The 113,964-nt window shown below is 40.0% G+C and carries 80 protein-coding genes, 1 tRNA gene and 1 pseudogene; 50 read left to right on the plus strand and 32 right to left on the minus strand.

Going from position 1 to position 113,964, the window contains the following annotated elements; all coding sequences use genetic code 11:
* The first annotated feature begins 102 nt into the window (after positions 1–102).
* The gene (locus tag QQK09_RS10695; protein WP_284204128.1) at positions 103–738 is read left to right on the plus strand and encodes a LysE family translocator; all 636 of its coding nucleotides are present in this window, start codon (positions 103–105) and stop codon (positions 736–738) included.
* Between the two features lie 32 nt (positions 739–770).
* Here the strand turns inward: QQK09_RS10695 and QQK09_RS10700 are convergent.
* A pseudogene (locus tag QQK09_RS10700) lies at positions 771–1,067 on the minus strand (IS110 family transposase); the annotation flags it as partial.
* Between the two features lie 313 nt (positions 1,068–1,380).
* On the opposite strand from QQK09_RS10700, the gene QQK09_RS10705 reads away from it, so the two are divergent.
* From QQK09_RS10705 to QQK09_RS10735, 7 genes are all read left to right on the plus strand, one after another.
* Positions 1,381–2,247, plus strand: a complete 867-nt coding sequence (locus tag QQK09_RS10705; protein ID WP_284204129.1) for a helix-turn-helix domain-containing protein — start codon at positions 1,381–1,383, stop codon at positions 2,245–2,247.
* Between the two features lie 13 nt (positions 2,248–2,260).
* On the plus strand, positions 2,261–10,384 hold the full coding sequence (locus QQK09_RS10710) for a type I polyketide synthase (protein WP_284204130.1): 8,124 nt from the start codon (positions 2,261–2,263) through the stop codon (positions 10,382–10,384).
* 11 nt (positions 10,385–10,395) lie between these two features.
* Positions 10,396–12,843: a PfaB family protein gene (locus QQK09_RS10715; RefSeq protein ID WP_284204131.1), complete on the plus strand. Its 2,448-nt coding sequence runs from the start codon at positions 10,396–10,398 to the stop codon at positions 12,841–12,843.
* A gap of 45 nt (positions 12,844–12,888) precedes the next feature.
* Complete coding sequence (locus tag QQK09_RS10720; RefSeq protein ID WP_284204132.1) at positions 12,889–18,690, plus strand: hotdog fold thioesterase; 5,802 nt, start codon at positions 12,889–12,891, stop codon at positions 18,688–18,690.
* A 185-nt stretch (positions 18,691–18,875) separates the two neighbouring features.
* Positions 18,876–20,471 (plus strand): PfaD family polyunsaturated fatty acid/polyketide biosynthesis protein, encoded by a 1,596-nt coding sequence (locus tag QQK09_RS10725; RefSeq protein ID WP_284204133.1) that lies wholly within the window; start codon positions 18,876–18,878, stop codon positions 20,469–20,471.
* A gap of 213 nt (positions 20,472–20,684) precedes the next feature.
* Positions 20,685–21,269, plus strand: coding sequence for a VF530 family protein (locus QQK09_RS10730; protein WP_284204134.1), 585 nt, complete (start codon positions 20,685–20,687; stop codon positions 21,267–21,269).
* Between the two features lie 194 nt (positions 21,270–21,463).
* Positions 21,464–23,719 carry a peptidase U32 family protein gene (locus QQK09_RS10735; RefSeq protein ID WP_284204135.1) on the plus strand — a complete coding sequence of 752 codons (2,256 nt, stop codon included), beginning with the start codon at positions 21,464–21,466 and terminating at the stop codon, positions 23,717–23,719.
* A gap of 73 nt (positions 23,720–23,792) precedes the next feature.
* Here the strand turns inward: QQK09_RS10735 and dsbB are convergent, their stop codons facing one another.
* Positions 23,793–24,317, minus strand: a complete 525-nt coding sequence (dsbB, locus tag QQK09_RS10740; RefSeq protein WP_284204136.1) for a disulfide bond formation protein DsbB — start codon at positions 24,315–24,317, stop codon at positions 23,793–23,795.
* A gap of 380 nt (positions 24,318–24,697) precedes the next feature.
* Between dsbB and fadR the strand changes: the two genes are divergently transcribed.
* From fadR to QQK09_RS10810, 14 genes are all read left to right on the plus strand, one after another.
* Positions 24,698–25,408 carry a fatty acid metabolism transcriptional regulator FadR gene (gene fadR, locus QQK09_RS10745; RefSeq protein WP_284204137.1) on the plus strand — a complete coding sequence of 237 codons (711 nt, stop codon included), beginning with the start codon at positions 24,698–24,700 and terminating at the stop codon, positions 25,406–25,408.
* A 41-nt stretch (positions 25,409–25,449) separates the two neighbouring features.
* Positions 25,450–27,963 (plus strand): DNA translocase FtsK, encoded by a 2,514-nt coding sequence (locus tag QQK09_RS10750; RefSeq protein ID WP_284204207.1) that lies wholly within the window; start codon positions 25,450–25,452, stop codon positions 27,961–27,963.
* Positions 27,964–27,969: 6 nt separating this feature from the next.
* Complete coding sequence (gene lolA / locus QQK09_RS10755) at positions 27,970–28,590, plus strand: outer membrane lipoprotein periplasmic chaperone LolA (protein ID WP_284204138.1); 621 nt, start codon at positions 27,970–27,972, stop codon at positions 28,588–28,590.
* Positions 28,590–29,909 carry a replication-associated recombination protein A gene (locus QQK09_RS10760; RefSeq protein ID WP_284204139.1) on the plus strand — a complete coding sequence of 440 codons (1,320 nt, stop codon included), beginning with the start codon at positions 28,590–28,592 and terminating at the stop codon, positions 29,907–29,909. Before lolA ends, QQK09_RS10760 begins: the two co-directional genes overlap by 1 nt.
* Entirely contained in the window at positions 29,902–30,288 is a 387-nt protein-coding gene (crcB, locus tag QQK09_RS10765) for a fluoride efflux transporter CrcB (protein ID WP_284204140.1), read from the plus strand. Before QQK09_RS10760 ends, crcB begins: the two co-directional genes overlap by 8 nt.
* A gap of 9 nt (positions 30,289–30,297) precedes the next feature.
* Complete coding sequence (serS, locus tag QQK09_RS10770) at positions 30,298–31,584, plus strand: serine--tRNA ligase (RefSeq protein ID WP_284204141.1); 1,287 nt, start codon at positions 30,298–30,300, stop codon at positions 31,582–31,584.
* 378 nt (positions 31,585–31,962) lie between these two features.
* Complete coding sequence (locus QQK09_RS10775) at positions 31,963–34,068, plus strand: alpha-amylase family glycosyl hydrolase (RefSeq protein ID WP_284204142.1); 2,106 nt, start codon at positions 31,963–31,965, stop codon at positions 34,066–34,068.
* Between the two features lie 222 nt (positions 34,069–34,290).
* A complete protein-coding gene (locus QQK09_RS10780; RefSeq protein WP_284204143.1) occupies positions 34,291–34,926 on the plus strand; it encodes a YoaK family protein in 636 nt (211 codons plus the stop codon).
* Positions 34,927–35,044: 118 nt separating this feature from the next.
* On the plus strand, positions 35,045–35,383 hold the full coding sequence (locus QQK09_RS10785) for a hypothetical protein (protein WP_284204144.1): 339 nt from the start codon (positions 35,045–35,047) through the stop codon (positions 35,381–35,383).
* 409 nt (positions 35,384–35,792) lie between these two features.
* A complete protein-coding gene (locus QQK09_RS10790) occupies positions 35,793–36,974 on the plus strand; it encodes an acetyltransferase domain-containing protein (protein WP_284204145.1) in 1,182 nt (393 codons plus the stop codon).
* A 230-nt stretch (positions 36,975–37,204) separates the two neighbouring features.
* Positions 37,205–37,804 carry a class I SAM-dependent methyltransferase gene (locus tag QQK09_RS10795; RefSeq protein WP_284204146.1) on the plus strand — a complete coding sequence of 200 codons (600 nt, stop codon included), beginning with the start codon at positions 37,205–37,207 and terminating at the stop codon, positions 37,802–37,804.
* Between the two features lie 13 nt (positions 37,805–37,817).
* On the plus strand, positions 37,818–38,270 hold the full coding sequence (locus tag QQK09_RS10800; protein ID WP_284204147.1) for a GNAT family N-acetyltransferase: 453 nt from the start codon (positions 37,818–37,820) through the stop codon (positions 38,268–38,270).
* A gap of 501 nt (positions 38,271–38,771) precedes the next feature.
* Positions 38,772–39,725 carry a sensor domain-containing diguanylate cyclase gene (locus QQK09_RS10805; RefSeq protein ID WP_284204148.1) on the plus strand — a complete coding sequence of 318 codons (954 nt, stop codon included), beginning with the start codon at positions 38,772–38,774 and terminating at the stop codon, positions 39,723–39,725.
* 188 nt (positions 39,726–39,913) lie between these two features.
* Positions 39,914–40,210, plus strand: a complete 297-nt coding sequence (locus tag QQK09_RS10810; protein WP_284204149.1) for a YkgJ family cysteine cluster protein — start codon at positions 39,914–39,916, stop codon at positions 40,208–40,210.
* Positions 40,211–40,253: 43 nt separating this feature from the next.
* Here the strand turns inward: QQK09_RS10810 and QQK09_RS10815 are convergent, their stop codons facing one another.
* The 4 genes from QQK09_RS10815 to QQK09_RS10830 all read right to left on the minus strand — a co-directional run bounded on the left by QQK09_RS10815 (position 40,254) and on the right by QQK09_RS10830 (position 44,274).
* A complete protein-coding gene (locus QQK09_RS10815) occupies positions 40,254–40,808 on the minus strand; it encodes a cysteine hydrolase family protein (protein ID WP_284204150.1) in 555 nt (184 codons plus the stop codon).
* 11 nt (positions 40,809–40,819) lie between these two features.
* A complete protein-coding gene (locus QQK09_RS10820; RefSeq protein WP_284204151.1) occupies positions 40,820–42,187 on the minus strand; it encodes a sensor histidine kinase in 1,368 nt (455 codons plus the stop codon).
* Entirely contained in the window at positions 42,184–42,906 is a 723-nt protein-coding gene (locus QQK09_RS10825) for a response regulator transcription factor (protein ID WP_284204152.1), read from the minus strand. The genes QQK09_RS10820 and QQK09_RS10825 overlap by 4 nt, the downstream gene beginning before the upstream one ends.
* Before the next feature lie 267 nt (positions 42,907–43,173).
* Positions 43,174–44,274 (minus strand): sensor domain-containing diguanylate cyclase, encoded by a 1,101-nt coding sequence (locus tag QQK09_RS10830; RefSeq protein WP_284204153.1) that lies wholly within the window; start codon positions 44,272–44,274, stop codon positions 43,174–43,176.
* 219 nt (positions 44,275–44,493) lie between these two features.
* On the opposite strand from QQK09_RS10830, the gene QQK09_RS10835 reads away from it, so the two are divergent.
* The 6 genes from QQK09_RS10835 to QQK09_RS10860 all read left to right on the plus strand — a co-directional run bounded on the left by QQK09_RS10835 (position 44,494) and on the right by QQK09_RS10860 (position 49,057).
* A complete protein-coding gene (locus QQK09_RS10835; protein ID WP_284204154.1) occupies positions 44,494–45,342 on the plus strand; it encodes a DMT family transporter in 849 nt (282 codons plus the stop codon).
* A gap of 142 nt (positions 45,343–45,484) precedes the next feature.
* Positions 45,485–45,994, plus strand: coding sequence for a lipocalin family protein (locus QQK09_RS10840; RefSeq protein ID WP_284204208.1), 510 nt, complete (start codon positions 45,485–45,487; stop codon positions 45,992–45,994).
* Between the two features lie 149 nt (positions 45,995–46,143).
* Positions 46,144–46,599 (plus strand): VF530 family DNA-binding protein, encoded by a 456-nt coding sequence (locus QQK09_RS10845; protein WP_284204155.1) that lies wholly within the window; start codon positions 46,144–46,146, stop codon positions 46,597–46,599.
* A 2-nt stretch (positions 46,600–46,601) separates the two neighbouring features.
* On the plus strand, positions 46,602–47,156 hold the full coding sequence (locus QQK09_RS10850) for a YaeQ family protein (RefSeq protein WP_284204156.1): 555 nt from the start codon (positions 46,602–46,604) through the stop codon (positions 47,154–47,156).
* A 40-nt stretch (positions 47,157–47,196) separates the two neighbouring features.
* Positions 47,197–48,651: a tRNA uracil 4-sulfurtransferase ThiI gene (thiI, locus tag QQK09_RS10855; protein WP_284204157.1), complete on the plus strand. Its 1,455-nt coding sequence runs from the start codon at positions 47,197–47,199 to the stop codon at positions 48,649–48,651.
* 223 nt (positions 48,652–48,874) lie between these two features.
* Positions 48,875–49,057 carry a DUF1737 domain-containing protein gene (locus QQK09_RS10860; RefSeq protein WP_284204158.1) on the plus strand — a complete coding sequence of 61 codons (183 nt, stop codon included), beginning with the start codon at positions 48,875–48,877 and terminating at the stop codon, positions 49,055–49,057.
* Positions 49,058–49,122: 65 nt separating this feature from the next.
* Here QQK09_RS10860 and QQK09_RS10865 read toward each other — a convergent pair whose 3' ends face one another.
* Entirely contained in the window at positions 49,123–49,893 is a 771-nt protein-coding gene (locus tag QQK09_RS10865; protein WP_284204159.1) for an ElyC/SanA/YdcF family protein, read from the minus strand.
* Between the two features lie 225 nt (positions 49,894–50,118).
* On the opposite strand from QQK09_RS10865, the gene QQK09_RS10870 reads away from it, so the two are divergent.
* A complete protein-coding gene (locus QQK09_RS10870) occupies positions 50,119–50,343 on the plus strand; it encodes a DUF2835 domain-containing protein (RefSeq protein WP_284204160.1) in 225 nt (74 codons plus the stop codon).
* A 207-nt stretch (positions 50,344–50,550) separates the two neighbouring features.
* Here the strand turns inward: QQK09_RS10870 and pyk are convergent, their stop codons facing one another.
* Positions 50,551–51,984 (minus strand): pyruvate kinase, encoded by a 1,434-nt coding sequence (gene pyk, locus QQK09_RS10875; RefSeq protein ID WP_284204161.1) that lies wholly within the window; start codon positions 51,982–51,984, stop codon positions 50,551–50,553.
* Positions 51,985–52,213: 229 nt separating this feature from the next.
* Positions 52,214–53,074, minus strand: coding sequence for a MurR/RpiR family transcriptional regulator (locus QQK09_RS10880; RefSeq protein ID WP_284204162.1), 861 nt, complete (start codon positions 53,072–53,074; stop codon positions 52,214–52,216).
* A gap of 288 nt (positions 53,075–53,362) precedes the next feature.
* Here QQK09_RS10880 and QQK09_RS10885 point away from each other — a divergent pair, with 288 nt between their 5' ends.
* A complete protein-coding gene (locus tag QQK09_RS10885) occupies positions 53,363–54,325 on the plus strand; it encodes a glucokinase (RefSeq protein WP_284204163.1) in 963 nt (320 codons plus the stop codon).
* Between the two features lie 85 nt (positions 54,326–54,410).
* A tRNA-Ser gene (locus tag QQK09_RS10890) sits at positions 54,411–54,498 on the plus strand.
* A 909-nt stretch (positions 54,499–55,407) separates the two neighbouring features.
* On the opposite strand, the gene QQK09_RS10895 is transcribed toward QQK09_RS10890, so the two are convergent.
* Positions 55,408–57,102: an AMP-binding protein gene (locus QQK09_RS10895; protein WP_284204164.1), complete on the minus strand. Its 1,695-nt coding sequence runs from the start codon at positions 57,100–57,102 to the stop codon at positions 55,408–55,410.
* A gap of 596 nt (positions 57,103–57,698) precedes the next feature.
* Between QQK09_RS10895 and QQK09_RS10900 the strand changes: the two genes are divergently transcribed.
* On the plus strand, positions 57,699–57,938 hold the full coding sequence (locus QQK09_RS10900; RefSeq protein ID WP_284204165.1) for a hypothetical protein: 240 nt from the start codon (positions 57,699–57,701) through the stop codon (positions 57,936–57,938).
* A 132-nt stretch (positions 57,939–58,070) separates the two neighbouring features.
* On the opposite strand, the gene QQK09_RS10905 is transcribed toward QQK09_RS10900, so the two are convergent.
* Positions 58,071–58,883 carry a Cof-type HAD-IIB family hydrolase gene (locus QQK09_RS10905; protein WP_284204166.1) on the minus strand — a complete coding sequence of 271 codons (813 nt, stop codon included), beginning with the start codon at positions 58,881–58,883 and terminating at the stop codon, positions 58,071–58,073.
* Between the two features lie 48 nt (positions 58,884–58,931).
* Positions 58,932–59,456: a phosphoribosyltransferase gene (locus QQK09_RS10910; protein ID WP_284204167.1), complete on the minus strand. Its 525-nt coding sequence runs from the start codon at positions 59,454–59,456 to the stop codon at positions 58,932–58,934.
* A 250-nt stretch (positions 59,457–59,706) separates the two neighbouring features.
* Here QQK09_RS10910 and QQK09_RS10915 point away from each other — a divergent pair, with 250 nt between their 5' ends.
* The 4 genes from QQK09_RS10915 (at position 59,707) to QQK09_RS10930 (ending at position 64,112) form a co-directional block, all read left to right on the plus strand.
* A complete protein-coding gene (locus QQK09_RS10915; protein ID WP_284204168.1) occupies positions 59,707–60,591 on the plus strand; it encodes a LysR family transcriptional regulator in 885 nt (294 codons plus the stop codon).
* Positions 60,592–60,671: 80 nt separating this feature from the next.
* Positions 60,672–61,211, plus strand: a complete 540-nt coding sequence (gene sigZ, locus QQK09_RS10920) for an RNA polymerase sigma factor SigZ (protein ID WP_284204169.1) — start codon at positions 60,672–60,674, stop codon at positions 61,209–61,211.
* A 135-nt stretch (positions 61,212–61,346) separates the two neighbouring features.
* The gene (locus QQK09_RS10925; RefSeq protein WP_284204170.1) at positions 61,347–62,825 is read left to right on the plus strand and encodes a glutathione synthase; all 1,479 of its coding nucleotides are present in this window, start codon (positions 61,347–61,349) and stop codon (positions 62,823–62,825) included.
* Between the two features lie 111 nt (positions 62,826–62,936).
* Positions 62,937–64,112 (plus strand): MalY/PatB family protein, encoded by a 1,176-nt coding sequence (locus QQK09_RS10930; RefSeq protein WP_284204171.1) that lies wholly within the window; start codon positions 62,937–62,939, stop codon positions 64,110–64,112.
* A 309-nt stretch (positions 64,113–64,421) separates the two neighbouring features.
* Here QQK09_RS10930 and QQK09_RS10935 read toward each other — a convergent pair whose 3' ends face one another.
* From QQK09_RS10935 to QQK09_RS10945, 3 genes are all read right to left on the minus strand, one after another.
* Positions 64,422–65,576: a hypothetical protein gene (locus tag QQK09_RS10935; RefSeq protein ID WP_284204172.1), complete on the minus strand. Its 1,155-nt coding sequence runs from the start codon at positions 65,574–65,576 to the stop codon at positions 64,422–64,424.
* Entirely contained in the window at positions 65,539–65,883 is a 345-nt protein-coding gene (locus QQK09_RS10940) for a hypothetical protein (protein WP_284204173.1), read from the minus strand. The genes QQK09_RS10935 and QQK09_RS10940 overlap by 38 nt, the downstream gene beginning before the upstream one ends.
* A 68-nt stretch (positions 65,884–65,951) precedes the next feature.
* The gene (locus QQK09_RS10945; protein WP_284204174.1) at positions 65,952–67,025 is read right to left on the minus strand and encodes a DUF6765 family protein; all 1,074 of its coding nucleotides are present in this window, start codon (positions 67,023–67,025) and stop codon (positions 65,952–65,954) included.
* A gap of 344 nt (positions 67,026–67,369) precedes the next feature.
* On the opposite strand from QQK09_RS10945, the gene QQK09_RS10950 reads away from it, so the two are divergent.
* Entirely contained in the window at positions 67,370–67,543 is a 174-nt protein-coding gene (locus QQK09_RS10950; RefSeq protein ID WP_284204175.1) for a hypothetical protein, read from the plus strand.
* A gap of 135 nt (positions 67,544–67,678) precedes the next feature.
* Here the strand turns inward: QQK09_RS10950 and QQK09_RS10955 are convergent, their stop codons facing one another.
* A complete protein-coding gene (locus QQK09_RS10955; protein WP_284204176.1) occupies positions 67,679–69,208 on the minus strand; it encodes a phospholipase D family protein in 1,530 nt (509 codons plus the stop codon).
* A 792-nt stretch (positions 69,209–70,000) separates the two neighbouring features.
* Here QQK09_RS10955 and QQK09_RS10960 point away from each other — a divergent pair.
* The 4 genes from QQK09_RS10960 to QQK09_RS10975 all read left to right on the plus strand — a co-directional run bounded on the left by QQK09_RS10960 (position 70,001) and on the right by QQK09_RS10975 (position 79,094).
* A complete protein-coding gene (locus QQK09_RS10960) occupies positions 70,001–73,000 on the plus strand; it encodes an ImpA family metalloprotease (protein ID WP_284204177.1) in 3,000 nt (999 codons plus the stop codon).
* A 538-nt stretch (positions 73,001–73,538) separates the two neighbouring features.
* On the plus strand, positions 73,539–75,014 hold the full coding sequence (locus tag QQK09_RS10965) for an FAD-dependent oxidoreductase (RefSeq protein ID WP_284204178.1): 1,476 nt from the start codon (positions 73,539–73,541) through the stop codon (positions 75,012–75,014).
* Between the two features lie 689 nt (positions 75,015–75,703).
* The gene (locus QQK09_RS10970; protein ID WP_284204179.1) at positions 75,704–76,777 is read left to right on the plus strand and encodes an NAD/NADP-dependent octopine/nopaline dehydrogenase family protein; all 1,074 of its coding nucleotides are present in this window, start codon (positions 75,704–75,706) and stop codon (positions 76,775–76,777) included.
* Between the two features lie 565 nt (positions 76,778–77,342).
* Entirely contained in the window at positions 77,343–79,094 is a 1,752-nt protein-coding gene (locus QQK09_RS10975) for a protein adenylyltransferase SelO (protein ID WP_284204180.1), read from the plus strand.
* A gap of 555 nt (positions 79,095–79,649) precedes the next feature.
* Here QQK09_RS10975 and QQK09_RS10980 read toward each other — a convergent pair.
* Positions 79,650–79,847 carry a DUF4250 domain-containing protein gene (locus QQK09_RS10980; RefSeq protein WP_284204181.1) on the minus strand — a complete coding sequence of 66 codons (198 nt, stop codon included), beginning with the start codon at positions 79,845–79,847 and terminating at the stop codon, positions 79,650–79,652.
* Between the two features lie 354 nt (positions 79,848–80,201).
* Here QQK09_RS10980 and QQK09_RS10985 point away from each other — a divergent pair, with 354 nt between their 5' ends.
* The 3 genes from QQK09_RS10985 (at position 80,202) to QQK09_RS10995 (ending at position 82,850) form a co-directional block, all read left to right on the plus strand.
* Entirely contained in the window at positions 80,202–80,510 is a 309-nt protein-coding gene (locus tag QQK09_RS10985; protein ID WP_284204182.1) for an ArsR/SmtB family transcription factor, read from the plus strand.
* A 103-nt stretch (positions 80,511–80,613) separates the two neighbouring features.
* Positions 80,614–81,957, plus strand: coding sequence for an aldehyde dehydrogenase family protein (locus tag QQK09_RS10990; protein ID WP_284204183.1), 1,344 nt, complete (start codon positions 80,614–80,616; stop codon positions 81,955–81,957).
* A 125-nt stretch (positions 81,958–82,082) separates the two neighbouring features.
* On the plus strand, positions 82,083–82,850 hold the full coding sequence (locus QQK09_RS10995) for a 2OG-Fe(II) oxygenase family protein (protein ID WP_284204184.1): 768 nt from the start codon (positions 82,083–82,085) through the stop codon (positions 82,848–82,850).
* Positions 82,851–83,040: 190 nt separating this feature from the next.
* Here the strand turns inward: QQK09_RS10995 and QQK09_RS11000 are convergent, their stop codons facing one another.
* The 7 genes from QQK09_RS11000 to QQK09_RS11030 are packed head-to-tail and all read right to left on the minus strand — an operon-like array spanning position 83,041 to position 88,424.
* A complete protein-coding gene (locus tag QQK09_RS11000) occupies positions 83,041–83,673 on the minus strand; it encodes an SDR family NAD(P)-dependent oxidoreductase (protein WP_284204185.1) in 633 nt (210 codons plus the stop codon).
* A gap of 45 nt (positions 83,674–83,718) precedes the next feature.
* Positions 83,719–84,549 carry a heme ABC transporter ATP-binding protein gene (locus QQK09_RS11005; protein ID WP_284204186.1) on the minus strand — a complete coding sequence of 277 codons (831 nt, stop codon included), beginning with the start codon at positions 84,547–84,549 and terminating at the stop codon, positions 83,719–83,721.
* On the minus strand, positions 84,549–85,610 hold the full coding sequence (locus QQK09_RS11010) for a FecCD family ABC transporter permease (RefSeq protein ID WP_284204188.1): 1,062 nt from the start codon (positions 85,608–85,610) through the stop codon (positions 84,549–84,551). The genes QQK09_RS11005 and QQK09_RS11010 overlap by 1 nt, the downstream gene beginning before the upstream one ends.
* A 6-nt stretch (positions 85,611–85,616) precedes the next feature.
* Positions 85,617–86,480, minus strand: coding sequence for a heme/hemin ABC transporter substrate-binding protein (locus tag QQK09_RS11015; RefSeq protein WP_284204189.1), 864 nt, complete (start codon positions 86,478–86,480; stop codon positions 85,617–85,619).
* A complete protein-coding gene (locus QQK09_RS11020; protein ID WP_284204190.1) occupies positions 86,477–86,914 on the minus strand; it encodes an ExbD/TolR family protein in 438 nt (145 codons plus the stop codon). The genes QQK09_RS11015 and QQK09_RS11020 overlap by 4 nt, the downstream gene beginning before the upstream one ends.
* Positions 86,911–87,600, minus strand: coding sequence for a MotA/TolQ/ExbB proton channel family protein (locus QQK09_RS11025; RefSeq protein WP_284204191.1), 690 nt, complete (start codon positions 87,598–87,600; stop codon positions 86,911–86,913). The genes QQK09_RS11020 and QQK09_RS11025 overlap by 4 nt, the downstream gene beginning before the upstream one ends.
* 2 nt (positions 87,601–87,602) lie before the next feature.
* On the minus strand, positions 87,603–88,424 hold the full coding sequence (locus tag QQK09_RS11030) for an energy transducer TonB (protein ID WP_284204192.1): 822 nt from the start codon (positions 88,422–88,424) through the stop codon (positions 87,603–87,605).
* Between the two features lie 146 nt (positions 88,425–88,570).
* On the opposite strand from QQK09_RS11030, the gene hutW reads away from it, so the two are divergent.
* The 5 genes from hutW to QQK09_RS11055 all read left to right on the plus strand — a co-directional run bounded on the left by hutW (position 88,571) and on the right by QQK09_RS11055 (position 95,148).
* Positions 88,571–89,908: a heme anaerobic degradation radical SAM methyltransferase ChuW/HutW gene (gene hutW, locus QQK09_RS11035; RefSeq protein ID WP_284204193.1), complete on the plus strand. Its 1,338-nt coding sequence runs from the start codon at positions 88,571–88,573 to the stop codon at positions 89,906–89,908.
* 53 nt (positions 89,909–89,961) lie between these two features.
* Complete coding sequence (gene hutX, locus QQK09_RS11040; RefSeq protein WP_284204194.1) at positions 89,962–90,480, plus strand: heme utilization cystosolic carrier protein HutX; 519 nt, start codon at positions 89,962–89,964, stop codon at positions 90,478–90,480.
* Complete coding sequence (hutZ, locus tag QQK09_RS11045; protein WP_284204195.1) at positions 90,477–90,998, plus strand: heme utilization protein HutZ; 522 nt, start codon at positions 90,477–90,479, stop codon at positions 90,996–90,998. Before hutX ends, hutZ begins: the two co-directional genes overlap by 4 nt.
* Before the next feature lie 68 nt (positions 90,999–91,066).
* The gene (locus tag QQK09_RS11050; protein WP_284204196.1) at positions 91,067–93,193 is read left to right on the plus strand and encodes a TonB-dependent hemoglobin/transferrin/lactoferrin family receptor; all 2,127 of its coding nucleotides are present in this window, start codon (positions 91,067–91,069) and stop codon (positions 93,191–93,193) included.
* Positions 93,194–93,360: 167 nt separating this feature from the next.
* Positions 93,361–95,148: an ABC transporter ATP-binding protein gene (locus QQK09_RS11055; RefSeq protein ID WP_284204197.1), complete on the plus strand. Its 1,788-nt coding sequence runs from the start codon at positions 93,361–93,363 to the stop codon at positions 95,146–95,148.
* Between the two features lie 226 nt (positions 95,149–95,374).
* On the opposite strand, the gene QQK09_RS11060 is transcribed toward QQK09_RS11055, so the two are convergent.
* The 8 genes from QQK09_RS11060 to QQK09_RS11095 all read right to left on the minus strand — a co-directional run bounded on the left by QQK09_RS11060 (position 95,375) and on the right by QQK09_RS11095 (position 104,908).
* Positions 95,375–95,743, minus strand: a complete 369-nt coding sequence (locus tag QQK09_RS11060) for a ribosome recycling factor family protein (RefSeq protein ID WP_284204198.1) — start codon at positions 95,741–95,743, stop codon at positions 95,375–95,377.
* A gap of 112 nt (positions 95,744–95,855) precedes the next feature.
* Positions 95,856–96,413: a peptide-methionine (S)-S-oxide reductase MsrA gene (gene msrA / locus QQK09_RS11065; protein WP_431312590.1), complete on the minus strand. Its 558-nt coding sequence runs from the start codon at positions 96,411–96,413 to the stop codon at positions 95,856–95,858.
* A 422-nt stretch (positions 96,414–96,835) separates the two neighbouring features.
* The gene (locus QQK09_RS11070) at positions 96,836–98,950 is read right to left on the minus strand and encodes a type I secretion system permease/ATPase (protein WP_284204200.1); all 2,115 of its coding nucleotides are present in this window, start codon (positions 98,948–98,950) and stop codon (positions 96,836–96,838) included.
* Entirely contained in the window at positions 98,947–100,890 is a 1,944-nt protein-coding gene (locus QQK09_RS11075; RefSeq protein ID WP_284204201.1) for a bifunctional diguanylate cyclase/phosphodiesterase, read from the minus strand. The genes QQK09_RS11070 and QQK09_RS11075 overlap by 4 nt, the downstream gene beginning before the upstream one ends.
* A gap of 5 nt (positions 100,891–100,895) precedes the next feature.
* On the minus strand, positions 100,896–101,561 hold the full coding sequence (locus QQK09_RS11080; RefSeq protein WP_284204202.1) for a transglutaminase-like cysteine peptidase: 666 nt from the start codon (positions 101,559–101,561) through the stop codon (positions 100,896–100,898).
* A 25-nt stretch (positions 101,562–101,586) separates the two neighbouring features.
* The gene (locus QQK09_RS11085) at positions 101,587–102,177 is read right to left on the minus strand and encodes an OmpA family protein (RefSeq protein ID WP_284204203.1); all 591 of its coding nucleotides are present in this window, start codon (positions 102,175–102,177) and stop codon (positions 101,587–101,589) included.
* A 17-nt stretch (positions 102,178–102,194) separates the two neighbouring features.
* A complete protein-coding gene (locus tag QQK09_RS11090) occupies positions 102,195–103,508 on the minus strand; it encodes a TolC family outer membrane protein (RefSeq protein ID WP_284204204.1) in 1,314 nt (437 codons plus the stop codon).
* Between the two features lie 5 nt (positions 103,509–103,513).
* Positions 103,514–104,908, minus strand: a complete 1,395-nt coding sequence (locus QQK09_RS11095) for an HlyD family type I secretion periplasmic adaptor subunit (protein WP_284204205.1) — start codon at positions 104,906–104,908, stop codon at positions 103,514–103,516.
* A 586-nt stretch (positions 104,909–105,494) separates the two neighbouring features.
* Between QQK09_RS11095 and QQK09_RS11100 the strand changes: the two genes are divergently transcribed.
* On the plus strand, positions 105,495–113,964 hold an 8,470-nt coding region (locus tag QQK09_RS11100), incomplete at its 3' end, for a retention module-containing protein (protein WP_284204206.1).

Raw genomic sequence — 113,964 nt, forward strand, 5'->3', positions numbered from 1 at the left:
TATGGCTCTGGTTGAAAAACTAACCCACGGTAGAGGCTAGCACCTTAGTGGGAGTCATTATGTCTATGTGCCTTTTTATATTTATCGAAACAAGGAGTTTTCGTGTCTGATTTGAATTTTTGGATTTTATTCCTCTCTACTGCTTTGGCGCTGAATATTGCACCTGGCCCTGATCTTTTATATATATTGACTAAGACGATTGCTAACGGAAAAAGAGTTGGTATAGCGTCTGCACTTGGAGTTTGTACTGGTGCTCTTTTTCATGTGGCATCTGCATCGCTAGGTTTGTCAGCAATTTTAGTATCATCTGCTATTGCTTTTACAATCGTTAAATACATCGGTGTTGGCTACTTATTATATCTCGCGTATCAATCGTTTCGTTCGGCAGGTACTAGTTTAAATATCACATCAAATGGTGAACCGAAAGAGTCCGCTTGGAAAGCGTATAAGCAAGGTGTTCTGGTCGACATACTGAATCCCAAAGTAGCTATATTTTTTATGGCATTCTTACCTCAATTTATTCGAGATGGGCATGGAGCTGTTCCTATGCAGTTACTTTATTTAGGTTTGTTGGTTGTTGCAGTCGCAGTTGTTGTTGAAGTTACATATGTATTACTTGCATCCAAACTAACTAATAAAATTAGAAGTAGTAAACGGGTAAGTGTATTACTAGATAAAGTCGTTGGTACTGTATTTGTTGCTTTAGGTCTTAAGCTAGCAGTTAGCTCCAGCACATAACAACACGCCCTGAGGGGGACCGCCAGTAAAAATCAGCTATTTATTGCAAATTTTAATAACGGCGAATTCCTACGCTTCAGGGCTTCTAAGTATGTAGACTCATCATACGGTGTACTTGTTTTCCAACATCTAAAAATGATCCTGATCCACTTAAATGCCAATGATCTAATGATGCTGTTATGTGGTTTTCCCTTGATTTTTTACTGTTCATAATAGGCTTTTGCCCAGAATGAATAACGCACCGAAAAGCCTGCCCACTCGACAAAGGTTTGCCTTAAAAAGGTCGGACAACTGTAACGCCAATGTGTCCATTTCTTTTTCCCACTTTGCAAATCTTTAAATGAGGTATTAAGTAAACCCCACTATGTCAATGATAACAGTATGCTATGCATTTCATGTTAAATATGATTATGTTGAATAGTATGTAAGCCAACGTGATACCGAGCCTCATCCTTAATTAGTTTTAGCATTTGTAATTCAGATGTTACTGATTTTATAGTCATACGTCAGTTTTTGAATCAATAAATAGTGATTAGCCAAAATATAAGTATCGGGTGATTGTATAGGGTGTGATACCTGTGTATATTGCATGGTCTATAAAATGTCTTAATTAATCTGATCACTTAATAAAGCTGAAATTAAATGCCTAATCGACATAAAAGCAACCATAAAAACCAGCATAAAAATGCTACCACGACGCCCGAGATGCGTGCATTTATCCATGAATCAGACCTTGCCACCGCGGTATTAGCACGACTATTAAAAGTCTCTGAATCCACCGTGCGAAAATGGCGAAAACGCAGTTCTACCGACGATGTATCACACACTCCTAAACAACTTAATACCACGCTTACAGCGGAACAGCAGTATGTTGTGGTGCAATTACGCCTGCGTCTTAAGCTTTCTCTCGATGAGTTATTAAATGTATGTAAAACATTCGTTAATCCCAATACGTCCCGTGCAGGATTGCAACGTTGTTTAAAGCGTCATGGTGTTTCGCGTCTTGCTGATATGCAAGATTTTGACGAATCAGAAACAGAATCAAGTTATGGTCAAGTCGCTATTACAGAGAGCCTCTCCAATGAGGTCATTAACTCTGTGGTGTCGCCACAAGCGATGAGTGATTTTTTGAATCAGATGCGTCAACAGATGGGCGAGGGGGACGAACCTGCACAATTATTGTCTGCTTTAGATGTAATACAAGTGTATATCATCACACTGCCTAACCTAAGCCAGCCAACATCAACTGATGTTGGTGCTGATAAATGCCAGCCCAAAACATCATTATTAATGGCGCATGATCTCACCAGTAATTGGATCTATTTAGACCTTTATAGCGATGATGATTACCAAGCTGCACAACGTTATATCTGCTATGTATTAAGTAAAGCGCCGTACCATATACGTCGTGTATTAGTAAAAAATTACAATGAATTTTTAAGTCGTTTTCGGTTATTAGAAGATAAATCTAATAATGAAAAAATAACTGAAAATGCAACCGAATCTTAATTGGAGTAACAACATGTCTAACCAAGAAAATCTTGAAGTAATTGAAACAGTAGAAGATAAAAAGCTTAATTCACGACTTCAAGAGTGTCCTATCGCGATTGTAGGTATGGCTTCTGTGTTTGCAGAAACTCAAAACCTAGAGCAGTTTTGGGACAACATCGTTGAATCGGTTAATGGTATTCAGGATATTCCTGAAGATCGTTGGGCGATAGATGATTATTACTCTAGTGATAAAAAAGATGCGGATAAAACCTATTGTAAACGTGGTGGATTTTTACCAGAAATCGATTTTGATCCAATGGAATTTGGTCTGCCACCAAATATTTTAGAGCTAACAGATATTACTCAGTTAATGTCGCTCGTGGTTGCACGTGACGTATTAGCGGATGCAGGTATCAGTGATGAAGCGGCTTATGATCGTGACAAAATTGGTATTACTCTTGGTGTAGGCGGTGGTCAGAAACAGATCGCACCACTGACTTCTCGTTTACAAGGCCCTGTATTAGATAAAGTATTAAAAGCGTCAGGTGTCAGTGAAGCGGATCGTAATGTAATCATTGAAAAATACAAAAAAGCCTACATCCCATGGGAAGAAAATTCATTCCCAGGTATGTTAGGTAATGTTATTGCTGGCCGTATTGCTAACCGTTTTGATTTCGGTGGCACAAACTGTGTGGTTGATGCTGCCTGTGCTGGTTCATTAGCGGCAATTAAAATGGCGGTTTCTGACCTGTTAGAGCACCGTTCTGAGATGATGATTTCCGGTGGTGTTTGTTGTGATAACTCACCGTTCATGTACATGTCATTTTCTAAAACACCTGCCTTTACCGATGGCGACGATATTCGCCCATTTGATGAAAACTCAAAAGGCATGATGATTGGCGAAGGCGTTGGCATGATTGCACTTAAACGTCTTGAAGATGCAGAGCGTGATGGCGATAAAATCTATGCCTTAATTAAAGGTATTGGTAGTTCATCGGATGGCCGTTTTAAATCGATTTATGCACCACGTCCGTCAGGTCAAGTGAAAGCATTAAAACGTGCTTACCAAGACGCTGGTTTTGATCCGCGTACATGTGGCTTAATCGAAGCGCATGGCACGGGTACAAAAGCGGGTGATGCAGCTGAATTTAGTGGTTTGAAAACCATGTTTAGTGAAAACAATGAGCAAAAGCAGCATATTGCGCTAGGTTCAGTTAAATCACAGGTGGGTCATACGAAAGCGGCAGCTGGTACGGCGGGATTAATCAAAGCAGCATTAGCATTACACCATAAAGTACTGCCTGCAACGATCAACGTTGATCAGCCCAACCCTAATTTAGAGATTGAAAACTCTCCGTTATATGTAAATAACGAAACACGTCCTTGGATGCCACGTGCCGACGGTATTAAACGTCGTGCAGGTATTAGCTCATTTGGTTTTGGTGGTACAAACTTCCATTTTGTTTTAGAAGAATATAAAGCGGCACACGATGCGGCTTACCGTTTAAATGAAGTACCACAAATATTAGTATTAAGTGCAACGGATAAAGCGACCTTAACTAGCAACTTAAATAGCTGGTTAACAAAACTATCTGTTGAAACAGACCTGCAAGCTTATGCATTTAATGCATTAGTGTCTGAAAATCCATTTGTAACGCCTGACGCAGCGCTTGCACGTTGTGGTTTTGTCGCTAAAAATGCAAATCAAGCGATCACTGCCATCACAAACATTATTAAGCAGTTAGCAAGCGATGAAAAAGCATGGAGCAAACCAACGGGTATCTATTACCGCGAATCTGGTTTAGATGTTGCTGGTAAAGTGGTTGCACTGTTCTCTGGTCAAGGCTCGCAATATGTCAATATGGGACGTGATTTAACTTGTAATTTCCCAACCATGCTAGCGACAAGTGCTGCGATGGATAAACAGTTTAGCAATGCGGGACTGACGCAATTATCTTCAACAGTATTTCCTATTCCTGTTTTCTCTGCGGATGAGCGCAAAACACAGGAAGAGGCATTACGTTTAACGCAAAATGCACAACCTGCGATTGGTACCTTTAGTGCGGGTCTGTTTAATACCTTTAAACAAGCGGGTTTAAAAATTGATTTTGCAGCGGGCCATAGCTTTGGTGAGTTAACAGCACTGTGGGCAGCAGGCGTTGTATCCGATGACGACTATATGTTATTAGCACGTAGTCGTGGTGCAGCGATGATGGCACAACAGGCTGCGCCTGGCGAAACACCTGTTGATGCAGGCACAATGGCCGCGGTTGTTGGCGCACCTGAAAAAGTTGCACAAGATATTGAGGGTATTGATGGTGTTTCGATTGCTAATTATAACTCTAATAACCAAGTGGTTATTGCCGGGGTAACGGCACAAATTGAAGTGGCTGTTGAAGCGCTGCAAGCTAAAGGTTACAAGGTCGTTAAACTACCTGTTTCTGCGGCATTCCATACCGATTTAGTTGGGCACGCACAAAAACCATTTGCAGAAGTAATTGATAGTGTTGCGTTTAATACGCCAACAGTACCTGTTTTTGCTAATGGGACTGCACAAGCACATCCAGATAACGCTGACGAAATTAAAGCTGCACTGAAAAACCATATTTTACAATCGGTTCATTTTAATGAAGAGATTGATAACTTATATGCTGCTGGTGGACGTATCTTTGTAGAGTTTGGTCCAAAGAATGTATTAACCCGTTTAGTGGATAATATTCTGCAAGATAAAGAGGATGTTGTGACTATCGCAGTGAACAGCAATCCGAAAAAATCAGCGGATCAGCAATTACGTTTAGCTGCTGTTGAAATGGCAGTATTAGGTTTACAACTTGATAATATCGACCCTTATTCAGCACAACAACGTCCAGTGGTTGCGCCTAAGAAGTCACCATTAGCGATGAAGTTAACGGGTGCTGCTTATGTGAACCCTAAAACGAAGAAAGCCTTTGATGATGCCTTAAATGATGGTTGGGAAATTAGCTCCGCTAAACCTCAAGTTAAAGAGGTGATTAAAGAAGTTATTGTTGAAAAAATCGTTGAGAAGATCGTCGAAGTTGAAAAAATTGTTTATGTAGAGAAAGGTGGTGCGCCAGCTTTATCACAAAACAACAATACAGATATGGCGAGCTCTATTGAGCGTAGTGTTGAAAATTTTGTGAATCATCAATCACAACTTTTAGATGTGCATCAAGCTTATATGCAAGGTCCGCAGGAATACGCTAAGACGTTCCAAGAAGTATTAGCCGCGCAAACAGGCGCAACTGAGTTACCTGCAGGTTTAGACAAAACATTAGGTTTGTACCATGACTTCCAATCGGAAACGTTACGTGTTCATGAAACTTACTTAAATAGCCAAACTGAAAACATGAGCAAGATGCTAGATGGCTTTGCTGCAGAGACTACTGTTGCACCTATTAATACGCCAGTCACTTCTGCACCCGTAAAAGCACAAGCGCCAGTGAGCAATATCGTGCCAATTGTAGCGGCTAAAGCGGCGGCACAACCTGCACCGGTTCAAGTAACTCAAGCAGTTGCGCAAGCTCAGCCTCAAGTAACGCTAACACCTGTAGCACAAACGGTTGCTGCAGCGCCTGCAATTGACATTAATAAAATCCAAACAGTCATGTTAGCCGTAGTGGCCGATAAAACCGGTTACCCTGTTGAGATGCTTGAATTGAGCATGGATATGGAAGCGGATTTAGGTATCGATTCTATCAAGCGTGTTGAGATTTTAGGCTCTGTTCAAGATGATATTTCAGATTTACCTGAACTGAACCCTGAAGATTTAGCTGAGTTACGTACCTTAGGTGAAATCGTTAACTACATGCAATCAAAAGCGGAATCGGCTGCACCTGTTTCGGCTAGTTCAGCTGCAGTAGCGCCAATTGCTAGCACTGGCATCGATTTAGATAAAATTCAAAACGTAATGATGTCGGTGGTCGCGGACAAAACCGGTTACCCAACCGAGATGCTTGAACTGAGTATGGATATGGAAGCCGATTTAGGTATCGACTCGATTAAACGTGTTGAGATCTTAGGCTCTGTACAAGATGAAATTCAAGATCTTCCTGAGTTAAATCCTGAAGATTTAGCTGAGCTACGCACATTAGGTGAGATTGTTAATTATATGCAATCTAAAGCTGAAACAGCAGCGCCAGTAGCAGTTAATGCAGCAGCAACAACGGTTGCCATTGATTTAGCTAAAATCCAAACGGTAATGATGTCTGTGGTGGCCGATAAAACCGGTTACCCAACCGAGATGCTTGAATTAAGCATGGATATGGAAGCGGATTTAGGTATCGATTCGATTAAACGTGTTGAGATTCTAGGGGCTGTTCAAGATGAAATTTCAGATTTACCTGAACTTAACCCTGAAGATCTAGCAGAATTGCGCACACTAGGCGAGATTGTAAGTTACATGCAATCAAAAGCGGAAACTGTGGCACCCGTTGCCGTTCAAGCAACTGCTGTTGTTGCAACCGCTGCTATCGATTTAGCTAAAATCCAAACGGTAATGATGTCAGTTGTGGCTGACAAAACCGGTTATCCAACAGAAATGCTAGAACTGAGCATGGATATGGAAGCGGATTTAGGTATTGATTCGATTAAACGTGTTGAGATCTTAGGTGCTGTGCAAGATGAAATTACAGACTTACCAGAGCTTAACCCTGAAGATTTAGCAGAACTACGCACCTTAGGTGAAATAGTTAGCTACATGCAGTCAAAAGCAGAAACAGTTGCGCCAACTTCTGTTCAAGCAACACCTGTTGTTGCAACGACTGCGATTGATTTAGCAAAAATTCAAAACGTCATGATGTCTGTTGTTGCTGACAAAACCGGTTATCCAACTGAGATGCTTGAATTGAGCATGGATATGGAAGCTGATTTAGGTATCGACTCTATCAAACGTGTTGAAATTCTTGGTGCAGTACAAGATGAGATCACAGACTTACCTGAGCTTAACCCTGAAGACTTAGCTGAACTACGTACCTTAGGTGAGATCGTGAGTTACATGCAGTCTAAGGCGGGTGCTGTTGCGCCTGTTGAGGTTACAACAACACAAGTACAAACTGTCGCGATTGATTTAGATAAAATCCAAAGCGTGATGATGTCAGTGGTGGCGGATAAAACCGGTTACCCAGCTGAGATGTTAGAACTTGCGATGGATATGGAAGCCGACTTAGGTATCGATTCAATTAAACGTGTTGAGATTCTAGGGGCTGTGCAAGACGAAATCACAGATTTACCAGAGCTTAATCCTGAAGACTTAGCTGAGCTACGTACCTTAGGTGAGATTGTTAGCTATATGCAGTCTAAAGCGGGTGCTGTTGCGCCTGTTGAGGTTACAGCAACACCAGCAGTCGGGATTGATTTGGATAAAATCCAAAACGTGATGATGTCAGTGGTTGCAGATAAAACCGGTTACCCTGCTGAGATGTTAGAACTTGCGATGGATATGGAAGCGGACTTAGGTATTGATTCGATTAAACGTGTTGAGATCTTAGGCGCAGTGCAAGACGAGATCACCAATTTACCAGAGCTTAATCCTGAAGATCTTGCTGAGTTGCGTACCTTAGGCGAGATTGTTAACTACATGCAATCAAAAGCGGGCGGTAGCGTTACGACAGGCACTTCTACAGCGTCTTCTATCGAAGCTGCAACAGAGATCACTGCTACTGAAATTAACAATGATTTTGAACCTGCACCAAGCAGTATTGTGGTGGTAAAACATCTTGATGCGGTTGTTAGCAATACACCAACTTTAAACGGTGAAAATCTGTTGTTAGTGGATGATGGTGAAGGCAGTGCAATTCGTTTAGCAGATAAATTAACCCAACAGGGTTGGTCAGTAACGGTGTTAAAACCATCATGGGTTGAAACCGTTAGCACTAAATCATTTACGGATGCGGTGAATGTCGTTGAACTTGAACAACTAGATGAACAAGAGTTACAAGCGATTTTAGCAACACAAGCAACATGGCATGCGGTGGTTTATCTGCAGCCTAAATCGACAACCTCTGGCATTGAGTATCCACAAGCGAGTAAACAAGGGCTACAACTTGCTTTCCTATTAGCTAAGTTATCGGGGCTTGCTAATAATAGCAATAATGATGTCCGTTCATCGTTTTTGGTGTTAACACGCCAAGGTGGCTGTTTTGGTGTTGAAAATAATGAGCAAGACAGTGATTTAGTACAAACCGGTTTAACGGGTTTAGTTAAAACATTAAGCCATGAGTGGCCAACTGTTTTCTGTCGTGCGCTAGATGTTGCAACAAAATTCGCTGCAGACAAAGTCGCTAATATTGTTTTTGATGAACTTAATGATAGCCAAGTAGCGCCAGTAGAAGTTGGTTTTAATAACAACGGTCGTTTAACGCTAGTCGGTGAAAAAACCGATAGTTATGTTTTACAAGCGGGTAACAGCATCAATGAAGATTCTCTGTTTCTTGTGAGTGGCGGTGCAAAGGGCGTAACAGCACATTGTGTGATTCGTTTAGCACAAACCTATCAATCGAAGTTTATCCTGTTAGGTCGCTCTCAATATGATAGCAATGAACCAGCATGGGCAAAGGGCAACAGTGATGAAGTCTCACTGAAAAAAGCGGCAATGCAGCATTTGATTGCAAGCGGTGAAAAACCAACGCCAGTGGCCGTGACTAAGTTTATTAAACCTGTACTCGCTAATCGTGAGATCACACAAACATTAGATGCGATTCAAGCAGCGGGTGGTGTGGCGCAATACATTAGTGCCGATGTCACCGATAGCGAAAGCGTACAAAATGCGGTTTCTCCGATTACTGATTTATGGGGTGATATTACTGGTCTGATTCATGGCGCCGGTGTATTGGCTGATAAGTTCATTGAACAGAAAGCATTATCTGATTTTGAAGCGGTTTACAGCACCAAAATCGATGGTTTATTGTCAATGTTAAGCTGTACGCAGCAGGATAAAATCAAACATCTTGTTCTGTTTTCGTCGGCAGCGGGTTTCTACGGTAACCCTGGTCAATCGGATTACGCGATTGCCAATGATATCTTAAATAAAAGTGCATACCGCTTTAAAGCCTTGAACCCATCAGCACAAGTATTGAGCTTTAACTGGGGTCCTTGGGATGGTGGCATGGTAACACCTGAACTTAAACGTATGTTTAATGATCGTGGCGTGTATATCATTCCACTAGATGCAGGCGCACAACTGTTAGTGAGTGAATTAGCTGCCGATACAAATCGTTGTCCACAAATTTTAGTTGGTAATGATATGGGCGGAGAATCAGATGAAAGCGTTTCTGTTGAGGAAGTAGCTGTAAAAAAGCCTGAAGTTAGTCGCTTATCTAAACAGCTTTTAGCGGCTAACAATGCATTTTTCAGCGATCATCAAATTGGTGACAACGCAGTTTTTCCAACTGTCTGCGCAATCGCGTGGATGGTGGAAGCGGCTGAATCGACTTATGTTGGTTATCAGTACCTTGGCTTAAGTAACTATAAGTTGTTTAAAGGCATTATATTTGACGGCACACAAGCAGATGATTACGCGATCGACCTGAAATTAATTAGTGAGGATGCGCAGCAACTTGTTGTTGAAGTGAAGATATCGAGTGAGCGAGATGGTAAAACTATTTTCCATTATAGTGCGAATTTGTTATTGGCTAAAAACAAAATAGATGCGCCAATTTTTGATGGTGACTTACCTAACATTGCAACTGAACAGCATCCACTTTACCAAGATGGCACACTGTTTCATGGTGAAACCCTGCAGGGCATTACCGCGGTTAATCGTTGTGATGAACAGGGGTTATTACTAAGTTGTGTGATTAAGAGTGATGTTCAACAGCAGCAGGGCGAGTTTGATGTTGCTATCAATAACGTCTTTGCTAACGATTTGGTTTATCAAGCGTTACTGGTTTGGGTGCGTAAACAGCTCGGTTTAGGTAGTTTACCAACGGCAACCGCTAATTGGACTGTGTATCAGGAAGTGCCTGTTGATCAGCCGTTCTATCTGCAACTAAAGTTGACCGCTAACAAACGTAATAAAAAAGTAATTGCTGATGTTGAGTTGATCAATGAGCAAAAACAGATCCTTGCCACCATTATTGGTGCGCAGGTAACAGCAAGTGAAAGCTTGAACGATCTGTTTTTGAAAGTCGCTAAATAATGGTGTCAGGTATGCCATTAGCATCCTCGTTGCAGGTGATGAACTCATCACTTGCAGTGATCGGCTTTAACGCTATTTTCAATGATCTCGATAATATTGATCAGGTTGAAGCCTGCTTATATCGTGGCGAGGTGTTAACTGACTCGCTTGCATTGCAGCTAAGTTACTCTGATCTTTGTAAACGCTGTGCGAATTTGGTTGTTGAAAAAAATAATCTAACTGCGAAACAGATTGCAGTGATCGTCGTTCAACAAAACCTTGGTAGTGATTATATTATTGAGGGGGCAGATCAGGCGCACTTTAGTTATCAAAGGGTGTCTGATCTTACTCAAGCATTACAGCTCTCAGAACAGATTCTTGCTGCGGAGAATGTTGCGGTACTGATTATCAGTGCTGCGCTTCCTGATGAGATTAACAATACAAATAACGCAACAATCAGTTTTGATACTGACTTTGCTGGTTATGCGCAGTTGCAAGGTGCCGCTTGTCTTTTGTTATCCAGTGAGTCCTTTGTTAAGGCTAATAATAGTGTCCGTTATGCCACTATTAACAACGTCACCACGGGTGCACATAGTGACATCAATAATATTATTCAAACCTCGTTAACAGCGACTGCCATCACTGCAAAAGATATCTGTAGTTTAGAAGTTACTGCCAGTGCAGATAACTATTTAAATGAGCTAGAGCAACAGTCATTACTCAACAGTTATTCGCAATCTGCTGATTTTGAAACTTGTACAACGGCAATAAGTTGTCAGAAAAGTGTATTGGGTGAAAATGAAACGGTATCAGAGCTAATGGGTTTAATATATTCCGTTATCTCTCTGCAGCAGCGATATCGTGGTGCTGTATCTGATTGGAATATGCCTAGTTCATCGATGTTATCAGCTTGGTTAAGCTCTCCATTTTACCTGTTTAATCAACCTGCGCCTGTTTTCCCGCTTGCTTCGGGTAAAGCCAGACATAATGCTTATAGTTTGATTAATGCAACAGCTTATAGCCACATTGTGTTAACTGAGGGCAACGATAATTTAGTACATCAAAACGGTTTTAATTTTCATGGTAAACAATCGTTATTTATTATCGGTGCAGACGATCAACAAAGTTTACTGTTAAAACTTTCACAGTTAACCGTAAGTGAAGATCTCAAAGCGTTAGCGCAACAGTTGTATCACACAAAAAACAACAGCAGTTTTAGTTATCAAGTTGTGTTAATTGCAGAATCTGTTGATGAGCTAAACAAAGAGATTCAACTTGCTTTAACGGGCATTAACATCGCCTTTAAAAACCAGTCTGATTGGAAAACCCCTAAGGGTAGTTACTTTACTAGTCAGCCTGATCAAAATGCAAAAACAGCCTTTTTATATCCCGGCATTGGTGCAACCTATGTGGGTTTAGGGCGTGATCTGTTTCATCTGTTTCCTGAGATTTATCCCGCTGTTATCGCATTGGCGGACAATATTGGCGCTTCACTTAAAGATCAATTATTAAATCCGCGTTCAGTAGTGGCACTCGGTTTTAAAGAGCTTAAACAGCTCGACCTTGAACTGCGTAATAGCCTTGCCAACATTGCAGAGTGTGGTGTCGGATATGCCTGTGTGTTTACCAAAATTTTCGAGCAGGTATTTAATATAAAAGCTGATTTTGCTAGTGGATATAGCATGGGTGAAATCAGTATGTTTGCTGCATTGGGTTGTTGGCAACAGCCGGGATTAATGAGCGCGCGTCTTGCAAACTCTGATACCTTTAATCATCAACTATCCAGTGAGTTACGCGCAATTCGTAAACTCTGGAACTTGCCTGATATTAACGATGGTGAGTTTGAGCAGATATGGGAAACCTACAGTATCAAAGGGACTGTTGAGCAAGTTAATGCTGAAATTCACGCCGATGAACGTGTTTATGTCACTATTGTTAATACGCCAGATTCGTTAGTGATTGGCGGATTTCCTGAGCATTGTTTACAGGTGATTAAGCGTCTAGGTGTGCGAGCTATGCCACTTAATATGGCTAATGCGATTCACAGTGAACCTGCTTATCAAGAGTATGACAACATGCTTGCGCTTTATAGCATGCCAGTGACTGAACGAATTCAGACCAAAATGATTTCAAGCTCATGTTACTTGCCTATTCCTCAGCATCAGAAAGCGATTGCCGTCAGTATTGCAAAATGTCTTTGTGAACCTGTTGATTTCCCTCGTTTGATAAATGGTTTAGCCGATAAAGGCACAAAAGTATTTGTTGAGATGGGGGCGGGACGTTCGCTGTGCAGTTGGGCTGATAAAACGTTAAAGCTTTCTGGACAACAAAATCACCACATTAGCGTGCCTGTGAATGCAAAAGGCACTGACGATCAACTCACCTATGCGCGTGCGGTAGCGAAACTGATTAGTTTTGGTGTTGAGATGAATATTGAATCTTTTTTTAGTGGTTCCTTGATTCAACAAGTTAACCACTAACAGAATATTAGTCGGCTTAAGCCGTCACATAAGAGAATTATTTATATGGAAAATATAGCCATTGTTGGTATCGCCAATCTCTTTCCTGGTTCAAGTCAACCAGATGAGTTTTGGACGCAGTTATTAAATAAACAAGATAACAGAACGCAAATAACCGCGGCAGAGATGGGTGTTGATCCCGCTAAATACTTAGGTAAGAAAGGCGATACGGATAAGTTTTACTGTATGTACGGTGGCTACATTCGTGGTTTTGATTTTGATGCAACGCCTTTTGTGCAGCGTGGCTTAAATGCTGATTATCTTAACCAGCTTGATGATCTTAATAAGTGGGGCCTTTATGTTACTGAGCAAGCCTTAAAAGATGCAGGTTATTGGGGAAGTGATGCGCTAGGCGAATGTGGTCTTATTTTAGGTAATTTATCCTTTCCGACTAAAAGTTCGAATCATCTGTTTTTACCGTTTTATCACCATGTCGTTGAAAACGCGTTGAAACAGCTAACATCTGCAAACTTTCAGTTAGCTAATTTTACGCAGGCGCAAACAGTTAATCCAGATAATGCATTGGTTGCGGGTTACCCATCGGCTCTGCTTGCTAAAGCTTCAGGCCTTGGTGCATCGCATTTCTCCCTTGATGCTGCCTGTGCTTCTTCATGTTATAGCTTAAAACTTGCCTGCGATTATTTACATACGGGTAAAGCTGACATGATGTTGGCGGGCGCAATATCGGGTGCCGATCCGATGTTTGTTAATATGGGGTTTTCAATTTTCCAAGCATTCCCTGCTAACAATAAACATGCACCGTTTGATAACGATTCACAGGGTTTGTTTGCCGCTGAGGGTGCTGGCATGATGGTGCTTAAACGTCATTCCGATGCGCTGCGTGATGGCGATACTATCCATGCTATTATCAAAGGTGGTGCACTGTCTAACGATGGTAAGGGCGAGTTTGTATTAAGCCCAAATACTAAAGGTCAGGTATTAGCTTATCAGCGTGCTTATCAAGATGCGCAAATCTCACCAGCTAATGTCGATTACATTGAATGTCATGCAACGGGTACCCCGAAAGGCGATAAGGTTGAGCTTGGCTCAATGGAGACGTTCTTTAGTGAATATAACCACAAACCGTTATTAGGTTCTGCAAAATCAAATTTAGGCCATCTTTTAACGGCTGCCGGTATGCCGGGTGTGACTAAAGCGATATATGCACTTAATGAAGCTGTTATTCCGGCAACCATTAGCCTAAAAAATGCAATTACCACTAAACAAGCTTATCTCACCTCAGAGCAAATGCCGATCGATACGGTGGCTTGGAAACAGCAGGACTGGCAAGTTGCAGCGGGTCAGCAACGTACTGCGGGTGTCAGTGTATTTGGTTTTGGTGGTAGTAATGCACATCTGGTTTTACAAGCGGGTAATTCGCCACTCGAAACTGAGTTTAGCAAAGCAAAAGCTTTAGCGCCGATGTCGATTGTGGGCATGGATTGTATTGTCGGTGATTGTGCTAACTTAGCGCAGTTTAAAGCGCTTATTGAGTCAGACGGGAATACTTTCCGTGAACTACCAGTTCATCGTTGGAAAGGCATTGAGAAGAATAGTGGCATAAAACAGGCGCTGCAATTAGGTAAAGCGCCAAAGGGGGGGTATGTCGAACAATTCGATATAGATTTCCTACGTTTTAAAGTGCCACCTAATCCACAAGATTGTTTGATTCCACAACAATTGATGATGATGAAAGTTGCCGATAATGCCGTGCAGCAAGCAGGTCTGAAAGAGGGCTCCAATGTTGCTGTATTAGTGGCGATGGGACTTGAGCTGGATCTGCATCAGTATCGTGGCCGTGTAAACTTAACCACACAAATAGAGCAAAGCTTACAGCAACAAGGTATTCGTTTGACCTCGAGTGAACAATATGAGCTTACCAATATCTGTAAAGAGAGCATTGCTTCACCTGCACAGTTAAATCAATATACCAGTTTCATCGGCAATATCATGGCGTCACGTATCTCTGCGCTGTGGGATTTCACCGGACCTGCATTTACGGTATCTAGTGAAGAGAACTCGGTTTATCGTTGTACGGAGCTTGCTCAAAACCTATTTGCGACCTCTGATGTTGATGCTGTTGTGATTGCCGCGGTTGATTTAGCGGGTTCTTTTGAGAATATTAGCCTGCGTCAACGTTATGGTGCTGTTTCTGAAGATGCGCAAAGTGCTGCTAACCCACTGGATAATACAGCCTGGTTAGTGGGCGAGGGTGCGGGGGCAATTGTGCTTAAATCCACACATTCTATTACTCAGGAAACAAGCTATGCACAAATTGATGCTATTAGTTTTGCAACGGGTAGTGATAGCCAAGCCATTAAAACAGCTGCTCATAAAGCCTGTCGTGATGCGGGTATAACAGCGTCTCAAGTAGATTATGTAGAGGTGTTTGCAAGTGGCTTTATTGCCGATAACCAAGCTGAGAAAAGTGCTTTTGCAGCATGTTATCCAACGACAAACCTAGACAGTGTTAAACGCCAAGTAGGACATCTGTTTAATGCATCGGGCATGATGAGCCTGATTAAATCTGCTTTAGTCTTAGATGCTCATCAAGCAACTAAGGTAGCAGTGAATGGGCTTGGTAAAGATATGAGCTGTGCACACCTTATTTTAAGCGCGACAGTAACACCTTATAAAGCGATAGCAACTGTTGAAACCGGCAAGAAACCATTCTCATTGATCAAACCGATTGTTTTAGGTGGCATTGATATTGAGCAGGCGATTGTTGCTAACGCGGCACAACCTGTTTTCGCTAAAATGAAAACACAGTTATCGTCCTCAGATCGTGTTAGTCATCCGGTAGATCTCTCTTTGTTAACACTTAAACCATTACAAGCGTTGACGGCAAATGAAAAAATTGCGACTCCTGTCATTTCTCCAGAGAAAGTTAAAATGAATCAAAAAACAATTAGTAAAACCAGTAGTGAGATTTTGCAGCAAACACAAACTCACCAAGCATTCATTCGTGCTCGTCAAGAAGCTGAAAAACAGATCTCATCGTTGATTAAGTTACAAGCGCAAACATTATCTGGTCAAGCGCCGACGATTAATGTTGCTACTAGCCATGTTACCCAACCTATCGCTACTCAAGCCGAAACAGGCTTTGCGATTAAAGGTCCGGCAGGTTATCATTATCCACCGTTACAACTTGAAGAGCGTTTCAATAAACCTGAGCAAGTTATTTACGATACGGCTGACTTAGTTGAATTCGCTGAAGGTGATATTAGCAAGGTATTTGGTGATGAATATAAAATCATCGATAGCTATGCGCGTCGTGTACGTTTGCCAACCACCGATTATCTGTTAGTAACACGTGTGACGGACTTAGACGCTAAGGTGAATGAATATAAAAAATCTTACATGGCGACTGAGTACGACATTCCTGTCGATGCGCCATTCCTAATCGATGGTCATATCCCTTGGTCTGTCTCAGTTGAATCGGGGCAGTGTGACTTAATGCTTATCTCTTACATTGGTATTGATTTCCAAAACAAGAGTGAACGAATCTATCGTCTATTAGACTGTGAATTAACATTCTTAGAAGATATGGCCTTTGGTGGTGAAACACTACGTTATGAGATTCATATCGATTCCTATGCGAAAAATGGCGAGCAACTGTTGTTCTTCTTCCATTACGATTGTTATGTTGGTGATAAGAAAGTACTAATCATGCGTAACGGTTGTGCCGGTTTCTTTACCGATGAAGAGTTAAGTGACGGTAAAGGTGTTATTCATAACGATAAAGATAAAGCCGAGTTTACTAACGCTAAAAAGTCTTATTTTAAGCCTCTTATCCATAACACTAAAACGCAGTATAACTATGCAGATATGATGAAGCTGGTGGATGGTGATATCGCGGGTTGTTTTGGCCGGGAATATGATCAACAGGGTCGTAATCCATCATTGAAGTTTTCATCTGAAAAGTTCTTAATGATTGAGCGTATTACTAAGGTTGATCCGACTGGCGGTCATTGGGGACTAGGTCTGATTGAAGGTCAGAAAGACTTAGATCCGAACCATTGGTATTTCCCATGTCATTTCCAAGGTGACCAAGTGATGGCTGGCTCGTTAATGTCGGAGGGTTGTGGGCAAGTTGCGATGTTCTTTATGCTTTGGTTAGGCATGAATGGTACGGTTAATAACGCGCGTTTCCAACCGATGATGGGTGAACCGCAAACCGTTCGTTGTCGTGGGCAAGTATTACCACAAACCAATACCTTAACTTACCGTTTAGAAGTGGTTGAGATGGGCATGTCACCACGTCCATTTATCAAAGCCAATATCGATATCATTCTTGATGGTAAAACCGTTGTTGACTTTAAAAATCTGTGTATGGAAATTAAAGAGCAAGATGAAAACTCTACTTATCCGGTGACACTGCCGAGTAACGTACAACTTTTACCAACGGCGCCAGCTGAACTTGTAGAAAGTTCAGTCGAATTAGCCTTTAACGATCTTGAAAATAACGTCACGCATATTAGCCGCGAAGCGATACATGATGTTGAAAACCATTTGATTACTGATGAACGTGGCGTACAACCTTTCAAACATGCACAGCGTCCATTAATGCGCGTAGAGTCTGACTTTAATGCGCCAAAAGAGAAAGGCGTTACGCCGATTAAGCATTTTGAAGCACCATTGGTGACAGGACAAAATAGAACGCCTGATACAACGCCATTTACGCCTTATCATCTGTTTGAGTTTGCAACGGGTAATATCTCGAACTGTTTTGGTCCTGCCTTTGATGTTTACAAAGGACGTATTCCTCCAAGAACCCCATGTGGCGATTTACAAGTTGTGACACGTGTTATCGATGTGCAAGGTGAACGTTTAGACCTTAAAAAGCCTGCTAGCTGTATTGCTGAGTACTATGTCCCTGAAGATGCATGGTATTTCACTAAAAACAGTGTTGATAATTGGATGCCTTATTCTCTGATTATGGAGATTGCACTGCAACCAAATGGCTTTATCTCTGGTTATATGGGAACAACATTAGTTTATCCAGAAAAAGACCTGTTCTTCCGTAACCTTGATGGTTCAGGTGAACTGCTTAGAAAAGTAGATTTGCGTGGTAAGACAATCGTTAATAAGTCTGTATTGTTAAGTACGACGATGGCAGGCGGTATGATTGTACAAAGCTTTACTTTTGATCTGCTTGTTGATGATCAAGCCTTCTATACCGGTAAAGCAGTATTTGGTTACTTTGGTGGTGACGCGTTAGCCAATCAACTTGGTATTGATAATGGTAAAACGACCAATGCTTGGTTTGTTGATAACAATACACCAGCGAATCAAATCACTAAGATTGACCTGACTGATAACGCGTTACCTTTGTTCCAAGAGAAAGCTAATAAACCTCACTATCGTTTAGCGGGTGGTCAACTTAACTTTGTTGATACTGTTTCTATTGTAGAGGGTGGCGGTAAAGCGTCACTGGCTTACATATATGGTGAACGTACTATCGATGCAACGGATTGGTTCTTCCGTTATCATTTCCATCAAGATCCGGTGATGCCTGGTTCATTAGGGGTTGAAGCGATCATTGAGCTTTTACAAACCTATGCACTTAAAAACGATTTAGGGCAGCAGTTTATTAACCCGCGTTTTGAAGCGCCGCTAACCAATGTTATCTGGAAATACCGTGGTCAAATTACGCCACTTAATAAACAGATGAGTTTAGATGTGCATATTACCGATATTATCAAAACAGATAATGAGGTGCGTTTAGTGGGTGATGCAAACCTATCTAAAGATGGCTTACGCATATATGAAGTGAAAGATATTGTTTTAAGTATCGTAGAGGCGTAAAACGAATAGTAAGTGGCGAGCAGGTAGCTTCGAGCTTCGAACTGCCTACTCGATATTAAGCTTCGAGTAGTTAGCGTAGAGCTTCGAATTGCCAGTTCGGTTTTCGAAGCTAGTAGCTCGTGACTCGTAGCTTTTAATAAACAACGAAATAGATGAGGGTTATCCCCATCATTTAGGAAATAACAATGAGTGTATTAACATTAAATAATCAACAGCCGATTGATTGGGCATGGAAAGTCGCAAGCGACAATATCAATACAACAAGTGAAGCAGTTAAAAGTGCATTAATGGATCTTAATAAACCGATCTATGTGGCTAAAAGCGGTCAACAGCTAGGTGTTAGTCAATCGACATGTGATTCAAGTAGTGAATCGGTTGTTGCGTTTGCACAAGCGCTTAATCCTGAAGATTTAGGAGATGTTGAATATAAAAAACAGCATGGTGTTAAGTACGCTTATCACGGTGGCGCAATGGCAAACGGTATTGCATCGGTTGAACTTGTGATTGCACTGGGTAAGGCTGGATTACTTTGTTCGTTTGGCGCGGCAGGGTTAGTCCCTGATGTGATTGAAGATTCAATTAAACGTATCCAAGCAGAACTACCTAATGGCCCTTATGCGGTTAACTTGATTCATGCTCCTGCAGAAGAGGCCTTAGAGCGTGGCGCAGTTGAACGTTTTCTTAAACTAGGCGTAGAGACGGTAGAGGCATCTGCCTACCTTGGTTTAACTGAGCATATTGTTTGGTATCGTGTCGCGGGTTTAAGCGAGAATGCTGATGGTTCTGTTTTTATCAAAAATAAAGTGATTGCTAAGGTATCTCGTACCGAAGTAGGTCGTCGCTTTATGGAGCCTGCACCACAAAAACTGTTAGATAAGTTGTTAGCACAGGGGAAAATCACCGCTAAACAAGCTGAACTTTCGCAACGTGTTCCAATGGCTGACGATATTACCGCTGAAGCTGATTCTGGCGGCCATACTGATAACCGTCCATTCTTAACATTATTGCCTACCATCATTGCACTTCGTGATGAGATTCAAGCGCAATATAACTTCTCACCTGCTCTACGTGTTGGTGCGGGAGGCGGAATTGGTACCCCTGAAGCAACATTAGCTGCATTTAATATGGGCGCAGCTTACATTGTGCTTGGCTCTGTTAATCAGGCTTGTATTGAAGCGGGCGCATCTGAACATACGCGTAAGTTGTTAGCGGGTGTTGAAATGGCAGATGTAACGATGGCACCTGCAGCTGATATGTTTGAAATGGGTGTTAAGTTACAAGTAGTTAAACGCGGCACCATGTTTGCGATGCGTGCTAATAAGCTTTATGAGTTATATGTTAACTATGATTCTATCGAATCAATTCCTGCTAGTGAACGTGAAAAGATAGAGAAGCAAATTTTCCGTCAGAATCTTGATGATGTTTGGTCTGGTACCGTTGATTTCTTCCAAGCGCGTGATCCTGAAATGTTAGCGCGTACACAAAGTAGCCCTAAACGTAAAATGGCGTTAATTTTCCGTTGGTATTTGGGGCTTTCATCTCGTTGGTCTAATATTGGCGAGAAAGGACGTGAAATGGATTATCAAATTTGGGCAGGCCCAAGTTTAGGCGCGTTTAATAGTTGGGTAAAAGGCACATATTTAGAAACCTATACCGAACGTAAAGCGGTTGATGTTGCTTTGCATCTATTAAAAGGTGCTGCCTACCTACAACGTGTTAATCAACTGAAACTGCAAGGGGTAAGTTTGCAGCAAAGTTTGTTGAATTATACGCCGAATTAAAAAGCAACTGTAGGTCGGGATTTATCCCGTCGGTTTTTAGATTACCTTGCAGTATATTTGTTGGCCTAAAGGCCAACCTACAAAAGACTGATTTACTGATCGCTGATTACTAACAACTAACAGCTTGTTATCGCTTTTTAATTTATTTCAGCTAAAATAGCGTTATAAGCCTTAATACTATTTATTAAGGCTTTTTTAATTTTGGAAAGAAAAATGAAACCGAGTGTAGAAGAACAAAGAAATAACCCATTACATGGCCTAAGTACAGAAACATTGCTCACCGAGCTTTCTGAATTTTATGGCTGGAAAATATTATATACAGCGATGCGTTTTCATTGCTTCAAAGTGAATCCGTCAGTGGCTGGAAGCTTGAAGTTTTTGAAGAAAACGGAATGGGCACGTATTAAATTAGAAAATTTCTATCTATCTCGTTTCAAACGTATGCCTAAAGCACGTGAGTCTGAATATGATCTAGCACCGCGTGAACGTGGTTTCTCATTGCATATTGTGCCTCGCGATCCGATGGAGCTAACCATTGAGTCAATTGAATTGTCTCAAGCAAAAGCTGCTTCTGCGCATAAAGAACGTAGCCAAGAAAAACGTGATGATCGTTCGTTTTCTCGTCAAGCACGTGGTCATGATTCTCGTTCTAATGACTCAAGTCGTGGAGCAAGTAAACACCCATACCGTGACAATTTCTCTGACAGTGGCGAACGTCCAAAAGACAGACGTGCGATGAAAGATAAACCGAAAGCTGATGAAGCACCTTATGATCCAACTAACCCTTGGAACACTTAGGCGTCTTTGTACGAACTAAATTGATTACAAGCCCTAATAGCCAATGAACTGAAGCTATTAGGGCTTTTTTCTTTTATGCATGTTAATGAGGTTAACGTAACCCTACAAAATTGAGGGTTTAACTGCGCTAGTAAAGGCTTGTTGATACAGGTAGAATCGCCAACAAATTTGAATAGGTATTAATGGATTTAGAAATGAGCAGAAAAATTGAGTTGTTAGCCCCTGGTGGTGATGTTGATGCGATTAAAGCCGCGATTATTGCAGGCGCAAATGCGATCTATTGTGGGTTAGATATGTTCAATGCCCGTAATCGCGCAACGAATCTCTCTTTTGAAGATCTAAAAGGTGTATTACGCCTAGCAAAACGTTTTCAATGTGAAGTGTTTTTAACGGTTAATGTTGTTTTACTCGAACATGAGATTAAAGGGGTAGTTAAACTTTTTAATCAACTGGTTAATACCTCAATTGACGGTATTATTATTCAAGATTTAGGACTGTTTCATATTCTCAATAAACATTTCCCAAGTTTATTGATTCATGCTTCTACACAGTTAACAACACATAATGAAGGTCAGATTAAATTCCTAGCGAAAGCGGGGGCTGGTCGTGTGAACCTGTCACGTGAAATGAATCTGCCTGAAATTAAAATGCTTACTACTGTTGCACATGATCACGACGTATTGACGGAAGTCTTTGTGCATGGCGCATTATGTATCGCGTTCTCTGGTCAATGTTACTCAAGTTCTGTAAGCGTCGGTAATTCAGGTAATCGCGGCCGTTGTAGCCAAGCTTGCCGTGATGAATATGAGATCACCGCCGCAGGTAATAAATTCCCACTGAATCTAAAAGATAACTCTGCCTATTTTGATTTGCCACAGCTGGTGGATGCAGGTGTTGATTCACTAAAAATTGAAGGTCGTATTAAAGGTGCGCAATATGTACATACAGTTGTAGATAGCTGGCGCCAACAGATTAATCAATTTGTGGATACGGGCAAATTACTTGAGGATGATAGTAATCTTTATAAAGTATTTAATCGTGATTTCACTAACTCATTTTTGCAGGGTAACCTGACCAAAGATATGTTTATCGACAACCCGCGTGATAACAGTTTCCAACATGCTAACGATAAAAACAACGCTATCTCTGTCGTACAAATTCAAGAAGTACAAACAGAGCTTTCTGCACAAAAAAATGCTATTACAGCTGATGTCGCTGAAAAGATAAAACACGTGAGCATTGAAAAGCCGGTGTTGTTGATGTCTTTTGCTGGTGGATTAGGCAAAGCACTATCGGTGACACTTGAATTTGACGAGCAAACCCATACGGTGAGTTCAACGAGCTTAATGATCGCTGCCGGTGAATCAGCTATTCAACCTGAAGCGATTGAAAAGCGTTTCAAGAGCTTTAAAAAAGGTGATTATCTTTTAGAGTCGATTAACTTTGATGCCTTAGAAAGTGGTTTAAGCGTCCCCTTTAAAGAGTTAACCGCGATGAAAAATGAAGTCGCGTTTATTCTTAATGGTAATGTACAACCGATTGCACCTATTGAATTACCAAAACTACAAACGTTTTCAAAACTTAATGAACAAGCAACCTTATCAGTATTAATCAGTGATCTTAAAGATTTAGGATTACTAGACAAAACAGATGCGGATATCTATTTCAAACTGCCTGAAAGTTGGAAAAAACGTTGTAATAAACACATTGATATTTTCTTAGAAAATCCACGCTTAATACCTTGGTTCCCTGCGGTATTAATTGGTAAAGATTATGATGAATCAGTACGCTTATTAGAAACCGTTAAACCTAAACGTATTATTTCAAATAATACCGGTATTGCGCTTAAAGCGGTTGAATTAGGTATCGAATGGATTGCTGGTCCGTTATTAAACACAACCAATTCTTACGCTTTGTTAACCTTACAAGAAGAGTTAAATTGTGCGGGTGCATTCATCTCTAATGAGATTAATCGTAACCAGATGCGTAATATCAAACGTCCTGAAAACTTTAAAATGATATATAGCATCTATCATCCCATCTTGATGATGACTAGTCGCCAGTGTTTCTTCCAACAAACCGTTGGTTGTAATAAAGCGGCGATTGAAGATGGTTGTATGCTTAAGTGTCAAAAAGCGACCACCATTACTAACGTGAAAGGAATTTCCTTTGCCGTTGATAAACAACTTGGTGGTTACCCTAGTATTTACAACGATGAGCAATTCTTAAATGTTGATATCGTTGAGCAGCTATCGGGCTTATTTGATGAGTTCTTTATTGACCTGACTAACATTGGTGCGGGTTCAAAAGCAGAATTAGATAAAGCTGAGTTATTGGATTATTTTAGTACGTTAGTGGCTGGCGATGCTGAGCAGAAAGCACAAATGAAGGTAAAACTTGATCAAATGGTCACGCTGTCGACTCAAGATCAATATATTCAAGGGCTTTAATTAGCATTTATACTTTTCTTAAAGCAAAAAAAAGTAGCAATAAATTGCTACTTTTTTTGTGTGCGTTGTAATCTTAAAATTTGTTAACTTGCTTAGGCAGCATTGCAGTTATTGCAATGACAACAAATAAAACCGTGTAAATAGCAAAACTAACAATTAACCATTGCGGCATTGAGTAACCAAAGAATTGCCACACGATGTCTGCACAATCACCCGTTGGGTTAAATAACCACGGTAGCCATTCATGCAAGGGTGCCCAACTTGGGAAGTTAGGAAAAAAATCACAAGTAGCAAAGGGCGATGGGTTCATCTGGTAATCTGTGTGCTCAAGCGCTAACAATAAACCCCAAACGGCACTAATACCCCAAACAGCAAAAGCGATTAATCGAACCAGTAAATATTGAGGACAGCTGGCGCCAATTAATCCCGCTAATAAAACACCCAACATGGTAATGCGTTCATAAACACACATCACACAGGGCTCTAGTTTCATCACATGTTGAAAATACAACGCACATAATTCGAGTGCAAGTGCACTAAATGCAAGTAGCAACCATGGCCAGCGTTGAGTTGAAAGGTTTTTTAAAGTAGATAACACAAATATTTCCTAGCATAAATAAGATGGCTATTTGTACCATTAACTTAATAGGGATTTCAAACCCTAATCATTTTTAGGCATAATTTTAAAGCTTAAACAAATGTGATTGTGAGGATAATCACATTTGTTTATTTGTCATTGAAACATATCATGTTTTGGCTTCGCACGAATGTGTTATCATCTTGGCTATTAGTAATAAAATAACGCTTAAAATGACTCATTTTGGTAGTCAGACAAGTTATGTGATCAGTTTTCGAACGAATATTTTAAATATAAGCAATTAGAGCGTATGACAGTAATGATTGGGTTCTAATTAATTTGCTACACCTTAAATGATAACAGCGATAAACAAGTAAATTTTAACGTGGATAAATAAACAGATGATAATGAAAGCAAAAGGGCCTGCAGATGTTGCTGAGCAATACCTTATCGAATCAATTTGGAATGGGTCTATTGCGATCAACTCAGAGCTACCTGCAGAGCGGTTTTTAGCCGATAAAATTGGCGTAACACGTACTACGCTTCGCGAAGTATTACAGCGACTTTCAAAAGATGGCTGGATTACGATTCGCCATGGTAAACCAACAAAGGTTAATGATTTCTGGGAAACATCAGGGCTCAATATATTAAGTACATTAACACGTTTAGATATCAGCCGACGCAGTGATTTTATCGACCAATTAATGTCTGTGCGCACCAATATTAGTGCCATTATTTTACGTATGGCTGCCAAGCATAACAATGAAACGGTGTTAGAGTTTTTAGAGAATACCCCGTCACTAGATGCAAGTAGTGAAGAGTTTACTGAGTTCGACTATCGTTTTTATCATCAAGTTGCAGTGTCATCGAATAATATGATTTATGTATTAATCTTAAATGGTTTACAGGACTTATATCGTAAAGTGGGTATCTTCTACTTTTCAAATAGTGAAGCGCGATCTATTGCACTTAATTTTTATGCCGAGATCAGAGCGGTCCTCGAAAACGGCGAGTCGCAACAAATAATGCAAATCGTGCGAGACTCGGCATTTGCTAGTGGTAAAATATGGCTGCGTTTACGCCATCAATTACCAACTGATTTTCTTGATTAATATTCTTCTCTCTATTGAGGTTTCCTTTGCTTAAAAAAAATATGATTAACCATCTTTCAGGTGTGCAAAAATTGTTTGAGGTCGGTGTTATCATGACCCTCTTTTGTGCTGTATTTGTGTCTATCGCACTGCTTTCATTTTCTCCCGTTGACCCAAGTTGGTCACAACAACAATGGGTTTCTGAAATTCAAAATGCAGGAGGGCGTGTTGGCGCTTGGACTGCAGATATACTTTTTTATGCCTTTGGCCTGCTCGCCTATACCGTTCCGATTATCGTTTCTGTTTTAGCATGGATCCTGTTCTGGAAACCTAAATTTACACTTGATATCGACTACTTAAATTTAAGTTTACGTATCATTGGGTTTATCTTCACTGTGTTCAGTTTATCGGGTTTAGCATCACTTAACTTTAATGACTTTCATTATTATCCCTCAGGTGGATTGATAGGCGATATCATTGGACAGAGCATGCTTGGTCTATTCAGCCTACTCGCTGTAAATCTCATTTTATTAACACTATTAATATCGGGTATCACTTTATTATTTGGATTTTCGTGGTTGCGTTTAGTTGATGGGCTGGGCGAATTAGCCATTAAATCAGTGTTACAGCTGATGAACCTGCCGAATACATTAAAAGAATGGAATGAACAGCGAGCATTAACCCGCGAATCTGAGCAAGCGCTCGATGCTAAAAGAGCCGCTAAAAAACCAGTTGAAAAGAAAAAACGTAAAAAGTTAGGTTTTCCTGTCTCTAATAAAAAGGAAACCGAACAACTTGATGACAATGTTGATGAAAAAATCTCTTTTACAAAAACTAAATCTATCGTTGAACCTGTTATTGATGATCAATATGAACAGGCTCCTTTTAGCGAGTTAGACCTTGATGAAGTGGATGATTTTGTATTTTCTGATGACGCCTTCGCTGATGATGATCCTGTTCCTGAGGTCAATGAAATCAGCTTTATGGAAACAGAGGTGGAAGAAACAGAGGTAATCCCTGATTTTTCTCACTTACCTGAACATGCAAGGCCAACCATTAAGCGTAAAATAGATAAGAATTTAGCACCATTTCCGAGTATTGATCTATTGGATCGTCCTAATAAACAATCTCATCCTGTGTCAGAAGAAGAGTTGCAAATAGCTGCGCGCTTAGTTGAGTCTAAATTACTCGAATTTAAAATTAAGGCTGATGTTGTAAATGTACTACCAGGGCCTGTTATTACTCGTTTTGAATTAGCACTGTCACCAGGTATGAAAGTAAGCACTGTGACCAGTTTAGAGAAAGATTTAGCACGCGCACTTTCTGCAATGAGTGTACGTGTTGTTGATCAGATTCCTGGCAAAGCGGTAATTGCTTTAGAACTACCAAATAAACATCGTGAGATTGTTTATTCATCTCAGGTGTTAGGTAGCCAAGCATTTATCGATGCAAAATCGCCACTTTCGATGGTATTAGGTGCAGACATTTCTGGTGAACCAGTGGTCGTTGATTTAGCTAAAATGCCGCATCTGTTAGTAGCGGGTACAACCGGCTCGGGTAAGTCGGTGGGGGTTAACTGTATGTTGGTAAGCCTACTGTATAAATCCGCTCCTGAAGATGTTCGTATGATTTTAATCGATCCTAAAATGCTTGAGCTAAGTGTTTATGAAGGCATCCCTCATCTACTGACTGAAGTTGTTACCGATATGAAAGAAGCGGCTAATGCACTACGTTGGTGTGTAGGTGAGATGGAACGTCGTTATAAACTACTTTCAGCTGTTGGTGTAAGAACACTTGCAGGTTATAACACCAAGGTTAAAGAGGGTATTGAATCTGGTGAGCCAATGGTTGATCCGATTTGGAAAGAGGGTGATAGCATGGATGAAACTGCGCCACACCTAGAAAAGCTTCCAACCATCGTTGTAGTTGTGGATGAATTCGCCGACATGATGATGATTGTTGGTAAAAAATGTGAAGAGTTGATTACACGTATTGCACAAAAAGCACGTGCGGCAGGTATCCATCTAATATTAGCAACACAACGTCCATCGGTAGACGTTATTACTGGTTTGATTAAAGCCAATATTCCAACACGAATCGCATTCCAAGTTTCTAGTAAAATCGATTCGCGTACGATATTAGGCATGCAAGGTGCAGAAACACTATTAGGTCACGGTGATATGTTATACCTACCACCGGGTACAGGTGTGCCTACTCGTGTTCATGGCGCTTTTGTCGATGACCATGAAGTACATCGTGTTGTTGCTGACTGGAAAAAGCGTGGAGAGCCTAACTACATTAAAGATATTTTAGACGGTGATGCCAGCCTTGATACTATTTTACCGGGTGAAGAAGCGGAAGGTGACAATGAAATTGATGCACTGTTTGATGAAGTGGTCGCATTTATTACTGAAACACGTAAAGTATCGATCTCTAGCATTCAACGTAAATTTAGAATTGGTTATAACCGCTCAGCACGTTTAGTTGACCAACTACAAGCACAGGGGGTGATCAGTTCACCACAGGGTGCCAATAGTAGTCGTGATGTGTTAGCACCACCACCTGTTAAGGATTAATTAAAAATGAAAAAAGCATTATTACTGTTACCTGTTTCTTTGTGTTTATTACTGTTCTCATTTTCAGCACAAGCGATCTCATCCCAAGCGACGCAGTTAAAAGATAAATTGGCTGTTTTTGAACAGATGCACGCGCAATTTGTACAACGTGTTTTAAGTAGCGAGGGTAAACTGTTAAATGAAAGTAGTGGTGAGATGACCATTTCTCGCCCAGGTAAATTTCATTGGCAAGTTGAAACGCCTGAAGAGGAACTGATCGTTTCTGATGGTAAGACTATTTGGTATTACAGCCCGTTTATCGAACAGGTTACTTTGATCAACTTCGCTGATGCGATTAATGATACGCCCTTTGCATTGATTGCAGGTGCGGATGAAAAGCAGTGGGAAAACTATATTGTTAAGCAACAGGGCAATAAATTTACAGTAACTAACCCAACACAAGTTCAACCAACAACGTTTATTTTTGAGTTTGATAACAAAAATAACATTAATAAATTTATCGTTATTGAAGAGCAAGGGCAGCGCAGTGAATTTACATTAACTCATCAAGCGATGCCTAACGATTTTAGTGATGCACTGTTTGATTTTCAAATTCCGGAAAATGTAGAAGTGGACGACCAACGTTAATGCGTGATCTTTTTGATTTGAATAATGAGTTCCAACCACTTGCTGCGCGTATGCGTCCAAAAGGTTTCGCAGGTTATATCGGGCAATCACATATTGTTGGTGAAGGAAAACCGCTGCGTAAAGCCTTAGAAGCGGGTGCTGCACACTCAATGATTTTGTGGGGTCCACCAGGCACGGGAAAGACTACATTAGCAGAGCTAATTGCAACCTATTGCCAAGCGCATGTTGAACGCCTTTCTGCGGTGACTTCTGGTATTAAAGAGATACGTGCTGCGATTGAGATTGCTAAACAAAATCAGTCTTCAGGTATTCGTACCCTATTATTTGTAGATGAAGTACACCGCTTTAATAAAAGCCAACAGGATGCTTTTCTGCCATTCATTGAAGATGGTACGATTTTATTTGTTGGTGCAACCACTGAAAATCCTTCATTTGAATTAAACAACGCATTGTTATCGCGTGCTCGTGTGTATCTTTTGAAAAAATTAACCGATGCAGAAATTGAAGATGTTATCGATCAAGCATGTGAATCTGTTGATGGTTTAGCTGATAAAAACATTCATTTCGATGAGGGTGTGAAACAAAAATTAGCAACCTTAGTACAAGGTGATGCACGTAAATCGCTTAATTATCTCGAGATACTCAGCGACATGACTGACGATGGCTTGGTAACACTAGAGCTATTAATGGAGATTGCTGGTCGTGAAGGGGTCACTTTTGATAATAAAGGGGATCTATTTTATGACCTGATATCGGCGTTTCACAAATCGGTACGTGGCTCTGATGTGGATGCGTCACTGTATTGGTATGCACGTATGCTCGATGGTGGTTGTGATCCACTTTATGTTGCTAGACGATTATTGGCGATCGCTTCAGAGGATATAGGTAATGCTGATCCTCGTGCGATGCAAATAAGTATCAACGCTTGGGATTGTTTTGCACGTATTGGGCCCTATGAAGGGGAGCGTGCGATAGCGCAAGCGATTGTATATTGTGCTTCTGCGCCCAAAAGTAATGCGGTCTATACTGCATTCTCTAAAGCAAAACAGTTTGTTAAGGATTATCCTACTTTTGATGTACCGCTACATCTTCGCAACGCGCCTACGCAGTTGATGAAAGATCTGGGGCATAATGAAGGTTATCGTTATGCACATGATGAACCGGGTGGTTTTGCGGCAGGTGATGTTTATTTGCCCGTTGAGTTACAAGGTGAGCGCTTTTATGAGCCAACTGATCGTGGTTTTGAAAAACAGATAGGTAATAAATTAGATTACCTTAGACAATTAAATCAACAGAGTACTAACAAACGTTATGAATAATATTGCTGCAAATATCGCCTTAGTGGCTTGTGGAGGTGCATTTGGTGCAACTTTACGTTATTTAATTGGTTTAGGAATGATAAGCCTCTTTGGAAAAGGTTTTCCATTTGCTACACTTGCGGTAAATGTATTGGGCTCGCTGATAATGGGCATTATCTTTCAGCTTGTACAACAACAAACAATTTCCTCATCACCTTGGTGGCCATTAATTGGCGTTGGGTTTTTAGGAGCATTAACCACATTCTCAACATTTTCTATGGATAGCCTGTTGCTATTACAGCAGGGTGAATTGTTCAAAGCGATGTTAAACGTCGCGTTAAATGTTGTTGTTTGTATTTTAGCAGCCTATGTAGGCACACTATTAGTTTTAAAGAGTTAGGGAAATAAGATGTTAGATCCGAAGTTTTTGCGTAATGATATTGAAAAGACGGCTGAATTATTGGCCAATCGTGGTTTTAAACTAGATGTTGATTTAATCAATTCGCTAGAAGAGAAGCGTAAATCATTACAAATCCAAACAGAATCCCTACAAGCTGAGCGTAATAGTCGCTCAAAAGAGATTGGAATGGCTGCAAAACGTGGTGAAGATATCGCACCACTACGTGAACAAACTGCTGAATTAGGTGCACAACTAGATGCAGCTAAAGAAGAGTTCACTGCACTTGCTGCGCAAATCCAAGAGATCGCTTATACGATTCCTAACTTGCCACACGAATCTGCACCCATCGGTAAAGATGAAGATGAAAATGTTGAAATTTCAACGTGGGGCACTAAAAAGAGTTTTGATTTTGAAGTGAAAGATCACGTTGATTTAGGCGAAGCACTTGGCGGCTTAGATTTTAAATCAGCAGTAAAAATCAGTGGTTCACGTTTTATCGTGATGCAAGGTCAAATTGCTAAGCTGCACCGTGCATTAGCGCAATACATGCTAAACCTGCACACTAATCACCATGGTTATACAGAGATGTACGTTCCATTATTGGTTAACGCGGATAGTTTATACGGTACAACACAGTTGCCAAAATTTGGTGATGATCTATTCAACACTAAACCTGCAACAGAAGAGGGTGTTGGTATGTCACTGATCCCATCTGCTGAAGTACCATTAACTAACATGAGCCGTGATGTGATTTACGATGAAGCTGATTTACCAATTAAAATCACTTCTCACACACCTTGTTTCCGTAGTGAAGCTGGCTCTTACGGTCGTGATACACGTGGTCTTATCCGTCAACATCAGTTTGATAAAGTTGAATTGGTACAGTTTGTACACCCAGAGAAAAGCTTTGAAGCATTAGAAGAGATCACAATGCATGCAGAGCAAGTATTGAAGAATCTTGAACTACCTTACCGTAAAGTGGTTTTATGTACGGGTGATATGGGTTTCAGTGCAACGAAAACATACGATTTAGAAGTATGGGTACCAGCACAAGAAACCTACCGTGAAATCTCATCTTGTTCAAACGTGGGTGATTTCCAAGCGCGTCGTTTACAAGCACGTTTTCGCCCAGCGGGTAAAAAGAAACCTGAGCTTATCCATACACTAAACGGTTCTGGTTTAGCAGTAGGTCGTACGCTGGTTGCTGTACTTGAAAACTACCAATTAGAAGATGGTCGTATTGAGATCCCTACCGTATTACAACACTACATGGGTGGTTTAACACACATCGGTTAATGATGGTTAAACAATAGAGATTAAAAAGGAGCCAATTGGCTCCTTTTTTCGTTTAGTCAATAGTCTAAAATTCAAAAAAAATACATGATGTTGTTGTAATAATTACTATCCGCTGAAATTGATAACTTAGTTGCTGGAATAGTTTTAAATATTTAGCACTTAATTGAAGGTGAAACCTGTCGCCACTTGCAACAGCGGTGCAAAATTATTTTAGAAAAATAAAAATGACAACGTAAAACGACGTGAAAATAGCCACTTTCTACTTTGTTGATACAATTTGTTACATGAACATAATTGTCTGATGTGATCTCTCCCCTTTTTAATCAATTAGGTTGTGGTTAAATAATCTTCTTTTTGATTTATAAGGTAATTACTATAATGTTACGGAAAACTCTACTTGCAATATCTATCTCTGCTTTACTTGTTGGCTGTGGCAGTACGGGCTCACAATCTCCGGTTGAAAAGGAAGGTACGATTGCAATTCAAGTGAATCAGGCTAAGCGTACTGTTGAAGAACGCTTGGTTTGTAATCAACCTAGTAATGTCGAAGCTGCTTGTAACTTACGTACCTATCAAGTGATGGTTGAATCGTTTATTGATGCAGACAGTTCTGCTAACTATGGTACGGGTTATGGTACTAGTCATCATAACGGTGACATTGCAGGTATTACTGCTTCGCTTGATTATATTAAATCACTGGGTATGAATACGATTTGGTTAACACCTATCTTTAAATCAACACCTATCACAGGCCAAGATGATTGGGCCGACAGACTTGATGCTACGGGTTATTTTGCCAGTGACTATTTTGCTATCGACCCTAAATTTGGCACATTAGAACAAGCCAAAGAGCTGGTTAATCAAGCTCATGCAAAAGGAATGTATGTTATATTTGATGGTGTTTTTGGTCATCATAAAGGTAATGTTGCGGCGTCGCCGAATGGCTTAAAACCAACCACAGGCAAAGCACAAGGAAGTGGTTTCGAAGCACTGTATCCTGAAGATATTGAATTTTATAAAGAAGTAGCCACTTACTGGGTAAATGAATTACAAATCGATGGTTGGCGTTTAGATCAAGCGTATCAAGTTCCACTAGAAAGCTGGACTGAAATTCGTACAGCGGTAGAAAAAGTGTCAGCAGAGCAGAGCTATCAATTAAATGGTAAAACGGTTAATCCATTAGGTTATATGGTTGCTGAAATTTGGCGTGGTGCAAATGATATCAGTGAACAGGGCTATGGCGATTCAGCGATGCCTGCATTGAACTCAGCATTTGATTTCCCGATGCGTTATTCAGTAGTACAGACCTTTGCGGTAGAAGAAAATGGTTTTGGCCATCGTAATGCGACCAACCTTGATAATGGTTTTGTTGCTCATGTGGCTTACCCTGATCACGCAATGCCAAACTTAATGTTAGGCAATCATGATCTCGTGCGCTTTGGTGACTTATTACAGCGTGGTGTTATTGCAAGTCCTGGCGACCCAGAATATTGGGATCGTCATAAAGCTGCTATTAGTTTCTTAACGGCTTACAGTGGACCTATTACACTTTATTATGGTGAAGAAATTGGCGATCAGGTAGACGGCTTTGTTAGTAAGCTAGACCCTTGTTCTGGTGACTCTGGCATGTGTGATGATCATGTTGCACGATCTAGTGCCAAGATAGAAGGAATAGCAACCACGGTAGGTGGCGAAATCACTGTACTTAATGAACAGCAAGCGGATCTTAAAAATTATGTTGCTGCGTTAATGAAAATGCGCGCAGAACATCCCGCTTTATACCAAGGTAGTCGCACACATATACACTCAGATGTAAATATTTATATCGATCGTAAAGATGCAGTAGATGATAATATTCTTTATCTTGTTAATACTAAAGCCGCTGAAGCGACAATAACGATTGCTGCTAATGCCATCGGTAGTGATGGTGATTTAGTTAATCTGATGGCTAACGAAACAGTGAGTTTTGTAGAAGGTGAATATGTTATCACTTTGCCACCTTATAGCGCTGCATTTTATGATATAACGTCTCCGACAACGGATGGTCCACAAGTAGGGGTGGCTGCCTTAAGTCGCACTGGCACAGGTGTTATGGCTAACTGTACTAAACCAAGTGCAGGCACATTGGGACCACTAGGTAAAGATATCTGGATTCGTGGTACTTATACTGGTGGTGATGGTTTTGCTGCGACACCAGATTCACATAAGTTTAATTACATTGGAGGAGATCTGTATCAAGTTGTTGTGAAACATCCAACACCAACGGCGTATACTTTCAAATTTGCCACAAAATCATGGGGTTCAGAGTTTGCTGTTGAAGATTCAGATGCAGTAAAACTTGGTACGACACAGTCTATGGCAAGAGCGCCTGGGCCTGGTACTGAATCTTCAATTATGATTCCAGAAGCGGGCACTTATGTTTACAGTTTCAAAATTAATGATTTTGGTGATGCAGGTGAAATGATGGTTAGTCAATGTGAATAGGCTAGTTTAAAAAATAGTCGCTATATTATTAATATGGCAGACATTTTCATCCCTAAAAGCCACAGCTAAACGCTGTGGTTTTTTATATTTAAAGTAGTTGGCTTACGGTAACATTAAGCTTAATATTAGTGACTCTGATTGTGATAAATTCTACAACTTTAAACCACCTCAAGGATGCTTGTGATTTCAAAATTACCACGTTGAGTCGAATATGGCTCCTTTGTGTTGGCTTTAGTAGCGGGCTTTGTTAATGCGATTGGATTACTCGGTTTTAATCATCAACCCATCTCTCATCTATCAGGTACAGCCACTCTTATTGGTACGGAAATAGCTGACGGCTCATTGACGCACGTTTTTCACTTAGTGATGGTCGTGATCAGTTTTTTAGTGGGAGCTGCAATATCGGGTTTTGTGTTGCGAAGTGGCGCATTAAAATTAGGTCGGCATTATAGCAAACTACTTTTTATTGAAGCGTTATGTCTTTTTGCTGCAACCTATCTTTTGACCCAAAATTCTGAGTATGGATTGTACTTAGCCTCTGCTGCTTGTGGTTTACAAAATGCCATGGTGACGACCTTTAGCGGTGCGGTTATTCGTACCACTCACGTAACGGGGATCTTTACCGATCTAGGTATCATGATTGGCGCAAAATTCCGTGGTGAAGTATTTGATAAGCGCAAAGCGACTTTATTTCTATTAATCATCAGTGGTTTCATTGCCGGAGGTACGTTGGGAGCTACTGTTTTTGCTATTTACCAATTTAAAGCATTACTTATTCCTGCGATGATATGTCTGTCATTAGCAATCTCCTATTCAATTTATACTGCAAAAGCAGGGCATGCGACTAACCATAAATAGTATGCACGAACATATTAGTTTTTAATTTTGTTATAATATAACAAAATTGTTCACTTTAGTGATGCTGTTATGTATCATGCTTCCCCCGCAAATCACTGCTTACTGACTATCTGTATTAATGAATAAAAAGCGCTTAATTATTATTTCTCTTATGTTTATGACCATGCTCTTAGGGCAAGGGGCAGCGACGTTTTCGTTGGCTGAGGTATTACATCAGCAGGGCATTGATAGTGTCGTGACCACGAACACTGCTGAGCAACATAGTGAGGGTGATTGTTTTACTGCTGATTTTCTATTACTCGCAAGCAGCGCTCTTATTTTTGAATATAATTTAATTAATCCTTTAGCGTTTGCCAGTATTAACAGTGGTTGTTCAGTAAATGAAATCGCTGCATTTCAATCACTAGCGCGCATATCAATTCGTGCCCCCCCAATACAAAATTTAATTTCTCTTTAAATTACGTTGATACAAACGATGTGCTATATCAATTACATTAAGTATGTGATCTAAATTTTGCACAGGAAAAACAGCTTAATTCAAGGCGTAAGTTGACGTAAATGATTGTTCCCTTTGCGAAGCTTACAACGTAGAAGTAAGTTGTTTTAACTAGTAAAATAGATCAGCTATTTATTGTAATTGGTATTAAATGTTTGTAGGGCATTATCATTTTGGCTGAGGTTACTTAGCAAGTTAATACCAAAGGAATTAATAAAGTGATCATTCTTGCTGGTTAAAATTATCCCTAACTACGTTGTGAGTTTTGAAGTGAGAACAACTATCTCCTGCAACTCACGCCTTGTTAGTAATAATTTTTCCTGCGCAAACTTTGATCACCTATTAAATTCCATTGGTATAAGGTATTATTTTGATTACAAAAAAAACACAAACATCATCGCAACAAAACGGTGATGCAACGATTAAATCACGTTTAGCATCTATTGATGTTATGCGCGGTCTTATTATTCTTATTATGTTGATTGACCATGTGCGTGAACGTTTCTATTACCACCTTCCTGTCACGGATCCGATGACCATTGCAGATACTGAAGCTTCACTGTTTTTTACTCGAACACTTGCCCATTTATGCGCGCCGTTGTTTGTTTTCTTGACCGGTTTGTCGGCATGGCTATATGCCAATAACGGGGCTAATGCGCCACGTGATCCGAGTAGCTTCCTTCTAAAACGTGGTTTATTCCTAATTTTAATTGAGATGACTTTGGTTAACTTCTCGTGGTTTGGTAGTTATCAGACCCTATATTTACAAGTGATCTGGGCTATCGGCTTGAGCATGATTTCACTCGCGCTGTTATGCCGATTACCGAGAGCATTTACGTTTGCGCTAGGGTTAGTTATTGTTTTTGGTCATAATTTACTGACGCCGATTAATTTTAGTCCTAATGAGTTTGGTTATACTTTTTGGACAATATTCCACGATGCTAATTTCTTAGTCAGCGAAGGACCTCTAAGAGTTAAATTATCCTATCCTGTTTTACCTTGGATCGGTGTTATTTTACTTGGATATTCTGTCGCGCCACTATTTGCTCGAAATATTAGCAGTGAATATCGTCAATCTTCATTATTAAAAATAGGTGGATTAAGTTTATTGTTACTCGCAGTGCTACGTGGATTCAATATTTATGGTGAAACAACCGATTGGCAAGTTGAAGAAAATGGCTTAGAGACAATCATGTCGATGATTAATTTTAGTAAATACCCACCATCGCTACACTATATTTTACTTACCTTGGGTGTTGGGTTAATTTTACTTGCGTTATTTGAACGATTTAAAAACCGTTTTACAGATATTTTACAGGTGTTTGGATCGGCTCCTATGTTCTTTTATATCTTACATCTCTATGTATTATTGATTGCTTATAAGTTGGTGTTAGCAACTGTTGGTCCAAATCATGGAGATCTTTTCGCTATTCCTGGGGTGGCTTATATTTGGCTGATTACCGCTATTATCGCAACGGCGCTATATTACCCATGTAAATACTTTTCAGTTTACAAGCAGCAAAGTAATAATAAATGGCTTAAGTATTTTTAACATCCTCAAACTTAACTGTTAATTCAGAGCTAATGGTGGTTCCATTAGCTCTGCTCCACGTAATTCCAATAAGCTCCGCACTGCAACTTCTTCCATTCTTAAAAGCCTTTCTTCGTTATTTAAAATTAATAGTATGATTTTTGTGCCTTTTTTCAAATATGATAAAGTATTACTTAATATCAACCCAATTAGTGACAAAAAACTATTAGCACTGAATAAGGAGATTTAGTTTGAGTAAATCAATGTGGGATAAGGAATATGATACTGAGCAGTATATGTACGGCAAACAGCCAAATGATTTTTTAGAAGCAAATTATGAGCAACTGCCAAAAGGTAACATATTGATGTTAGCGGAAGGCGAGGGGCGCAATGCTATTTTTTTAGCAAAACTTGGTTATCAGGTGACTGCTGTTGATATTTCTGAAGTTGGTTTAAGCAAAGCATGTAAATTAGCCTCAGAAAATAATGTACAGATAAAGACAATATGCACCGACCTTGAACACTTTGATTTGGGCGTTCAGCAATGGGATGGCATCGTTTCTATTTTTTGTCATCTACCCGCCGCATTACGTCAATCATTGTATCAACGCGTTGAACTAGCCCTTAAACCTAAAGGGGTGATGCTTATTGAAGGTTATACGCCCGAACAATTAAATTATGAAAGTGGTGGGCCACCTGTCGCTGAGATGATGATATCGAAGTCAATTTTAGTGAAGGAGCTTCCTCATTTACAATTTTCAATATTGCAGGAATTACAGCGTGAAGTGATCGAAGGTGTTAAGCATTCAGGTCTTGCTGCAGTGGTACAGGCAGTTGCTTATGCAAAATAGAGCTAGGGATATAATGGATATACGTGAAATTAAATGGCAACAAGCCTTGCCTTTGAGGCATCAGGTTTTATGGCCACAAAAGTCGCCTGAATTTTGTAAAGTTAATGGTGACGAAAATGCTAAACATTATGGTGCCTATATCGAAGGGGTGTTGGTGAGTGTTGCTTCGGTTTATATCGAAGAGGCAACAACAAAGCAGCAAAATAAAGGTGCTCGTTTGAGAAAGTTTGCGACATTAGCACCGCATCAAGGACGTGGAATTGGTACAGCACTCATCACCTTTATTCTTAATCAATTGAAACAAGACGATGTTGCTTTTTTTTGGTGTGATGCTCGTAAAACGGCAGTGGGTTTTTATCAACGATTTGATATGCAAGTACAGGGGAATGAGTTTGATAAATCTGGGGTATTATATTTTAAAATGCAAGTTCAGTTAAATCAGATACTGTTATGCACAATAGTGTAAGCATCTTGACCAAGACGTATTCTCATTCTCGTTACCTCAATAACATTAATCAAGGATTAATATCAGCACTGATAAGAAGGTGTTATGAATGACAGTTCTATATACTCCAAACCTTATCAAGTGCTAATAAAAATCCGATTAATGTTTCGATACATAACGTCAGTTTATTAAAAAACGTATCAAATCATGATATCTAAGTAGTATTGTATTACAAATAGGATGTTTGTAAAATAGTTTTATTATGATTTTTTATCAAATATACTAGTCGATGATACTGGATGTTAAAAAAATGTTAAAAAAAGATATTGTATGATTCTTTATGTTCTAAACTTTAATAGAAGCGAATCCTGATTATTTAGTAATGTATTGTCGGGGAGTTAACAGTATTACTAATAAATTGTTAAAATTATCTTTAAAATCCTATGTTTATGTTCTACTTTATAGAAAACATTAATCCATCGATATAACACTTGTCGATATTGTAAATCTCAGGGCGCGCCTATGAAAAAACCAGAAATTCCAAATAACGAAAAACAACGACTTAAAACGTTAAAGTCGCTGGAAGTATTGGATACAAAATTTGAAGAACGCTTTGATAGAATCACGCGCATGGCAAAAAGAATGTTTGATGTGCCAATTGCACTGGTAAGTTTAATTGATGAAAACCGCCAGTGGTTCAAGTCCTGCGTTGGATTAACAGTGCGAGAAACTGCACGAGAAATCTCATTCTGTGGGCATGCAATACATGGCGAAGAGGTCTTTGTTATTACGAATGCACTCGAAGACACTCGCTTTGCAGATAATCCGTTAGTATTGGATGATCCTAATATTCGTTTTTATGCTGGTTGCCCATTAATTATCAACGGTCATACATTAGGTACCTTATGTATTATTGATTCAACGCCACGTCCCTTTGACCAGAATGATATTGAAGCGCTAAAAGACCTTGCATTAACGGTCGAGTTGGAATTATCCGCGGTGCAATTAGCAACACTTGATGACTTAACAGGTATAGCAAACCGTCGTGGTTTTATGGCACTTGCACAAAACTCTTTGAATTTAAGTATCAGAAACAATTTTCCAGTGACATTGGTTTATCTGGATTTAGATGGTTTTAAAGAAATTAATGATAATTTTGGGCATGCTGTCGGTGATAGTGTATTGGTTGACTTTGCTAATCTGCTTAAAAATACATTTAGAGGCACTGATATTATAGCGCGACTTGGGGGAGATGAATTTGTTGTTTCGTTGAGTGCAACCTCAAAACAACAAGCCATTAAAGCGCTTGAAATGTTTAATATCACGGTGTTTTTGTACAATCAGGAACATAAACATGATTATAAATTATCATTTTCTAGCGGTATTGTGGAATACGATACTAAAAAACATTCATCGATAGAAGCATTGTTAGCTGCGGCTGATAAGTTAATGTACACCGCGAAGAGTGGTCTCTAATATCACTTTTTTCTTTTCTAATCATTAAATCAATCAAATTAGGTATGTGTGAAGCACTGCTCAAGTGATCACACTATCTACACTATTTTACCCGTTCAAAAAAATTAACCCTTCAGCCTTACAAATTTAATCACGATATAATGTGTAGATTAACGTATTATGAATCAATTTTATAATTGTAGTTACTCATGACCATTGCTATCAAAAACATAACCCCATCGTCGCCTGAGATTACCTGCTCTAATTGTCAAGCCTGTTGCTGCCGTTTAGAAGTGATGATCATTACCGATACTGGCGTACCAGAACGTTATATAGATTACGATCAGTGGGGTGCTGAAACCATGCTGCGTCTAGATGATGGCTGGTGTGCCGCCGTTGATCGGGAAACACTGATGTGTACTATTTATGAAAATCGTCCATTAATATGCCGTGAATTTGAGATGGGCTCTTATGAATGTCAGGATGAGCGAGTTGACTTGACTTGATTAGTTAGCGGTTAGCTTATAAATAACAACTGCGATTAAACGCCTATGTGGTTAATAGTTTTAATAGGTCTGCAGTGGTGCCTGTTTCAGATAGTTTTGGAAAAATAGCACCAACACTATTTTCATGTACTGCAGCGTTAATGTCCGTCATTGCATCTATCGGTAAGCTGATATTATACCCAAGCTCAAAGGCCTGTCTTGCTGTTGATTCAACCCCCATGCTAGTCGCAATGCCACAAATAACTAACTGTGTAATCTCACGCGCTTGTAATAACGTATGTAAATCGGTGTTTGTAAATGCACCCCAGGTTTGTTTAGTGATCAATAGTTCACCCGCTCGCGGGTTTAACTCACTAATTAACTGACTCCAATTAGCTGGTTTTGTTGTTTTGCCCTTAATCTGTTCGGTACGCCCTGATGCAGCACCATCAACATTAACAAAACAAATAGGCAAAGATAATAGACGGAATTTATTAATGAGTTCACCGCAATTATTAATAATATCGGTCGCTGGGTGACAGGTATTCAAAGCAACAATGCCATATTGTAAATCGATAACCAGTAGTGCTGTTTTTGCATCTATTTGTGTAAAGCTCATGGTTTATTCCTCTATTTTGTTAAACAGCAAAAATTGATGACAACATTGTGGCCAGTGTCCGTCGCAATGTTGCTATAGCTCCAACCATATTGTTTAACTAGGCGTTCTGTTAACTTTAGTCCTAACCCAAATCCAAGTTCGCTATGCTCTGCTTGATCGCCGTTAATACCTTCTTGTATGTTTTTATTACTGATAACAATAGTCGTTTTAGACTGCTTAATGGTAACAAACCCTTGCTGAGTATGTTGAATCGCATTACGTAATAAGTTAGTGATAATAATACGGCACAAAGGTTCAGGTAGTGGATAACTATTTTGATCTACCTCTTTCAGTGATAACACTGTTTTATCAGTTTGTAAGTACGCGAGATCTTCAAGTAATTGTTGCGTTAGAGCGCCAAGACTAACAGGTTTGATTGGGATAGATTTATCAAGCTTACGGTTTAACCATAGCAGTGTTTCAGTTAAGTCTGTCATGGTTAAACAAGCGCGCTCAATACGATTGATCACTTGTTCCTGTTTATCAACAGCAATATTTTTTTCGATCATTTTGCGTAATAGTTCACTATTGCTCCGTGCGACAGCAATTGGGGTTCGTAATTCATGGCTAGCATATCCCAAGAAGCGTTGTTCACGGGCTAACGCTTCTTGAACCGATTTTAAACTCACTTTCATCATGGTTGCTAAGCTATTTAATTCGCTATAGTGAAAGTCTGGTATAGGTTGCGCTAAATTTTCTTTATCTAGTTTATTTGCCCACAGCATCAATTTTTCAACGGGTGTCGTTACTTTTCTCAAAATAAGGTAGGGGACTAATGAAAAAAGAATTATTGCAATCAAACCAATTACAATGATGTAGTCAAATTGTGGAGCTTCATGCGTTGGTGGGGTAGTTGGACGATCATTTTCTGTTGACATCCTTTCATCTGAATCTATTCTCGGCTTTTGTGGCGGTGGCGGTCTAAAATCATTTGAGAACATCGGTCTTTCTGGCGTAAACATTGACGAGATATAGCGTACGTTGCCATGCTGGTTAACTCTCATCGCAAAGAATCCTGACTCGGGTTTTGACAATAGCGGTGTACCGTTAATTAATTTCAATAATTCATTATCTTCAAGGTCTGCTTGATTAAGGTTATCCCTAATAGGTGCAGGTAAATCAACCCATTGTGTTGCAATGGTAAAATTGTTTACTCTGATAGGGTGGCCGTCTCTGACTGGATGTTTATTCGCTTGAGATCGCATTGCATCGGCCATTGCAAAATCGATACCTTCAAAAAATGAGTTGATGCTGACCAACGACATAATCGAAATGGTAGTGACGCCTGTAATGAGCATCATAACAATGAAGTAGATTTTCAAGCTGGGCCTCATTTTCATGATGACTGCTCCACTTTGAAGGCAAAACCACGACCTGATAAAGTATGAATAATGCCGAGGGGGCGCCTCTGATCTACTTGTTGTTGCGCGTGATTAACATTTTTATCGAGTTCTTTGCGCAGATTAAACATATGTACTTTTAAACTGTTACTGTCCGGTTGTAATTCCCCCCATACCGCTTGTATCAATTTGTCCCTAGACACGGGATTAGGACTTGCTCGCATTAATGTTTCTAATATTTTATAGCCCGTAGGTGATAACTTAAGTGCTTTATTATCACGTGTGATGATTTGTTGTTGGGTATCAAGTGTTAAATCACAAACACTTAGTTTGGTTACCTGTCCACTACGGCGACTTGATAATACTTGTGTTCTTACAATCAGTTCTTGCATCGCAAAGGGCTTTACGAGGTAATCATCCGCGCCTTTTTTGAAACCCATTAATTTGTCATCTAAGGTATCTTTTGCAGTGAGCATTAAAATTGGTATATCGTAGCCCTCTGTCCGTAATGTTTCACAGACCTCTAATCCACTTATTTTAGGTAAGTTAAGATCTAAGATAACCACATCATAATGATTAGTTTTAATTAGATTCAATCCTGATAAACCATTTGCAGCGTGATCACAGGTCATATCTTCAAGCGCGAGATAGTCAATCACGGCATTGGCCAAATCGATATCATCCTCAACCAACAAAAGCTGTAGCTTATCTAAATCCATGATTTTTCCTTATGTTTTGCTAATTCTGTCTATTTAGTTAAATAAAATACCATAAGGGAGGTAAAAGCAAGGTTAAGAGTCTGAATTTAGAGTGTCGATTATGGGAATTGAGCATTCATTTACTGTACAAGGTTGTATATAAAAAGACGATATGTGATGTTAAAAACGAGTGTTTGTTGGTAAACACTGTGTGGATGGATATAAAATAAATTATGTATAGGTAACGATTGCTAATGGTCAACTTAGCAACCGGTACTTATTATTTCATTAACACATTGCCAGTTCAGCATTTGTTAGCGTCACTCTCTGATAGGATTTAACGCAGTTTCTACCGGCATCTTTTGCGTGGTACAAAGCTTGGTCTGCTTCAGAAATAAGTTCATCTAATATCAGTCGGTTCAACTTGCTTTGTTTGTTTTTTAAATGTTGTAGATCACCATCACTATAACTACTAATGCCGATAGAAATCGTCACCGTGGTTGCGCATAACGATAACTTCTCAATGTTATTTTTAATACGTGTACAAACAGTTTCAGCCGCCTGTGCATTCGTATTAGGTAACCATAATAAAAACTCTTCCCCACCAAAACGAGAGATAAAGTCATAATCTCGTTTACTCTCATTAAGTGCAGATGCAACCTTTTTCAATACGTCATCACCTATCTGATGACCATAGGTATCATTGATGTTTTTAAACAGGTCAATATCAATGATTGCCAGGGAGGCTTTACCTTGCTCACGTATAATTCGGCTCACATCGGGGCTAACATGTTTAAACATTGCACGGCGATTAGGTATGCAGGTTAAACTGTCTTCGTAAGCTTTGCGCTCCAATATTTGATTAAGCTCTTTAAGGCGTTTTTCCTGTCGTCTTCTGATGATCTCTACTTCAACCCAAGCAGTAACTAACTGGATAGCGTCAATGTCAGACTCTTGAAATTGACGTTTGTAGGGCGTTGCACTAGAAAAGTTCAAGGTACCGTAAATTTCGCCATTGAGTTTAATGGGCATGCCGATGTAAGACTCTAGACCAAATGCTTGATAAGCAGGGTGGTTAGCATAACGGTCATCTTCACCAATATGCTCTATGGCAGTCGGTTCATTCGCTTGGCAGGTGATGTGGCAATAAGTGCTATTAAAATCAAACTCTACACCTGAAGTAAGTTCTACATCATCGGGGACAACACAATATTTAACGATATATTGGTTATCTTCAATTTTGGATAAGATACCAATATCTAAGTTAAAACGTTCAAGGCCCATCTTTAAAATTTGTTCAATTTGAGCTTCAAAGCCTTGATCGTGATTGTTTGTAATTTGATACAGTCCTCTAATTACTTTTTCACTACTACTTGCTGTTACCGCCATACTTAATCTCTCTCCCTGTAAATTAGCAAAATCAATGCAATATAAAATTATTGTTATTGAGTATATCAATAAATCATTATTTTTCATGTTGTTATTTATTATTTACACTTCTACTTTGTAAGCTAAAAATCTAAGCGATTTTCTGTGATATCGGTATTAAAATAGTTTAAGGTGTTAAAATTATTTATTGGTTTATTAACATCTCGTGAAAGGAATCCATTGAAAACACTTATATTTACCACTTTTGCCATGACTGCTTTTGCCGCTAATTCAGTGTTAGGTCGGCTTGCCTTGAAGGGAGAGTTGATTGACGCGGGCAGTTTTAGCGCAATTCGTCTGTTTTCTGGGGCAATGATGCTGTTGCTTTTAGTCATTTTAAACAAAACAATGAATAAAAATAGCGGATCAATCCGTTGGCGTGAAGGCAGTTGGATAACATCACTGTATCTGTTTGTATATGCACTGGCATTTTCATATGCCTATCTCTCTTTAGATACAGGGTCAGGGGCACTGGTTTTGTTTGCGGCAGTGCAAGTGACGATGGTTATAATGAGCCTTATAAAAGGAAAAATGCTTTCACGTTACGAATGGTTGGGATTAATTATCGCCTTTTCAGGACTCAGTTATCTATTGTTACCTAGTGCAACAGCGCCACCTTTATTACCGGCGTTATTGATGCTAGTTTCAGGCATTGCTTGGGGTCTTTATACATTGGCAGGCAAAGGTGCTGCTGATCCACTGCTGCAATCATGCAATAACTTTTTACGTACCATCCCTTTTATTGCCGTGCTACTTTTGTTTACCCTTGAACAGTCAACCATAACAACGAATGGTGTACTACTTGCTATTGCTTCTGGTGCAATTACCTCAGGGTTGGGTTATGCAATTTGGTATGTAGCACTTAAAGGGTTAACGGTAACCCAAGCGGCTGTTGTACAGCTAAGTGTGCCAATCATTGCAGCATTTGGTGGGGTATTTTTTGTCAATGAAGCCATTTCGACGGCACTTGTTATCTCTGCATTACTGGTTTTAGGTGGGATCTTGGTTTCATCGATTGTAAAGCGTTGAACTTTTTTAGTAACTGTTTCGTATACCTAGTTAATAACAATAACAATAACAATAACAATAACAATAAAAATAAGGAATATTAATGAACAACTTAATGGACAATGTGAAAACGATGTACAGAGTGATCAGAAACAACATTAAAATGACGACGGCGTTACTACTCACGTCATTATTGTTATCTGGTTGTACCGGTATGCCTAAAACCGTTAAGCCTGTTGACGATTTCGAACTACAACGTTATTTAGGTAAGTGGTACGAGATTGCGCGTTTGGACCACTCCTTTGAAAGAGGCATGAATCAAGTGAGTGCCACATACAGCTTACAAGAGGATGGTGGTGTAAAAGTGGTTAATCGCGGTTTTTCTGAAATCAAAAACGAATGGAAAGAAGCGCAGGGTAAAGCCTATTTTGTCGATAAGGATAACGAAGGTTATCTGAAAGTTTCTTTCTTTGGTCCTTTTTACGGAGCTTATGTAATTTTTGAATTAGAATATGAGAATTATCAATACGCTTTTGTTTCAGGACCAAATGTTGATTACTTATGGTTGCTGGCCAGAACGCCGACTGTGCCACAAGCCGTCATTGATAAGTTTATGACGATGTCTAAAGCACGAGGGTTTGATACAGATAACATTATTTTTGTAGAACAATAAAAATTTAACCGCAATGCGATTTTCGCATTGCGGCATTCCTACCCTACACTGTGATTGTTTCAACGTAGATTGTACTATTTACTAAATATAAAGGTAATTTGTCTAGAATAACGATAGAATCCCCCCCTTATTCTAAAGGACATCTTATTGTGACAGACCCTGTATCGCCTAAAGCTAAAAAAACGCCCAATCCATTGTACGGATTAAAACTCGATCAACTACTTACCGATATCTCCGATTGTTATGGTTGGGAAACCCTTGCAGAAGTATTAAATATCGAGCGTTTTCAATTTCACACTGGTTTAAAGTCAACCATGAAGTTTCTTCGCAATCATGAGTGGGCAAAAGAAAAAGTCGAAAACTGTTATCTTTACATGTTTAAAAACTACCCTTGGCCAGACGATAAACAGTTAATGATTCCTCCCCGTGACCGATCTTCATTAGGTGAGCCATTAGGCATTCTGCCTGCTGAGATTACTGAGCTAACCAGCAAAATGATTGATCATGCATCAACTATGCGCAGTGGCGGTAAAAAGAACAATACAACTGATAGTTGGGCTAAAGAAGAGCCTGAATATGATCCAGCTAATCCATGGAATAAATAATAATGGCGTTAAAACCAACAATTTTCAAAATGAACGTAAACCGCTCAGATCTTAATAACGACGTTTATGATGCGTTTAGTTTAACCGTTGCCCAGCATCCTTCGGAAACAACAGAACGCATGATGGCACGTGTGATTGCCTTATGTTTACACTCTCAACAGGAATTTATCACCTTTACTAAAGGGCTTTCTAACGTTGATGAACCTGATATTTGGGCTAAAAGTTTATCCGATGAATTTTTGTTATGGATTGATATGGGCGAACCTGCGTTTGATCGTATCAAGAAAGCCAGTCGTGTTGCTAAATCAGCGTGTGTTTATAGCTTCAACAGCAAATCAGATGTTTGGTGGAGACAGGGCGAAGCTGAGTTTTCTACGTTGAAGAACTTATCGGTATACCAATTTCAATTTGAGCAAATTCAACAACTTGCTAAACTTGTTAAACGTACCATGGAGCTATCTATTACTATTTCTGGCGAGTCAACTTATGTTGCGACAGAACTAGGAGAGTGTGAAGTAAACCACACTGTTTTACAGCAATCACAATTGGCGCTATAATCCGCCTCCTTATTCTACTCAACCAATACAGTGAACTAACATGAAATTTATTGTCAAACTTTTCCCTGAAATCATGATGAAAAGTAAACCTGTGCGTAAACGTTTTAGCAAAATGCTACAGGGAAATATCCGCAACATACTTCGTAACTACGATGAAGATGTAAAGGTTATTTTAGAGTGGGATAAGATTGTTGTTCGCACTGATAACAACAGTGCTGAAAACAAAGCAACCATCATTCAAATGTTGTCTAGTACACCGGGTATTGCGCACTTTTTAGAAGTGAACGAAACTGAGTTTACCGATTTACATGATGCCTATGAGCAAACTAAACTGCGCGTAGCCGATACCTTAGAGGGTAAAACCTTTTGTGTTCGTGTTAAACGTATTGGTAAGCATGAGTTTTCATCGATTGAAGCTGAGCGTTATATTGGTGGTGGTCTGAACCAAAATACCGGTGCAATTGGCGTTAAGCTGAAAGGCATGGATATTACCGTACAGCTTGAAATTAATAACGACAAACTGTTCTTTATCGATAAGCGTCATCCTGGTTTAGGTGGATTCCCACTAGGTTCTCAAGAATCTGTATTATCACTTATTTCTGGTGGTTTTGATTCAGGTGTATCAAGTTACCAGTTTATTAAACGTGGCTCTCGCGTACATTATTGTTTCTTTAATCTTGGTGGCGCAGCCCATGAGATTGGCGTTAAGCAAGTTGCATATCGTTTATGGGAACGTTTTGGCGCATCACATCGCGTGAAATTTGTGTCTATTCCTTTTGAACCTGTTGTGGCAGAAATCTTAGAGAAAGTAGATAACGGTCAAATGGGCGTGGTATTAAAACGTATGATGATGCGTGCCGGTGCATTAGTGGCTGAACGTTTAGCGGTAGAAGCATTAGTAACCGGTGAAGCATTAGGTCAAGTTTCTAGTCAAACGCTACGTAACTTATCAGTGATCGACAAAGTAACCGACATGCTTATTTTACGTCCGTTAATCGTGACTGATAAGCAAGATATCATTGATTGTGCACGACAAATTGGTACTGCTGAACTTTCTGAAACCATTCCTGAATACTGTGGTGTTATTTCACAACGTCCGACGGTTAAAGCGGTAATGAAGAAAATCGAAAAAGAGGAAGCAAAATTTGATCTTTCTCTGATCGAGCAGGTGGTATTAAGCGCTGACGTATTAGACATTAAAGATATCGCTAAAGCAGCACATGAAGAAGTTGCTGAGGTTGATTCTGTTTCTGAATTTACTGAAAATGACGTTATCTTAGATATTCGCTCTCCAGAAGAGGAAGAGGAATCGCCACTTGTGGTTGAAGGTGTCGAGGTTGAACATATTGCATTTTTCAAATTAGCGACTCAATTTGAAAAACTACCACAAGATAAAACCTATCTTCTTTATTGTGACCGAGGCGTTATGAGTCAGTTACAAGCACTGTACTTAAAAGAAGCTGGATTTACTAACGTTAAGGTATATCGTCCATAAACCTTTAACTATTAAAGAAAAATGAGTGAAATGTAGGCTGACTATATTTTATTCATTTAAGTTTATGTTCACAAAAACGGCGCTAAATGCGCCGTTTTTTTATACTTTGGTGGTGGTGATTCACAGTTTCAAACGCTTTGAATATCTCTTTTCAGCACTGCGTCGTATTCTTGGGCTAACCAAAGTATTGGTAAGTCATTTAAACAACGAGAAGGATATAGATATGCCACAACCTACAGAAACGTATAAATTAATTACTGGTAAAGATGACTCAGAGTTTTGCGTGCGTATTACCAAATTACTTGCAGAAGGTTATGAGTTATATAGTTCACCATCAATTGCATTTAATGGTGAGCATATGGTCGTTGCACAGGCTGTTGTTAAGCAAGAATCTCAATTGGTATAACTATCTACAACGGTTACAGTGAAAGCGTAACCGTTTTATTTCAACCCCTTCCATTTATGTCGTCTTTAAAGAAAACTCTTAATCCAATTTTGTAATGCACCGATATACTCATGCCAAGCCGTTTTACTTTTGTATAAGTAATATGAATTGGGGATATAATAAGAACTTGGTGTTTCACCCAGTCTATTTTTAGCTAAGTAGTTTGTTGGTGCGGCAGTCGGCGCGGTGCCATATTTATAAAACAAGTTTAATGCTCTGTCCATATGCGTTGCAGAAGTGACTAACACCGATTTTTTGCCACGAATTATGTGCGACATCTTTTTCGCTTCATCATCGGTATCTAAGTTATTATCTAGCTTCATTATTTGTCTCGCTGGTATTCCCATCACAATCGCCATCTCTTGCATCATCTGCGCATGTGACTTTATATCACCAAAATTGGCACCAGAAACAACCAGTGTTGCATTGCGGTTCGCTTGGAATAAACGTAACGCTTCCAAAAATCGACTGTTTGCAACAGCGGAAAGTTGACTATTAACCGGAAGACTTGGATCAGCAATCCCCCCAGAGCCAAGCAGTAAAATATAATCAAAATTTTGCGCTGCATTGTGCTGCAAAATTGGCAGGTGTTTACGTTCAACATGATGCGCCAAACGTTCAGAGACTGGCATCAAGCTAAGCAGGAAAATAAAAGCAAAGCTGAACAGCAATAATAGCTTTGCAGTTTTTTGTTTTTGGGTAAAAAAGAGTAGAATTAATGCGATTAAAAAAACACTGAGAAACAGAGGCAGTGGCATTAATAATCCACCAATCCATTTTTTTGCTAAAAATAACATAGTACTATCCATTACTTAGAAATAAGTTTGGATTCTAACACCTTCGCAAAAGAGCACCAGTTGAGCACGAGTAATTTTGTTGCTACAGCACAAAAAAGGTACATTTGATTTATGGTGAAGGAAAATACTGTTACTCTATTGTAAGTGCGAAGTGGAATAATGGCATATACAGGGTTTTACTGATGATATCGGGAATTCACTACATTTAAAGATTAAGGTCAGCACGTGAAACACTATTACTTTCGTTTAAATATAACTTATCAAGCCTTTGAACAGCTCTATCGTACACCTAATACTGTGGTCAAAGTACGCGAAGAAAACGGCGCAATGTTACAAATGCCAGCGATGCGCTTAGTGCCATTTTTCTCTCAGTTGGGGGTAAGAGGGCGTTTTGAATTAACACTTGATGACAATAATAAATTTCAGAAATTGCAGCAGTTAAGTGCATAGTTACGTTTTATAGGCAAAAAAAAGTCTAGGGTAAAGGGGATCCTAGACTTGGGAAAAAGGTGATTTCTAATAAGGAATAAATACCTTGAACACCATTTAGTCTAGACATTAAAATGTAAATTACCAATGCGTTGCATAAATATTAAAATCAACCTTTTATGAATACTAAAAAGGATCAAAGGATCCTCTTTAGTAGCGCTTAACTGCTTAGCTCACTTCCACAATTTTACAGGTATTAGTAAAGCCTGCTCCGTTGCTATCACCATGGGTAATAAGAATACGATCATCAACATTTATTAAGCCTTGTGCTTTTAATGTTTCAATCGCATTTTTAATAAATTCAACACTATCAGTTGTAGTCGAGTTAAATTTAATCGGCGTAACACCACGGTAAAGTGCACAATAGTTAAGTGTTTGTTGATTACTTGAAAGTGCATAGATTGGTAAGCCAGAGCTTAAGCGTGACATCAATAGCGGGGTGGTTCCCGACTCTGTTAATGCAACAATCGCTTTTACACCTACCGTATGGTTTGCTGCAAACATGGTTGTCATTGCTAATGCTTCGCCTGGATCGTCGAAGGTATAGTTGATACGGTGATTTGAAACGTTAATGCTCGGGTGCTTTTCAGCGCCGACACACACTTCACTCATCGCTTTCACCGTTTCAACTGGGTAATCACCTGCCGCAGTTTCACCAGAAAGCATTACTGCATCAGTACCATCTAACACGGCATTGGCAACATCCATTACTTCAGCACGTGTTGGCATGGGTGCACTGATCATCGATTCCATCATCTGTGTTGCTGTGATAACCACACGGTTTAAACGGCGTGCCGTACGAATCATATTTTTTTGTACGCCGACTAAGCGTGCATCGCCAATTTCAACACCTAAATCACCACGTGCAACCATCACAACGTCTGATGCAAGAATGATATCTTCTAACGCTTCTTCCGTTTCAACGGCTTCAGCACGCTCAACTTTAGCAACGATTTTTGCAAAACAGCCTGCTTCACGTGCAAGTTTACGCGCGTAATGAAGATCTTCACCCTTACGTGGGAAAGAGACCGCTAAGTAGTCACACTTAATTTCAGCAGCAGTGATAATATCGCGCTTATCTTTATCTGTTAAGGCAGGCGCAGAAAGGCCGCCACCTTTTAAGTTGATACCTTTATTATTTGAAAGAGGGCCACCGATAGTCACTATCGTATGTACTTTGTTACCTTCAACAAAATCAACTTCCATCTGTACACGACCATCATCAAGCAATAACAGATCGCCTTGTTTAACCTCTTGTGGCAGTGTTTTGTAATCAAGACCAACGGCTTGTTGCGTGCCTTGTCCTTTTTCTAAATCACTATCGAGTACAAAGAGATCACCAACAGCTAATTGAATTTTGTTATCTTTGAACGTTGAAACACGAATTTTAGGTCCTTGCAGATCGCCCATAATAGCGACTTCTTTACCTAAACGTGCTGCAATTTCACGTACATCATTCGCACGTTTAATATGATCGACCGCTTCGCCATGTGAAAAGTTCATGCGCACCATATTGGCGCCTGCAGCAATAATTTGCTCGAGGTTATCACCTTTATCTGTTGCAGGACCTAGTGTTGTAACAATTTTAGTACGTCTAATCATTTAATGTTCCTTCATAAGTTGAGTGTAATAGTATGATTAAATGGAATTATACCAAAAAAATTATAAAAATATCATTATTAAATAGAGGGAAATGACTGATGGCTGCATAAGTTTTAAAAGACAAAGCTATTTTAATGTAATGCTAGCGAGAGCAGATTAACGGCGTTAATCTCTCGACGGGTGTCAACTCTCGCTTTGTTACGTTTAATGTACGTATTGTTATCTGTTATTACTCAACATCACCAGCAAACTTAGTATAACGAGATTCTTGAATCTCTTGCTTAACGCGTTTCAAGTTATCTCTAAACTTAGGACCACGACGTAATGTAAAGCCGGTTGCTAACACATCGATCAAAACCAGTTGTGCAATACGTGATGCCATTGGCATATAAATATCCGTATCTTCAGGTACGCCCATCGATAACACCAAGTTACTTTGCTCAGCAAGTGGTGAGTTAAGCGCAGTTAAGGCGATCACAAAAGCATCGTTCTCACGTGCTAGGCTAGCCACTTCAACCAGTGCCTTAGTTCGACCCGTATGCGAGATAAGGACAATCACATCACCTTCACCGCTATTAATACAACTCATCTTTTGCATCACGATATCGTCGAAACATGAAACAGGAATATTAAAACGGAAGAATTTATTAAGTGCATCATGGGCAACACTTGATGAAGCACCTAAACCAAAAAAAGAGATTTTTTTAGCTTGCGTAAGCACATCAACAGCTCGATTGATTAAATTAACATCAAGCGAATTTTTGGCAACATCTAAACAGGCCATCGTGGATTCAAAAATCTTAGACGTGTAAGCATCTGGCCCATCATCTTCATTGACGTTGCGATTCACATAAGGCGTACCATTAGCCAGACTTTGGGCTAAGTGTAACTTAAAGTCAGGAAAACCCTTTGTCTCTAAACGTCGACAAAAACGATTCACGGTTGGTTCGCTCACTTCTGCCATTCTTGCAAGGGTCGCAATGCTCGAATGAATAGCAACTTGAGGTGCAGCGATGATAACTTCGGCAACTTTTCTTTCAGATTTGCTGAACGTATCAATATTTTTCTGTATTAACTCTAAAGTATTCATATCTACTCTACTATAAATTGTTTTTTTCACTTAAAATAGTGGGATTAATTTGCGCATTTGAACAATGTAAACTAATGATAAAAATACGTTTTTGGGAGCATTTGAAATGCATCTGTAAATATATTACATAATATTACATGATAAAGCATTAATCCTCATTTATCATAAACAAATGCCACATTACTGTTATTTTATTACAGATAAAAAGCGTGCTAGATCAATAAATCTGTATTTTAATTACAGTAATGAAGAAAATCATTATCAATTAACTTAAATAAAGGAAGAAATATGTTATCAGTAGTGGCCGATATTGGCGGAACAAATATCCGTTTAGCGGTTTGTTGTAATAAGACTGGGGAAACGAGTCAGTTACTAACTTATGCGTGTGCTGAATTCGAAACGTTAGATGCAGCAATTCTTGAATACTTTTCAACGCTTTCTGAGCCTGTTACATCAGTTTGTCTTGGTATTGCTTGTCCTGTTGAGGGCGATTTTGTTGCAATGACTAATTTAAGTTGGAAATTTTCTCAACTAGAATTAAAGGCAACACTAAACGTTGAGCACCTATTTGTTATCAATGACTATACTGCTATCTCTTTAGCGGTACCGTTTTTAACGGATAACGACAAAATCCAAGTTGGACAAGGCGAAGCTAAAAAACACGGTGTCACTGCTGTGTTTGGTCCTGGTACTGGTTTAGGTGTTTCTCATATCATCTACAATGGCCAAAAATGGGTAAGTCTTGACGGTGAGGGTGGACACGTTAGTTTCGCACCGAATACTCGTGAGCAGTCTGATATTTTACTGTCATTACAAGAACAGTTTGGTCATGTTTCAGGTGAACGCCTACTTTCTGGTCAAGGTCTAGTTAACATTTATCAAGCTTTGTGTCGTATCAATGATAAACCGATTGAATTTAAAGAGCCTAAAGAAGTAACAGCAGCTGGCATTGATAATACCTGCGCACTAGCAAACAGAAGCTTACACGTTTTCTGTGAAGCGATGGGCGGCTTTGGTGGTAACTTGGCACTTAACTTAGATTGTACTGGTGGTGTTTACATCGCTGGCGGTATTGTGCCACGTTTCGTTGAGTTCTTCGAAAACAGCAAATTCCGTGCATTCTTTGAAGAAAAAGGGCGTTTCCAATCGTACCTTGCAACGGTTCCTACTTACCTAATTACCCATGATAATCCTGGTTTAGTTGGTGCAACAGTGCATCTTCGCCAAGAATTAGGTCTTATTACTGAATAAATAGCTAAAAATTGCGATTAGTGGTTGATTTAATGAGGGGAGTTATCTATCATGCGCTCCGCTTAGCAAGATTAGCTTCGCAATTGGTGACGTGTCCGAGTGGCTGAAGGAGCACGCCTGGAAAGCGTGTAAAGGGCAACCTTTCGAGAGTTCGAATCTCTCCGTCACCGCCACATTCTAAGAGGCTGATTTATCAGCCTCTTTACTCAAAACGTTACATCAGTGTTACTCATAAGCGACAATCGAGCCGACACGATGCAATCAGTTCCCAAGTTTAACTCTCTCGAAAAAATCTCTATATCCCAGTTAAACAACTTTGAATAAGTACTTCTACCTGTCTATCTAGATGGAATATTGGAATAAACTCCCCAAAGCTGCCTCAATACAATCATTAACCTACACAACCTCATTCAGCTTAATAGATCGTAACTATCCCAAGCAATGAAACCTCAATAATGCAAAATGAAAGACCTGAACCTTGCCTTATTTATCGTTTAGCCCACCTTAGCGTCACTCAGTTACCTCTGAGCGTTAAAAACTATTACAGTAAATAAACATACCCATTCAGTTAAGGTTACTCAGCGTTCCCAAGAGAGCCATGTATAAACCATCTGTTTTATCTTTGTGATTCTGTTAGGCATTGGGGGAAGTGTGCGGAATAGAGGGATACCGTTACGATTACGTCGTTTACTGTTGGAGGTTTTTTAACTTTTATTATTAATAAATCTGTAACAGATTGTTATGTTTATTATTTAATTTTACAGTGATACTTTGGTGGTTAATTTGTAGAGGGCAATGTTAACTAATATTTACGAGTTATTAAATTAACCGCAATTAAAAAACTGACTACAAAGCACTTAATACAGTTTTCCATGTATAAATGGTCTGGCTCAGCAAGTGGTTTGACAGGTAAATAGATTAAAGACTTTGTCATTCGCGCTATTCCCTATTTTCTGCCATAGGCAAAGCGATAAAGCTCTTTTTTCATCAAGGTACACATCGATACTTCAACGGTGAAACGTCAACAAACACTCGACACAAAGCCAAACGTTTGCTGAACCTAGCCTAAAAATAAGAATCGCTTAAGTATGTAGGTAACGTTTTATTTTTTTAGTCGGGGTAGTGATAAACGGTTCGCGTTGCTCGGTAACTTTGGTGATTTTCGAATAGCTGGAAAGCTGAGTATTCACTGTTGTTCGAATCTCTTCTAATAGTGATAAAATATCACTGTGCAAAGCGGAATCACTGGTTTTACTGATATTGTGAGAATCATCAAACTGCTCGTAATCAATATGTATTTTTGCAACAACTTTATGTTCGAGTTCATACACAAAAGAGTCTAAAACCAATGCGTGCTGGTTAATAACAGATTCCACCGCTTCAGGATAGATATTTTCCCCACTGGCCCCGATAATCACATTTTTACTACGGCCGTTAATGGTCAATATTCCATTTTCATCTATATATCCCAGATCGCCAGTATTTAACCAACCATCTTCGTCTAATACCTCTGCAGTACGTACCGCATCTTTATAATAACCCATCATTATATTTGGTCCGCGAACATGTAATTCACCGTCACGTTGATCTTCAGATTGCTTATTAAAACGATATTCAACGTCAGGAACAATTAGCCCTGTTGTACCGACCTTAGTACAGCCAGGAGCAGCAGCTGCAATAATCGGCGCCGTCTCAGTCAAGCCGTAACCAATCGCATAAGGAAAATTCGCTTCAGATAAAAACGCCTCAACAAAAGGAGAGAGCTTTGAACCACCAACACCAAAAAGGCGCATTTGCCCGCCGAAACTTTCTTCGAGTTTTTTACCTGCAATCTTATTTAATTGTTTGCGCACAAAGGTAACGTTTTCATAAAGATATTTGATCACTCTATTTTTATTAAATTGAGCCTGTACTTTTGATTTGTAAATTTTTTCAATGACCAGTGGCACACTTAACATACAGGTCGGCTGTACCTTCTGCATCGCTGCCAGAATTATTTTTGGCGAAGGTACTTTACTGATGTAATGTATGGAAGCACCCGTTGAAAAAGGGACGATAAACCCAGCAGAACACTCGTAGGTATGTGCCAAAGGCAATATGGATAGAAACTTATCTTCGCTGTGAATACCCACCATGCTTTGTATCTGCTGGAACTGCGAAATGATATTTTTATGGGATAACATTACCCCTTTAGACTGGCCAGTTGTACCCGAGGTATAGATAATCGAAGCGAGATCATTTTCATCGATTGATAAAACCTGACTGTCAGAGCGCAAATGTGCAAGATGCAGCGCTTTTTCTTTAAACAGTGCAATTTTAGAAACCAGTTCCGAGTGCTTGGATGTTTTATCTTCTAATAGCTCAAGTGATTCCAGTGAAAAAACATACTGTAGCGGTGAGCTATAGCCATCTTCATTAAATTTAGCATTGATTTTCTTAGAAACGAAGAGAGCAACAACTTCAGCATGCTTGATGATGTGCTGAACTTCATTAAGATGAAAGTCAGGTAAAATTGGCACAACAACTGCGCCCATAGATGTGATAGCAAGGTAGACAATACCCCAATGTGGCATATTCTCACTACAGATAGCCACTTTATCACCCTGCTTTATTCCTAACTCTTGGAAAATACTATGAAGCAGAGCAATCTTTTCTCCTGCTTGAGCATATGTTATTTCAATATCGTCAATATTGGAGACTAAAAGTTTGTCTTCATAAAGAGAAGTTGAACGCTCAGTTAATGCGGCCAAAGTATTATTTTCAAGCTGTATGGTCATTCAGGATCCTTAATAAAACATCGATAATTTATTCCGCCCAGTTAGCATATTAAGCTTCAGGCAAAAATTCCTGTATTCTACAAAAATCGCTTAAAGTAATACAGAAGCTTAGGTAACAATTTTATAAACTAATTCTACTAACAAAGAGCGGGTATTAATTGCATCGATGTCGTTGCCCGCTTTTAAACTGGATAAAGGCAGAACTGTGATGGTTAATAAAACCGGACACTTTTTTAGCGACTTTATTTTATTATTACATCACAATATCTTTCATATTTAAGTCGAAAATTAGAAGTTTAAAGTAAACAACATTAATTTGTATGGGACAATAATTGACTTGAAAAGGTTTGGGTGTCCAGTTCTTATTTTTTATCATGAATAGCTGAATAGCTGAATAACAATAAAAAGCAAAGCAGCAAAGTTACATCAAAGCCCTGCACATTAAAATCTATAATGCAGAGATATGTGTACACTGTGGGATTAGTCACTACATTTTCAAAAACATACAATAATGAGATCATGCACGTAACTATATTTCGCTTTGAGCTTAATAATCGTTTAAAACTGCTATTTCTGAGAGGCTGAGTATAAAGAACATGGGTTCAGGTATTGTCTTTTGCATCAATTTCAAGTTGCCAGATGTTGTTCTTTTAAGCATTGTTGCTAAACAATATTTTATTGTGGATCGCTATGTCGATGATGCGATTGGTGTAATGGGTAAAGACAGCGATGGAAAAGTGAGTCTGACTAAGGTGACACTTCGCCATGGTGTGTATTTTCAGGAGAAAACAGCCGACGATAGCACCGTTAGAAGCGTTGCATCATCAAGCCCATGAACGTTGTTTTATTGCAAATTAAGTTAAAACAGAAGTTATTACTGAGGTCGTGACGCTAGAAGAGTGAAGTATATAGTAAAACTCAATAAGGCCGATAACTGACTTCATATTATCGGCCTTTTTTAATTCAGGTTAGCTAGCCTCAACTAACAATAAATGCTCTGTTAAATAATGTGCAACCGCCTGATCGTCACTATTACCGATCACTTCTAGCGTTGGTAGTGCATTTTTAACGCGATAGTGGCTAGTGCCCATTACAATACCTTTACCTGCCATTGTTAGCATTTCGACATCATTCATTCCATCGCCAAAAGCAATACAATCCTGCAAGGTTACGCCTTTTAATTTCGCAATTGCTTCTAGTGCGTTACCTTTTGAAACGCCTGAGTCCATAATTTCAAGACACGAAGGAGAAGAGAAAGTGACATGGGCAAAATCTGATAGTTGCGTTTTCAGTTTTTCTTCCCATCCTGCTAAATTTTCATGATCTTGCTGTTGATGAGTTAAAAATATCTTAGACACGTTTTCTAATGGTGGGTTGTTTATATCAAATAGGCTACAGGGGAAATTAGCGTGACCACACAATGTTTTTTCATCAATTTTATTGGCGAGCCAATCATCATGACGATAGATATTAATATTAATTTGAGGGTCATTTTTTACACTATTAATCACCTGACTGATAACATCAGCCGATAAGTTTTGTTGAAAAACGAGCTCATTTTCACTGTTGTGAATACACGCGCCATTTGAGGTTATCATATATGCGGGGATGCCTAATTGCTCGCGCATTTGGCCAACATCAATATGATGTCGACCCGTTGCAAAAGCAAATTCTTTACCCTGTTGATGCAATTGTGTTAAGGTTTTTTGGGTGAAAGGCAGGATTTTATGATCAGATGTTAGTAAGGTGCCGTCTAAATCTGATGCCATTATTTTATACATGTTGTGTCTCTTTTTATTTGTGTAAGGGTCAATAAAGCCCTATTAAAGTTATTTTATAAGCGTTGATATATACGGAATGTTGCGCTGTTTATCCTGCCAAGGTAACCCATAACCCACTAATAAATCATCGTTTTGCATTTCATAGCCATAGCACTGGGTAACGGGGATATTAACGCGACCCGCTTTTACAAATAGGGTGGCTATGGTCAGTGATTTCAAATTAAAGCTTTCATTGAGATAGTGTGCAATCCGTTTCATCGTGCCGCCTGATTCAATCGCATCGTCGATCAAAATAACATTCTGGTTATCAAGCTTAATATTCTCATGAAAGGCAATCGGTGAATCATTGTTTCTTTCCCCTGGCGTATGCGGGCATGAAATGGTGTCCATACCGATATCAAAGGTTAACTCTCGAACTAAATCGGAGGTAAACAATATGCCCCCAGGTACGACGGTAATGACGATGGCACTTTGCGCTTCAAATTGTTGATTAAGCTTTGTGGCGACACGTGTTACACCCGCTTTTATTTGGGCTTGATCGAGCACTGTTGTCCCTAAATGTTTATTCTTCATGGGTGTATCCTCATGCTAGTTATTGACTATAAATTGAGTGCAAAGCACGAGTCCGATGAAAGGGAGTCGCTATAACTGTTGTACCCCTGTTTATTAATCAGTCGTCTAGCTAGTGGGAACGAGATGGCGAAGGTGTTCATTTTAAAGAGTGTCATCAGCGTCCTCAGTTAGGTTTTGATTGACACTATAATTGCATAACGGCACTATATTAATAAAATCGATTAATTTAATATTTACATCGGATTGTTCTATGCTAAAGCGTCTATCTAGCCATTTACCTTACTTTTCTGCGGTTGCACGAAACCTCAGTTTTTCTCATGCCGCCACTGAATTATCAGTCTCACAGCCCTCTATTAGTTATCAAATAAAATGCTTAGAAGACAAATTAGGTTTTCAGCTGTTTGTTCGCGGGCAGGGTAGTAAGGTGGAATTAACCAATAAGGGTAATAAACTGTTTCAGGAATACGCCATTCTTGAGCGTAATTTTAATCAAGTGGTGTTGGATACTCAGGTTAATCAACATAGAACGGCATTAGCGATAACGGCGCCAGTAGATTTTGGTGTTAAGTTACTTGCCCCTATGCTGTCGACATTAGAGACGAACAAATTGATTATCAATCTCGATTTGGCAGACCAGATGGTAGAGTTAAAGAAAAGTGAGTTCGATTTCTCGATAAGAATTCATACCAATGAAAGTGGTTTAGAGTATTTACCGCTAATGACGACTAAGAATTTGTTGGTGTGTAGCCGAGATTATGCACTGGTGAACCTGCTTTCAAAGTTTGACGACATCACTGAATCACATCGTATTGTTGTCAGGTCTGCAGTAAAAAGTAATACATGGGAAAAACTCTTTGTTAAACATGGTAAGTCTTTTCATCAGCATAAAAACATGCAGGTCATTAATAATAGCTTTGGGATTTACCAAGCCATTATTGCTAATACTGGTGTCGGTGTGTTGCCGGAATATTTTATCGATAGCAGTAATGATGAAGGGTTACACATCTTTGACGAAAATATGAGTGAAACACCTTATTATTTAGCTTACCAACCTTCATTCCTCGCTAATAAGTGGGCAACATCGATTAAAGATAAAATTATCAATAATTATAAAACCATGAAGAGTGAGCTGTAAAAATATTATTTTTTGCGTCTTTTTACAGATTGCTTCGTCTAAGCTTAGGAACATATTTATTCAATTGAGAGTCTATTTGTATGATAGCTGAATGGCAAAACCACAAAGAGCAACTACGTAGCTACGTGAGCAAACGTATTGATGATCCCGATGCTGTCGATGACATTCTGCAGGATGTTTACATCAAAGCCAGTAATAATCTGCACCAATTGAAATCAACAGGTAGTTTGAAAGGTTGGTTGTATCGTATTGCCCATAATACCATCATGGATTTTTATCGAGGACGTCAACCTTTCGAAGAATTGCCAGACGATCTTGTTGCTGAAGAGCGCGATACGGGTAAACAGGCACGCGAGGAGTTAGCACAATGTTTACGCCCGTTGATCGACGAGTTACCAGAAAAATATGGCACACCATTACGCTTAGCTGAGTTAGAAGGGATGCCACAACAAGCGATTGCAGATAAGCTTGGTTTGTCACTTTCTGGTGCGAAGAGCAGGGTGCAGAGAAGCCGTGTTAAATTTCGTGAACAGATGATGGCTTGCTGTGATTTCGAAATGGACCAAGAGGGGATAACTGCTTATTCTCGAAAAAATCCTATTAAGCATACTAAATGTTAACCCTTTCGTTTAATGCTTTTATTTTATTTTTTAGCTAAACAAGCATACTTTCCTTATTAGTCAGCACCTATTTGACGATGACGTCGGTTTTTAATGCCCACTTCATTGCGCACTTTTTAATTTTTTGGAGAAACCATGGCCCATCAATCAACCCCATTGATTGCATCGCAAATTATCGATGGAGCAAGTGAATGGGCTATTATGCATGGCGTTGCGTTCCGCCAAGCCGATAATACCGCGAGACACTGCCCATTTAGTATCGCGCCAATGACCATGCAACGAACGGTATTTGAGCACCTACGGTCTGTGACGCCACTTATCTCGAAACTGATCAATAATGTCTCAGAAGATCATGACTTCCTGCAATCATCGCTAGGTGATGTTGCTAAAGCAGATCCGTTTTTTGCACGTTTACTCGCTTTACATCAGCAGGCACATGGTGATATTGAAAATCGACTGACACCTGCGCGTAAACCATTATTACTGATGCGCACAGACTTTATGGAAGATCGTCAACATGGTGCTAAGGTGATTGAATTCAATGGTATTGCAGCGGGAATGGCACCCTTTGGGCAACGTGCCACAGAGTTCCATGCTTTTATAAAAAATCAATGGCCACAGGTATACCAGAATTGGTCGGAAGATAGCCAATCAATACCTGCTGAGAATCATGGGCTTGAGCAACTTGCTTATGCTATTTCGCAAGCTGCTAAATCCGTTAACGCTACTTTTACCCCCACTAATCCTGATACTGAAAAATCTCAACCTACCTTTTTGATGGTGGTACAAGAAAATGAAGATAATGTTTATGATCAACATCTGCTTGAAATCGCACTGCAACAGCAAGGGATACGCACGCTAAGGCGCACCTTTGAACAACTCAGTACACAGCTTTCAACGGGAAATAATCAACGTTTATTATTAGAAGGCGTCGGCGCAATTGATGCGCTATACCTAAGGGCTGGGTATCAGTATGTGGATTATTATTCGCCTGAGCAGGATGAATCGGTATGTTGTCATACCTTAAGCCAAACACGATTATTTATCGAGCAGCACCATGTGGCGGTGAATGCGACGTTTAGCCAACAACTTGCGACCAGTAAAACCATGCAAATGCTACTGACCATGATGCCCGCTGAAGGCTATGCGCGCTGGGGACTTGATCTTGAACAGGCCAAATTGGTCAAAAGTGTATTAGCAGAAATGAAGCCAATCAATAAAGAGACGATTGATTGGTTTAATCGCCAAGCGGATAAACAGCAATGGGTGTTAAAAAATCAAGGTGAAGGTGGTGGGCATTGTGTATTTGGTGATGATATTAGTGAAAAATTACAGCAACTCACCGTTGAAGAATATGATGCGTGGGCATTAATGCAACGTTTATATCCCCATGAACGAGAGGTACCAACCATTGCGGTACGTGATAGTGAGCAAACACTGGTTGATGACTTAGTGAGTGAAGTTGGTTTGTTTACTGCTTATTATGATGGAAAGCCCGCCACACAGTTTGATGGTTACGCGGGTTATCTTATTCGCAGTAAACCTGCCAGTGAAAATGAGGGAGGTATTCATAGTGGTAAAGGTATTTTAGATTCCTTAGCACTGATTAACTAATCATTAATTGCCTCATAAATTACCTTTGTCGAAGGAGAGGGAAAAATAGTTGCGTCTTTTTTGGGGCAGCTGCGTCTTATTAATAACAGGTTAATATAATAGGATAAAAAAATGTTCAAAGACACGCCGGATCGCAACGACATAAATAACAAATTCATTAAGCACGATAGCAGTATGCTCAATCAAGTCTATGGCACAAACGATGTCACACCTTATTGGATTGCCGATATGGATTTTCCCATCGCCTCTCCAATCAGCGATGCGATGCAACAACTGGTCAGCCGAGAGTCTTATTCCTATGAATTCGATTCAAAAACGCTGTTTGAATCGATTTCGACATGGAACAAAGATCGTCACGATCTTGATTTAAACCCTGATCATTTTGTGCAGGTGCCGGGGGTGTTGAGTGCGATTGCCATGTTGATTCGCGACTTTACCAATGAAGGCGAGGGGGTCTTAATCCAAACGCCTGTGTATCACCAATTCCGTCGTTTGATTGAATCAGCGGGTCGTAAGGCGGTTAATAATCCGCTTAACATTGAAAATGACCGTTACGTTATCGACTTTGAAGGTTTTGAAAACAAGTTAAAAAGTGGTGATGTTCATATGGTGCTATTGTGTAATCCGCATAACCCTGTCGGACGCGTTTGGACAAAAATGGAGTTACAGCGTTTGGTCGCTATCGCCAAAAAATATGAGATATTGATTATCAGTGATGAAGTACATGCTGATATTATTTTTGAAGGCTCAAGCTTCACCAGTATGGCTTCGCTCGATTACGACAACAGTCTGACGATTATTGGTTCGCCCGCTAAAAACTTTGGTTTAAACAGTATTTCTAACGGTTATATTTACAGTGATAATCAACGCTTACGTGAGAAAATAAAAGCAACCTCAGCGTCTATGTCACTGGATCACGGCAATGCCTTCACTATGTATGCCACGATCGCTGCTTACCAACAGGGTAAACCGTGGTTTGATGCCTTTTTATCTTACACCCAACAGACTCGTCACTGGATCGTTGCGTTTATGGCGAGTGAGCTACCGCAAGTAAAAACCTTTGTACCAGAAGGAACTAATCAGATTTGGTTCGATTTTACTGGCTTAGGCTTAACGTCAGATAGGCTAAAATCGTTGTTAACAGAGCAAGCCAAAATGGCATTAACACCCGGGACTTGGTTTGGTGAATCAGATGAAAACTATTACCGCATGAATTTTGCAGCGCCATTAGCGCAGATTCAGCATTCGTTTGAGTTACTTAAACGCTCAATTAATAATAGTAAATAATCATCGAAATAATTGGCGCTTAGTGCGAACTGCTAAGCGTTGCTGAGGTCAGAATTGTTGATTCATTTTTTGTAAATAACTGAGTAGTGTGGTCAGTTCATCTTTTTTAGGTTTGCGGTGATCTCTTTGCTTAAATTCAAGTGCAGTGCATCATGCTCCTGTCTTTTGCATTGACGTGCAAAATGAAAGACCTGACTATCATATGGTAAGTTCTTACGATTCACGTTCAAGCCTAAAGTATATGTTATACGCACAGCTGAAATGAGGACATAAAAATGAAACTATGTGGCACCCCATATATAGAGATATTTAGTTTTCCTTGTTAGGCGCCTTTTCATCTTCAATCAAAATCACAATTCCCGCTAACCCAGATATTGATGAAGAAGAAACAACAACAAATTGAACAACCGGTTTGTACTTCGCTATAGTAAGTGTTTTCTGAACAACTGTTTCAATTTCGGCTAATGAAAAACTACTAGAATATGAGGAAGATTTTATCACGGCATCTACCACTTTAAACGCATCATCGTAACTAATAGACGGATTTATGCTAATGGTATCGGTAATGTTATCACCAATATAACTCGATGATTCACATGATAAAAATATGCACTTCTTATTTGCGGTAACACACATAGCAGCCATTTTAGTTAAGCCTATCGACGGAGGGGTTAAGAATGCAAAATCCCCATCATCATTATGGCCTATGATCGTAACATAGTCAGACTTCGCCGATGATAGATAGTTAGCAAAATCTAACGCTGATCGTCCAGAAACAGTGCTCTCGACACCATCTCCGTATAGTGATTGCAAATTATTTATCTGCATTCGAACTTTTTTTATTTCGTTTATTGCACCTGGACTAGGTGTAGTGTTGGGAAATATCTTATGATAGTCATCTGCACCGGTTGGTATAGAAGCAAAAACTCCAAAAGATGGTCGTAATTTGGAGCTTATCTCGTTCGCAAGTTCATCACTTAAGTTTTCATTATTTACAAAAGAATGTGAATAGGTGCCATCGGGTGCATCCAATACCGATCTAACCGCGGATTTTTCTGAAACAAGACCAAAGAAAAATTTAACAACCACATCAAATAGATTAAGGACCTGATCAAATATCCACGACAGTCCATCGAAAATAGCCTTTAATACAGTGGTCAAAACATCAAATATTCCTATGATTAAATCTCCAATAAATTTAAATAAAGATTCAATTATCTCCGGAAAGAACTTAAATAGTGCTCCTAAAATACTTGTTTGAAAATACGAAGATTTAGTGTCTCCAATAACAATCGATTCTTCATATCCTACATGAATATCTAAAATCTCTTCTTGGGTCTTATAAATTTTACTTCCATAAGTGGGGTTATGTAGTAGCAGTAAAAAAAGTATAAATCCTACAATGCATCGGCACTTATTCATTAGACTACCCCAAGTACTTTTTAACGAACTGTGCTGTTTCACTTAACTTTCCTAGCTTGGTTTCGCTTCCTGTCTTTACTGCTCCCTTTGCCATCACTTTAAATAGAGCGGGAAAAGCAGCTCCGAACACTAGTACGTCTATGAGGGGGGGAGGGGATTGCCTATCATGAAACCAAATATACGTACCGGCAGATGAGCCAACAACAACTAATATAACAATAACTAAATAAATATATACTCCATGTTTATTTGTAGTAATCCCATTTTCAAAAATCTCGTGGCGTTTCCCATACCAGTACATCAGTTCCTGAAAGATAGCTCCAAGAGCAGCAATAAGAAGTATGTTCATCTAGAATCTCCTACTGTAGTGGTCAAACAAAGTATATCCCTGATAATTCGATTTAGAACTTAGTGGGGTTAGGCAACACAAATTCCATATTTAGGTAGAATATCATGCAATATATCGAACCTGTGCGCTTGAAGAGCATCATGAAATAGCTTCCAGTTCGAATGTAAAAAATCATCATGGTATGGGAACACATCTTCATCTTTATCTTTTTCTTTCTCTTGGTTGATTGCTTGATGCTTCCATGAACCCACTCCTTTAGGCTTGAATTCTAATCTAACTGCACCAAATGAAAATTTACCTGAGGATATAGCATTTAACCAAGAGGCATGTCTTTCATCACCATCTTCACTTGTGAATTCAGCAAGAAGATTACCTATTAAAGCTTTATCCGTGCCTGATAAGCCTAATTGCTTATCTATATTCATTAATTTATCGTTGGCTATGTAACATTGAACAACTCGACACATCGCATCTGCCGCATCACAAAATATTTGGTGATTGTCTCTTTGTACAGCGCGTCCATTGCCATCGATGTAACTCCATGATAAAAATGGCTTGTCAGGATGAGATAATGAAGCACCATGGCCAAGTGGGAACATTGTACTGACGAAGAAGTTTTTCATTTTTTCAATAAAGCTATCATCTTTTTCTGCCTTACCACTACTGAGGTCTGTAACCTCATTGACTTTATGATTTACCCCAGAGAACCCTTGATGTGCAAAAGTATCTGCATATACGTGTAAGGTTATTCCGAGTCGATGAAGAGAGTAATTTTTATCTTTATCTCCTAACATTGATTTAAGCATGTCACGAGCAATGTAGCTATCTGGCTTACAAATAAGCTTTTCGATAAATGTTCCTGTAGGATTCTCGCCAGCAGGTAAACCACCATTTCCTGGTAAAAAATGAAATGGCACCCAAACTCGGTGGTTTGCAAGCTCATTTGAATTTCTGTAGTCCAACATTTTATGGGCGGAAGCAGTACGATGATACATTGCTCCATTGTCGAACTTAATCACTCCCTTATTGGTTGCCTCGTCAACATATTGTGCACTATATGCGACAATATCTGCATCTTCATGATCAAGCCCCGCAAGCCTTGCAACAACGTATGTGAGAGTATGATGTCCATCTATCTGCATTTATAACCCCTCATGAAATTAAACTATGTCTAAACATTGTATCGTACATATAATAAACAAAATATGGATTGCTTCATGCTTTCGGAATATATGCCTACCTCTGTTTACCCTACCATTTGTGGTGCTATCCTTTCGGCATAAGTTCAAAAAAAGGTAACACCAACTCCAGTAAATAGTTGATCTATTTTACTGGTTAAAACAACTGATTTCTTCGTTGTAAGTTTCGTAAATGGAACAACTATTTACGTCAACTTACGCCTTGAGTTAAACTGTTTTTCCTGCGTGAAATTTAGATAATATACTTAATGTAATTAATGGTATAAGTGAAATACAGAGATTGGAAAATGTCAGTATTTAATAATACTGTTGATGGTATCGACTTAATTTTATCATTTGCACTAATGTCTGACCCTTGGCTTTTCTTGGTATTTTTGAATATTGGTTTTACGATGGCTACGAGTCATGCGGAAGAAGAATCTGGTAATGGATGGTTAGGTGGTGGAGAGATGAAATGCTAGCCATAATCTGCACTTGAATTATGAGGAGGGCAATATAGCCAAAGTGCAGATATTTTCTACTTTAATGTGGTTGTCGATAGCGAATTGATCACCGGCCAAATCATTTGCCACCTATTTATTAATTCGTAAATTTTTTTACAGGTATTTTTCGATAGGAAGTAGTTGTAAAAAATGCGACTTTATTCGCTCCCATTGGCCTGTTTCTGGCTCACTTTCCCAGCTTTTTTCACCCGAATACCAACGCACTTGATCTTCATGTAAGCTTAAACGCCAACTATTATCTTCATTTATAGCCTCTTCCATTGCTTCAACTAAATGCTGTGCAATTTCTTGGTTTTCAATCACTAACACAGACTCAGTATTAAGGTAGGTTGAACGTAAGTTGAAGTTAAAAGAGCCGATCGTTGCTATTTTTCTATCGTAAACTGCTGATTTTGCATGCAAGCCATAACTTGCTGTTGGGGCACATTTGGACGGGTCTCGCGTTGATTTTTCACACAAAATTGTTTCTGGTTTTAATTCAAATAATTGTACGCCGTTTTCAAGCATATCGTGGCGGCGGCCTGCATAACCAGAGTGATTCGGGAGTAGATCATTAGAGGCCATTGAATTGGTTAATGCTTTTATTTGTACGCCCTTATCGGTTAATTTCTGTAAGGCTGTAAGCTGTCGGTCGTCGAAAATCAGATAAGCTGATTCAAGTAATATCTCCTGTTTTGCCTGTTGAGCCAACTCAGATAATAATCTTGCCGTTGCTTTTGGCTCATTGGTTTCGTTAGCATCTTCGGGTACTGGTCGGTCAGAGACAAAATAGGCGTGTCCCCATGACAGTTCACCCATCAAGTCGTTTAATAATTGATTGGCTATTTTACTTCCCTCTGGCAAATCGGGGTAGTGTTGATAATGCGGAGGCTTGATATTTTCTAATGTTGCCAGATCAATAGAGGTTGTATCACTTAGTAAGTTAACAGGGTAAGACCAGGTACTGTTCCAGTACTCGCTAAAGCTCGCTTGAATTTCTGCGACTACTGGGCCTGCGACTAGCACATCACGGTCGCGAAAGTTTATCTCATCTGAAAGGTCAAAATACTCATCACCAATATTACGCCCTCCGACTACCGACATCGCACCGTCGACGGTAAAGGACTTATTATGCATACGGCGATTTAAACGCGAAAAATCACTTCCCATATTTAACCATCTCATCAAACCACTTCGCGTTGGTACTGGGTTAAATAAGCGGATCTCAATGTTGGGGTGATTGTCAAAAGAGACAAGCAGATCATCACGTTCGTTAAGATTAAAATCATCGAGCATGACACGCACTCTCACGCCACGGTTCGCAGCCACCAGCAAACGGCTTGCTAGGTAGAGGCCTGATGTATCATTGTTCCAAATATAATATTGGATATCGATACTGTGTTTAGCGGTCTCTACCAATGCTAATCGTTGAGAGAGGGCATCCCAACCAGATTCTTGCAATAAATATGCACTCATTTTAGCTGAATGCTCAGGCCGATAAGTGTCAATTAATTCAGATAATGTGCTATTTGGCTGGCTTATTACAGGATCAGTAACATGCGTTACCTTTTCTGGTAGTGATGTACACCCAGTCAGAATAGTGGTTAAAAGCAGAATGAAACTAATACGTTGTTGCATAGGCATTTTCATATTTCCTTGTTTACTGTGAATGACTTATTCCATGTTGCAGTCGAGAGAGAAGGCCTATCAATTGCCTGTTTAAAAGTTGAGCCAAATGTGGAGCAGGGAGATGATAAATTTTCTTTGCGCTTTCAGCAAGCAAGTTCGGTAAATGACAATATTTGTGCTTTGCATACTTGATCACGTGGTTGGGTCTTTTATTTTTAATTACAAGTTCTCATAAGCTGTATTGATTTTGTAAAAAAAGTCCCGCAGTTAATTAACGCTTTAAAATAAAGGTTTAATGCAGGGGACTCTAATTTCATGTCGTTTTTATTAAAACCGTAAGGCATTGCTCTACATTTTTTGTTTTCTATCACATCAAACATAATTGAGATTAGTCGCCGTTTACGTGGTTGAAGATCGCTTTGCAGTTTAGGTTATTTTTTACTTAATTTACGCTCGAGAAAGTAACTTAAAATCAGCGTTATTTAGATTATCTATTCTTATACCCTCTGTTGTGTTGAATGGCACCATGCTTCAAAGTTTTAATTCATATTTTTGTTTAATGATCATTTTTTAGGTCGATACTATCCACATTGTATTCTGATGGTGCAGAATTAGTTATATCAGGTGTTTAGGATAAAAATGTTAGTAGAAACGAGCGATGGTTAATTCAGAATGTATAATGCCATGTACATCATTAATTGATGACTTAATAAAAATGGATCTTAAATTTAGTTTTACATTATCTACCTATGCAAAACTACAGTAAAAGCGACAATAGTCGTCTAAAAACACGGAGTGTTATACATAATGAAACAATGGTTGTTATTGATTTTTGTCGCCTTTGGCGTTACAGCTTGTGGCGGGTCAGATAGTACGGGTACAAATGAACCTGATGGAAATAGCGGTGAATTAACCCCACCAACGGATGAGAATACTCCTGCGCTACCAGCGCCAGAGATTGAGTTAAGTGATACTTATGAGGCATGGACCGATGAGTTGATTACGATTAATGCCAAGGTAAAAGTACATGCGGTTGGCAACACTGAATTCGAATGGGCTCAGCTAACGGGAACTGAGGTTAAACTCATCAATGCGACGATTAACTCTGTCCAAGTTGATGCGACAGAGCTAAGCGACACACAAGATATTCGCTTATCACTGAGTGTCACAGATAGCAGTAATCAAACTAGCACAGATTTCATCAGTCTCAAGCTAAACGATAAAGTTAGTACTGCCTTAAAAAGCGGTGATGCGAGCTTAGCCACTGGATTTGATTCAAAAATTATCAAGCGCGCTATAGAGCACATTAAACAGTATCGCCTCGATGGTGAGTCACTACTCAATACCATCCACCAAAATGATGCCATCGTCTATGATCAAGGGAAAAATTCACAATTTATATCTCTTGCAAGTGCTGAGCATGCTTATCCAAAAACGAAAGCATTTGCAATTGTAACCGGTAATCAAGGGCTGACCTTTGCAGCAACCAGTGATATCGAAAACCAGCGTAATGCCGCCTTTGGTACTGATATTATTTCTAGTCTACAGCAGGGTAATAACTCAGGTTTTGAAACGACGTTTAAGCGTGTTCTAGGTTGGCTTTTAGCACAAACTCAAGAGCAAATAGATGAAGACAATAAACAAGTACGTTTATTTTTGATAGATGGTAGCGCGTTAGATCGAATAACAAGCTGGATCAGTACTCAATACCCTAATTGGGAAGTGGTTAACTGCAATGATGAGGCCATGTTAAGTAACTGTTTAAGTGAAGCTGATTTAGTGATTACAGGGTCTGCCGAGTTATTTTCCATAGCAACCGTTGCCCCGTTAATAGAGCAATTACAAAGGGCTAAACAGCCACTACTCTATTTGCACCCTCACTCTTGGAATAGCGTTCCATTAACTCAAACAGTATTAAACCCAATGGGCTTTTCTATGCAAGGCCGAGGTGGTCCGGGTAACTTCTTTTCACAGGATAAGGCTGATTGGGTATCGGCAGAAGAAATGCTTGAGCATTTTACCTCATTAGAAGAGGAGCAGCTTTGGTTAACATTATTGGACACTCAAAATATTGATTTTAATTTGGCTAACTGTGCTGATACTTGCGATGATGTTTTTTCTCAATCTTATCAAAATGCAGTAAAAATTATGCGTCAAAAGATTCAGGCATTTGATAGCAGTAAACAAGATCTGTTTTCGCTAAATGATCACCAGTTATACAAATTACTGATCATCCTTGGCGACAATTACCGTCAAACTATTCAGTATCCAATGGATGTTTCTAGCACCGATCCCCTTAGTTACCTGAAAGCCTATTTTTCTGATCACATGGTTTATCACTATCGAGATATTAATGCGACACCGAAGGATCTCGGTAACTTTAGTCGTACCGATTTTAGTCATATCACTGCTGTTAATCACAGTGTGAGGCTGTCGAGTAAAAAAGGATTTCGCTCTGCGGGCGTTTATGCGCTACCGGGGCAAACCTTAACAGTAACTCGAACAGATAACAGTGATGTGCGTATGTGGGTATTTATTAATACTCAACGCGCGGGTTCGACGCACGAATTTGATAGCAATAGTTACAATAGACCAAAATATCTGCAATCGACCCACATTGAAATTGTTGCTGGCGAAACGATCAAATTCACTAGCCCTTATGGTGGTCCGGTACAGGTGAAGTTTGATCAAACAGATTTACCAACAACCTTAGCATTTGAAAATGTCGGGCTTCATCCTTATTGGCGTAAGGGCAAAAATGGGGAACAGTTTTTAATGGATCTCGCCGCTAATCAATATGATTGGGCTGAGTTAGCAACTGATCATTTTGAAGTGCATTCAAGCCTTGTAAAAATGCAAAAGACCATGAGTGCTGAGCCGTTATGGGATACGCCTGAAAAAATGGAAACGGCGATCATGACGCAAGTTCACAACTATCCGCATCTATTAGCCGGTTTTAAAGGGCCATTCATTGATGAAGTCGCTGAAATACATGATTTTGCTAATAGCCAAGGTTGGGTAATTGAAGAACTTGATACGGTTAAGCATATGAATGCAGATCAAGCTTCCTGTGGTTATGGTTGCTCGGGCAATCCATATGACGCTTACTGGGAGTTTAATCCAACAGGGCATGGGGATATTCATGAGCTAGGTCATGGGCTTGAAAAAGGTCGTTTACGATTCGATGGTCATGAAGGGCATTCATCCACTAATCCATACTCTTATTATACTAAGTCGCGTGCTTATACTGAGCAGGGCAAACTGCCATCCTGCCAAGATCTTAACATTGATGATGAGTTTGCCATATTACAAGCCAGTGTTAACCAAGGTGATGCTTTTGCATATATGCAAGCGGCTCAATTGACTAGCTGGTCAAGCGGCATGGCGACAATGCTGCAAATGCTAGTGGCCTCGCAACACTATGATGCACTCGAAAATGGTTGGCATTTGTTAGCAAGAGTACATATTTTATTACGAGAGTTTGAAAGAGCCACAAAATCAGATGAAATTTGGGTACAAAAGAAAGATTCTCTAGGCTTTAGTACCTTTAGTGTTGATGAAGCTAAGTCTCTGTCAAATAATGATTTTTTGATGGTGGCAATGAGTTATTCCAGCAAACTGGACTATCGAGATGTGTATCAAATGTGGGGACTTGCAACGACAGCGGCAGCTAAAGAGCAAGTAGCACTATTTAATTTACCAATGATAGCCAAGCAAGTGTATGTTTATGAACCGGGTGATTATTGCTTTAGTTTAGACCTACAAGCGGTAGCCGTTGATGGTAATCAGGAATGGCCCCTTAAATAATAATGGGGTTATAACTGGATCAGGCCTTAAATTACAAGTTCTAAATTGATTTATTAAGTCGCTATCGGCATTAGCGACTTAGCTTTCTAGCTTGGTTTCGGGCAGGTCGCCTTATAACTTTTATGACGATACTATTTAGTTTTCACTCTCTTGCTCACTGGCACTATGTTCTTTCGACACTAAATTCTGCTTCTTTAAAGCTAAACTTTTCAATACAGAAGATCTTCGAACATTCCAACAATGAACACTCACCCAACAGTTTTGTTCTACAAGTAGAGTCACCGGACTAATGATTTCAGAGTCAGCCCTTGGATTTACTACTTGTATCAATAATTAAAATAATGCACATATAAATGAACTGATTTTACATTCTCACCGTATAAGTTAAGTATCTATTATTTATGTGAATTAGTGTTGAAAACTACGCATAACATCAGTACGCTTTTTGAGGCAAATAATGAAAATGAATTAATAGAAAATTAACTAAATCAGCAATCAATTTTAGCAAATAATCTTAGTAGGGCAGATAAATAACATTATGGTAAATTCACAAAAAAGTAAAAAAATCGCAATTATAGGTGGTGGCATAGCAGGGGCTTCTGTTGCTTTATACTTAAGTGAAATAGGACTTGAAGTCAGCTTGTTTGAAAAAGGAACAAGCTTAGTCAATGGTCCTCCTATCTGTCATTTGCATGCTGGTGGTAACTTATATCGTGAAATATCCGATAGCCAATGTATCACTTTACTCAAAGAGTCTATTGAAACGCTGCGTTTATTTCCTGACTCTATTGATTACCGTCCGACAGTCATTGCTGTACCTAAAAGAGACAGTGGGGATGCGCTTGCATTATTACCTCGCTTAAAAATGCTAACACATGAATATGAACAACTCATTCAGCAAGATGCTAATAATGAAGTGCTGGGTGCAGCGCAAGATTATTATCGTTTATTTGAATTAGAAGAGATGCAAAAGTTGGCAGAGCGCGATGAAGTTGCAGTACCTAGTACATCAGAGGAGTGGATGATTCCAATTGCTAAGCATGTTGATTTATCCACCCTTAAATTTCCACTAGTGCTTGTACAAGAATTTGGTTGGAATGTATTCCGATTGGGCGCGAGTGCCGTACTATCGCTAGAAAAGAACCCCAAAAGCAAAATCCTGCTGAAGACTAAAGTTAATCAGCTAACGCACACAGAAGATAAAGGGTGGAAAGTGTTTTTTGAGCAAAACCAACAAGAATCCGTTGAATATTTTGATTACATCATTAATGCTGCTGGTTTTAAAAGCGGTGAAATAGACGACGCAGCAGGTTTTCACAAGCAACGAATTGTCGAGTTCAAGGCTGCTTATGTAACGCAATGGGAAGGAACTGGTAGTTTTTGGCCTGAAGTTATTTTTCACGGTGAGCGTGGTACACCTCATGGGATGGCACAGTTTACCCCTTATCCAGACAACGTAATACAATTGCACGGTATGACTGAAAATATCACCTTATTTGATGAAGGAACTATTGCTAATGATAAAAACAGTGCGCAACCTAAGCTAGGCAAGTCCTTTTTAGATAAAATTTATAAAGGCTGGTCTTTGGATGAAGTTAAACTTCGCACCGAGCGAGCTATTGATCATATGGCGGAGTTTATACCTAGTTTCTCGAGTGCAAGGGTAACGGATGTTCCATTATTTGGCGCGCAGCAAATACCTGGCGATGATGCAAACCTTCGCGCTGCGGGTGTTTCATTTGAAGACAATAACTATGCACGTTGTGAAATAGTTAAAGCCTCTTCAGTCTTAACCTGCGCTGATGAAATAACAAAACAGTTAATTACATTAGGCTATGTTAATAAATCAGTTCAAGGTTGCAGAGAATTTGCAATTACTAACTCTATCAGTGATGAGGCAATTACCCAACGTGCTTTAACCTATACCAAACAACGTGGGTATCCAAGCGGATTAGCTTATCGAAATATTAAACAAAATTTTGATAAGAAAGAGTCACAAGTGTGTTTTGCTTAATGAAACTAATAAAGCATTACTTTTCTCATGCATATTTTCACTTTGTGAATACAGACCAAACATATAGTCGTGGTAATGTTGTGACTAAGTAATACTGGCAACTAATTAATCGTTTTTATGGTACTTCCTGGCACAAATCGACTGGCGACTAGGGCGAAGAGGGACTTATGTTTTTTTAACTGTTGTAGATCGTCTCAATTTAACGCATAAACATTTATCTCAAGATGTAATTAGATACCTAAATAAATTGATTGAGAGTTTAAAAGTCGTTTTTAGACTCTCCAATATATTAGCCAAGTACAATAATAGAATAAAGTTTGAGTTTTCTAATGAAGAGGATTACCAGAAATGGACCATATACTACCGCAAACGTCTATGCTCGGTATTAGCTCACCACTTAACCTGTCTAAGCGACTTAACTGAGACATAATCGACATTTATAATACCCTCATGTCTGATTTGATCAAATTGTTGAAATGTCGAACTTACATTACGGTACCTTTCGAGTGACAAAATTTCACTAAAAATGTGGCTACAATGTCTGTGAAGCAACATTATTGAATTAAACAATGCAGTAAATTTCTAACATGATACCTTCCCCCCTAAAATTGCTTTTTGGCGCCTGTTTAAATTGATAAATGTGGCGTATACATAACCCGTACTCAATCAATGTGATACGGAGAAAATAAATGAATATAACGATATTAGGAGCTGGTGCAGGAGGTTCAGTAACCGCCTTTGATTACGCCTGTCATGGACACGCTGTCAGGCTTTTTGATTTCCCAGAGTTTCCCGAAAATATTGAGGCGATAGCCAATCAAGGGGGTATCTATGCTGAAGGCGTTATTTCAGGGTTTGGCCCTGTTGTGTATGCAGGTCATGATATTGATAAAGCACTAAAAGGTGCCGATCTAATTTATGTCGTAGGACCGGCATTTAGCACAATCCCTTTCGCTGAAGCCTGTATAGGTAAACTAAAGGCAGGACAAACCGTTATTATTAGCCCAGGATCTTGTGCTGGTTCATTGGAATTCAAGCAGGCCGTTGGCTTGGCGCTTGATGATAATTCCGTACGCTTTGCAGAAACTCACACGTTACAATATGCAGTTCGTTTACTTGAAGCGGGGCGGGTGCACGTATTTCTCAAGTTGAAAGCGGGTAATCTTCTGGCTGCGCTGCCTAGCCGAGATACTACTGATATATTACAAATGATTGCAGATGTCTATCCGGCAATAGAGCCCGCACACAATGTGATCCAGACTAGCCTACAAAATGCTAATCCGATCATTCATCCGGCCGTATCATTGTCTAACGCAGCACGTATTGAAGGCGCAGATAATTTCTTATTCTATGAAGAGGGAGTGAGTGATGCAGTTGGACGACTCATTGAGGCTGCCGATCGGGAACGAATTGCTATCGGTGAACGTCTAGGTATTAGCGTTCTCTCGGATCCAGAAATTGGTATTCGACAGGGCTATATGCTGGAAAATGACTACGGCTTAGCGTATCGAAAAGCGCCGGGGTTTATAGGCATTCCAGCCCAAGCACAGCTTGATCATCGCTATATTCATGAGGATGTAGGTTATGGTCTGGTCTTCATGTCTGAACTGGCGAAACAGATCGGTGTAGAAACTCCGACCATTGATGCCATTATCCAACTAACATCGGTGCTCATGAACCGAGACTATGCAACCGAAGCGTTACGCACTCCAAAAACACTCGGTATCGCTGGTCTGAGTGTGGAAGAACTCGGCAATCTTTAAGTTAACTATTACAACAAAAAGAATAATTTGTTAAGCAAGTGATTGTTTTATTTGTGTTTAGATACTTAAATGGGAAGGGAAATGAAACCTTAAAATGAGTTTTTTATATCCATTTAAACAGGGCTTATCTGCGACGATGAGTCCTTTAATTAGAACATATTAATCAGCTTTATATTGACTGGTCATCGCATCATTGGGGGATCATAAAGCTTGAATTTTTAGTGATAATGCTGCGCCATTTAAATGATAGTGGTCAATCAACTTGTCCAAGTCTTTGTATTGGTTTGTAACATCCCGATAACAACGCTCGGTGTTATGTTGCCATCTATACTTAAACGATTAATAATTTTCATCATCATAAATGTGCCAACTTTATTATGGCGATAGGTATTACTTTATTTAAAGGTGCTTAAATACAGTTAGTTACTATTTCTTCCTGGGTTTTTAAACTCTCTATTCTTGTCACAAAATCACTTCGCGACTACAAAATACAGAACTCTCCAGAATAAGAAGGTAAGATACAAGCCATTAACATTTATCTTGACGATCCTTGGTGTAAAAAATAATGACAAACCGACAGCCTAAGAATATCCCCGTGACTATATCGACGTTGAACGATCTTGCTAAGTTGACAAACTATTCGCTTATGGACACGCTCAACTGTGATCCTGATGCGACAGAAAACGGCAACGATTATGAACCACGACAAGTCTTCAGTGGCCATTATGTCCCGGTTAACCCGACACCCATCAAAGACCCTGAATATATTGCACACAGCAAACTCTTTTTTTCTGAGCTTGGCTTTCAAGACGCGATGGCAGAGTCCACCGATTTCGTCCGTTTGTTCTCCGGCGATATTTCACAGGTGCCCGAGCCGATACGCAAGGTCGGTTGGTCAACGGGATACGCACTTTCTATCTACGGCGTTGAATTTACTCATCAATGTCCGTTTCAAACGGGTAACGGATATGGAGATGGACGCGCAATTTCTGTCCTTGAGAGCGTTATTAATGGTCAACGTTGGGAAATGCAACTAAAAGGTGGCGGTCGCACACCCTATTGCCGTGGTGGGGATGGTCGTGCTGTTTTACGCTCAAGTATCCGCGAGTTCTTGGCTCAGGAGCATATGTATGCACTTGGTGTCTGCACATCTCGGTCTTTAAGTTTGTACGTTTCAAAAACGGAAACGGTTAAACGGCAGTGGTACTCTGAAGGTACACGCTCGGAGCACCCCGATATGCTTATCTCTGAAGCCGTCGCCATTTCAACGCGTGTTGCTCCGTCGTTCATTCGTGTTGGGCAGCTTGAACTTTTTGCTCGCCGTACCCGCGAAAATGATCACCCAAATGCGATACAAGAGCTCGAAAAGATTGTGTTGCATTTGATTGATCGTGAGTACGGTGATGTTGTCGATAGTCAACTTACCACCCCAGAAAAAGTCGTGTTGTTAGCGCGTGAGTTTCGTCACCGCCTCACATCACTAATAGCGAACTGGATCCGCGTCGGTTTTTGCCAGGGGAACTTTAACAGTGATAATTGTGCCGCTGGTGGATATACACTTGATTATGGTCCTTTCGGATTCTGTGACGTGTTTAATCCGCAATATCAGCCTTGGACTGGCGGCGGCAATCATTATTCGTTCATGAACCAACCCAAGGCTGCACAAAGTAACTTCGACATGTTTTGTTCGGCGTTACGCCCATTATTAGCGTCACAACAAGAGCAGTCGCTCGCACTCGATGAGATTCAAAGTGGCTTTTCAACCGTCATGCATACGGAAATGCAAAATATGTGGGCTGCTAAACTTGGCCTTAGTACTTTGAATAGTGATTCTCATATGACACTGCTCAACGAGCTACAAACGCTCATGATACAAACGTCGGTTGATTATACTATTTTCTTTCGAGAGTTGTCGTCTATACCGGACGACATTCGCCCATTGAAAAAAAGCTTTTACAATAGTGGGCATGGGTCAGACACCCATCAGGTCGACACACGTTGGATTGAGTGGTTTGTAAAATGGAAAATGCTGTTAAACCTTGATTGTGATGCGAATGCTATTAAGCCCCGAACGCTTGCAGAAGTTTCTAGGCAGATGAAGCTGGTTAATCCAAAGTACATTTTACGAGAATGGTTTGTTATGCCGGCTTATCAGCAAGCAACGGCGGGAAATTACACTTTAATTCGAGAGTTGCAAGAGGTCATGACACAGCCATATTCAGAGCAATCGAAGGACGTGGAAGACAAATACTATCGATTGAAACCACGTGAATTATTTAAGGTAGGGGGCATATCTCACCTTAGTTGTTCGTCGTGATTTAATAAGCTAGCGTGTTAACTAACTTAGGCTGATTTATCAGCCTATTTACTTACAAAATTTCTGCCGTGTTGCTCATAATTGACGAGCCCATGCTATATAGCTTGTAAATTTAATACTCTAGAAATAATTGCAATTATATATCGCGCTCTAATTTTCATGTAACTCGTTGGAATATTGGAATATGTGCATTAAGGAAGACCTAGAATGAATTTAACTGCTCGTCCCTACCTTGAAGTAATAAAAAAGATCAATTGTTGTTACTGAATTATTCTATATCAGTACTATTTCATCCCTGAAGTTCACCTCGTCTAGCTGAAATAAGTGGTTATTGAACTGTTCAAAATTTAGTGAAAAGAGTGACTGGTTAAAGAAAGCTTTTAATAATGTATGGGGGCGAAAAGGATGATTTGGGTAAATGTAGTTTAGCTTGATATCAGGTACTGAATGTAAGAACTACTGAAACGGCCTTGAATGGTTTTATGATCATGTTCGAGGCCGTCTTAACGTTTACGACTTAAAATAGCGATGACATAGTAATATTTAAAGGGCTGATTAATCTGCTTTATATTGATTGGTAATCGCATCATAGTGATAGCCTAATGCTTGCATTTTTGCTGATAATGCTGCGCCATCGAGATCATAGCGGTTAATAAGTTTATCTAAGCTAGTGCACTCTACACGTAACCTCTCATTAACAATCCCAAATACAATATTGCCATCCATCGTTAATAGGTTCTTAATTTCCATCATAATAAACGCTCCTATTTCTTTATTAAAAATCATTGTGATTACAATAATAGTTTGTTTTATTAAAATTAGCAGCGATCCATGGCAATGCCATTAAAAGTGTCATTACGATAGAGAAAATGCAAAGTCTGGCGTGTTTATGAAGGTTAGGCATTTAGCTTAACGCTGGTAATAAAACCCTAGATTTGAAATTTCATATCGCAATATCCCGATATTGTGTTATCTTGATGTCGTTCAGATAAATAAGAAATGATAAGTACGCACCCTTAATGCGGACTGTGTTTAGTTCCTTATTGTATGCTTGAGAGATGTTCCATATAATTTGATCTTTCTCGGTTTTAAACTAAATGGCTCACTATGATTGATTTAACAGAAACATTAAAAGCAATAAATAATCCCATTAGAATGGATATTCTGCGTTGGCTGAAAGATCCCAAAGCTAATTTTGATGTTTCTGAACAATTGGTTGACGCTGATGTGGAAGGGGTTTGTGTGAGTATTATTCAAGAGAAAGCACAATTATCGCAGTCAACCGTTTCAGCTTATCTGACAAGTCTGCAACGCGTGAAGTTAGTGAGCTCTAAACGTATTGGCGCGTGGACATATTATAAAAGAGATGATCAAAACATTCGTGCATTCACAGCGCAGTTAAGTGACATATTATAATACCAACGCCATTTCTTTAATGGGGTAGGTACTAGTGGGATATCATGGATATCCCTTTTTAAACATTAATAATATCGAGATATCTCGATATCGAGGTTTTATAATGCAAGAAATTAGTTCATTTAATCCAAGTAATGGCAAAGTACTGGGTTCGGTTGTTGTTAAAACAAAACAGCAAATTGAAACATTAATTACCCAATCTGCTGTTGCACAAAAAACATGGCAAAAGATGGCGATAACGGAGCGTGTAAAACGGGTGTCTGAGGCTTTCCAAGCGATTGAATCGAAAGCTAACACGCTTTCTGAGTTATTGGCTAAAGAGATGGGCAAAGATATCCGTCGTGCGAGTGGTGAGGTTTCCGGTGCATTATACATGGGAAGTTACTTAGCTGATGCGTCGTTTAATGCATTAAAAGCACGCCACACTTCGGGTAATACGCAACTTCAATACAAAGCATTAGGGGTGGTTGCCGTTATTTCACCTTGGAACTATCCACTGATGATGGCCACCAATCTGATCGTACCCGCGCTGATTGCTGGTAATAGTGTGATTTGGAAGCCCTCTGAAGAAACACCACTAATTGCAGATGCACTATTTAATGCTTTGCAAAAAAATTTACCAGAAGGTGTGTTAACCATTGCCCATGGTGATGGCGAAGTCGGTCAACAACTGGTTGAAAGTAACGATGTCAATATGATTGCTTTTACTGGGTCAAAAGCGGTTGGGCACGACATTATGCAACGCAGTGCGACTAACCTAAAACGTTTAGTGATGGAGCTTGGTGGTAATGATCCGATGATTGTGATGCACAATGCCAATCTTGAGCAAGCGGCGCGTTTTGCTGTTGCGGGTTCTTTTGAAAATGCCGGGCAGATGTGTACCTCGATTGAGCGTGTTTATGTTGATCAACGTGTGGCAGCGCAATTCGAATCCTACGTCACGCAAATTGCCGAGCAATATCAAGTAGGGCCTTGGAATCAACCCAATGTAAATATTGGCCCGATCATTAACAGTAAACAGCACAGTAAAATTGTGGCGCAACTTCAAGATGCTCAGGATAAGGGCGCGCAGTTTATATTAGGGCAGGTGGAGCAGGCTACTCCTTACATAATGCCAACGGTGATCACTAATATGAACAAACAGATGTCTTTAGAAAATGAGGAGACGTTCGGGCCGGTTGTAGCAATTAGTCGATTTAATACCATTGAAGAGGCGATTGAACGTGCTAATGATACTGAATATGGATTAGGTGCGGTTGTTTATGGTGGTAAAGGTGCAAATGAAGTCGCAGAGCAATTAGAAGCGGGCATGGTCGGCATCAACCAAGGTCAAGGTGGTGATGGCGACGCACCATGGGTTGGCGCTAAGCAGAGTGGCTATGGCTATCATGGTTCAGTTGACGGGCATCGACAATTTGCGCAAGTTAAAGTGGTCTCTGGGCGCTAGCATCAGATTATTAATAAACTGATATTGCACATTATTAGTTTACTTTGAGCACTACCAACATTTTCGAAATGTATTTCCGCTTATATTTCAGTCTTATATTTCGATCTAATATAGAGATAACATTTATGAACAAACAACACTTTTTTATTGCTGCTCGAGAGTCGGGTAGCATGCGTCACGATCTGCCTTTATGGGGTTCGCGCATTGAAAACCCAATGCAACTGAGCGCTACTTCTCCTGCGCAAGTTGAGCGTGAGGAGGTACCTTCAGTGCCCGGTGCATTCCAGTTACACAATGTCCTTAGCAAGGCAGAATGCGAAACGATTATTGAAGCAACAGAAGCGCTGGGTTATACCGAAGATGCAGCTGTTTCTTTGCCACGTACCGTGCGCCATAATAATAACTTAACCTGGGTCACTGATGATACTACTGCTGATATGATCTGGAATCGCTGTAAAGATAAGTTCACTGATAAGAATAACAACTTTTTGGGTAAGCAACCCTTGGGGCTGAATGGACGCTGTCGCTTTTATAAGTATCAACAAGGTGATTTTTTTGCAACGCATACTGATGGTTCTTGGCCTGGTAGCCGCATTATCGATGGTGAGTTAATCGCTAATGCCTATGATGATCGTTGGAGTATGTATACGTTTTTGATTTTCCTAACGGATGATTACGAGGGTGGCCATACACAGTTTCTGATCAATAGTGACAACCCAGCGCTTCCCGCGCGAGGCTACGACAATTCAGAAACCGTCAATGTTCGAACGCCAGCAGGCAGTGTTTTATGTTTTCCTCATGGTACACACCCATTACATTGCTTACATGGCTCAGAAGGTATTGTCGCAGGGACCAAATATATTATTCGCAGTGATGTATTGTTTGAATTATAAGCCTGTTGATATTAAATGGTTTAGTTAAATTGACTTAAAAAGATCGGTTTTTACCCACTCAAGGTGATAAAAGGGATTGTTGTCCTCACTGATGTACAAAATTTCTATTTTATCTCCACTAATATGACCGTATTAGTGGAGATAGGTTTTTGCTCAGAAGCTACACATTGTGTTTTATGTGTAGGTAATACTAGCGACTAAGACTCGCATCCACACATTGGTAAATTTCGCCAATACTCTCCGTATTTAATAATAGCTGGTGGGTTAATCTTGCTACTTCACCGCGGGTGATCTGGCCATGTATCTCTTGATGTTGTGATAACTCACCTTGATGGGTGAGGGCACCATCTTTCAAGCCACCCGGGCGTAGAATAGTGAAGTCGAGTGTGCTGCTTTGCAACCATGCTTCAGCGAGAGATTTTTCACGTACCGCACCTCCAAAACCACGTTTAGCCGCATCAGATAAATACTGCCATGAATCGCCACAACCCAATGATGTTATGAGTATCAAGCGTGATGCTGAATGCAACGCTAGAGCATCAATTAAATGGCGATGACCGATATAATCAACAGGAACTTCTGCATTAAAGCTACCCATAGTGGAGATATGTACTACCCCTTGGGGAAGTTTCGCCACAGTTTGTTGAAGCTGTTGCTTATCGGTAGCATCGCACTTTATTGCGTTAATATTAAGTTCGTTGATACGTGCGTTGTTAGTGGGATCTCTGCCTATTGCTGTTATCGTAAAACCTTGCTCGTGGAAGTAATCAACCATTGCTGCACCAAGTCCACTGCCTGCGCCCCATATCACTAAATTGTTCATCTATTATTCCTTTTTTTATTTTTATAACTAACTGCTAATCACTATCTAAATAGCACTGATCACCATCGGGTAACCTAAATCGGGATGTGCGATAACCCGTGTTTTACATTGATAAACCTGTTCAATATTGTCTTCGGTGAGTACTTCCCATGGTGTGCCATCGGCGACAATATTAGCGTTATTTAAGATCATCACTCGGTCCGCATATTGCGCTGCTAAATTAAGATCATGCATCACAATTACAACTGCAGCTCCTTGCTCTGCGAGTTGTTTCGCAAGGGTGAGGGTTTGATGCTGATGAGAAAGGTCGAGTGCTGCGGTTGGCTCGTCGAGCAGTAATACTTTTTTAGCACCGCTTTGCTCTAGTTGAGTTAATACACGTGCAAAATGCACTCGCTGTTTTTCGCCGCCAGATAAACTCGGGTATGAGCGTGTTGCTAAATGCTGGGTATCCGTGCGTTGCATGTTTTGTTTTGCCAAATGCTGTATCTCAGCATTTGCACAATCCAGTGCGATACCACCGAGTTCAACCACCTCTTGTGCCGAAAAGTTAAATACTAGGCTACTTGATTGTGGTAACACTCCTACCTGTTTAGCAAGCGCTCTAGAGCACCAATTTTGAACTGTTTTTTGGTTAAAAAACACCTCGCCACGGATCGGTAACTCTTGGGTTATGACTTTTAGTAACGAGCTTTTCCCGGTGCCATTAGGGCCAAGCAGTACGGTTAATTGACCATAATTAAACTGCGCAGAAACATTACGTAGAATAGTTTTTTTACCCAATTCAAGGTGTAAATTTTTAAAGCTTAGTGCCGCCTGTGCTGATGCTAAGGTTGCAGGGTTCTGTGTAGGGTTGTGTGCTGAGTTCTGTTGCATTAAATACGTCCTTTCTGTTTAACCAATAGCCAGATAAAGAAGGGGGCACCAAGTAGTGCGGTGACAATACCTACAGGCATATCTAAGGGAGCGACAATGGTGCGCGCAATCATATCCGCAACCAATAGCAGTAGAGCACCTAATAACATCGACAGTGGTAAGAGTGATTTATGATTTGGACCACCGATCATACGTCCTAGATGAGGAACAATCAGACCGATAAAACCTATCATGCCAGCAACAGCCACGGTGACACCAACACCTGCTGCTGCCAGTAAAATTAAACGACGTTTTAACGCTTGCACTTTAATGCCCAAATGGCGTGCTTCCGACTCGCCCAATAACAACGCATTAAGCGCAGAAGCATCTCGATAAAATAGAATAAACAAAGCAATTAATGCGCCATAAGCGAGACTTAAATTTCCCCAGTTTGCACCCGCTAATGAGCCCATCGACCACAGAGAAAGGTCTCGTAGTGCTTGATCATCGGCATAATAGTTAAGTAAACCTAACCCAGCACCCGCCAATGCACCTATCGCAACGCCGGCAAGTAACATCATGGTGACCGATGTACCCGTTGAGCTTGTACCCAGTTTGTAAACTAAAATCGTGCTTAATGCGCCGCCTAAAAAAGCAAACAGTGGCACGGTGCCGAACATTAATAACATCGGATAACTTTGCGCTAAACTGCCAAACAGAACTATCGCAATGGCGGCACCTAAAGATGCGCCTGCGCTAACACCAATGATACCTGGGTCTGCTAGCGGATTACGGAATAGCCCCTGCATGACCGTGCCACAAATGGCTAAAATTGCGCCCACTGCAATCGCGAGCAGTGTTCTTGGTAATCTGATTTGTTGAATAACCAATGCAATATGAGTAGGTATTTCAGTACTCAACCAGTTTCCTCTTAAATTTTCAGGTAACAGTGCCCCCATACTTTGTGCAATTGAAATATCCATAGGGCCTAATGTGACCGAGCAGACGATCGCAAAATATAACGCGATAACACCGAGCAATAAGAGTTGTTTACTAGAAAGGGGAGGGAAGTTAACAGACATTGAAAATTAACCCTGTGTATTAAGAAAAGAGTGATTTAGCTGTTTAGCAAGTTCAATACTTTGCAGCCCAAAACCGATTATTGCACTACTTGGCACCGCTATGATTTGTCCTTCCATGCCAGCTGGTGTCGCCGCTAATAGTGGCAGTTTTGCTAATATTTGTTGTTTCCCACCAAAGCTATCCCAAGCTCTCTGACTAACCAGAATATAATCTGGATTCATTTTAATAATCCCTTCAAAGGAGATAGGTTTGTATGACTCGATAAGTTCTGCAGCGGGGTTTAATGCACCCGATAAGCGAATGACTTCATTAATCGATGTGTTCTCGCCGCCTACTGTTGGCGCTCTGTCTTTATTCAACATTAAGAAGAGTACCTTGGGTTGTGTGGATAGCGGGCTGTTTTCAAGTTGCTCAATATCTTGGTGCAACGATTTTTTGAGTGCGACAGCTTGTACTTGCTTACCAGTTAATGACGCAACCGTATCAATACGTTGCTCGAGTAGTTCAATAGTATTACCAGTGGGCACGGTAATCACCTCTACATTGCTCGCTTTAAGCATATTCAGTGTGCTTTCTGGGCCCATCTCATCGGTACCAATTAATATACTTGGAGCTAATGACATCAATCCTTCCGATGATAACTGGCGATGATAGCCAACCAGTGGTAGCCCAGTTTTTTGTGCATAATCACGACTGGTCATATCAATCGCTACTAGGCTTTGTTGCGCATCTAGGGCAAAAAACAGCTCAGTTAACCCTGCGCCAGTGCTAATAATCCGTTCGCTGTTGGTATTCGCATATACGTTAACAGCGCTAACTACCAAGGCGCTAAGAAATACAAGGTGTGTAAGGCGTTTTTTAATGTTCATGTTTGTTCATCCATAATTATGTTAGTGGCATTAATATTGTTTTTTTGCATAAAAGCGAGCAGTTGCAACATACGTTCAACAGACACCAGTTTATCGGAGGCGATAACCACCGGACGTTCAGGGAATTTTTTATGTAACCCGAGTAGAGTTTTACTAAACCCATCAAAATCGGGGTAGTGCATTTCTTCAATTGCCCATCCATTCCCCTGCGCCGACAGATTGTTGTCAGCCAGTAAACTGATGGCAATCACCTGTTCATTTTGTGTCTGTAAAACGTCACTGTGCTCAGTGCTAGGTACATCAAGGGTCAAGGTTTTTACGGTGATATTGGCGGTCAGTAATAAAAACACCATCACGATAAAAATAATATCTAATAACGGCGTTAAATCCGGTGTCTGGTTAATGGCCGTTGCATCGCTGCGTGACTGAATCATGCGTACTCCTGTACTGGATAGCACTCAGTAGCAGTCGTTTTTTTGCATTTTGATGTTTTTAAACACACGCCTTCAATTAGAAGGTTGCAGTGATTTAATCCATTTTCGATGGTTGCTAAGCGGCTATCTGCCCACATATTTAGTAGCTGTGCGCCGGTAATCGCAGGTAGCGCAATAATCAATCCTGCAGCAGTGGTCGACATTGCCAGCCCTAATCCATCGGCAAGTAATGCAGGTTCAATCCCCCCCTGTGTCGCGGCAAGGTTTTTAAACATATCGATCAGGCCAATCACAGTGCCTAATAGCCCAACTAAAGGCGCGATAACACCAATAATGGCCAATATTCTTAAACCACTGGTATAGCTATGACGTTTTTTCTGAAGCCAGATATTAACTGTTTCTTCACGTAAGCTTTTGCAAAAATTACGATGTAGTAACAGCATCTCAAATCCCTGTGAAAAAGTAGATTTACCTTGTAGGTGTTCTGCTATAAAACTCTCAACCAACTTACCATCACTTAAATTAAGCGCGCGTAATTTAACTAGCAACGCGCGGCTTTTGGTGCGTGAATTGAGCGATAAAAAGAGGGTTCTTTCTAATATAATCATCAGGGTAATGACTGACATTATTGATAATGGCCAGGTCATGACACCGAGTTGAGACTGAATTGCTGTGATAATTTGCATGATTAATTTAATCCAAAATTGATAGGAACTTGTACACGATAGGCGATAGCTTGGCCTGAATCCTGTTGACGAGAAAACTGCCACTGACGTATTCCTTTTAGGGCCGCTTTATCTAAAACTTGATGTCCAGAAGAGTTGATGATGTGCTGTTTTGTCTGTTTTCCCTGCTCATCTAACCAAACCTCAACCAATACAATGCCCTCAATATTGCGTCTTTTTGCACTATGGGGATAAGCAATAGGCGCAGGGCGTGCACTAAAGGTGATTTTCTCGACTATTTTTGGTGCGCTTTGTTTAGCTGTGCTGGCACTTGCTGCTGGCGGTATTAGTTTGTCTATTTTTTGAGGGGGTTGTTGTGCCTCCTTGCTTACCTCCTTAGGTATTTTCTTGGGCTTTGTTTGTGGCTCATGTTGCGTTACTTTTTCAATTTCATCTTCGGTAGCAATTTTAGTGTCAGTTTTGCTAACTGAACGCTTCTGTTGTACTTTTTCTAGCCGCTTAATTTCCTTCTTTACTGGTCTAACGACAGGTTTTTTGTCGACTTTTTTAACTACTTTTTCAGTTTTTTCTACCGGCTTAGGCATTACTTTTTCGACCACTTGTTGCGGTGTGGAGACATCCTTTTTAACCGGTGTTTGTTGCTCTTTTATCGGTTTTTGGGGCTGTTCATCTGCTTTTACAGGGGTAACTAATTGTATCGCAATGCTGCTTTTCTGGGTTGCATTCAAGTCTAAATATAGGCTTGGAGGTGGCGCAGAAGAAAACGCAAGGCTATGAATCAGAAAAGAAAAGATAATTGAAAACAGATATCTAAGAAAAAGCACTTGTACTCCAGTTTATTTAAACGATTGTCATTTTTAGCTGATAATACCCTAAATGCGAATAAGATCAATTATCATTTGCATTTGGGTTTATTGCAGTTAAGATAGCGCTCTCAAAAATGATAATTATTAAAAGGGAGTGAATGTGAATGTTTGAAATTGATAGCAGCGATGAAAATTTAGTGGGGCTCTCAACACCCGACCCATTAAAGTTTGCTTTCTGTCGAAAAAAGTCTGCGCATGCGGGTGGCAACATGCACTTTGTTGCCCAAGATCAGGTGCAGCAATCGCTGGCAAGTGCGCTTGAGACGGTGAACGAAAATACGACTAAAGCGCGCTGTTTATATATTCATATTCCATTCTGTCGTGTGCGTTGTACTTTTTGTAGTTTTTTCCAATATGCGTCCTCGAAAAAGATGATGGCCGAATATTTTCAAGTATTAATGGAAGAGATCTCTTGGAAAGCGGCGCAAAAATGGACTCAATCTGCTCCTTTTCAAGCCGTATATGTCGGTGGCGGTACACCAACGGATCTTTCTGCAGAGCAACTCTTACAACTGGGTCATAAAATTCGTAGCGCCTTTCCACTAACGCCTGATTGTGAAATTACGCTAGAGGGACGTGTAAATCGTTTTAACGACGAGAAGTTTGAATCGGCATTAGAGGGCGGCTTTAACCGTTTCTCATTTGGCGTACAAAGCTTTGATACTAAGGTGCGCCGCAGTGCAAAGCGTTTAGATGATGGTGATTACGTAGCGCAAAGGTTACAAGAGATGGTCGCTTACAATAGTGCGCCAGTGGTAATCGATTTACTCTATGGTTTGCCGCATCAAAATTTACAGAATTGGAAAACAGATCTTGAAACCTACCTTGAATCAGGGGTGAACGGCGTAGACCTTTACCAACTTATCGAGATGAAAGGTATGCCAATGGCATTATCCGTCGAGCAAGGAAAGCTGCCGCACCCCGCAGATACTGCGACAAAATCAAGCATGTTTAAGATGGGCGTGGAGTTCATGGCAAAACATCATCAGCGTTGTTTAAGTGTTAACCATTGGGCGCGTGATAACCGTGAACGTAGCATTTACAACAGCTTAGCTAAAACGACTGCTGAAATATTACCTATCGGTGCAGGAGCTGGTGGTAATTTTGGCGGTTTAAGCGTTATGCAAAGTCGTGATATGGACACCTATATCAAGGCAATAAAAGCACGTCAATTCCCAGTAATGGGTGCGATGCATGCAGCGCCCAATGCACACCTTATCAATAGTGTTAAAGCCGCATTCGATAGGGGCGTACTTGCTAAACGTACGCTCAATCAGGCGGCTAATGCACCTTACTTCGAGGGATTGATGCCACTGTTTGAAGCATGGCAAAAAAATCAACTGGTAAAGGTAAATGAAGATTACCTAACACTTACGCTAGCAGGTCAATTTTGGGCGACCACACTAGCACAAAAACCTTATTCAAACTATCCAAAACAGTAACAATCAAAAATCAGGCTCGATGCATCCACATCATGCCGCTTAAAGGAGAAACTATGTTTTTAAATAAAAGCCTACAAGAGGTTCAAACGCTACTTAATGCAGCATTAATAGAAGAGCCCGGGTTAAATTTAGCAAGCTTTGCACAAAGTCAGGGATTGACAGAAGGAGAGGCGACGATTGCGTTGCCGGCAGAGCTAGTCACTACCTGTTCTGGTCAACACGCGGAGGCAATTTTAACGCAATTACCTGATTGGGGAAATGTCACTACTATCGTGCATTCATTTGGGTCAATCTTTGAATTTAAAGCGGCTTTTCCAAAGGGCAAGCTTGACCACGGTTATTACAACATTATGGGAAAAGCGGGATTACACGGACATCTGCGTTTGGATCTTGTGGAACAAATCGCCTTCGTCAGTAAACCTTTTCATGGTATGCAAACCCACTATATCGGTTTTTATAACCCTGCTGGTGAGTGCGTATTTAAGGTTTACCTTGGTCGCGATAAAAAGCGTCAGTTATTACCACAACAAGTCACTAATTTTCATACTTTACAGCAGGGACTTTGTGCATGATTGATAAACAAGCACGTTTACAGGGACGTTTAATACCTGAAATACATGAATTTCGTGAGCATTGCCAAAGTTTACAGCTAGCGACATTAAATGATGGGTTACCACACGCGAGTTATGCCCCTTTCGCTTATACCGAGGCAGGGTATTTCATTCTTATCAGTGATATTGCCCAGCACGGACAAAACCTAAAAACCGCAAAATCGGTTGCATTTATGATGCTTGATGATGAATCGGCTGCTAAATCTATCTTTGCACGTCGTCGTTTAAGCTATGAAAGTCAGGCCAATTGTATCGATAAGAAAAGTGATTTAGGTGTGCAAGGACTCAATGCCTTAGAGGCACGTTTTGGTGACATGATCCCGCAATTAAGTCAGCTTAATGACTTCAACCTCTATCAATTAAAACCACTGAAAGGGCGTTATGTGAAAGGGTTTGGTAAAGCGTTTGAGCTAACGGGTGATGAACTACAAGACATTACTCACCTGCAAGGTGGCCACAATAACAAAGGTCATGGTTAAAAAACTTTTCTTTATCCTTTGTAAGTGAACGATCAAGGATGAACAATTTTAATGAATAAGGAAGCACAATGCTTAATAAAAATAGAATGTTTAGTAAAAACAGATTAGCAGTCTGCGTTGCGATTGCCATTTCTAGCTCGGTTTCTGCTGATGAGGCTGTATTCTCATTTGATGAGGTGCAAGTATCAGCAACACGAAGCCAACAAAGTATTCAAGACACGGCAGCTTCGGTAGCGGTTATCTCCGATAAAACCATCGAAAAAGATATGATCAATAATGTGGCGGATCTTTTTGATTATACACCGGGCGTTGATATTGAATCTGATTCTCGCCAAGGCGTACAGGGCATCAGTATTCGTGGTATTTCTGGTAATCGAATCAAAATAATCGTGGATGGTGTTTCACAGGCCGATCAGTTTGAAAACGAATACTCCTTTATCAATTCTGGCCGTGTTGATGTTGATATGGATATGCTGAAATCGGTTGAGGTTGTCAAAGGGGCGGCTTCATCATTACAGGGTAGTGATGCAATTGGTGGTATTGTTGCCTTTACCACTAAAGGACCAAGTGATTTTTTAAGTGACGATAAAAATTACGGTGGTCATCTTAAACTTAATTACTCCTCTGCTGATAACTCTTTTTCTGAGTCGGTCGCATTAGCTAACAGGTTAGGTAAACTGGAAACCTTAGTCGCTTATTCACGCAAAGATGGTCATGAAGTTGATAACTTTGGCAGCCCTGATAAGCAAGATAACGAAGCAAATAACCTATTAGTGAAATTGCAGTATCAATTTAACGAAACTAACCGTTTAGAGTTTACAGGTGAGTATGTAAATAGCAGTATTGATACAGAGTTAACCGATGACAGTTACACAAATTATGCTGGTGATGATCAAAGTGATCGTTACCGTATTGGTTTGAAACATATCTTAACAGCCAAGACTGCAATTTTTGATGAATTGACATGGCAAATTGATTACCTTGCTAAAGAGCAAAACAGCATTACTGATCGTACTTTTGTGTCCAGTGGTAATGAACAGACAAAAGATTACGTTTATAGTGATAAAGGTGTTCAGGCTGATATTCAATTAGATAAGTTTTTCAGTGTAGGTAACAGTGAGCACTACTTAGTATACGGTGCTTCATTTGAGTCTAAGGATATTAGCAATACTAATTTGGAATATAACTCGGGTTATGATGATCAAGAGATATTCTATATGCCTGAGGCTTCAGAGCTGAACTACGGATTTTTTGTGCAAGATGAAATTGTCATCAATGACTTAATCTTAACACCAGGCGTGCGATTTGATTCATTTAGCACCAATCCTGGTGATAACCTCCCTGAAAGTGGTTACGATACTAGCCTCTATAATAAATATTCTGATTCAGCGGTAACAGGGCGGTTAGGTGCACTGTATAGCGTGAGTGAGCACCACAAACTATTTGCACAGGTAAGCCAAGGTTTCCGAGCGCCGGACTTTCAAGAGTTATTTTACTCTTACGGCAACCCAACCCATGGTTACGAAAGTATCCCTAACCCTGAATTAGAAGCGGAAGAAAGTATCTCTTATGAGCTAGGTTGGCGTATTGAAACTGAGGCATCGTTTACTGAATTTGCTGTTTATTACAGTGACTACGATAACTTCATTGATTACCAATTCACCGGTGTTTCAGATGGATTGTATCAGTACCAATATATCAATATAGATAAGGCAACGATCAAAGGGGCTGAGGTGTCAAATACCCTTGATTGGCATCGTTTAGTCGGCACACCAGAAGGAATTTCAACGCGTTTTGCGGCTGCATATACCGAAGGTGAAGATGGAGAGGGCAATGCACTGAACTCTATCAACCCATGGAACGCAGTTGTTGGCTTAAACTATGATCAGCCAGCAGGTAAGTGGGGAACATCACTAAAAATCGCTTATACCGCGAAGAAAAAGCAGAGCGATGTGACCGCTACAACAGACTTTATGGGTAATGAGAATGATATGTTTACCCCTGACAGCTCAACAGTGGTGGATTTAACCGCTTATTACGTGCCGATTGAAGATCTTACTTTACGCGCAGGACTATTCAACTTAACCGATGAAAAATACTACAACTGGAGTGATGTAAACGGACTTCAAGAGGAAGATGATTATTATACGCAGGCGGGAAGAAACTTTTCAATTACTGCGAAGTACTTATTCTAACACCTTGTTGTAAAGTTAATTTAAGCAACATTTAATGAGAAGCTAACTCTTTACAAAAGGGTTAGCTTTTTGCTATCAATGACATATCAATAAATAGCGCTTGTTTAACTGATCTACAAGCGTACTATTATTTAACTTAATTCCTCATTTGTATTTAAGGCTCAAGTTTGACATCCATTCATATCGATAATAATTGGTTATTAAAACGTATTCTTAGCCATAAAAAGAAGTTGATCATTGCTAACGTGATCGCCATTTTTGCAACCATTTTAAGTGTGCCTATTCCACTCTTACTACCTTTGCTGGTGGATGAAGTATTATTAGAAAAACCTGCGGGTGGTCTGGAACTGCTTAACCATATCATGCTCAGCTCGTGGCAAACACCACTCGGTTATATTGCGATGGTCACGGCGTTAGTCGTGGTAATGCGCATCTCTAGCCAAATATTAAATATTTATCAAACGCGTCAATTTACCCAGATTTCCAAAGCATTAACCTGTTATCTACGTAAACATCTGCTCGATAAATTGGGCAATATCAGCATGGCACAGTATGAGTCGCTAGGTAGTGGCACACTGACCTCACACTTGGTCACTGATATTGAAACCGTCGATAAGTTTATTAGCTCTACCCTGAGTCGCTTTATTGTGGCGCTGCTTAGCGTGTTAGGTATTGCGGGGGTTTTATTTTGGTTAGACTGGAAACTTGCACTGTTTATCGTATTGCTCAACCCTGTCATTGTTTATCTTTCTCGTGTTATGGGTCATCGAGTTAAAAAGCTTAAAAAACTGGAAAATCAATCCTTTGAACGCTTTCAACAGCGTTTGGTCGAAACACTCGATGGTATCTATCAGTTACGTGCTGCTAACCGAGATAGGGAATACTTACAACGCCTAAAGGTTGATGCAGATAACATTCGACATGATGCCGATAACTATGCTTGGCAATCCGATGCGGCTAATCGTCTCTCATTTTTAATGTTTTTAGTGGGTTTTGAAATATTCAGAGCCGCAGCGATGGTATTGGTGTTGATGGGGGATCTTACTATCGGGCAAATTTTTGCTATTTTTGGTTACCTGTGGTTTATGCTTTCGCCGATTCAAGACTTACTTAATATTCAGTACTCATGGTTTAGTGCGACAGCTGCGATCAAACGTTTGAATAGCATCTTAAACCTACCAGAAGAGGTAAAACCAATTGCAACTGTTTATCCTTTTGTTGATCAACAATCCTTCGACGTAGAGTTCAGAAATGTTGATTTTTCCTACGATTCAGAGCGTAAGGTATTGGATAACTTGAACATGGTTATTCCTAAAGGAAAACGTGTGGCATTAGTCGGTGCTTCCGGAGGTGGAAAATCGACCCTGATCCAGTTATTGCTTGGTATCTACCAAAAGCAGGCGGGTGATATTCTTATTGATGGTCATCAAATTGAAAAAGTGGGCTACGATGAACTTCGTTCTAAAGTCGCGGCTGTTTTACAGCAACCGATGATATTTAACGACACCCTAAAGCAGAACCTTACCTTAGGGAATCAATTTGACGATCAAGCACTGTACAACGCGCTAGAAATTGCACAATTATCAGATCTTCTTCGTACCTTACCAGACGGATTAGACTCACAATTAGGTCGGCAGGGGGTACGCTTATCGGGTGGGCAACGTCAGCGTCTAGCGGTCGCACGCATGATATTAACCAACCCTGAATTGGTGATTCTTGATGAAGCGACCTCGGCACTGGACACCAAAACAGAAGCGGCGCTGCATCACGCACTCAATACCTTTTTAGCTGATAGAAGCACTTTGATCATCGCTCACCGTTTATCGGCAGTAAAACAGGCCGATCTTATCTATGTATTAGAAGACGGTAAAGTCGTGCAATCGGGCACACACAGCAGTTTAGTGAATGTGTCTGGGCTGTATCAAACCCTTTATGGCAATCTACAAAGTGGCTGATGACGGGATGCATGTTGAAATAAGATGATCGTTAGTTTCTGCATCATTACAACTCTTTTCACAAAAGGCTGAGATATATTCTGGTCAAGCACAACTAGATATCAGCCTTTTGTTAATATTTAGAAAAGAGTGATTTAACATATTGAGTGTGGATAAAATGTGTGAATATACTTATTATAAAGATTAAAAACGTAGCAATTATATCATCGATTATTTAAGTTTTGGATTAATCAAATCCTTCTGCTGCATCAATCGCATGTCTAGCTTCGCTTAATGTACAACCCGTTTCTATCATTAACTGATTCACCGATATTGCAGGGGATAACTTTATTATCTGATCCAAATTAAAACTTGCTGGTGGTAGTCCTGTTTCAATGGCTTTTACAATCCATATTAATTGTTCTTCACGTAATCGATGGCCTAACTCAATAAGCTGATGATGGTTGCCCGTTAGTGACCAATTTTTGGAGCGGCGGATACGCATTAAACTACAACCGTATTGATTAGTAATCTCTACTATTGTCGCTTTACAATCAATACGGTGGAGAAAGTTATTCAATTTTATTGATAGTATTTCTGAAGTGAAATTTGGCAATGTACTGTCCATCAGGGCGTTTGATATGTCAAAGGTTAATGATAACTGCTGGCAAAACCTTTGACGATCATTAATTCAGATTGATGCCTTTAATTAGTCATTAATGTTTGGCTCAATCATGTGTTGCACGATCCCCCCAAATCTCGTTCAAACGTTGGTCTCGACCACAATTCCAACGATATGCCTTGTAACGTATTGGATTATTTTTGTAATAATCTTGATGATAGCTTTCTTTACCTTTGATCGGATAAAAAATACTTGCGGTTAATATAGGTGTTACTACCGTTTGATTAGGAAATGCTTCGATCACCGCTTGTTTTGATTTTTCTGCGAGTGCTCGTTCCTGCTCATTCGCAACAAAAATAGCGCTTAAATAACTTGCTCCTTTATCACAAAACTGGCCCCTTGCATCAAAAGGGTCAATATTAACCCAGTAATGATCTAATATTTCCTGGTAAGTAACTTTATTAGCATCGTAAGTTATTTCAACCGCTTCATAATGTCCTTTATGGTTTCCTCGGTAAGTGGGATTTTCTACTTCACCACCGGTAAAGCCTGAAATAACATCTGTAACACCGGGTAATTTTTCAAAATCAGATTCCATACACCAAAAACAACCGCCTGCTAATACGGCTTTATCTGCATTTACGAATGGCGCATGAAAAAGCATCGATGTCGATAATATTAACCCTACTATTTTATTCATAAAATTCTCTGATTAATGTAATGAATGGGAAAAATACAATATGATCTAATAACTAGACCCGACATTGGTGAAAATTATTTCACCAATAAAAAATTAACATAAGCAGATGTTGCGAGTATTAACGATCGGTATTAAACGTATCGATAAAATGGCGATGCTTGATATTGTTTGCTATGAATTTCAATTGGCACGGATAGCAAAAGGTAAAATGCCAAAACAAATTTAAGTGAATGGGCTGTATTTATTAAAACAGTCATTAATGCAGGAAGTTATGCATTTAGAAAACGGCGGGCATAACTAATCAATCAAAAGTTAGATAGGTGGTGAATAACACTTAGCCACCTATCTAACCTGCTATTTAGCAACAAATAACAGAGCAATATTATTTATCTATTTTGTGTCACGTTACCTTCACTCAGTTGTTTAAGTACCTGACTCTTAGGACCATCAGCAATAATTCGCCCTTGTTCCATTACAATTAAACGATCTACGACATCTAACATATTCGTTTTATGAGTAATAAGAATAAGTGTATCGTCTTTAGAAAGTGCTTTTAGTTGGTGTTTTATGTTTAATTCTGAGCGGTTATCCATGCTGCTTGTTGGTTCATCCATTAATAATACCGGTGGTTTTCCGACAAGGGCTCGGGCTATCGCAATAGCTTGTCGTTGTCCTCCTGAAAGTGCAGAGCCACCTTCACCTACCTGTTTCTCTAATCCTGCAGCATCTTGTTGTGTAAAGTTTGTCACCCCAGAGCGCGCTGCTGCAAGTAAAATATCTTGATCAGTCGTTAATGGACGACCCAATATAATGTTGTCGCGAATAGATCCAAAGAAAAGGGTGATGTCTTGAGGTACACAGCCGATATTACGACGTACATCAATGTGGTGAAGTTGTTTGATATCGGTATCATCAATTTGCACTGACCCTTCAATGGGTTGATATAATCCCATGATCAAACGTTCAATAGTGGTTTTTCCTGAACCAATACGCCCAATAATAGCGACTTTTTCACCTGGATTAATAGTGAAACTCACATCTTTGAGCGCTGTGTTCGTCGCATCTGGGTAACTAAAACTGACCTTATCAAAAACGATTTTTCCCTTGATAACAGGGCGGTGAATATACCGTTTTCCATCTTCTTGCTCGGTTGGCATCTGCATCAGTTGCTCGATAATTGTCATCGCAGATTTTGCTTGATTATAGCGCGTTGATAGCAATGAAAGTTGCACCATAGGACCAACAGCGCGTCCGCTTAGCATGGTCGCGGCTATCAGTCCGCCCATGGTTAACTGCCCATCAGCAATAAGGTAAACACCAAATACGATCATCGCCACCGATACAAACTGTTGTAAAAATCCTGCTACGTTTTGAACTGAATCTGTAAGGCGACGAGATTTCAGTCCCCAGTTAGCCATGTGGGCAACTGCTTCTTCCCAACGATATTGAAATTGATTTTGTGCGCCAAATAATTTAACGGTTTCTAAACCACTTAAACTTTCGATTAGGTTGGCATTTTTCTGGGATGAAAGACGAGAACCTTCTTCGATGCTACGACGTAAAGGTCGTTGGATGAATAAGCTATAAATCGCCAAAATGATGACTGCGATTAAAGGGACAAAAGCTAGCGGACCTGCAACAAACCAAATTATGACAAGAAACATTAATGCAAAGGGCAAATCAATCATTGATGAAACGGTCGCAGAGGTAAAAAACTCTCTGATAGATTCAAACTCTTGCATATGTCGAGCAAAGGCACCAACTGATGGTGGTTTGGCTTCCATGCGTATACCCATAACACGACTAAATATTTTTGCTGAAATTAACAAATCTGATTTTTTACCTGCTAAGTCAATAAAATAACTACGCATCAGTTTTAGTATTAAATCAAAAACAAAAATAATAGTGATGCCGATCGCCAGCACCCATAAAGAATCAAATGCAAGATTAGGGACTATTTTATCGTAAACAAGCCGTGTAAATAGTGGGGTAGAAATAGCAAAAATATTGATTAAAATCGAAACGATGAATACATCACGATAGATGTTACGTGATTCCCACAATGTACTCCAAAACCAGTGACCATCTCGGGTTTTTAATATCTCAGGTGAACGTTCATCATATCGAAAACGCTTTTTCATTAAAAACAGATGACCTGCATATTGCATATTTAGGTCATCAAGTTTAATCCATTGCTGGCTTGCATCGGATCTTCCCAGTACAACTTCTGCTTCATTTTTATCATGGTCGATACTCAGCACAACACATGCATCATTGCCTTTTAATAGTACGACAACAGGGAATAGTAATGGGGAAATATCTTTGAGTGCCATTTTATTTTGTTTAGCTTGCAAACCCGCTTTTTCTGCCGCACGAGGCAAAAGGAATGGCGTAAGCAGGCCATCGGCAAGAGGAAGGTCAGCAACCAACGCTTCAGGTGAGTTTGCCTGGCCATAATAGCGACTGACATAAACTAACGATTGTAATAGTGGGTCTTTCATTCAGATTTCTCGCTATCAATTTTATCGACTACATAACCTTGGAAGCCTCGTACCATCAACTCGGCCAATTTTTGTTGCTGGCTGACTTCTTCTACACGTGTGGCAATGGTAGTAATCAATAGGTTATTAGCTGTGCGTGTAATGGAAGCGAGCACATCAGCCTTAACTTCTTGTTCAATTTGATGTGTATATGCAAAGTCTAACTTCACGTAAGCTGGACGGAATTTATTCAGGTAGCCAATAGATCCGAAATTATGACCAAAATTATCAATACCAAAAGCAAAGTTTTTTTGATGGATGATTTCGCATAATAATCCTGCATTATCAGTATGTTTGATGAAACAAATTTCAGGAAGCTCAAAGAAAATACGTTCTTTTAATTGTGGGTTAGATTGCATTTTATTAGTTAACCAACGAATGAAGCCGATGTCGTTGACACTACTTTTTGTAATATTAACAGCTATAACGCCCAAACTTTGATCGTTATTTAGCATGTTAAATAGAGCATCGATGATATACATATCCATATATGCACTGGTATTGGTTTGTTCAATTGCACCTAAAAACTGTGCCGCATAATATTGATGTCCATCTTTTTCAATGTAAGCAAAGGCTTCTTGATGGAGTGTGTTTTGCTGATGGTCAATAATTTTTTGAAAATTAAATTTAAACAATTTATTAGCAATGGCTTCTTCTACCAATGCTTTCCATTGTCGTTTCCCCATTGTATATTTTGTGCCGCTGTCATTTTGTTTTGTTACATCAAATAATGCGAGTGGTTGTTGTGGTTGTTGTTTAGCTTGCATAAGCGCGTTATCGGCTTGTGCAAGTAGTGTCGTAATTGTATCGTCTGGGTTACGCATCACTAAACCAACCATCGCTTGCACTGGTGCAATATCAAGTGGATCGCTTTGCAGTTCTGATGCCATATCCAGTAATAAACTGCCCATGATTTTAAGTTCAGTTGCTGTTATATTTGGTGCTAGTAACATGAATTCAGATTGGTTAAGGCGTGCGAGCGTATAATCATCGTTAACCAGTTCTTTCATCCTAGCCGATAGTTTTTGCACTAGACGATCACCAGCTTCATAGCCACCTTGTAAATAAGCTTCAGTAATTAAATCTACTTTGAATAATGCGATACCGCCATCTGACGGAGAGGTTAGCCAATAATTTATTTGTACCATCAGATAACTACGGTTTGCGAGTCCAGAAACGGGATCTTGGTACGCTTTTATACGCAGATGATCTGCTTCTTCAGCCTGTTGATCAAAATGGACTTCAAGTTGTGCGCTCATATGGTTGAATGCAACCACAACGTCACTTAATTCACGGATATTGGGAATTGATAATGGTGGACCAAATTGATTGTCAGACATTTTACGAGCTCGAAGCTGAATTGCTTTTAGCGGTTTAAGTACTTTAGATAAAATTAATGCGAGTAATAATAGACCCGATAAAAAGGTAACAATAAAACCTAACATAAGCTGTAAACTGATTTTCCAAAGCTGTTGATAAGCATAAACCGAACTACTGGTCACAGATAATTCTGCTAGTTGTACCCAGCCACTGGTCAAGGTTGAGCTACGTGTAATGGGAGCAATAACGATAATACTTTGGAACCAAGTTGGTACACTTATTACTTTTGTAGGATAGCTACGAACAATCTCACCGCTATCATCTAGCATGTTAAGTTTTACTGCGCTGTAAGAACTGCTGTCGAACGTAGCGTTGATCACAGATGTTGCCGATACCGTATCATTAATTTCTAAGTAAGGGCCCAATGCCATGCCAACAGCATTGATTGCATTATCAATTTCAGTTGTTTGTTGTTCACGTAAAAAATCTCGTGTCGTATGAAATTGCACCACAAACACAGAGGCGATCAGTACAAAAAATACAAGCAGCATCCAGATTAATAGTTGTCTATAAAGTGTCATTGTATTTACTCATCAAAGTTAATTTTAGGTTTCTGTAGTTTGATACGGTCTGAGCGGAGGCGTAGGTCGTTCCATAAACTTAATTTGGAAGCTTTACCTGCTAACTGCTCTTGTCCTTTTTGTTTCATTAACCAGAGTTTACTCGCATTAAAGCTGTAAATAGGCAGTAAGTCTGGTCTTTCTGTTGCGCGTTTTATTTCACCACTAAGGTTATCAAGCAATAATGGTATTGATGATGGAGTAGGGTAGTACGCCACCACCATATGAAATTGATTGAGGTCGATTGCGTTGACATAGGCTAATCGTAATTTATTATCTGCAATGCCAAGTTCACGTAATGATAGGTATTTTGCAATACTAAAATCCTCACAATCACCCGCTCCAGCACCAATAAATTCGAGCGGAGTTGCCCAGAAGTCTTCTTTTCCCCATAAATTCAAGTCACTAATGAAAATGAGTTGATTAAAAAAATTATTGACCTCACGTAATTGAGCTTCAGTTTCTAGCGATGAAGTTTCATTGATCATATTTCGCCAAGCCTGCGCTCTCTTGCCCGCTCTTTCTCCATAAAACTGTGTAACCGTATTTATCTGTTTTATATCATTATTTGTTAGGGAGATAGCGGTTGCTGATAATAATAGCGTGAGTAAACACAGCGTTTTTACCTTCATACTATCGCATCAATTGGGACAAGCATTAATTCTCTCTTAGCGTAAAAATGGTCCACTCTTCAATAGTACTGTTGTCTGAGCCAATCACTTTTGCAACAACACGACGGCTTAATACGTTAATAGCTTCAGTAGTACCTGCTGCTATTGGTTCATCATCACCAAAACCAATGGTTTGTATTCTTGATGCTTCAACACCCTCTGAAATGAGTTTTAAACGTACTCTTTCTGCTCGATTATTTGATAATTGCACGTTATGTTCTCTATTTCCGACAGGGCTCGCGTAACCTTTTAATTCAATATGAGTCTCTGGGTATGCTGCTAAAAATTTGGCCATTCGCTGAATGTCAGGTAAAAAAGAGTTTGGTATTTTTGATGAATTGTTAGCAAAAAGAACGCGTACATCATTTTCTTGCTCATGATTAACTTTAGTCGGACAGCCATCATTATCTACAATTGCGGTGTGCGACGTATTGATACATTTGTCACGGGCATTAATAACGCCATCATTATCATCATCACGTTGATCTTGTGATTGCTCTGCAGTAGGTTGCTCTTCGGCGCTGAAAGAACAGCCAAATAAGGTGAGCGCTAATAAACCTGTTATAGCTATTTTCATTGTGAATACTTCCTTATCTATTTGACTGTTTTTAGCCAATTGTCTGGTACATCAACGCGTAATCCATCAAGTAATAAACCTGTTGCATTTAATACTCGATACTTAGCTAAAATGCCGCTGTAATGGGCATTTAAATATGCTTTGCGTGATTCAAATAGTTCATTTTCTGTGTTCAATAAATCAAGTAATGTACGTTTTCCAATCTTAAATTGCTTTTCATAGGCGATAACGGTTCTCGCAGAGGCATCAACATGCTGTTGTAAATATTGTGTTTGATCAGATGCTAATTCCATCGAGCTCCAAGCTAAACGAGTTCCTTCATCTAGCATACGGAGTGCACGATCTCGAATATCCTTAGATTTATTGATTTGATAGGCTGCACGACGACTTTTAGCTGCATCTGAACCACCATTAAAAAGGTTGTAACGCATTTTTAGCATTGCTTTAAATTCATCGGTATCACCTCGTGAACCATCGAGTTCGTCACCCCATTCTTGAGACGCCTCAATACTAAATGTAGGAAATATTGTCCCTTTAGTTTGTTCATATTGTTGCTGAGCCGCATCAATATCATTGGAGGCAACATAAACAACAGGGTTGTTTATGCGTGCTTTTTCCATCGCATCTTCGAGTGATGTCGCAATATAATTACGATCAACCTCTGGTTTTTCGAGTGCTTCTGGGTAAGCTCCTGTGGTACGTGCAAAGGTGGTGATTTTATCGTTAAGGTTACTTTTTGCAGATAATAAGTTGGTATTGGACCGCGCTAAACGTCCTTCAACTTGAGCAAGATCGGCGGTTGAACCAATACCTGCATCGGCACGTTTTTTTACATCGGAATACATGCGTTGGTGAACGGCATAGTTATCTTCGGATAATGCGAGTATCTCTTGTGCACGCAATACATCGAGGTAATTTTCTGTTGCAGTTAATGCTAAATCTTGAGCATCAGCGAGTAATTGGTAACGCTGAGCTTCTGTTTCAGCTTTATTACGCTGAATATCGTTATAGGTTATTGATCCATCCCAGAGTAATTGTCGTATCGATAATTTCGCATTTCGTGGGTCAAAATCCCCTTTAGTGCCTAATTTATTATCGTAGTCTTCATAACCAATACCTGCTTCTAGATCGACAGAAGGGAGGTAGTCACCTGTTGAAGCGTCAATCAACTCTTGACGACTCATAAATTCATTATAGCTACTCCGTATTTCGGGGTTTGAACTTAATGTTTGAGCTATCGCTTGCTCTAATGATTGAGCCATCACTGGTATCGCAATAGTCTGCAGACCAATTAGTAGAGCAATTTTTTTAATACGTGTATTAATTCTCATATTTATTATTCTCTTAACGCCGTTTGACGCGCTTTGAGTACAGGTTTAAACAAATAATCTAAAACAGTACGTTTGCCTGTGATGATATCTGCCGATGCGGTCATGCCTGGAATGATAGGTAAAGGATTACCATCTTTCCCTTTCAGGGTATTATCGTCTGTTCGGATGCGTACTTGATAGTAACTATTACCTTCTTCATCCTGGATAGTGTCTGCGCTAATTGTTTCTAAGAAGCCAGACAAACCTCCGTATACAGTAAAATCATAGGCACTGAATTTAATCAGCACCGGTAAATCAGGGCGTAAAAAACCAATATCTTTCGGCGCAATTTTTGCTTCTACTAGCAAGTTATCTTCTGATGGAACAATCTCAATTAAATCCATACCTGGCTGGATAACGCCACCAACGGTATTAACATATATTTTTTGAATGGTGCCTGTTACCGGGGATAATACAACGGTACGATTTACGCGATCTTCATGTCCTACCTGCGATTCTAATAAACCCTCTAGTTGATCACTGGTCTCATTTAACTCTGCTTGTACTTCAGAGCGAAAGCTAGAAGCAATATTGATGTATTTGAAAATCACTTCTTGAATGGTTGCTGTTGTTACGGGTATTTCCAATTGTGCAGATGTTAACTCGCGCTTACTGTCGTTCAGTTGACGCTCCAGTTTGAGTAATTCAATTTTAGGTACCACACCTTCGTCTGCAAGTGGTTTGGTAATGTTATATTCTTTTCTGGCTATGTTATAACTTCGCTGGAGGTTATTTATTCGTGATTTAGTTTCGATCAACTCTCGTTCTTTCTGACTAATTTGTTGTGCCATACCAGAGAGTTGATTTTGTATGTTTGAAATTTTATCGTTATATTCGTTTTCTTGACGTCGTACCAAGCCTTTATTATTTTCTGAAAAAGTGCTATCAAATTTCAGGATGTCATTTTTCACCTCAACACTTTCACGCCAGTTAACGATGGCATTGTTTTTGTTAATGATGATGCTGTTTAGTAAAGCATTCAAACGTATTGAGTCAGCTTGAGAGCCTGATAGGCTTTGTGTTTGTTCTCGGTAATTAGACTGAAAAAGTGTATCGTCAATTAATAATAACTTTTGATTTTGTTGAACATGTTGTCCCTCTTTTACTAAGACACTTTTGACGATACCACCTTCTAAGTTTTGTACAATTTGTAATTGTGATGATGGGATCACTTTACCTGAACCAACCGTCACTTTATCGAGTTTTGCTACCGAAGCCCAAGCTATAGCAACAATAAAGAACAGCAGCATTATCCATAGCATTATTCGAGCACTAACTGGTGTATTGAGTAATAGGGCCGCAGATTTATCATCAACGAAGTCTAATTGTGTTGTTGAAAGTGCTTTGCCTTTCTTTGCCATTATTTTGCCTTCGCCATAATATTTCCAATGTAAATGTAGTTGCGCAAAAATCAATATAGTAAGTCTTTATTTTACATTCAAGCTTTAAAAAAGCCTTCTTTAATAATAAGTTGGATAAATATCGTATTATTTGACATTTTCTTTCTGATTTTAATGTGATTTTTTATATGTCCTTCTTTAGATTAGTTTTTTCACTTGAAATGTCAACGATAAATGATCATGATAAGGATATAAAATCATATTTAAGATACATCACAAATGTTTAATTGGCTTAGATTGTATTCTGTAACTATATTTATTGAATATTTTTAATGCTGATTAACAACTAGAAATGGTTGGCTAACATTATGTTTTTTAAGTAAGTTAAAAATTTAATTTTTTTTTATGGTCGCTAAACTAAAAGTGCTCGTATTACCGTTCAATATTTCTATTTTATTAAAAACAATATTTTTAGTTATTACCAATAATAAATGAAAGCAGATGACTATCTGTTTTGATGTAAATAACTATTTAATATGACAAACAACTTCGATAAATTCATCGGTGCATCAGTGCAGCGTTTAATTGCTTACAGAGTGGTCTTTTTATGAATGATAACAATACAATCAATTTAGCTGATAATCAGGGGCCAAAAGATGTTGCCTTTATTATAAAAGCGGGGAACAAAGTTGTTCCAATTCAAGCTGATTATCAAATGCAATCAGATGAAGTCATCGTTGCGAATGCAGGCGCTGAATTTGTTGTGATGAAAAATGGCATTCCGACTTTGGTTAATGAATCTTGCCCAACTTGTATCATGATGTCTGTAGATGGGCTTGAGATAGCCGCACTCAACGATAATGTATCGTTTAACGGACAACAGGCGAGCAATGCAAACTTTACATCAGATGATGTCACAGCAATTCAAAATGCCATTTTATCTGGTGATGACCCGACTGAAACGTTAGAAGCCGCAGCAGCAGGTGAAGTAATACAAGGCTCATCAAATAGCTTTTTTGTTGTTATTAATTATGATAATTCAGAAATACTCGCGGCAGCAGGTTTCGATACCACGAGTGAGCAACAAATAACAATAGATGAGGATGAACGCCTTACTGCTTTGACTGCAGAGGGTGGCTATGCAGCCTCTATTTCTATAACTGAGGGCGATCTAAGTGCTGGATCATACCCAGTAAATACGACGCAATCAGTGGTCATTGAGGCAGGAACACTTCCTCTCGATCCAAATTCATTTACCTTCGATTCCCTCACCCTTAATAGTTTACTAAGCGAGCTAAATAGTGAGATAACATCGGGTGGTGAATCGGTAGAGTTTGTCTTTGATTCGCAAACTAATTCAATTGTCGGTACTCAAAATGGAGAATTAATATTATCCATTGATTTAGATACAAGTACTAATGGCCGGGATGTGACCGTTGAAATAACGACAACTTTACATCAGCCTATTGATCACAACGATGACGCTAACAGCACTGGTTTAGTCACCAATATTGACGATCAAGTTAATATCAATATCTCTGTTCAAGGAGCAGATACCAGCAACAATGAGTTGAATGATCCTATTAACATTGATATCGGCATTGTTGATGGTGCAGATCCTCAGTTTGGTAATGATTCAGGTGTAACCATTGATGAATCAAATGATAAAGGTGATGTGATTTCAGGACAGATTGCAATCGATGTTGGCTCAGATGAAATAACATCGATCATTTTCGAACCTGAACAACCGAGCCTTGTTAGTATCACTAGTAATGGGTTTCCTACAACTTACACTGTTGAAGGTAATACAGCGACTGTATTTGATAGTGCGGGTGACGCTGTTATCAAAGTAACAATTGATACTGATGGTTCATACCACGTGACTGTTACGGGTTCTATTGATCAGCAAGGTACTGCTGATAGTGTCAATATTACCTTAAATGTCATCGCTAGCGATGATGACGGTGATAACACTCAGGGTTCGATCGGAATTACCATCAATGATGGTGACGATGCGGGTGGTATTGGCATTGATGGTAATAATATAGGCACAGTTACATTGAACGAAGGTGATTTAGATGTAGCTGGTGATGGGAGCGATGTAGATAGTTCTTATCCTGCGTCACAGTCAGGTACCTTTTTAATACAAGCGGGTGAAGACCGTTTACTTCCAGATTCAATTGTTATTGACCCTGCATTTCAAGCATCACTCATTAGTGAACTTCAAGATGAGCTAACATCGGATGGTCAACCTCTAAACTTTGTTGTTAATAGCAGTGGTGATTTAGTAGGCACATTAGCAAACGGCGATGTTGCGTTAACAGTGGTTTTATCAGGCGAGCAGCAAGGGCAAGATGTTAATGTGTCGGTGACCATTACACAGAATTTCCCGCTAGATCACACCAATACTGCTGACAGTGAAGGCTACATTACTTCTGCTAATGATGAAATTAACATTAATGTTCCCTTACAAGCCACTGACAGTGACGGTGATAATTTAGATCAGTCAGCAAATCTGAATATTACTATCATTGATGGTGAAAATCCGGCTTTCAGTACCGACTCTGGCGTGACAATTAATGAATCAGATGATAAAGCCAACGTTATTTCTGGTCAGATTCCATTAGATGTTGGCTCTGACTCGATAGATACGATTGTGTTCCAAGCTGAACAACCAGAACTCACTACTATTTCTAGCAACGGACAGGCCACGACCTATAGCGTTTCAGAAAACACAATAACAGTTGTTGATAGTAGCGATAGTCCAATAATGACGGTTACCATCGCAACTGATGGTTCATACACGGTAATCCTCACTGGTCCGGTTGATCAAATCGATAGCGAAACTAGCCTTATTAATCTCAATGTGACCGCGACAGATAAAGACGGTGACAGTACTGACGGATTAATGGCAATTACGATTACTGATGGCATCAATGCCGTGGGTGGCGATCAAGGGGCCTTAATCCTGAGCGAGGGCGATTTAGATGTTGATGGTAATGGCATCGCTGGGACAGACTCTACTTATCCTGCATCACAATCTGGTCGCTTTGTCATCAAAGCGGGCGAAGATCGCCTACTACCAGATTCCGTTAAAATTGCCCCTGTATTACAAAGTGACTTAATCACAGAATTACAAAACGAACTAACTTCAGGTGGCGAAGCTCTGACCTTTAGTATCGATGCTGACGGCAACCTTGTCGGTTCAGTAAATGGCGTTGTTGCAGTAACTGTAGCTCTATCAGGCGATCAGCAGGGACAAGATATCAGCGTAAATGTGGTCATCACGCAAAATGTACCGTTAGATCACAACGGTTCAAGTGCTGATGGATACGTGACCTTTGACGATGACAACATTCACATCAATGTACCTGTGCAAGCAACGGACACTGATGGTGATGATTTAGACACACCAGCGAATGTAGATATTACGATTACAGATGGTGCAGATCCATCTTTTGCTGCTGACTCTGGTGTGACAATTAACGAGTCAGACGATAAAGGCGACATTATTTCAGGTCAAATCCCACTGAATGTAGGTTCAGATGCAATTGATTCGATTGTGTTCCAGTCTGTTCAACCAGAGTTAACAGGCATCACGAGTAATGGCGAAGCAACTACGTTCACTGTTGTTGGTAATACCTTAACGGTGCTCGATTCAGTTGGTAGTGCGGTAATGACAGCCGTTATCTCGACAGATGGTACATACCAGATAATTGTTACCGGGCCCGTCGATCAAATTGACAGTGAATCAACGCAGTTCAACTTAAATGTGACTGCAACGGATAAGGATGGCGATAGTACTGATGGTGCAATGGCTATCACACTGACCGATGGTAGCAATGCAGTGGGTGGTGATCAGGGGACGTTATCGCTTAACGAAGGTGATTTAGATGTTGATGGTAATGGTGGTATAAATTCTACTTACCCAGCATCGCAATCGGGCTCTTTTGTTATTCAAGCCGGTGAAGATCGCCTTGTACCAGATTCGGTTATTATCGCTCCAACTTTTAAAGATAATTTAATTGCTGAATTACAAGATGAACTGACATCTGGTGGCGAAGTGTTGAGCTTTGCAGTAGATAGCAATGGTAACCTTGTGGGTTCATTACCAGGTGGTGATGTTGCATTGACGGTATCTTTGTCTGGTGTTCAACAGGGTCAAGACGTAAACGTTATAGTATCCATTACTCAGCATGTTCCATTGGATCATAACGGCTCAAGCAGTGCTGGTTACGTAACCTCATCCGGCGATGAAATTCATATCAATGTACCCGTGCAAGTAACGGACACTGATGGTGATGATTTAGATATTCCAGCCAATGTTGATATTACAATTACCGATGGCGAAGACCCATCTTTTGCTGAGGACTCTGGTGTTACAATTAATGAATCTGATGATAAAGGCAATGTTATTGCTGGTCAGGTTCCATTAAATGTAGGCTCTGATGCAATTGATTCAATAATATTTCAAACAATACAACCTAGATTAACAGGGATCACAAGTAACGGTGCAGCAACCTCGCTCATCGTTGTTGGCGATACTTTAACGCTGCTTGATAATGCTGGTGATGCAGTTATGACTGTCATAATCGCAACAGATGGTTCATACCAAGTTACGGTTACTGGGCCTATTGACCAAGGAGACAGCGAATCTAGCCTGATTAATCTTAATGTGACCGCGACAGATAAAGACGGTGACACTACTGACGGTTTAATGGCTATCACAATTACCGATGGTATCAATGCAGTGGGTGGCGATCAAGGTGCCTTAACTTTGAATGAGGGCGATTTAGATGTTGATGGTAATGGCATCGCTGGCACAGACTCCACTTATCCTGCATCACAATCTGGTAGCTTTGTCATCAAAGCAGGCGAAGATCGCCTAGTACCAGATTCCGTTAAAATCGACCCAGCATTACAAAGTGACTTAATCACTGAATTACAAAACGAACTGACATCAGGTGGTGAAGCACTGATTTTTAGTGTCGATACTGAAGGCAACCTTCTTGGTTCATTAAATGGCGTTGTTGCAGTAACTGTGGCTCTAACAGGCGATCAGCTGGGACAAGATATCAGCGTTAATGTGGTCATCACACAAAATGTACCGTTAGATCATAACGGTTCAAGTGCTGATGGATACGTGACCTTTGACGGTGATAACATTCACATCAATGTACCAGTGCAAGCAACGGACACTGATGGTGATGATTTAGACACACCAGCGAATGTAGATATTACGATTACAGATGGTGAAGATCCATCTTTTGCTGCTGACTCTGGCGTGACAATTAACGAGTCAGACGATAAAGGCGACATTATTTCAGGTCAAATCCCACTGAATGTAGGTTCTGATGTAATTGATTCTATTGTGTTTCAAGCTACTCAACCTGTATTAACTGGCATCACGAGTAACGGCAAAGCAACTACATTTTCGGTTTCAGAGAATATTCTCACGATTGTAGATAGCGAGAATAATGCCGTCATGACAGTCATCATAGGAACCGACGGTTCTTACGAGGTGGTTGTTAGTGGTCCTTTAGACCAAAGTGATAGTGAATCAAGTATTATTAATCTTAACGTGACTGCGACAGATAAGGATGGCGATACAACAGACGGTTCAATGGCTATCACAGTTACTGATGGCAGTAATGCAGTGGGTGGCGATCAAGGCACGATAACACTGAACGAGGGTGATTTAGATGTTGATGGTAATGGAGTGGGAGGAGCTGATTCCACTTATCCTGCATCACAATCGGGTGCATTTGTTATTCAAGCAGGCGAAGAGCGATTAGTACCCGATTCCGTCAAAATTGATCCAGATCTACAAGCGGGTTTAATCACTGAACTACAAAATGAACTTACTTCTGGCGGACAACCACTGACCTTTAGTGTTGATACTAACGGTGATTTAATCGGTGAACTTGCTGACGGCACGGTTGCAGTAACCTTAGCCTTATCTGGTGCGCAGCAAGGTCAAGATATTAACGTGACTGTAACCATTACGCAGAATGTGCCGTTAGATCATAATGGGTCAAGTGATGGTGGTTATGTCACCTTTGACGGTGATGACTTACATATTAATGTGTCTGTACAAGCAACCGATACCGACGGTGATGATCTAGATAAACCGGCGAATGTGGATATCATTATTACCGATGGCGCAGACGCTGTGTTTGGTGAAGACATAACGGGCGTTACCATTAACGAATCGGCTGCCATTAACGTGGTGAGTGGACAAATTCCATTAGATGTTGGCGCCGATGAAATCGCGACGATTGCGTTCCAAACAGCACAACCAGGCTTAACAGGTATTACCAGTAATGGTGCAGCGACGACCTTTACAGTGGCAGGCGATACCCTAACTGTACTCGACAGCGCGGGCGCAACTGTGATGACGGTGGTTATCGCAACCGATGGTTCATACGAACTGACGATCACAGGACCTGTTGATCAAGCTGACAGTGAATCAACCCAATTCAACTTAAATGTCACCGCCACTGATAAAGATGGCGATAACAGCGATGGCGCAATGAATATTACCATCACCGATGGCACTAATGCCGCAGGTGATGATCAAGGCACAGTTACACTGACCGAAGGGGATTTAGACACGGCAGGTGATGGCGTTAATGTTGGTGATACTGACACCAGTTACCCAGCGACAAAATCTGGCGCCTTTGTGATTGCGGCAGGTGAAGACCGCCTTGTACCCGATTCGGTTAAAATTGATCCCGATTTACAAGCGGATTTAATCACTGAACTACAAAATGAACTCAGTTCTGGCGGACAACCACTGACCTTTAGTGTTAATACTAACGGTGATTTAATCGGTGAACTTGCTGACGGCACCGTTGCAGTAACCGTTGCATTATCTGGTGCGCAGCAAGGTCAAGATATCAACGTCACAGTAACCATTACGCAGAATGTGCCGTTAGATCATAATGGGTCAAGTGATGGTGGTTATGTCAACTTTGATGGTGATGACTTACACATTAATGTCCCAGTTCAAGCAACCGATACCGACGGTGATGATCTAGATAAACCGGCGAATGTCGATATCATTATTACCGATGGCGCAGACGCTGTGTTTGGTGAAGACATAACGGGCGTTACCATTAACGAATCCGCTGCCATTAACGTGGTGAGTGGACAAATTCCATTAGATGTTGGCGCCGATGAAATCGCGACGATTGCGTTCCAAACAGCACAACCAGGCTTAACAGGTATTACCAGTAATGGTGCAGCGACGACCTTTACAGTGGTAGGTGATACCTTAACCGTACTCGACAGCGCGGGCGCAACCGTGATGACGGTGGTTATCGCGACCGATGGTTCATACGAACTGACGATCACAGGGCCTGTTGATCAAAGCGATAGTCAATCAACCCAGTTCAACTTAAATGTCACCGCCACCGATAAAGATGGTGATAACAGCGATGGCGCAATGAATATTACCATCACCGATGGCATCAATGCTGCCGGTGATGATCAAGGCACAGTCACACTGACCGAAGGGGATTTAGACACGGCAGGTGATGGCGTTAATGTTGGTGATACTGACACCAGTTACCCAGCGATAAAATCAGGCACCTTTGTGATTGCAGCAGGTGAAGACCGCCTTGTACCTGATTCGGTTAAAATTGATCCCGATTTACAAGCGGATTTAATCACCGAACTACAAAATGAACTCAGTTCTGGCGGTCAACCGCTGACCTTTAGTGTCGATACTAACGGTGATTTAATCGGTGAACTTGCTGACGGCACGGTTGCAGTAACCGTTGCCTTAACAGGTGCGCAGCAAGGTCAAGATATCAACGTCACCGTCGTGATTACGCAACAGCTGCCACTTGATCACAACGACACAGACACCGCAGGTTACGTGACCTTTGATGGTGATGATTTACACATTAATGTGCCAGTACAAGCAACCGATACCGACGGTGATGATTTAGATAAAGCGGCTAATGTGGATATCATTATTACCGATGGCGCAGACGCTGTGTTTGGTGAAGATATAACGGGCGTTAGCATTAACGAATCGGCTGCCATTAACGTGGTGAATGGACAGATCCCATTAGATGTTGGCGCCGATGAAATCGCGACGATTGTCTTCCAAACAGTACAACCAGGCTTAACTGGGATCACTAGTAATGGTGCAGCGACGACCTTTACAGTGGTAGGCGATACCTTAACCGTACTCGACAGTGCGGGCGCAACTGTGATGACGGTGGTTATCGCGACCGATGGTTCATACGAACTGACGATCACAGGGCCTGTTGATCAAGCTGACAGTGAATCAACCCAATTCAACTTAAATGTCACCGCTACTGATAAAGATGGCGATAATAGCGATGGCGCAATGAATATTACCATCACCGATGGCACTAATGCCGCAGGTGATGATCAAGGCACAGTTACACTGACCGAAGGGGATTTAGACACGGCAGGTGATGGCGTTAATGTTGGTGATAGTGACACCAGTTACCCAGCGATAAAAACTGGCGCCTTTGTGATTGCGGCTGGTGAAGACCGCCTTGTACCTGATTCGGTTAAAATTGATCCCAATTTACAAGCGGATTTAATCACCGAACTACAAAATGAACTTACTTCTGGCGGTCAACCGCTGACCTTTAGTGTCGATACTAACGGTGATTTAATCGGTGAACTTGCTGACGGCACGGTTGCAGTAACCATCTCTCTATCGGGTGCGCAGCAAGGCCAAGATATCAACGTGACTGTAACCATTACGCAGAATGTCCCGTTAGATCATAATGGGTCAAGTGATGGTGGTTATGTCACCTTTGATGGTGATGATCTGCATATTAATGTGCCTGTACAAGCAACCGATACCGATGGTGATGATCTAGATAAACCGGCGAATGTCGATATCATTATTACCGATGGCGCAGACGCTGTGTTTGGTGAAGATATAACGGGCGTTACCATTAACGAATCCGCTGTCATTAACGTGGTGAGTGGACAAATTCCATTAGATGTTGGCGCGGATGAAATCGCGACGATTGCGTTCCAAACAGCACAACCAGGCTTAACAGGTATTACCAGTAATGGTGCAG

The sequence above is a fragment of the Psychromonas marina genome, assembly GCF_030161115.1.
Taxonomy (GTDB): Bacteria; Pseudomonadota; Gammaproteobacteria; order Enterobacterales; family Psychromonadaceae; genus Psychromonas; species Psychromonas marina.

Bases quoted from the DNA above. Each gene is read 5' to 3' on its own strand.
- msrA (WP_431312590.1), bottom strand. From the start codon at position 96,413: ATGCTTTTTCATGCGCCATTCGTAAATGCAGATAAAGCCGTATTAGCA.
- QQK09_RS10930 (WP_284204171.1), top strand. From the start codon at position 62,937: ATGTTCAAAGACACGCCGGATCGCAACGACATAAATAACAAATTCATT.
- QQK09_RS10985 (WP_284204182.1), top strand. From the start codon at position 80,202: ATGATTGATTTAACAGAAACATTAAAAGCAATAAATAATCCCATTAGA.
- QQK09_RS10900 (WP_284204165.1), top strand. From the start codon at position 57,699: ATGGGTTCAGGTATTGTCTTTTGCATCAATTTCAAGTTGCCAGATGTT.
- pyk (WP_284204161.1), bottom strand. From the start codon at position 51,984: ATGATTAGACGTACTAAAATTGTTACAACACTAGGTCCTGCAACAGAT.
- thiI (WP_284204157.1), top strand. From the start codon at position 47,197: ATGAAATTTATTGTCAAACTTTTCCCTGAAATCATGATGAAAAGTAAA.
- QQK09_RS10910 (WP_284204167.1), bottom strand. From the start codon at position 59,456: ATGAAGAATAAACATTTAGGGACAACAGTGCTCGATCAAGCCCAAATA.
- QQK09_RS10720 (WP_284204132.1), top strand. From the start codon at position 12,889: ATGGAAAATATAGCCATTGTTGGTATCGCCAATCTCTTTCCTGGTTCA.
- QQK09_RS10940 (WP_284204173.1), bottom strand. From the start codon at position 65,883: ATGAACATACTTCTTATTGCTGCTCTTGGAGCTATCTTTCAGGAACTG.
- QQK09_RS11075 (WP_284204201.1), bottom strand. From the start codon at position 100,890: ATGACACTTTATAGACAACTATTAATCTGGATGCTGCTTGTATTTTTT.
- QQK09_RS10805 (WP_284204148.1), top strand. From the start codon at position 38,772: ATGAAAAAACCAGAAATTCCAAATAACGAAAAACAACGACTTAAAACG.
- QQK09_RS10925 (WP_284204170.1), top strand. From the start codon at position 61,347: ATGGCCCATCAATCAACCCCATTGATTGCATCGCAAATTATCGATGGA.
- QQK09_RS10730 (WP_284204134.1), top strand. From the start codon at position 20,685: ATGAAACCGAGTGTAGAAGAACAAAGAAATAACCCATTACATGGCCTA.
- QQK09_RS10950 (WP_284204175.1), top strand. From the start codon at position 67,370: ATGTCAGTATTTAATAATACTGTTGATGGTATCGACTTAATTTTATCA.
- QQK09_RS11020 (WP_284204190.1), bottom strand. From the start codon at position 86,914: ATGATTCAGTCACGCAGCGATGCAACGGCCATTAACCAGACACCGGAT.
- QQK09_RS10830 (WP_284204153.1), bottom strand. From the start codon at position 44,274: ATGGCGGTAACAGCAAGTAGTAGTGAAAAAGTAATTAGAGGACTGTAT.
- QQK09_RS10980 (WP_284204181.1), bottom strand. From the start codon at position 79,847: ATGATGGAAATTAAGAACCTATTAACGATGGATGGCAATATTGTATTT.
- serS (WP_284204141.1), top strand. From the start codon at position 30,298: ATGTTAGATCCGAAGTTTTTGCGTAATGATATTGAAAAGACGGCTGAA.
- QQK09_RS10810 (WP_284204149.1), top strand. From the start codon at position 39,914: ATGACCATTGCTATCAAAAACATAACCCCATCGTCGCCTGAGATTACC.
- QQK09_RS10905 (WP_284204166.1), bottom strand. From the start codon at position 58,883: ATGTATAAAATAATGGCATCAGATTTAGACGGCACCTTACTAACATCT.
- QQK09_RS11010 (WP_284204188.1), bottom strand. From the start codon at position 85,610: ATGTCTGTTAACTTCCCTCCCCTTTCTAGTAAACAACTCTTATTGCTC.
- sigZ (WP_284204169.1), top strand. From the start codon at position 60,672: ATGATAGCTGAATGGCAAAACCACAAAGAGCAACTACGTAGCTACGTG.
- QQK09_RS10975 (WP_284204180.1), top strand. From the start codon at position 77,343: ATGACAAACCGACAGCCTAAGAATATCCCCGTGACTATATCGACGTTG.
- lolA (WP_284204138.1), top strand. From the start codon at position 27,970: ATGAAAAAAGCATTATTACTGTTACCTGTTTCTTTGTGTTTATTACTG.
- QQK09_RS10760 (WP_284204139.1), top strand. From the start codon at position 28,590: ATGCGTGATCTTTTTGATTTGAATAATGAGTTCCAACCACTTGCTGCG.
- fadR (WP_284204137.1), top strand. From the start codon at position 24,698: ATGATAATGAAAGCAAAAGGGCCTGCAGATGTTGCTGAGCAATACCTT.
- QQK09_RS10895 (WP_284204164.1), bottom strand. From the start codon at position 57,102: ATGACCATACAGCTTGAAAATAATACTTTGGCCGCATTAACTGAGCGT.
- QQK09_RS10710 (WP_284204130.1), top strand. From the start codon at position 2,261: ATGTCTAACCAAGAAAATCTTGAAGTAATTGAAACAGTAGAAGATAAA.
- hutX (WP_284204194.1), top strand. From the start codon at position 89,962: ATGTTTTTAAATAAAAGCCTACAAGAGGTTCAAACGCTACTTAATGCA.
- QQK09_RS11000 (WP_284204185.1), bottom strand. From the start codon at position 83,673: ATGAACAATTTAGTGATATGGGGCGCAGGCAGTGGACTTGGTGCAGCA.
- QQK09_RS11070 (WP_284204200.1), bottom strand. From the start codon at position 98,950: ATGAAAGACCCACTATTACAATCGTTAGTTTATGTCAGTCGCTATTAT.
- QQK09_RS11050 (WP_284204196.1), top strand. From the start codon at position 91,067: ATGCTTAATAAAAATAGAATGTTTAGTAAAAACAGATTAGCAGTCTGC.
- QQK09_RS10865 (WP_284204159.1), bottom strand. From the start codon at position 49,893: ATGTTATTTTTAGCAAAAAAATGGATTGGTGGATTATTAATGCCACTG.
- QQK09_RS10815 (WP_284204150.1), bottom strand. From the start codon at position 40,808: ATGAGCTTTACACAAATAGATGCAAAAACAGCACTACTGGTTATCGAT.
- QQK09_RS10860 (WP_284204158.1), top strand. From the start codon at position 48,875: ATGCCACAACCTACAGAAACGTATAAATTAATTACTGGTAAAGATGAC.
- QQK09_RS10800 (WP_284204147.1), top strand. From the start codon at position 37,818: ATGGATATACGTGAAATTAAATGGCAACAAGCCTTGCCTTTGAGGCAT.
- QQK09_RS10715 (WP_284204131.1), top strand. From the start codon at position 10,396: ATGCCATTAGCATCCTCGTTGCAGGTGATGAACTCATCACTTGCAGTG.
- QQK09_RS10735 (WP_284204135.1), top strand. From the start codon at position 21,464: ATGAGCAGAAAAATTGAGTTGTTAGCCCCTGGTGGTGATGTTGATGCG.
- QQK09_RS10955 (WP_284204176.1), bottom strand. From the start codon at position 69,208: ATGCCTATGCAACAACGTATTAGTTTCATTCTGCTTTTAACCACTATT.
- crcB (WP_284204140.1), top strand. From the start codon at position 29,902: ATGAATAATATTGCTGCAAATATCGCCTTAGTGGCTTGTGGAGGTGCA.
- QQK09_RS11015 (WP_284204189.1), bottom strand. From the start codon at position 86,480: ATGAACATTAAAAAACGCCTTACACACCTTGTATTTCTTAGCGCCTTG.
- QQK09_RS10825 (WP_284204152.1), bottom strand. From the start codon at position 42,906: ATGGATTTAGATAAGCTACAGCTTTTGTTGGTTGAGGATGATATCGAT.
- hutW (WP_284204193.1), top strand. From the start codon at position 88,571: ATGTTTGAAATTGATAGCAGCGATGAAAATTTAGTGGGGCTCTCAACA.
- QQK09_RS11085 (WP_284204203.1), bottom strand. From the start codon at position 102,177: ATGAAAATAGCTATAACAGGTTTATTAGCGCTCACCTTATTTGGCTGT.
- QQK09_RS10725 (WP_284204133.1), top strand. From the start codon at position 18,876: ATGAGTGTATTAACATTAAATAATCAACAGCCGATTGATTGGGCATGG.
- QQK09_RS10705 (WP_284204129.1), top strand. From the start codon at position 1,381: ATGCCTAATCGACATAAAAGCAACCATAAAAACCAGCATAAAAATGCT.
- QQK09_RS11025 (WP_284204191.1), bottom strand. From the start codon at position 87,600: ATGCAAATTATCACAGCAATTCAGTCTCAACTCGGTGTCATGACCTGG.
- QQK09_RS10880 (WP_284204162.1), bottom strand. From the start codon at position 53,074: ATGAATACTTTAGAGTTAATACAGAAAAATATTGATACGTTCAGCAAA.
- QQK09_RS10820 (WP_284204151.1), bottom strand. From the start codon at position 42,187: ATGAAAATGAGGCCCAGCTTGAAAATCTACTTCATTGTTATGATGCTC.
- QQK09_RS10750 (WP_284204207.1), top strand. From the start codon at position 25,450: ATGATTAACCATCTTTCAGGTGTGCAAAAATTGTTTGAGGTCGGTGTT.
- QQK09_RS11080 (WP_284204202.1), bottom strand. From the start codon at position 101,561: ATGAAGGTAAAAACGCTGTGTTTACTCACGCTATTATTATCAGCAACC.
- QQK09_RS10990 (WP_284204183.1), top strand. From the start codon at position 80,614: ATGCAAGAAATTAGTTCATTTAATCCAAGTAATGGCAAAGTACTGGGT.
- QQK09_RS10995 (WP_284204184.1), top strand. From the start codon at position 82,083: ATGAACAAACAACACTTTTTTATTGCTGCTCGAGAGTCGGGTAGCATG.
- QQK09_RS11090 (WP_284204204.1), bottom strand. From the start codon at position 103,508: ATGAGAATTAATACACGTATTAAAAAAATTGCTCTACTAATTGGTCTG.
- hutZ (WP_284204195.1), top strand. From the start codon at position 90,477: ATGATTGATAAACAAGCACGTTTACAGGGACGTTTAATACCTGAAATA.
- QQK09_RS10945 (WP_284204174.1), bottom strand. From the start codon at position 67,025: ATGCAGATAGATGGACATCATACTCTCACATACGTTGTTGCAAGGCTT.
- QQK09_RS10785 (WP_284204144.1), top strand. From the start codon at position 35,045: ATGAATAAAAAGCGCTTAATTATTATTTCTCTTATGTTTATGACCATG.
- QQK09_RS11095 (WP_284204205.1), bottom strand. From the start codon at position 104,908: ATGGCAAAGAAAGGCAAAGCACTTTCAACAACACAATTAGACTTCGTT.
- QQK09_RS10885 (WP_284204163.1), top strand. From the start codon at position 53,363: ATGTTATCAGTAGTGGCCGATATTGGCGGAACAAATATCCGTTTAGCG.
- QQK09_RS10915 (WP_284204168.1), top strand. From the start codon at position 59,707: ATGCTAAAGCGTCTATCTAGCCATTTACCTTACTTTTCTGCGGTTGCA.
- QQK09_RS10970 (WP_284204179.1), top strand. From the start codon at position 75,704: ATGAATATAACGATATTAGGAGCTGGTGCAGGAGGTTCAGTAACCGCC.
- QQK09_RS10965 (WP_284204178.1), top strand. From the start codon at position 73,539: ATGGTAAATTCACAAAAAAGTAAAAAAATCGCAATTATAGGTGGTGGC.
- QQK09_RS10840 (WP_284204208.1), top strand. From the start codon at position 45,485: ATGACGACGGCGTTACTACTCACGTCATTATTGTTATCTGGTTGTACC.
- QQK09_RS11005 (WP_284204186.1), bottom strand. From the start codon at position 84,549: ATGCAACAGAACTCAGCACACAACCCTACACAGAACCCTGCAACCTTA.
- QQK09_RS10960 (WP_284204177.1), top strand. From the start codon at position 70,001: ATGAAACAATGGTTGTTATTGATTTTTGTCGCCTTTGGCGTTACAGCT.
- QQK09_RS10850 (WP_284204156.1), top strand. From the start codon at position 46,602: ATGGCGTTAAAACCAACAATTTTCAAAATGAACGTAAACCGCTCAGAT.
- QQK09_RS10775 (WP_284204142.1), top strand. From the start codon at position 31,963: ATGTTACGGAAAACTCTACTTGCAATATCTATCTCTGCTTTACTTGTT.